The organism is Rhizobium sp. CBN3 (genome assembly GCF_030518245.1).
GTDB classification, from domain to species: Bacteria; Pseudomonadota; Alphaproteobacteria; order Rhizobiales; family Rhizobiaceae; genus Rhizobium; species Rhizobium aethiopicum_A.
Genome location: NZ_JAULSE010000008.1, coordinates 115,344 through 229,342, shown reverse-complemented (window position 1 = coordinate 229,342; position 113,999 = coordinate 115,344). Strand labels below are relative to the sequence as shown.

Here is a 113,999-nt window from a genome sequence, read left to right as displayed (position 1 = left end):
ATCCCTTTTACGGCTATGTCGAAATTCCCGATATCTCCGGTTTGCCTGGTGTGGTCGGCCTCTGACGGAGACAAGCGGATGCAGTTCCAATCCTACTGGCACGACACGGCCCGCCCTTTTGCCGATGCGGCTCAAGGTCCTGTCGAAGGACATTATGATGTCGCCGTCATCGGCGCCGGTTTTACCGGGCTTGCGGCAGCGCGCCAGCTTGCAAAAGCCGGCGTCAAGGTCGTCGTGCTGGAGGCCGAACGCGTGGGCTGGGGGGCATCGGGACGCAACGGCGGCCACCTCAACAACGGACTAGCCCACAGCTTCCTGTCCGCCAAGTCAGCGCTCGGCGCTCAGAGGGCTGTCGCGCTCTATCGGGCATTCGATGAGTCCATCGACACGATTGAGACGATCATCGCCGAGGAGGGAATCGACTGCAATTTCCGTCGCGCCGGGAAGCTGAAGCTTGCCTCCAAGCCGCAGCATTTCGATGCCATTGCCCGCAACTTCGAGGCTGTACATAAAGAGGTCGATCCGGAGACGGCGCTTCTTTCGGCGCATGACTTGAAGAGTGAGGTCGGCTCGCCCTTCCATGGCGCCATGCTCTCGAAGAAGAGCGCGATGATGCATATGGGCCGCTATGTTGCCGGGCTTGCCACCGCGGCCGTCCGCCACGGCGGCGTCATTTTCGAAAAGGCCGCCGTGACCGGCCACAGGCAAGGCAACAGCCGCCACAGCCTGGAGACGGCGCGGGGCACCGTCACCGCCGACCATGTGCTGGTGGCGACAGGCGCCTACACGCCGTCGCTCTTCGGCTATTTCCGCCGCCGGATCATTTCCGTCGGCAGCTTCCTGCTCGCCACGCATCCGCTGAGCGACGCCGAAATCGCAGCGACGATGCCGGGAAACCGGACCTGTGTCACTTCGATGAACATCGGCAACTATTTCCGGCTCTCGCCCGACAAGCGGCTGATCTTCGGCGGGCGCGCACGCTTTTCCGCCACCTCGGATCAGCGGTCGGATGCAAAGAGCGGCGATATTCTGCGCGCCAGCCTGGCTGAAATCTTCCCGCAGCTTGCCGGCATCGAGATCGATTATTGCTGGGGCGGGCTCGTCGACATGACGAAAGACCGTTATCCCCGCGCCGGCTATGTCGACGGCGTTTGGTACGCCATGGGCTATTCCGGCCACGGCGCCCAGCTCTCCACCCATCTCGGCATGATCATCGCCGATGCCATCATGGGCAAGGCGGATCGCAATCCGGTAAAAGGCCTCGAATGGCCTGCCGTTCCCGGTCATTTCGGCAAGCCGTGGTTCCTGCCGGTCGTCGGGCTCTATTACAAGACACTTGATCGCTTCATGTAAACGCGGCATGGCGAGAGCGGTTCAGCCGGTCGGGCGTGTATGGCAAGCCCTTGCGGCGGTGCGAAACCAGCAGAATCCAAGATCTAAGCTTGGGACATCGTTTAGGAAGGCACCGGAATGATCTTCCGGCGCCCTTTGCTTTTTTGACGGTCAGGAGAGCCCGCCAATATGGAAGCTCTTCATTTCCAGATATTCCTCAATGCCGCATTGGGCGCCCTCACGCCCGAGGCCGGATTGCTTGACGCCGCCGAACGGAGCGACCTCGGTCGAGATGGCGCCGGTGTTCAGACCGATCATGCCGAATTCGAGCGCCTCGCCGACGCGCCAGGACCGTTTCAGGCTCTCGGTGTAGAAATAGGCGGCAAGGCCGTAGGGGGTGGAATTTGCAATGCGGATCGCCTCTTCCTCGGTGTCGAACCGGAACAGCGGGGCAACCGGTCCGAATGTCTCTTCGCTGGCAAGCTGCATGTCGGTGGTCGCGCCGCCAAGCACCATAGGCGCCGCATATTGATCGCCGCCCGGCATAGAACCGGCGGTGGCGAGGATCTTGGCTCCCTTTTCCACCGCATCGTCCACGTGACGCTTGATCTTCTCGATCGCTGCATTGTTGATCATTGGCCCGATATCCGTTCCGGCCTCCGTGCCTGCCCCGACCTTCATAGCAGACACCCGCGCGCCGAGTTTGGCGGCAAAGGCATCGTAGACGCCGGACTGAACAAGAAGACGGTTGGCGCAAACGCACGTCTGCCCACCATTCCGGAATTTAGACGCGATAGCGCCTTCCACGGCGAGATCGAGATCGGCATCGTCGAACACGATGAAAGGCGCGTTGCCGCCGAGTTCGAGACTGAGCCGCTTGATGCTGTCAGCGGCGCCGCGCATCAGCAGCGATCCGACGCGGGTCGAGCCGGTGAAAGAGATCTTGCGGACGGTCTGGTTCGTCATCAGTTCGTCGCCGATTGCTGCCGGCATGCCGGTGACGATGTTGATCACGCCCTTGGGAATGCCGGCGCGCTCTGCCAGTACGGCGAGCGCCAGCGCCGAAAACGGGGTCAGCTCCGATGGCTTGATGACGACCGTGCAACCAGCCGCAAGCGCCGGCCCCACCTTGCGAGTGATCATCGCATTGGGAAAATTCCACGGCGTGATGATCGCCGATACGCCGACGGGCTCCTTCAGAACGACGATCCGCCGGGCCGCGGTGGGCGAGGGGATGGTCGTTCCGCCGATGCGGCGTGCTTCCTCGGAAAACCATTTGATGAATGAGGCGCCGTAGCGGATTTCGCCCCGGGCTTCCGTCAGCGGCTTTCCCTGTTCCGTGGTCAGGATCAGGGCCAGGTCCTCGATATTGTCGAGCATCAGGTCGTGCCAGGCCTCGAGCAGGGCCGCGCGCTCGGCATGGGTCTTTGCCCGCCATGGACCAAAAGCTTTTTCTGCCGCCATGATAGCGGCCCGTGTGTCGGCTCCGTCCATGTCGGGCACGCTGCCCAGCACGTGCTGCGTCGCCGGATCGATTACCTCGATCGTGCGCCCAGCTGCGCCCCCGCACCATTCTCCGTCGATGAGCCCCTGCCGGCGCAGCAGGCTTCCATCCCTCAATCCGTTCATCTTGTCCTCTTTCATCAAAGCGTCCTCTCCACAATTCCGGGCGCAAAACCGCGGCGCAATTTGTGCGACGTGCTCTAGTCGAGTGCCGAAAGCGCCGATGCCGTGATCGCCTCCGTCTTGTCCTTGCCGGGAACAGCGCCGATGCCGCGCGCCGTCGTCGCCTCGATGGCAGCCATTACCCTTCCGGCGGCGGCCGCTTCCCCGAGATGTTCGAGCATCATCGCGCCCGACCAGATGGCAGCGATCGGATTGGCAATTCCGAGATGAGCGATATCGGGCGCGGAGCCGTGGACCGGTTCGAACATGGACGGCGCCTGGCGATCGGGATTGATGTTGGCGGATGCCGCAAAGCCGAGCCCGCCCTGGATGGCAGCGCCAAGGTCGGTCAGAATGTCGCCGAACAGGTTGGATGCAACCACGACATCGAGGCTCTCAGGCGCCATGACCATACGGGCGGCCATGGCGTCGATGTGGTAGCTCGTCACCTCGATATCCGGATATTCTGCCGAGAGCCTGTGGGTGATCTCGTCCCAAAAGACCATCGAATATTTCTGCGCGTTTGACTTCGTCACCGAGGCGAGTTTGCCGCGCCGCGCGCGTGCTTGCTCGAAACCGAAACGCAGGATGCGTTCGACCCCCTTGCGGGTGAAGATGGAAGTTTCCACTGCCACCTCGCTGTCCGTGCCCTGATGAACGCGGCCGCCGGCGCCGGAATATTCGCCCTCGGTATTTTCGCGGATGCAGAGGATGTCGAAGCTCTCGGACCGCAGCGGCCCCTGCACGCCCGGCAGCAGCCGGTGCGGGCGGATGTTGGCATATTGCACGAAAGCCTTGCGGATGGGCAGCAGCAATCCATGCAGCGACACGGAATCCGGCACCTTGCTGGGCCAGCCGACGGCGCCGAGCAGGATGGCGTCGAAGGACCTCAGCGTCTCGATCCCGTCGGCGGGCATCATGCTGCCGTTTTCGAAATAGTAGTCGCAGGACCAGGGATAGCGGGTTGCTTCAAGAGAAAACCCGCTCGATCCGGCTGTCTTTTCGAGCACGGCCCAGGCAGCGTCGGTCACGTCGCGGCCGATGCCGTCTCCTGGCAGAAGGGCAATCCTGTAGGTCTTCATCTGAGCTCCTTAAAGGCTGATGAGCACGCTCTTGCTCTTGCGGTTGGCGTGATAGGCTTCGCGACCGAGATCCTTGCCGATGCCGGACTGCTTGTAGCCGCCGGTCGGCAGGATATGGTCGCGTGATCGGCCGTATCGGTTGACCCAGACGGTGCCGGCCTGCAGGCGGCGGGTGAGGCGGATCGCGCGCGAGAGATCGCGGGTGAAGAGGCCGGCGGCCAGCCCATAGGATGGGTGGTCGGCCAGCCCTAGCGCCTCCTCCTCATCCTCGAAGGTCTGGATGGTCAGGACCGGTCCGAAGATTTCTTCGAGAACCGCGGGCGATGTTGCCGTCACGCCTGAAATCAGCGTCGGTGCGTAGAAATAACCCTCACGGTCGAGCCGGCCCCCACCTGTAAGGCATTCGGCGCCGTTGTCGATCGCGGCGCGGATGATGCCGTCCATGCGGGCGATCTGCCGCTCCGAGATAACGGGCGAATAATCGGTGGTTTCCTCCCAGGTCGGTCCAGGGCGGATCGCCGTCAGTCTGGAAAGCAGTGCTGCCGCGAGCGCATCCGCCACCTTCGCCTCGACGATGAGGCGGGATCCGCATATGCAGGCCTGACCGGCGTTGGACAAAATGCTGGCGGCGATGGCGCCTGCCGCAAGATCGAGATCGGCATCCGCGAAGACCAGCTGCGGGCTCTTGCCGCCGAGCTCCAGCGTCATCGGCTTCACGCCCGTACGGGCAATATTGGCCATGATAGCCGCGCCGGCCGTCGTCGAGCCGGTGAAGCTCACTTTGGAAATCCCCGGGTGCCCGGTGATGGCGGTGCCGGTGATCGGCCCGTCACCCAGCACGACGTTGACGACGCCGGCGGGCAGGCCGGCCCGCACCGAAAGCTCGGCAAGATAGAGTGTCGAAAACGGCGTCATCTCCGACGGCTTCAGCACCACGGCATTACCCGCCGCCAGTGCCGGAGCAAGCTTCCAGCCTGCCATCGACAGAGGGAAATTCCAGGGCGTGATGGCGCCGACGACGCCATAGGGTTCCGTCACGATCATGCCGAAATTCGCGTCGTCGGTCGGGACGAGATCGCCGCCTTCCTTGTCGGCGAATTCGGCAAAAAAGCGGATCTGCTCGGCGGTGACGGCGATATCGCCGGCGACGAGATGGCCGACGGGGCGGGTTGAGGAGAGAGCCTCAAGCCTGGCGAGTGTCTCCGCCTCGGCTTCGATCAGATCCGCCCAGCGCTGCAACGCCTTGGTGCGCTCGCGCGGCCGCACGCCGCCCCAATTGCTTCTATCTAACGCCTCCCTTGCCGTCTCCACGGCTTGGTCGACAAGGGCCGCGTCGGCAAGCGGACAGCCGGCATAGGCCTTGCCGTCGGACGGCCGATTCATATCGATGACGGCTTCGGCCGGAACCAGCCGGCCGCCGATGAAATGCCCCATGGGCAGGGAAATCGAGTTCGGATCGAAGCTGAGTGTCATTGCGTGTCCTCGGCATGAACTTGCTTAAGCCTAGCCTGGGAAACCGAGCAGCATGCATCGACCGGAATTGCTGCAGCGGATGAAAATTGCGTTTTCCGCGCCGCCGCCAGTCAAATCTACGGCCGGTGATCACGCCGGGCCGCTCGCCGTCACGCCACGGTCACGTAGATCTTGCGAACCGTCTCGATCGTCTTCCACACGCCGACGAAGCCCGGCTTCATGACGAAGCTGTCACCGGCCTTGTAGACCACCGGTTCTCCGCCGTCCGGCGTAAGTTCGACCAGGCCGGAAAGGATATGGCAGAACTCGAATGTCTCGCCCTTGATCGAACGCGTCTCACCGGGCGTTGCCTCCCATACGCCGGTATGAACCGTATCTGCGCGAGCGACATCCTGCGCCCAGGTCTTGAAGCTGGGATTGCCCGAGATCAGACGCTCGGGGAGGGGGCTGGATTCGCGCGGCGCATGCGATGGATTGGCGTCGATTGTCTTGAGCAGGGACATGGCTTTCCTTTCGAGGTGCAGATGGTTGGTGGGATGATCAGTAGCCGCGGCTGCGATCGACCAGCCCGATCGGGTCGAGGCCCGCCCTGTGTCGTTTAATGTTGCCGATCACGGTGGCCGCCGCGGTTTCAGCTTGCGTGACGCTCGCAATATGCGGCGTCAGCAGAATTTTTGGATGATTCCAGAAGGCGTGGTCCGCAGGCAGCGGCTCCGGATTGGTAACATCGACGACAGCGCCGGAGAGACGTCCGGCGTCGAGTGCAGCGACAAGCGCCTGATGATCGAGCTGAGCGCCGCGACCCACATGAACGAGTGCGGCCCCAGCAGGAAGCCTGGCAAAGAGCTCAGCATTCAGGAAGCCGCGCGTCTCCTCGGTCAGCGGCAGCATGCAGACGAGAATATCGGTGGTGGCAAGCAGGGTCTCGAGCCCCTCGCCGCCGCTGAGGCACCGAACGCCGTCGACCGCGCGCGGAGTGCGGCTCCAGCCGGACAGCGGAAAGCCGAAACGATGCAAACTCTCAAGCGCCGCGCTTCCGAGCATGCCGAGCCCGAGCACGCCGATGCGGCGTTCCGTCGCCTGAACGGGTGCGATCGGTTGCCAGATCCCGCGTCGCTGCTGGTCGAGATAGGCCGGCAGATCGCGATGGAGCGCGAGCACGGCGAGCGTCACATATTCCTGCATCATTCTGACGATGCCGTCTTCGACCATGCGTACCACCTTGACCTGCGTAGGCACGGCGTCGATGCGGAACTGATCGATGCCGGCGCCGATCGAAAACAGGATTTCAAGATTGTTGTAACGGGCGAGATCATCCGGCGCGGTCCAGGTGATGAGGTAGCGCACAGCCTCCGGTTCGACCGATGCCGGATCCATGGCGAAGCTTATGTCGGGCAGCTCGCGCGCGAAGGCCTCGGCGAATATGGCGCCGCGCTTCGCATCGGAATTGAAGAGAAAGGTCATGGTAACGGCTCCTTGATCTGACGTCAGGCGATGCAATGTCGGGCGAGTGCCTCGATCATCGCCTGGCAGGCCAGGAGTTCGCTTGCGAGGATGAATTCGTCCGGTCGGTGAGCACGGGCGATATCGCCCGGTCCGCAGACGATCGCATCCATGCCGGCGCGCTGGAAAAGGCCGGCCTCGGTGCCGTAGCTGACGGCGGCGAGCGGCTCGGTACCGGTGAGTTCGCTAAGCAAATGCGCAAGTGGCGCATCGGCGGCAAGCGACAGCGCCGGATAGGCGCTAAGCTCGCGCCATTCCGACTGAAAGCCGCGTTGCGGCAGCGCCTCGGCGATCGCTCGCAGCGGCGCCAGCAGCGTGGCCGGGTCGATTCCAGAAATAGCCCTGGCCTCGAACTCGGCCTCGCAGCTATCGGGAATGATGTTGACCGCCTGGCCGCCCTTCAGCGTGCCGACCTGGAGCGAGGAATAGGGCGGTTCGAACACAGGATCGAACGGACCCTGCGTCAGCCGTTCGGCTTCGGCGCTGGCGCAAGCCAAGATCTCGGTAATGGCATGGATTGCATTCAGCCCCTGGTCCGGGCGCGAGGAGTGGCCGGATCGGCCCCTGACCGTCAGCCGGGCGGCCGCCTTGCCCTTGTGGGCTCGGATCGCCCGCATGCCGCTCGGTTCGCCGATAATCGCGCCGAGCGGATGTGCACAGAGCTCAGGCAGGCGCGCGATCATGTGCGGGACGCCGCGGCAGCCTGCCTCCTCATCGTAGGAAAAAGCGAGGTGGATGGGCCGCCGGAGTCGTGCCGCCGCGAGTGCGGGGACGGCGGCAAGCACGACGGCGAGAAAGCCCTTCATGTCGGTGGTTCCGCGGCCGTAGAGGCGATCCTTTTCGACGCGCAGGCGAAACGGATCGCTGCTCCACCCGGCTTCGGCGGCGGGAACGACGTCCATGTGGCCGGAGAGGATGTAGCCCGGCGTCTCCCTTGGGCCGATCGTTGCGAAGAGGTTCGACCGGTCGCCCTCGGGGCCGGCAATCTCCGTGGCGACAAAACCGTGGCTTTGCAGGTAATGCCTGATCCACCCAGCGATCTCGCCGTTCGGCGTGCCGACGACCGAGGGAAAGCCGACCAACCTTTCGAGGATTTCAACTGCCTGCATGAGCGTCCTCGCATCGCGGGATATGGAATTGCACCGGCCCACTCGCGGGCAACGGCGCAGCCGGCGGTCGGGGTCTGGTCAATGACTGTAGGGACCCGGCCAGGCTTTATTTGCCGAAACTGCATCGGATTTGGACGATTGTTGTGTTTGCACGGGCTTCGCCAGTGAATTGTATCGCGCGATCCGTCTTAATCTCGACGAAGGAACTTCCGGGCGCAGCTTTCCCTATGGGTGGCCGGACAACACCGCAGGAGGGCGGGAGTGAGTGCACTGACATCCGAATCCAGGTTGGTCGATAGTTTCGAGACGCGCATAACCGGGATCGACAGCGTCGACCTCGACAAGCTGCATGCGCTGTCGATGTCCGTCGCCTGGCCGCATCGCCGTGAAGACTGGCAATTCCTGCGCGAATTCGGGCAAGGCATTGCGGCCATCGATGAAATCGGCCGCATCCTCGGCTCCGCGATGTGGTTTCCCTATGATGACCGGTTCGCCACGATCGGTATGGTCATCACCTCGCCGCGCCTGCAGGCCAATGGCGCCGGGCAATGGCTGATGGGCCACGCGCTCGACCAGGTCGCCGGACGAAATCTTGGGCTGAACGCGACGCGGGCGGCGCGTCGCCTTTATTTGTCGTTGGATTTTGTCCGTGAAGCGCCCGTCTTTCAATGCCAGGGTGAAGCGATAGCGCCACCGGATGTGGAGTTGCCGCCCGGTGCCGCAATACGGCCTGTGGAAGCTGAAGATCTGGAGGCGATCGCCGAACTGGATCGCGTGGCCTTCGGCACGGACCGCACGCCGCTTCTGGCAAGGCTCATGACAAATTCGAAGGGCGTCGTGCTCGTTCGCGGCGGCCGGATCGAGGCCTTCTCGCTTTGCCGAAGGTTCGGGCGCGGCCATGTCGTCGGCCCGGTGGTGGCGGTCAGTGACGCTGACGCGATTGCCGTCGTCCATACGCATGTGCTCGAGCATGCGGGGTCATTCCTGCGCCTCGATACACGCGAGAAAGTCGGGATATTTGCCGATTTTCTCTCCCGCTGCGGCCTTGCTGTCTTTGACTTCGTGACAACCATGTCGCTGGGCGACCCTTGGCTCCCAATTCCGGCAGGTCATGTGGGGCATCGGCCGAAAACCTATGCGCTGGTCAGCCAGGCGCTCGGCTGACGGGAATTAAGCGCCGGGATAAGTGGGCATGGCGGCCGAAGCCTTGATACGTTCGGCTTCGGGTCGGAAGGAACGATATTGCCACAGGCCTTCCCGCCGTTTCCCGCCGGTATACGGTCTCGAGCCAGAACACCGTGTCATCGATCGGCAGGACAGGATGCCAGGCATACCACTCCGACCAGATCCTCTCTCGCTGCTCGATACTCATCGCTCCTCTCCCCACTCTTGAAGCGATCCGCTTCGAAAAACATTCAGCAGGAGAGAATTATATTACGAAACCATTCTGTCGCGAGGATCGTTTTTGGCGCCGCGTGAAGTTGCTCAGCCAATCGTCTCACCGCCGCTGGCGCGCACAAGATGGCCGGATAATCAGCCAATCGAGCGCAGCCCGAGATAGGCGGCCAGGCTAACGGCAGAAAGCGCGATGGTCAGCCTGGGGCGGGCGTCGTCGAACATCGCCGCCAGCATAAGGCAGAGCATCAGCACGACGGATTTGGCCCAGAGATTTTGGTCGGAGATGGTGAAGGCGACTGCCGCAAGAAAGACGGCGCTTGCGACGACCGTCACGGGAGCGGATTTCTCAGCGAGATCGCCGCCGGCAAAATACGGCAGAAGAAAACGCCGCATGCTCAGGCCTGAAGCGACGCTTAGAAGAAGGCAGGTCAAAACAAGGTGCAGCATATGGTCGGCGCCGGTCGTTCTACAGATCAGCATAGAGACGCAATCTCCATGCCAGCCGCAAAACGCCCGATAGCCGGGGCGATGCAGCGGTTTGCGTGGCTATTTCGGCGGCGTCTCGATCTTTTTTCGGCAATCACTTGGCTGTCTGGCCTGCGGATGCGCGGACATTTTTAATGAGAAGGTCGAGCCCGGGAGCCTTCACGCGCTGCCCCGATTCCGGTTTTTCGCCTGTGTCTAAACCCGCTTGAGCTCGGGTAATGATTTTTATATAGAGAACAATGACTCGCTTTAATTCCGGAAAAGAGATTTTTCATTGGACCTTTCGTCAATCGAGATATTCCTCGCCGTTGCCAGCGATCGCAGCGTTACCAAGGCCGCAAAGGCAGTCGGTCGAGTGCCGTCCAACGTGACGACGCGCATCCAGCAATTGGAGGAAGACCTTGGCGCTTGCCTGTTCAGCCGTGACGGCAAGAAGATGACGCTGACACGGGAGGGCGAAACCTTTCTCGCCTATGCCAACCGGCTGATGGCGCTGGCGCTCGAAGCGCGTCAGGCCGTGCGGCCTCTTGCCCCATCGGGAACATTGCGGGTCGGCACGATGGAGAGCACGGCGGCAAGCCGGCTGCCGGCGGCGTTGACGCAATTCAACCAGATGTGGCCCGACGTGTCGCTGCATCTGACGATGGGCGCGTCACGCGATCTCGCCCGCGATGTTCTGGCCGATGTGCTGGATTGCGCGCTGATTGCCCGCCCGCCGAAGACGATGCGGGAGGAGGATCTGGATTTCGATGCCGAACTCGAGGCGCTGGAGATGGAGACGGTCTTCGTCGAAGATTTGTTGATCGTGCTGCCATCCGGCCATCCCGCCATCAAATCCGCGGCCGACCTGCGTGTCGGATCGCTGGCAGCTTTGGAACCTGGCTGCACCTATCGCCGGATTGCCGAAAACTGGGCGCGCAAAACGAGCGCCCTATCGACGAGCGAGCTTGGTTCCTATCATGCGATCCTGGCGAGCGTTGCGACCGGGAATACGGCGGGTGTGATGCCAAGGTCCGTTCTCGATCTCATGCATTGGCCGACTGCCGTTCAGACCCATCAGCTCGGGCCGGTCGAAACGCTGCTGGTTTACCGCAAGGACGATTGCCCCAGCGCCTTCAGTGCCTTTCATGAGGTGCTTGGCGCAACCAAAGGCAGAGATGTCAGGCTGGCGGCGAACTAGCTTCTGCGTCTCTTCCTTCACCCTCCAGATAATCCTCACTCATCATTGGTCTTCGCATGCAGTTTCCCGTTTCACCGAAGGTGGGGCCGAGCCGTTTTCGCCGCTTTCGATTGTTTTCGCCCATTCTGGCCGGCGCGACTCTAAGAGAACGATTGATCGCCTGTTTCGGCGCCTTGCTGGGCATCGGTCTCACCGGCGTCATCAGCGGCTATCTGTTCGGCCAGGGGCCACATCTTCCGCTGATCGTCGCACCGATGGGGGCGTCGGCGGTGCTGCTTTTCGCGGTGCCGGCAAGCCCGTTGGCACAGCCATGGGCAATCATCGGCGGCAATACAATTTCCGCCTTGATGGGCATCATCGCCGCCTATTTCATTCGTGATCCGATCATCGCCACGGGCGTTGGCGTCTCGCTGGCCATCGGCGCGATGTCGTTCACGCGATGCCTTCACCCGCCGGGAGGGGCTGCGGCACTGACCGCGGTGCTCGGCGGTCCTGTCGTCGCCGGCTGGGGATTCCTCTTTCCCTTCGTGCCGGTCGCTTTGAACTCCTGCATTCTCGTCGGGCTCGGGCTGCTGTTCCACAAGCTTTCCAGACGGAACTATCCGCACGTCGTTCCGAAGCCGGCGGAGAACACCCATCAGACGATCGATCCGCCATCCGCCGCGCGGGTGGGCTTTCGCGAGGAGGATGTCGATGCCGCCCTCGAGGCGCTCGACGAAACCTTCGATATCGATCGGGCGGACCTCGGAAGACTGCTGCAGCAGGTCGAACTGCAGGCGGCTATCCGATCAAACGACAAGATCAGCTGCGCCGATATCATGTCGCGTGACGTGATCGCCATCGGCGAGACGTCCGAGCCGGACGCCGCGCGACATCTTCTTTTGAAGCATAATATCCGCACCCTGCCGGTGAAGGATCCGGAAGGCCGTCTGATCGGCACTGTCGGCTTGCGTGAATTGTTTGGGGGCGGCGATACGATTGCCCACGCGATCTCAAAACCGGCGGTGGCAAGAGCTTTGGATGCCGCCCTGTCGCTGCTGCCGGTTCTGACCGACGGGCGCACCCATGCCGTAATTATTGTCGACGACGACCACCGGATCCTCGGCCTGATATCGCAGACCGACCTGTTGAGCGCGTTGGCGCGGCTGCTGCCGAACGACGGCGACGCGATCGCTGCCGTGGCGTGAAACGTGCGGTGCCGCTGGCCCGTCACGGCCGCCGAAGGCGACGTGCCTTCGTCGTCGGCCCTTCCGATATAATCCCGGCTATGACCTGAAACGGATGCGGGATGCGCTCGTCATCGATTTCGCGCCGCGCCGTCACTGAGCAGTCGGCGGGCGTCCGTCCGGCTCAAACAGGCCGCGGGCCGCCTCGACCATCGACTGCAGATGATTGGGATCGCGCACGCCCTGCCGGTAGAGCTCGATGATGATGCCCGCCATTCGTTGGGCTTCTTCGCTGTCTCTTGCTACTGCGTAATCGGCGCTGAGCTTGTCGAAGACGCGCTGGCAGGTTTCGAGATCGCGGGAGTCCAGCGGCACCTGCGATCGGTTTATGATCGTTTGAACCATCGTCATTCCCTCGGAAAAGGCCCGCCCGGCGTGTCCGGGCGAGCCCGCGACCCTGTCTTAAAAGTCCATACCGGCGCCGGGCGGCATTGCCGGAGGAGCATCCTTCTTCGGCTTCTCGGCGATCATCGCTTCCGTCGTCACCAGCAGGCCGGCGATGGAGGATGCGTCCTGCAGCGCGGTGCGAACGACCTTCGCCGGATCGATGACGCCCTGCGCGTAGAGATCGCCGAATTCGCCGGTCTGAGCGTTCCAGCCATAGGAGAATTCGCTCTTCTCGCGCAGCTTGCCGACAACGACCGAGCCTTCCGCGCCAGCGTTTTCGGCGATCTGGCGAGCCGGGGCCTCGAGCGCACGGCGGACGATTTCGACGCCGACCCGCTGGTCGTCATTGGCGGTCTTGATATTGGCGAGTGCCTTGACCGAGCGCAGCAGCGCCACGCCGCCGCCCGGCAGGATGCCTTCCTCGACCGCTGCCCGGGTTGCATGCAGCGCATCGTCGACGCGATCCTTCTTCTCCTTCACCTCGACCTCCGTCGAGCCGCCGACGCGGATGACGGCAACGCCGCCAGCGAGCTTGGCAAGACGTTCCTGCAGCTTCTCGCGGTCGTAGTCGGAGGTGGTTTCTTCGATCTGGGCCTTGATCTGGGCGATGCGGCCTGAAATCTCCTCCTTCGAACCGACGCCGTCGATGATGGTCGTGTTTTCCTTCTCGACCGTGATCTTTTTTGCCCGGCCGAGCATATTGAGCGTCACATTCTCAAGCTTGATGCCGAGATCTTCGGCGATGACGGTGCCCGCGGTCAGGATGGCGATGTCTTCAAGCATGGCCTTGCGACGGTCACCGAAGCCGGGTGCCTTGACGGCAGCGATCTTCAAGCCGCCGCGCAGCTTGTTGACGACGAGGGTCGCAAGGGCTTCGCCTTCGACGTCTTCAGCGATGATGAGAAGCGGCTTGCCCGACTGAACGACAGCTTCGAGGATCGGCAGCATCGACTGCAGGTTCGACAGCTTCTTCTCATGAATGAGAATATAGGGGTCCTCGAACTCGACCCGCATCTTGTCGGCATTGGTGACGAAGTAGGGGCTCAAATAGCCCCGGTCGAACTGCATGCCTTCGACGACCTCGAGTTCGGTCTCGGCCGTCTTGGCCTCTTCAACGGTGATGACGCCGTCATTGCCGACCTTTTGCACGGCCTCCGCCAGGAAGCGGCCGATTTCGGGATCACCATTGGCGGAAATCGTGCCGACCTGGGCAATTTCGGCATTATTGGATATCTTACGGGCGTTGGCCTTCAGTTCTTCGACGATAGCGCTGACGGCGAGATCGATGCCGCGCTTCAGGTCCATCGGGTTCATGCCTGACGTCACTGCCTTGGCGCCCTCCTTGACGATTGCCTGGGCGAGCACCGTCGCAGTCGTGGTGCCGTCGCCGGCGATGTCGCTGGTCTTCGAAGCGACTTCGCGGACCATCTGGGCTCCCATGTTTTCGAACTTGTCTTCGAGCTCGACTTCCTTGGCGACCGAGACGCCGTCCTTGGTGATGCGCGGCGCGCCGAACGACTTGTCGATCACGACGTTACGGCCTTTCGGACCCAGCGTCACCTTTACGGCATTGGCCAGGATGTCGACACCGCGCAGCATCTTTTCGCGGGCTTCGACGCTGAATTTGACTTCTTTAGCAGCCATGTCCTCACTCCTTCATCGGCAGCTAGCGCATGTCGCCAAGTGTACAGCGGTTTTGCGAGAACGACATGCGTAGAAATTAAGATCTAAAGCGCAAGGAGCGAATCTCAGAGATTGCAACGCGCTTTAACGTTGACTTCCGACGTGATGGACTCAGGCGGCCTCTTTCTGCTCGCCCTGATCGTCGATGATACCCATCACGTCGCTTTCCTTCATGATCAGCAGGTCTTCGCCGTCGATCTTGATCTCCGTGCCGGACCACTTGCCGAACAGGATGCGATCGCCGGCCTTGACGTCGAGCGCCTGGATCTGGCCGGCATCGTTGCGGGCGCCGGAGCCGACGGCGATGACTTCGCCTTCCTGCGGCTTTTCCTTGGCGGTGTCGGGAATGATGATGCCGCCCTTGGTCTTTTCCTCGGAAGCGACGCGGCGGACGAGAATGCGGTCATGAAGCGGTCGGAACGACATGTCTTCCTCCATAGACAAACAATAACGAACGGTGTTGGCGCTCGCCGCACCTGATTGACGAGGTCCGGACGGGTGCAAAGTCGCGCGCCTTGCGCGAATGATCTGGTTCGAGCGTTTTTCGATTTCAAGAGGAACAGGAGAAAAATTAGCACTCTCTGTCGGCGACTGCTAGCAGTTCTCCCGGGAACAGAAGACCCGCTCCTGCGTTCGACATAATGACGATGGTCGTCCCCTCGTCTCGAAGGCGAGTTCAAACTGCAACTGGCTTGAATCCGGATGTCGGCGTTCCTAGCTCTCAGGCGATCGAGGCTCGATGAGCTCGATCACCGTCCCACGTCTTTAGGAGTGAGTGACATGGAAGAGAAGACCAATATAATCAAAGACCTCAGTATCGAGGAACGCGAGGAGATCTTCGTCGATATCGCTCGCACGCTGGAGGATACAGCGCGCGAGGCGCTTGTAGAAGGCAATACGCAATTTGCCGTACTGTCCAACAACATGGCCGAAGCAATCCGCGTCAATGCCGACGAACTCGCCCGGGACGATCCCGAGAATGCCGAGCGGGTGTTGCTGCAGGCAACCGCGATGATCACGCAGTTCGAGGCCGTGCACCCCTATCGCATGGTGAGCATGGCCGTTCACTGATTTCGCCGGCAGCACTGTTCGGCTCGACCGACCGCTCGAATCAATCGCCAGCAGGCGGAACTCTCGCGGCCGGCGGAGGTTATTGGATCACAGCATCGAAAGGTGATCCATGACCACTTTCCCAACCAACACGTCACCCGAGAGCGGAACCGACGACGCGCGCTCTTTCGATACGCAGCAAGCCGAGGCCGACCGCCAGGCGGCATTGGAAGCCGCCCGGCGCAATATGCGTTCGACGTTGGATCGCGATGGGGGTACCGAGACCCCAAGCCTGAAACTTGCGAGGGAGTATCTGAGTCTCGGCGGGAGGCGCAGGTCCAAGATCGACGACAACATTACCACTGTTCGCCAGTGGGATGAGGATCCCCCGGCGGCGGAACGCTTCTGGAAAGAGCGGGTGGAAACACTTTCAAAGGCTGAGCGCAAGCAGGTGGAGGATTTTCTTCCCACCATCAACACGCCTTGAAAGACCGCCGGCGGCTCGTTGTCGCACGATGTGTTCGAACGCTCCGGAGGAGGAAGAGCATGCATGAGATCAATCCGGCAATGCAGGAATGCATCGACAATTGCCTGCGCTGCTATAGCGTTTGTCTTCGCACGGCCATGAGCCACTGCCTCGAGGCAGGTGGAAAACATACCGAACCCGCGCATTTCAGATTGATGATGGCCTGCGCCGAAATCTGCCGCACCTCAGCGCATTTCATGCTGATCGGCACGGATCACCACAAACATACCTGCCGTGAATGTGCCGAGATCTGCACGGAATGCGCGGCCGACTGCGAAAGAGTGGGCAATATGCAGGAATGTGTGGATGCGTGCCGAAGCTGCGCAGAAAGCTGCCGGGAGATGGCGGCCTAGGGCGCGATCGTTCAGGCGGGCCGGAGCCAAACGCGAGCTGGAAGGTCAGGTCGAAACTGGAGAAGATCATGGCCATGGACAAACACGAGCAGATACGGCGGCGCGCCTATGAAATCTGGGAAGCCGAAGGCCGCCCTGAAGGTTCGGACCTGCGTCATTGGATGCAAGCTTGCGACGAGCTGGCTGGCGAAGACGAGCATGAGACGCTGCAAGACCTGCTGGACCAAGACGACAGAGATGATGCGGCCTTGCTTCAAGGAGCCGGGGAAAGCGGTGATCTCGATTCGCCGCGAGCCGGCCTTGGTCAAGTTGCCGGCGCGACGACGCCCGATATCGAGATAACAACGGGAGAGAAGCCTTCCCGGCGAAAAATCAGAAGGACCGAAGGACCGTAACCGCCATGCAGCATCTCGACCATGCCATGCAAATCGCCTTAGAGGCGCATGAAGGGCAGGTGGACAAGACCGGCCGGCCATTTTTCGAGCATTGCCAGCGGATCGCGCTTCTCGTGTCGGGCGACGAGGCGCGAACGGTCGCCTATCTTCACGACGTCGCCGAAAAAGGCAGCGGCTGGACGCTCGACAGGTTAAGGGAGGAAGGCTTCCCGTCGGCGATCATCTCTGCGGTGGATGCCTTGACGCGGCGGCCCGAGGAGCCTGATGACGAATTCGTCAGACGCGCCGCATCGAATCCGCTGGCCCTGCCAGTCAAACAAGCCGACCTAGAAGACAATCTCCGACAGGCCGAACAAGCCGGCAAGAAAACCGAAAAATACCAGCGCGGTCTGGATCTCCTGCGCGACATCCGGAACGAACGCTAGGTCTGTTCGGGCGGCGCCGGCGAAATCTCGAAGAATGTCCTGCCGCGGGTCCTCTGGCATCACCTGATATTTTTCCGCATCGCCTGCAACCATTCTTCAACCATAGAACGCGGAGCACCCTGATGCCGACCTAAGGTGAGGGGCGTGTTAACCGGTACGACTTATAGTCGCGTCCATGTGGATGAACGGGGGAACGGTCGTGTCCGGCGAACTGCACACAATCTTGGTAATGGATGGCACGTTGGCAGGCCTGCAGGGTGTCGGCGACGCCCTTGAGCGACATGGTATCGTGCTGCGCGTTCACCTCGACCGAGCTGAGTTTCACGATTGCGCCGCCAAACGACCGCTGCCGGCGCTCATTCTGCTGGACGCCCTGTCGCCGGAAGGAGGTGGTCTCGAAGACTGCCGGCGTCTCAAGGCAAACCCCATAACGTGTGATATTCCGGTCATCATCCTGGTCTCGCCGGAGGACGAGGAGAGCCGGATCGGAGGGCTTGCCGCCGGTGCGGTGGATTGCGTTTCCAACCTTGTCTCCGCCGCGGAACTCGTCGCCCGCATTAAGCGACATATCGAGCTCGGCGCAGCCCACGCGCGCGTGCGGCGGCGCAACGAGCAACTCGATACGGCGCTTGCCAGCATGGGACAAGGCGTCTGCCTGTTCGACGAGGCCGGGCGGCTGCTGCTTTCAAACAACCGTTATGCAGAAGTCTACGGACTTGATTCCTCCGTCATCCATCCGGGACAGTCACTCGAAGACATCCTCAAGCTGAGACAGGGGGTCGGCGCCGTTCCCGCCACCTCGACCTCGGAATATCTCGCCTGGGCCGAAGCGACCAATAGGGGCGATACGCCCCGGGATTGGATCAAGGAACTCAAGTCGGGCCAGATCATCCGCGGCTATCATCAGCGCACGTCGGACGGCGGCTGGGTATCGACCCACGAGGACATCACGCAGGCCTGGCAGGCTGAAAAGGCCCTTGCGAAGGCGCATGTCCAGGCAGAACGCGCCGAGCAGGAGGCGCGGGCGGCGCATGCACGTCTTCTGGCGGCTTTCGAAGTCGTCCCGGAAGGTCTCGTCTTATTCGACGAGGAAGACCGCTTCGTCCTGTGGAACCAGAGATATGAGCAGCTTTACGCCGAAAGCGGCGATATGCTCGTGAAAGGCATGCGCTTCGAAGACCGCCTGCGTGCTGGCCTCGAACGCGGCCAATATCCGGAAGCGGTCGGGCGCGAGGAGGAATGGCTGGCGGAAAGGCTGGCCCATCATGCAAAGCCCACCAGCAGACACGAGCAGCGCCTCCCCGGAAACCGCTGGATACGGATCGAAGAACGCCGGATCTCCGAAGGCGGTAGCGTCGGCATACGTGTCGACATCACCGACCTCAAGATGCAGGAGGCATCGTTCAGGTTGCTGTTCGAAGGCAACCCGATGCCGATGTGGGTTTACGATCATGAAACGTTGAGATTTCTCCACGTAAACCAGGCCGCCATCGATCACTACGGTTATCGTCTGGAGCAATTCCTGACGATGCGACTATCCGACATCGAGGTGCAGGAATACAACCCGCCGCAGGCCGTCGTTTTCGATGTCGAGGATCCTGCTGCGTCCCGCTCTGCCCGGCATATCAAGGGCGATGGCACGGCCATCGAGGTTACCGTCTATTCCACCTGCCTGAACTACAAGGGCAAGTCGGCATCGCTGATGGCTGTCGTCGACGTCACCGAGGCCAAGCGCGCCGAAAAGGCTTTGCTGCAGCACCGTGACACGCTTGAAGAGATGGTGCGCTCCCGCACGGTCGAACTGGCGCGGCAGACAGAAGAGCTCGAACGAATGCTCGAACAGGAAAAGCAGATCAACGAGTTGCAGCGGCAGTTCGTTTCGATGGCATCGCATGAATTCCGCACCCCGCTTGCAGTGATCGACGGCGCGGCGCAACGGCTCATTCGGCGCAAGGAGGCAGCGACGCCGGAGTTTCTTTGCGAAAAAGCCGATCAGATCCGCAGCTCGGTTTCGCGCATGCTCGAACTGATGGAAAGTATCCTTGCTGCCGGGCGGTTGGACCACGGCAGGATCACCATCGTGCATAAGCCGTGCTCGATTGCCGAAATCATCCAAGTCTGCGGCGCCCGCCAGGAGAGCATCCGGCGCACCCACCGCTTTCTGCTTGACCTCGATCGGCTTCCTCCGGCCATTTATGGGGATCATCCTGCGCTCGACCAGGTCTTCAGCAATCTCTTCTCGAACGCTGTGAAATACGCACCGGATTCGCCGAGCGTCCACGTCACCGGATGGCAGGAAGGGGACAGCGTTTGCATCACCGTCCGCGACGAAGGCATAGGCATCGACGCCGATGACCTCCCGAAGATGTTCCAGCGTTATTTCCGGGCCAGAAGTTCCACAGGCATTGCCGGCACCGGCATCGGCCTCAATCTCGTCAAGCAGATCATCGAACTTCACGGCGGAACGATTGAGGTGACGAGCAGCCGCGGGAACGGCACGACATTTACGCTGAGGATTCCGATCGGCGCGGAGCAGCCAGATCAGTTGCGTGTCGCTGCCGGATAAGCAGATGGCATCTTCTCCGAGCGGCGGCGGCCTTAGCTGTTGGTCGCATTGTTGAGCACGCTCGCCGCTGGGAGGTGGAGGTTCAGAATGATCGATCGCCAACCCTTCGATCTCAACGCCTATGTGCGCGGCATTGCAGCGAAGCCATGCTTTATCTGCGGCTTGATCGAGAATGATCCGGCTTGCTTTCATCATCGTATTTTCGAAGACGATGAGACGATTATCTTCCTGAGCAAATATCCGACATTGCCCGGTTATTGCCTTGTCTGCCCGAGGGAGCATCGGGAGGATTTGGCGCACGATATGTCGACAGATGAGTATCTTCGACTGCAGGAGAAGGTGCACCTTCTGTCTCGGGCGCTGAAAAGCATCTTCGACGCCGAGCGAATTTACGTGCTTTCGCTTGGTAGCCACCAGGCCAACAGCCACTTACATTTTCATGTCGTTCCTTTGCCTGCCGGCGTGCCTCTTGAGGAGCAGCAATACCACGCGTTGATGGCAGAGCATGGCGTTCTGCAGATACCGGACGGTGAGATGGTAGAGATGGCCCGGCGGATCGCTGATGCATATCACGCAGAGGGGACTAATCGTTGTTAGACCTCACGGCGTTCGAGTGGCCCGAGGATGGTGATGCCTTCGTTGCGCGCCGCGTCCGCCATCTTTCGATCCGCTGTGGCCAGAGGCAGGCCATCCGCTTTCGCAAGGGCAACATAACTCGCGTCATATGCCGTGAGTGCATAGCGGTTTGCAAGATAAAGTATCATTCCGTCTCCTCCTGATCCGGCGTCCTCCAAGGACAGGCCCCGCAGTTGCGTCATCAGCAGCACCGCTTCGCCGGATCGAAGCCGTCCACGGCGCTCCGCCATCAGAAATAGATTACGGGTTTCGAACCAGAACAAGGTCGGTACTAATCCAACCGTCGTGTTGAGATCGGACATAAGCCGGTCGGCCGCATCGTGCTGCTCATCAGGGAGAAACCAGGCTGCGGCGATCGAGGCGTCAAGGACAAAGGTCATCAGTAACGTCGGCCTTCGTCACGCCACTCGCGGATTTCTTCCTGCGTCGTGAATTGACGGCTGGCACGTTGAGCTTTGATCTCGGCGATCAGTGCAGCGATATCGTTTTCGCGGCGAATGCGTGAAAGCCGAGCAACCGGCTTGTTGCCGCGGGAGATGATTACCTCTTCGCCGGCCTCGACCTTGGCGAGAAGTTCTGACAGATGGGTCTTTGCTTCAGCGACTTTGACTGTGACCGCCATGACGGCTTCCCCTGCTGTTGCGTTTATTATCGAGCGGGCGCCACAGCGGCCTGCCGATATCTTGAGCGATGATAGGCTTCGATTTGCAACTTGGTCAACCGCAAACCAACCTGCCGCGGGACAGCCTCAGGCCCGGGGTACGAGACGGAGGCAGGCTTTGAGCTACTGCTGCAGAGCGAATGCCGGCACCCGAACGCTCTTCTCGCGGAAGTGCCGCTCCAACTCACCAAGATCCGGGCAGGCCGGCGGGTTCTCCAGCGCCTGTGCCCAATTCTCCTGAACAGGCAGAGCCAGTGCCGCGGTGACCAGCAGGGTGGTTCCCGGGCCGATTTCGCCACGCAGCTGTGGCAGCAGGGTCTTGGCGTGGATGAGGTTGGTATTCGGGATCGGGCTCATCGCATGGCCGGTTCTCGGATGAAGCGAGAGATCGACGATGGCGCTGACGTCTGTCTGGCCGTACCAGATAGCACGGCCTTGCTCATGCTCGGACCGGTCGGCGTTGAAATCGGCGCGTTCGATCGCAAAGCCGCCCTCGATGGTGCTGAGCGCACGCGGCGTCGCGATGCGGTGGATGCGGATGTGCCAGGGGTTGGCGGGAAGCAACCAGGTTTCGATGGTGACGTCGTTCCAAGGCCGCCAGCGCGAATAGAGCCGGTCGCCCGCAATCTGTGCCTCGTCCATGGTTTCGCGCATGCGGAAATGAACGCCGTCGTCGGAGAGGCCGAGCATGCCGTCGAAGCTTGCGGCCGAAAAATTCCGGTCGTCGGCTTCGATGTTGAAGGCGTAGCGGGTGGAATAGACGAATTTCGAATATTTCTCGCTTGCGCCGCGCATCTTGTCGTGCTGCTGACCGGAAGAGAGCACGACCACATTTCCCGGCGTGTGCATGGCGACCATGCCGGCCGGCTTCAACGCTATCGGCGCGGGGAATTCCGGCTGCGACGTCTCTTCGGCGGTCCAGAACGGATGATCCTGGGGAAGGGCGAGCGGCAGGAAGAATTTCAGCGCCCAATAGGGCGAGCCGGGAGAGTTGTAGCTCTCGCTCATCAAGAGGTTCGGATAGCCATAGCCGATCGAGAGCACGCCGTCGCGATCGGCGATCGGCATCGCCGACCACCAGCGGATATGGCGCATGTAATAGCCCTTGATCTCCGCCCAAGGGAGGGCCGCCACCCCGGCGAAGGCGAGCGCGCCCCAGAAGCCGCCGGCGGCGAAGCGGTAGGTCTGGCTGCGGCCGAAGGCGAGTGCTGCGCCATCAGGGCCGAACCAGTGGCGGATATCCCCGGCGAAGATCTCGGCGCGATTGCGGAACCGGTTCTTTCGCGCCTCGTCGCCGCGCGCCAATACCGTGTAGATCAGGCCATAGAAATGCATGGCGAAGGGAATGTAGTGGTCGACCCGCCGCACCGGCCCGTCACGATACCAGCCGTCGCCGAGGTCGAAGGCTTCCAGCTCGTCGAGATAGGCGACGGTTTTGCCGTGATCGAACGCCACGCCGACGCGCTCAAGTCCGAGATCGATCAGGACGCGGAAGAATTTCCAGTTGTTGTCGATGAATTCCAGTTCGCGCGCCGCAAGAAGATAGGCGGCGACCGTCTTCTTCTGACTGCCGTCGAGCGGCTCCCAGATGTGTTCGGGCACCAGCGCCAGCGCAAAGCCGACGGCGGCGAGCTCGACCAGCCGCTGATTGCGGTCGGCCAGATCGCCCCAATATTCGGGATGCGCAGGATTGGTCCCATTCGCCAGTCCGCGTCGATAGAGGTTCCAATGCGGGAAGTGGCCGCCGCCCGCAGCGAGCGGAACGATGCCCCAGAGCGGGCGTGCAAATCCTTCGAGATCCGCTGCCGCCCGGTCGAAAATCGCGCCGGTAGCGCTAAGGCGCACACGGGCGCCGCCTTTGGAGAAATAGGGCAGAAGCGGTCTGAAGAGATCGATGACGGCCTTGGCCAGATCGTCGCGTGTCTTCAGCGGGTTGCCGGAAAGCGGATTGGCCTTGGTGGGATCGTAGATCATCGTCAGTCCGAATTTTTAAAACAGAACCGGCCGCGGGCGAAATGCTCACCCGCGGCCGCGTCGTCGTATAGCGCTTACTTGATGGCCTTCACGCCTTCGGTCATTTCCTTCAAGCCGTCGTCGACCGAAGTGTTATCGGTCATGATCGCGTCATGGGCGCGGTTCAGGACGACCTCGATCTTGGCGGCGTTCGGATTGACCGCCATCTCCAGGTAGGTCTTCGATGGTATCAGCGCTTCCTTACTGGCCGAGTCCTCAGGGAAACCAGGCGTCGCCGCGATCTTTGCACTGACGTCAGCGGTCTTGAGCGCGGGGAAGGTGCCCGTCGAGGCGATAACGGCTGCCCCTTCCGGGCCGGTGACGAACTTGATGAAGTCGAGCGCGGCTTCCTTGTGGGTGGAATTGGCGTTGACCGCCAGACCCGAGATCTGCGCAGCCGTCGTGCCGGCGGCCACGCCGTCCGGATGCGGGAACTTCACGATGCCCCAGTTCTTGCTCTTCGATTCACCGGATTTCACCTTGGTGATCTGGGTGCCGACGAACCAGGTTCCCATCGGCAGCATGCCAATCGTGCCGTTGAAGAAGAGCGCCGAATAATGCGTGTTCGACGTCTTCAGGAAGGCGTAGGACGGGATGGCGCCATCCTTCTGCAGGGCGAGCGCTCGCTCGTACCACGGCTTCAGAAAAGCGTAATCGCCATCGACGAGCGTGTGTTTTCCGTCGAGGATGCCGGGCAGCTGGACGGTTGAGCGCCAGGTATGCAGAAGCGCGCCATAGGTCTTGTTGGTGCCCATGCCGCCGGCAAGCTTCTCGGCCGTTGCGTCGAACTGCGCCCAGGTCATGTCATTGGTGGGGTAGGGAACGCCGGCCTTATCGAAAATGTCCTTGTTGTAATAGACGATCCAGAAGTCCGATCGGAACGGAATGGAATAGATCTTGCCGTCGATGGTCAGTTCCTCGATCAGGCCGCCATAGGGCGCCGGATCGATCTTCTGATCCTTCATGAAGCCGCTGAGATCGGCGATGTTGCCGGCGCGCACCAGGTTAGTGTAGCCGGGCACGTCCTTGACGGTAACGATGTCGATGTCCTTGGATCCGCCGGTCAGCTGCGTCGAGATCATCTGCTGGTAGTCCTGCGAGCCGAGGTCCATCGGCTCGAACTTCACATTGGGGTGCTTGGCCTGATAGGCCTCGATGAGCGGCTTGTAATAGGCTGTCTTGTCCCAGTCCCACAAAGCCCATTTCAGCGTTAAGGCGTCTTGTGCAAGTGCGGCGCCGGCCGTTGTTGCGGCCAAGGTGAAGCCCGCCACGGCGAGTTTCACCGTCCTCCCGAATTTATCCAAATACATTTCTGTTCTCCTTCCCTGGATCGTCTCTGGATCGATTGTTTTATGATGCGTTTGGTGCATGCGGTTTGCGGTGCGGCTGCGGTGTCTCCGGCTGGTCCAGAACCATCACCGCCGCCCGATGAACGCCGAATGCGACGGCGAACATTCCGAGTGAAAAATTGAAGGTCGCCGGCATGAACACGGAAACCGGATAGAAGAGGATATGCGCCAGCCACAGGGCAGCGTTGAAGGCCAGTGCCATGATCGCCGGAAGCGGACGGACGACGGAAGCGAGCGCGGCGAGACGAAGGAGCCGCAGAGCCGGCAGGTCGCGCATCACCATCAGCACGATGAAATGGCAGGCAGTGACCGCAAGGAAGGCGGTGGCGACAAGCGCCACGGCGAGCGGTGCGGCAAGAATCAAGTTGTCCCGCGCTCCGGTGCCATAGGTGAGCATCACATAGATGCAGATCGCAAAGGCCGCGGCCAGCGTCAGACCCCAGGCGGTAGCGCGCCAGAAATAACGCAGGAACGCTTCCGCGAAATCCCTGAGGAGATAGGTGTTGCGATCCTCCACCAAAGCAACCGAAACCCGCGCCATGGCGGCGAGTGCCGCCGGCAGCGTCACGACGAGGAGCGAGGCCAAGAGGAACAGGATGTTGAGCTTGACCATCTCCCACCATTCGCGGGCGAGGGTCTCGATGAACAGGGCAAGGCCGGTCTTCGCAGGCGCATCCTTCGGAATGCCCGGCCCCTCCTTCGTCCACATGTCCCGCAGCCACTGCATCGCCGTCTCCCGCTGGCGCCTCAGTAAAGAATCGAGCGTTCGGTTTCCTTGTCGAACAGCTGGGCATTGCTCATGTCCGCCACCAGCGTCGCCTCGTCGCCGATCGCAGGCCGGAAGCGCGGCGATACGCGAGCGATGAGATTGCGCCCGCCGGCGACCATGTTCAGATGCACTTCCGAGCCCATCGGTTCGGCAAGCTCCACCACCGCCTTGAGCGGCGCCAGGTTTTCGGGCGGAATGTCGGCCGGCGGCAGTTCGTGGAAGTTCTCCGGACGGATGCCGAGCACCAGCTCGCGGCCCTCGTAAGGGGCGATCCTGCGCTTGTCGAAATGATCGGGCAGCGGCAGTTCCCGGCCATCGAAGACGGCGATGAAGCCGTCGCCCCGGCGCCGAATGGTCGAGGGCAGCATGTTCATCTGCGGCGCGCCGATGAAGCCGGCGACGAACATGTTGACGGGACGGTCGTAAAGGTTCTGCGGCGTATCGACCTGCTGGATGTGCCCGTCCTTCATAACGACGATCCGGTCCGCCATGGTCATGGCTTCCACCTGGTCGTGGGTGACATAGATGAAGGTGGCGTCGAGGCGCTTATGCAGCTTGGTGATTTCGGAGCGCATCGTCCCGCGCAGCTTGGCGTCGAGGTTGGAAAGCGGTTCGTCGAGCAGGAAAACCGCCGGATTGCGCACCATGGCGCGGCCGAGCGCCACGCGCTGGCGCTGCCCGCCCGAAAGCGCTTTCGGCTTGCGATTCAGGAGATGGGTGATGTCGAGGATCTTGGCGGCATCCTGGACCTGCCTGTCGATGAAATCGCGTGAAACCTTGCGCAGCTGCAGGCCGAAGGCCATGTTTTTGTAGACGGTCATATGCGGGTAGAGCGCATAATTCTGGAAGACCATGGCGATATCCCGGTCCTTGGAGGGGACGTCGTTCATGACGTCGCCGCCGATCCGGAGCTCTCCGCCGGAGATTTCCTCGAGGCCGGCGATCATCCTCAGCGTCGTCGATTTGCCGCAGCCGGACGGGCCGACCAAAATGATGAACTCCTTATCGGCGATCTCCAGATCGATATCGTGGACGACGGTGAGTGCGCCGTAGGATTTGTTCAGCTCTTTAAGCGAAATGCTGGCCATCGGGTTTCTCCTCACGTCACCAATAGGAAGACCAGCAGCGCGAAAGGCGCGTCAAAGCTTCCATGTAATAATAATCTCCCCAGGAGACGCATTCATCGACGCCTTCGCCGCGGCAGGTGTTGAAGGGCGATTTCTTCGAATAGGTGGCGTGCAGCACCAGGCCGTTGGAGACGGTGGGGTCCCTGACCGCATAGTGGTCGGCAAGGCTCTTCATCATGCGCCGCGACAGTGTTCGGTAGCGCTCGGCGGCTTCGGGTTCGACGAGCTCGGCCATTTCAAGCAGGCCGCAGGCGGTAATCGAGGCCGAGGAACTGTCGCGCGGCTCGCCGTCGCCATCGGAAAAGACGAGATCCCAATAGGGCACCATGTCGGCCGGCAGCCGGTTGAGATAGAAGGCGAGCAGCCGGTCGAAGGTTTCTCGATATTCATCGATCCGCTCGTAGCGATAGGAGACCGCCATGCCCGCAATGCCCCAGGCCTGTCCGCGCGCCCAGGCGCTGTCGTCCCGGTAGCCCTGCTTGGTCGCGCCGCGCACAGGCGCTCCGGTGACCGGATCCATGTAGAAGGTGTGAAAGGTGGAATCGTCAGGGCGAACCGAATTGGCGAGCGTGGTGCGGGCATGAATGAGCGCGATCTCGCGGTATTTCGGATCGCCGGTCTCGCGGCTGGCCCAATAGAGGAGCGGCAGGTTCAAGAGGCAGTCGATGATATAGCGATATTCTTCTGCCTTGCCCTTGTGGCCCCAGGCCTGGATGAACTGGCCGATCGGCTGGAAGCGTTCGATCAGTTGGTCGGCAGCGAGGATCGCAGCCTTGCGGCCGTCTTCGTCTCCGACCAGCTTCCAGGCGGCGATGCAGGACGGCGAATAGAGAAAGCCCATGTCGTGGTGGTCGGTCTCGATCCGATTGACGATCCGATGCAGGAAGGACTGCACCTGGATCTGCGCCGCATGCCGGAAAACCGGATCGCCGCTATGTTCGAAGGCGAGCCACAGCTCTCCGGGCCAAAAGCCGGCGGTCCATTGGGTGTTCGCCACCGCCGGATAAAAATTTCCGACACTCGAATGGTTCTGCGAGGCGCAGGTGAACTCGGGAAGGTTGCGGCGAATCTGTGCAACGGCAAGATCGAGCGCGGCTTTTACCTCTGCGTCGGTGATCGGCTGCGGGGCGACGGATGACACGGCGTTCATGGATTTAACCCTTCAGTCCCGTCGAGGCGATGCCTTCGACGAAGAAGCGCTGGAGAGAGAGGAAGACGACGAGAACCGGAATGAGCGCGACGACGGAGGCCGCCATGATCAGTCCGTATTCGGCCGAATATTGCGAGATGAACATGCGCAGGCCGATCTGGACGGTCTTCAGCTCGGTCTTGGTGAGATAGATCATCGGCCCGAGGAAATCGTTCCAGGTGCTGACGAAAGTGAAGATCGTCAGCGTCGAGAGGGCGGGCTTCGACAGCGGCAGCATGATGCGTGCCCAGATCTGATATTCGTTCATGCCGTCGATACGGGCGGCCTCGCAGAGTTCGGTCGGGATCGACATGTAGAACTGCCGCATCAGGAAGACGCCGAAGGCGGTGAAGGCCTGCAGGCAGATCAGCGCCAGATGCGTGTTGTTGAGACCGAACTCGCGCATCAGCAGGAACTGCGGCACCATATAGACCTGCCAGGGCATGGCGATGGTGGCGATATAGCCGAGGAACAGCGTGTTCTTGTAGGGGAAGTTCAGCTTGGCGAAGGCGTAGGCCGCAAAGCTTGAGGTCAGAAGCTGCAGCAGCGTGACGATGATCGTCAGCTTCGAGGTGTTGTAGATGAAGAGCGCAAGCGGGATCTTCGTCCAGATGTCGACGTAGTTCTGCCATTGCGGCTGTGACGGTATCCACTCGATCGGGAAGGCGAAGACGTCGCGGCTGAGCTTCAAGGATGCCGAGAGCATCCAGGCGAAGGGCATCAGCATGACAATCGTGACGGTGATAACGATGGCATAGAGCAAGACCGTTTTGGCGGTCACCTTGCGTCCTGCGATCCTCATGCCTCGTCCTCCCTCTGACGGCGGAACTGGAAGACCGTGACGGCGAGCACGAGGAAGAACAGAACGAGCGCCACCATGCTGGAATAGCCGAGATCCCAAGAAATGAAGGCCTCGTTATAGATGTGGTAGACAAGAACCAGCGTCGAGGTGCCGGGGCCGCCCTGGGTGATCATGTAGATCTGGTCGAACACCTTGAAGGACTGGATCGTCAGCATGACGGTCACGAAGAAGGTCGTCGGCCCGAGCTGCGGCACGGTGACATGGATGAACTTCTGCCAGGAATTGGCGCCGTCGAGATCGGCGGCCTCATAGAGTTCGGCATTGATGCCCTGCAGGCCGGCAAGATAGATGACCATGTAATAGCCCATGTTCTTCCAGATGCCGAAGAGGATCACCGTAACCATCGCCCAGTGGCGGTCGGCCGCCCATCCCGGCATGTTCTTCGGGTCGAGTCCGAGCGTATAGAGGATCATGTTCACCGGCCCCATCTCGGGGTTGAAGATCATGTTCCACACGACCGCGACAGCGACCAGCGAGGCGACGTAGGGAAAGAACATTGCGGTGCGGAAGAAATCGCGCCCTACGATCTTCTGGTTGAGGAGAACGGCGAGACCCAGCGCGCAGAGCAATGTCGCCGGCACTGAGGCGACCGTGTAGATGATCGTATTCCAGAAGGCCGCGATGAAGGCCTTGTCCTCGAACAGTCGCCAGAAATTGTCGAGCCCCGCGAAGGTGATCGCGTTCGAGCCGTCCCAATGCATGAATGCGAGCGCGAAGGCGAAGAGGATCGGCCCGAGCGTGAAGACGGCGAAACCGAGGAAATTCGGCGCGATGAAAGAGTAAGCGACGAGCGCGCTGCGGATCTTGCGCTGCCGCTTGGACAGGACCGCCACCTTCCGGTCAGAAGTTGCCGGGGCGCCATCCGTTGCGATGATCGAATTCGATATGGACACCGATGCCTTCCTCCTGCGCGGATCTTCTGCGGCTGACGGCTTGTGGGTTTTCTCTGGCAGCCGCCGCCATTCTCCCCCCGACCAACGGCATAACACATATCTGGCACTGGTCAAACAAGTTCTGAATAGATCATACAAATTTTATGGCAGACGCTGGAAACATATGATAGGTTAGCATGGAGGGGCCACACGCTCGTGGCGGCATTTTCAGCGTGGTGAGGAACATGTTCAGCGAGATTTCAGGAGATCTGCCGGACAGCTTGGGCGACTTCAGGCCCGGAGCGGTTTCTTCCGATCGCGAGAGATGGAGCGAGGTGCCGCAGGCGATGCGCGACGCGGTTATTCGCGATGCCGAAGCCACACTTGCGCGGGCCTGGCCTCTGATCACGGCTTCGGATTACCGCGAATACACGACGAGCGGCAATCGCTCGCGTTTTGAAGAGCTTTATTTCACTCGGCGACGGATGCTCAATGATGTCGTGCTGGGCGAGCTCGTCGAAGGCAATGGACGGTTCCTGCCGAAGATCATCGACGGCATTTTCCTGATCGTGGAGGAGAGCGGCTGGCAGCTTCCGGCGCATAATGCCTACGAACGTGGTGGCCCGCGCCTGCCGCTTCCCGATAATTCACAGCCCGTTGTCGACCTCTTCGCCGCCGAAACGGCAGCCCTGCTCGCAACGATCGTCGCCCTGCTGGGCGAGGCGCTCGACGGCGTCAGCCCTGAGATCACCGTGCGGGTGGCGCGCGAGATCGAGGGCCGCATTATCTTGCCCTATATCGGGCGGCACTTTTGGTGGATGGGCCGTGGCAATGAGAGGATGAACAACTGGACAGCCTGGATTACCCAGAACATCCTGCTGGCGACCTTCTCGCTGAACACCGATCAGGCGACGCGCCGGGCGGTTGTCGAGAAGGCGCTCGCTAGCCTCGACGCTTTCCTCAAGGACTATGCAGAGGATGGAGCCTGTGAGGAGGGCGTACTCTACTATCGTCACGCCGGCCTCTGCCTGCATGGCGCGTTGACGGTTCTGGACGCCGCGGCGCCGGGCCTTTTTGCCGGGATCTGGCAGCAGCCGAAGATCCGCAATATGGCCGAATATATCGCCAACATGCATGTGGCCGGCCGCTACTATTTCAACTTCGCGGATTCCTCCGCCGTCGTCGAGCCCTGCAGCGCACGGGAATATTTGTTCGGCAAAGCGGTTGGTTCGCAGATGCTGGCGAACTTCGCCGCAGCCGACAGGGCTGCCGTCGAACACTCGCATTTGCCCGGGGAATGGAACCTCTGGTATCGCGTGCAGGAACTGCTGGCCGACCCGCAGATCCCGATCATCGAGCCGCGTGCGCTGTCGCGCCGTGACATTTTTTATCCCGGCATCGGCCTGTTTGTCGCTCGCGACGATCGGTTCTCGCTTGCGGTCAAGGGAGGCAACAATGGCGAGGGCCATAATCACAACGACGTCGGCAGCGTGACCCTCTACAAGGACGGGCGCCCCTTCCTGATCGATGTCGGCGTCGAGACCTACACGGCAAAGACCTTTTCGCCGCGGCGCTACGAGATCTGGACGATGCAGTCGGCCTATCACAACCTGCCGACATTCGACGGCGTCATGCAGTCCGCCGGCGAAGCTTTCGGCGCGTGCGACGTCGAAACGGAATTCGGTGAGAACCTGGCGCGCATATCCCTCGACATCTCGGGCGCCTATCCGGTGGAAGCGCAACTGCGCAGCTATCGGCGTGCCATCTCTTTGGTACGTGGACGCCATGTCGAGATCGTCGATAGCTATGACGGCGACAAAGCGGCGGTTCTGTCGCTGATGACATGCCTGCCGCCGACGATCACGCGGGACAGGATCGATCTTGCCGATCTCGGCAGCATTTTCGTCGACGGCGCCGGGCAGATCGAAATCGATGAGATCGAGGTGAATGATGTCAGGCTGAGGTCGGCCTGGCCCGAGAAGCTCTATCGGCTGCGCGTTCCGCTTGCCGGGAAGCTCATTAAATTGCGTATGAATTAAATAGTTAGAGCCTGATGCTGCCAGAAATCTTCAGGCTCTGAGGAGGACGAACATGGAATTGACGCTGAAGATCGTGGATGCCGATGGGTTCGTATTGGCAAGCGCCACCGGGCAGGATGAGACCTTCCTGGTCTATCGCCAAAGCTATCGCGAGGGCGAGCAGGTGATTGTGGAAGTCTCCAGGCCCGGACATGTCTTCCTCGCGCTGGACAGTGCGATCCAGCCCAGCCTGGTCTATATGAAGCAATGCGCCTATGCGCTTGCGGTGCCTTTCGGCGACAAGCGCAAATCTTATTCCCCGAACGCGTTCAGTGGCGATATCCACCGGCTGTCCGTGCGCTGCGCGCGCCCCGAGGAGATCGCCCATCGGCGCAATCTTGCGCTCAATCCCTGGGACGATCACGCCAATCGAGCGCTATTTCCGCATGCGCGCGCCAATGTCGAAACCCGAGGCGAAGCGGTCTTTGCCGCCAGAAACGCCATCGATGGCGAAAAGGCCAATGACGATCATGGCTTCTGGCCCTATACGAGCTGGGGTATCAATCGCGATCCGCAAGCGGCGCTGACGGTGGAGTTCGGCAGGCCGGTCCGCGTCGACGAAATTGTCTTCTACCTTCGCGCGGACTTCCCGCATGATTCCTGGTGGGAAGAGGTGAGCGTCACCTTCTCGAGCGGCAAGACCTCTCGTTTTCCGCTCGTTAAATCCGGCGCGGCGCAGGGCTTTTCCATCGAGCCCTGCATCATCGAATGGATCGAGCTGCACGGCCTCATCAAGGCTGAGGACATCTCACCCTTTCCGGCGCTGACGCAGATCGAGATCTGGGGTACGGATGTAGCCGGCGCTGCAACCCTCGGCGTCGAAGATGAGTTCGGGCGCGCGCCCCTTTCTCTTACTCTATGAGCCCACGGCCGGTTTCGTCCGGGCCGCGCTCGGCGGGCTGTCATGCAGGCGGTTCCAGGCGCGGCGCAGTTGCCGGGCCGAGCCGAAGCCGGCGCGCATTGCCACGGCCTCCATATCCAGCCTTGAGCCGGCGAGCATCTCGCGGGCGAGCGCCACGCGCATGCGGTTGACGAAATCCGTGACGCTCATGCCGGTGTGTTCGTTGAACAGCCGTGAGAGGTTTCGCGGGCTGGCGCCGCTGAGGCGCGCGAGCGAGGTGACCGACCAGTCGCGGGAAGGATCGGCGGCGACTGCATCCTGGACGCGATGGATAGCCGGGTGGATATGGTTGCGGCCTTCGAGCCAGGGCGAAAGCTGCGGATCCGAGCCGCCGCGCCTGAGATAGACGACGAGATATCGCGCCACCGCAAGCGCGCAGGCATGTCCCGCGGCTTCGGCAACGATGTGCAGCATGAGGTCGATGCCGGCGGTGATACCGGCGCTCGTGAGGCGCTCCCCATCCTCGACGTAGAGCCGATTGTCCCGGATGCGCGCGGTGGGCGCAAGCCTTGCCAGGTCCTCCATACAGCCATGATGGGTGGTGCATTCGCGGCCGTCGAGCATTCCGGCCTCGGCGGCCAGCAAGGCGCCCGAGCAGATCGAGGCCAGCCGAACGCCCGGGCGAATGGCCCGCTTCAGCCAGGCGACGATCGCGGCCTGGGCGGCGCGGTCCTCTTCGTCCCACGGACGATTGTTCTCCATCGGCGCGTCGGCGCTACCGGCGATGACGACAAGCGCCTGATCGGGCAAGCGCTCCGGCAAGGCGGCGACACCAGTCACCGCAAGGCCGATCGAACTGCCGACCGTTGCCGACGGACCGATATAGGTGACGCTGAAGCGCACCGTCTTCTGTTCGAGGTTCGCCTTGCGCAGCACTTCGATCGGCCCGGCGACATCGAGCAGCAGCACGCGCGGCGGCACGACGACGTAGACGGGAATATCGAAGGGCTGCGCTGTATCAGTCATGCCGCGAGTTGCTCTCCGCGCCCGCCAGCGCCTGTTCGACGGTTGCGATCCGGGCGAAACGGCCCGACAGGACCAGTTCCGTCCGGCCGCGGATTTCCCCAGCGCTCCATGTGCGTCCCGATGCGTCGGTCATCGGGAAGGTCAGGGTCGCTTCGCCGACGTAGTCGACTTGATAGCCGAGATCCGAGGCATGACGGGTCGTGGTCTCGCAGCACTGTTCGGTGCGGATGCCGGAGACGATGATGCGGCGAACGCCATTCCTGGTCAGCCACACGTCGAGGCCCGAACCGACGAGTGCACTATGACGGTTCTTCCTGAAGATCGCTTCGGGAGCGATCCTGAGCGGGGCGAGCGTTCTGACGAGGCCTGAGCTTTCCGAAAACGGCCCGCTTCCATCGACATGAAAGATCTGGATGACGGGTATTCCGCGGGCTTCTGCGCCGTCGATCAGAGCCTGCTGGCGTTCGATATAGGCGGGTGCGAGGCCTTCATCCCAATAATCGCGCTGCCGGAAGGATTCCTGGGCGTCTATGACGAGAAGAATGGTTTCATGGGCGGACATTTCTTGCTCCTTAGCGGTTGATCATGAAGCCATATTCGACGATATGAAGACAGAGGAAAATGCACCTGCCGGACAAATAGCGGACAATTCGCGCCAATAGTTGTCGAGTGCGGCCCCACGCCGGGAGCGACAACGCGATAGGCACGCTTCCGCCAAGCCCTCTGCACATGCTAAGGGGGATGGATGAGACTGCTTGTGGTGGAGGACAACAAGGATCTGGCGGCCTGGCTGGGCAAAGCCCTGCGGCAGGCGCAATATACTATCGACGTTGCCTATGACGGCGAGGACGCCGAGCATCTGCTCAAGGTGGCGGAATATTCGGCGATGATCCTCGACCTTTCGCTGCCCAAGCTTGACGGGCTGACGCTTTTGAAGCGGCTGAGACAGTCCGGCAGCAAGCTGCCGGTCATCATCCTGACCGCGAATGCAAGCCTTGACGGCCGCGTAGCCGGGCTCGACAGCGGCGCCGACGATTATCTCGCCAAGCCATTCGAAATCGCCGAGCTCGAGGCGAGGATCCGCGCCGTCGTGCGCCGCGGGCAGGACCGGGCATCCTCGGAGATCACCGTCGGGAACCTGCGTTTTTCCGGGGGTACGCGGCAATTTTTCGTCGAAGGCGAACCGCTGCAACTGACGCCGCGGGAATATGCCGTTCTCGAACAACTCGTCATGAAGCTCGGCACCACGGTCTCGAAAGCCGCTCTCTCCGAAAGCGTCTTCGGTTTCGACGACGAGGCCGATCCGAGCGCCATCGAAATTTACGTCCACAGGCTCCGCAAGAAGCTCGAAAACAGTTCGGTTCAGATCGCGACGCTGCGCGGGCTCGGCTATCTCCTCAGACATGTCCAATAGCACTGTGACAAAGGCTGGGGGAACGATCGCGCGGCTCAGCCAGAGCCTGAGGGTGCAATTGCTCTGCTGGGTGCTGCTGACGCTCTTCGGCGCGATCGCCTTCAATCTCTACGACAGTTTCTGGTCGGCCGACGCGACGGCAAAGCTGGTGACGGACCGAACGCTTCTCGCGTCCGCCCGCGTCATCGCCGAGGCGGTGCGCGTCGACGAGGGCGGCAATGTTCAGCTGGATGTGCCGCCGGCTGCGCTCGAGATGTTCGATACGGGCTTCGGCGACCGTGTGTCCTACCAGGTCATCACCGCCTGGGGCAGCCTGGTGAGCGGCTTTCCCGACCTGCCGCGGCCGACCGTCCAGCGGGCAGGGGAGGATCGCGCCTTCCATGGCGCCGACGTGCGCGTCATCATGCTCGATCATCCCGTCGTCGGCCTCCCCGATGACGGCACGATCTCGGTGACCGTCGCCGTGACCCATAACAGCCAGTACGCGATGCGACGGCAGCTATGGCTTTCGGACTTTTCCAAGCAATTCGTGCTCGTCTTCGTCGCGAGCCTGGTGACGATTCTTGGGCTTCAACGCGGCCTCGCGCCTACTCTGAGGCTGCGGGACGCCGTGCGCCGGCGCGGGCGCAACCGTCTTGATCCGCTGTCACCCGAAATGGTCCAGAGCGAATTGCGTCCGCTCGTCCATGCGCTCAACGATTACATGGAGCGCGTCCAGCACCAGATGGCCGCACAGCGGCGGTTCGTGTCGAACGCGGCCCATCAGTTGCGGACGCCGCTGGCGCTGATTTCGACGCAGGCGAGCGTGGCATCCCGGGAAGATGATGCGGCCCGCCGCGATGAGGCGCTTGCTGCGCTGCGCACCAGCACCCGGCAGATTTCGCGCCTCGCCAGCCAGCTGTTGACCTTGTCGCGGGCCGAGCCCGGCAGCCGCCGCCCGCGCAGCGATGCGACCGATCTCAGCAAGCCGGCCCGCGAGATCCTGGAGGCCTATGCCGAAGAGGCGCTCAAGCGCAACATCGACGTGGGCCTGGAGGCGGACCGGCCGGTTGTCGTCGAGGGCGACGGGACGATGCTGCGCGAGATGCTGGTCAACCTCATCGACAACGCGATCCGTTATAGCAAAGCCGATGGACGGGTGACCGTCGCCGTCGGGCAGGCGGATGGCAGTGCTGTGATTACCGTCGAGGACAATGGGCCGGGCATTCCCGAAGGGGAGCGCGAGCAGGTTTTTGAACGGTTTTACCGGATCATGGGAACCGACAGCGAAGGGAGCGGCCTCGGGCTAGCTATTGTCCGCGAGGTCGTCGAAGGGGCTGGAGGTTCGGTTTCGCTCGGTGATGCTGAAGGCGGCGGTCTCGTCGTCACCGTGCGGCTTCCACTCGCCTGAATGGTCATGCTTGGGCTATTCCATGCTGTCCGGTTCGCTGAGATAGCTTGCCCCTCACCCTAACCCTTGCGGGGGTCGAGCCACTGGTCTCGACCCGTCCTTCGGACCCCCGTAAACGGGGCGAGGGGACGTGGCTTACGCGACGTGAGAGGGGAACGGAGAGGCCGCGGTACATCACCTTCTCCCCGCGCGCGGGGAGAAGGTGGCGGCAGCCGGATGAGGGGCAAGCGCCGGCTGAAGTCAATAAACGAAGGCCGGGCATGGCGCCCGGCCTTCGCTTCGATCTGCCTTGGGAGGAGGCGGATTTATTGCATGTCGAGGTGCTGCTGCGGACGCCATTTCGCCAGGCGGTTTTCGATCAGCGTCATGATGTATTCGGCAACAAGCGTGACGACCATGACGAGGAGGATGGCCGCGAACATGCCGGCCGCATCGAAGGTGCCCTTCGCGATCGAGATCAGCTGGCCGATGCCGAAGCGGGCGCCGACGAATTCGCCGACGATCGCGCCGATGATAGCAAAGCCGAAGGAGACGTGAAGGCTGGCGAAGATCCAGCTCATTGCCGAGGGTATGACCACCGTGCGCGTCACCTGCCAGTCGGAAGCGCCGAGAATGCGGGCATTGGCGATCATGTTGCGGTCGGCTTCGCGCACACCCTGAAAGGCGTTGGCGAAGACGACGAAGAATACCATGATGAAGGCGAGCGCCACCTTGGACGGCAGGCCGAGACCCATGATCATGATGAAAATCGGGGCAAGGACGACGCGGGGGATCGAGTTGATCGCCTTGATGTAGACGGAGAAGATATCCGACAGGAAGCGGTTGCGGCCGAGGCCTATGCCGACGAAGACGCCGGTGATCGAGCCCGCGAAGAAGCCGATCAGCGCCTCCTCCATCGTCACCCAGAGATTATACCAGAGCGACCCTTCCGTGGTGCCTTCGGTCGCCCATTCGTAAAGCCTCTCAACGACGCCGCTCGGGCTCGAATAGAAGAATGGGTCGATCCAGTTCATGTTGGAGGAGAGCTCCCACATGCCGATCACGAAGACCAGGATGGCGATCTGCCAGAAGCGCACCAGCGTGTTGCGCCGGCGTATTGCCTTCAGCGCGGAAGCTTCGATCTCGGCATCTGATGTGCCCGGGCGAAACAGGGTGGCCGAACCGGCCTCGAATGTGATGTGTGCCATAATATCCTCCGTCAGGCCGCTTCGCTTGCGCGGCGGTAGCTGGTCTCGACCTCTTCACGCAGGTCTTCCCAGATCGTCTTGCAGTAGTCGATGAAGCTCTGTTCGTAGCGGATCTCCGACACCACGCGCGGGCGGGGAAGCTCGATCGGATAGACCGATTTCACCGTCGCCGGGCCGGCAGTGAGCACATAGACCTTGTCGGCAAGCGCCACGGCCTCTTCGAGATCGTGAGTGACGAACACTACCGAGGCCTTGCGCTCTGCCCAGAGCTTCAGCAGCTCTTCGTGCATGACCGTGCGGGTCTGTACGTCGAGCGCCGAAAAGGGCTCGTCCATCAGCAGGATTTCAGGTTCGTTGATGAAGGTCTGTGCCAGCGAGACACGCTTGCGCATGCCGCCGGAAAGCTGATGGGGATAATGGTGCAGAAACTTCGACAGGCCGACGCGCGCCAGCCAGTCGCGGGCGCTCTGTTCCGCCTCGGCACGCGATTTGCCGCGAAACAGCGGGCCGGCCATGACATTGTCGATCACGTTCTTCCACGGGAAGAGCGCGTCGGTCTGGAAGGCGAAGCCGACACGCGGGTCGATGCCCGTGATCGGGCCGCCCATCAGGCGGACTTCGCCGGCGCTCGGGCGTGCGAGGCCCGTCACGAGGTTGAGCGTCGTCGACTTGCCGCAGCCGGTGGGGCCGACGACGGCGACGAACTCGCCGCGGGCGACCGTCATGTTGAAATCGCGCAGCGCAGTCAGCGACTTTCCGGTCGGCGAGACGAAACGCCGGCTGACGTTGATCAGTTCGATCGCCGGGATTTGGTTCTTGTCATGTTGCATGATGATACCTGAGGCGTGCTTTGGGCGCGTGCACGCGATGCCCATGAACCAATCGGTGGCCCGCTTCCGGTTGCGGCCGGAAGCGGTGCGACGCGTTACTTAACGTTCTTGACGAACTCGGTCGTGTAGGTCTTGGAAAGGTCTATCTGCTTGCCCTTGACGTTCTTGGAGAACTCCGAGAGCACGGCAAGCACGGTCTTCGGGCCGTCTTCCGGCATCACGCCATCGGGCGTGAACATGCCTTTGCCCTCGTCGAGAGCCTTGACGTAGCCATCCTTGTCGCCGACGTAGAAGTCCTTCGGCATCTTGTCGGCGATCTCGGCGGCGGAATGCGTATTGATGTATTTCAGCGTCTTGACGAAGGCGTTGGCGAGCTTCTGTGCCTCGTCCTTATGTTCCTCGACCCAGGAAGTTTCCATGTAGAGCGAGGCGGCCGGATAGGTGCCGCCAAGCGCCTTTCGGGTCGCTTCGACCGTGCGCATGTCGACGAGAACGCTCGCTTCGCCTGTCTTGATCAGGCGCGAGATGGTCGGCTCCGTCGTCATGCCGGCCTGGATCTGATCCTGCTGCATCGCGGCGATGAACGTGCCGCCGGCGCCGACCGGAATGGTGACGACGTCGCCGGGCTTGAGGTCGGCCTTGGAGGCCATGAAGAGGGTGAGGAAGTTGGTGGAGGAGCCGAGACCGGTGACGCCGAGGCTCTTGCCCTTGAAATCGGCCGGCGACTTGATCTCGGGATGTTTGCTCGAAACCATCTCGACCTCGCCCGGCGCCTGGCTGAACTGGACGATGGATTCGACGAACTTGCCCTTGGCCTGCAGGTCCACACAGTGGTCATAGAAGCCGACGACACCCTGCACTGCGCCGGCCAGCAGCTGGTTTTCGGCATCGACGCCGGCGGCTTCGTTCAGCAGTTCGACATCGAGACCTTCGTCCTTGAAGTAGCCCAGGGACTCGGCGAGCTTGGCGGGCAGATAGATCTGCTTCTCATAGCCGCCGACCATGATGGTGATCTTGTCGGCGGCATGGGCAGCGCCTGACGTGAATGTGGCTGCGGCGAGAAGCGCGGAAAAAGCGACGGTATGAAAAAGGCTGCGTGAAGAACGCATGAGATCTCCTCCTGATTTGCCTGCATCGTCGTCCGGCCACTTTGACCGTATCTCCTCCACGATGCTGCCCCTTCCTAAGACGTCAAAGCTTTCAACTAGCTTTCAGCGGCAGGCGCGCAAATGGCTGATCGCATCACCCTGATGCGTGTTGTTCTGAACCTTTACAATAAGGCGAATTTGCGCAAATCGACCAGGACGCCGATCCCGATAGGTGCGTTCGGATCGTGGATTGGTTTGATGATCTCTGAAAGCTCGCCGCATTCGCGGAGCTTGTTAATCGCTTCAGCTCGAAAAGCTTCGCAGATCCTTCAGCAGGTTTCGGTATCTCGCCTGGCTGCCGACGAGATGGTCGCGCATGGCGTTGCGGGCGGCTTGGTCATCCCTGTCGGAGATCGCGACGATGATCGCTTCGTGTTCCCTGTGGATCAGTTTGCGATAGGCGGTTTGCTCGGCTGTCCGCGATTCAGGAACGACCCTCGATTGCGGGATGATCGTCATGCCTTGAGATTCCAGGAAATGCTTGAACAGCGGATTGTTCGTCGCCTCGGCGATTGCGACATGGAGTTCGAGGTCCGCCTCGCGGATCGATTGGTCACTTTCAATGCACCGGAGGATTTTCCTATGGCATTCGAAGATCGATTCCTCCTGCGCCGGCGAACGGCGGAGCGCGGCAAGTCCCGCTGCCTCAATTTCAACAGGGGTGCGGATTTCCAGCACTTCCAGATCGGAGGCGACGCGGGCCTTGTCGACTTTCCGGCCCGACAGCGCGGGTTCGGGGCTAATCACAAATATGCCCGCGCCCTGCCGCACCTCGACCAGCCCGTCGGAACGAAGCGCGGCCACGGCCTCGCGCACCACGGTCCGGCTGACGCTGTGCGTTTCCGTCAGTTCGTGCTCGCTCGGGAGCTTATCGCCGGCAGCGTACTGGCCGCTGAGGATGGCCTGCCGGAGGCTTTCGCCGACCTGTGCGACCAGCGACCCCGAACCTCTGCTGCGATCCTTCCCCTGCATAGTCATGCCTCGACCCCCGGATCGGCTTCGATCAGAACGCCGTTCGAACCAGCGGCATCCCACAATTTACGATTCATCACACATGTATGACAAATCTTGGGATCTTTCAATGGATGTGCGATTATGCGCGCTCGCCGTTTTTGGCGGTAGGATGGCCCCGTTTGCATATGATCTGCGTTATTCGCTATGATTGCGATGGTCGATAAGAGAGCTTCGATGGAAACCAGAATCCAGGCTGAACATGTTCCGCTGCCGCTTGCGCAGGAAAAGCGTCGCAGTTTGCCTCTCGAAGGCCTGGTTGATGTGGACGAGCGGAGGACTGTCGACCACGGGTTGATGCGAGCATGGGCTGATAGCCTCGATGACGATCGGCCTCTTCCCTTGCCTTGTGAGGAAGCTTAGGCAAGCGCCTCACAGCCGCCTTGTCGACTCCCCACGTACGAATCTCGGCGTCAGGATAAAATCCTGCGGTGGCTCGGCGGCGGCCTCGGGGGTTGCGATTCTGGCCAGCAGGCGCTGGGCAGCCAGTTCACCGAGCTTCTGCGCATCCTGCACGACCATGGTGATGCGCGGCGTGATGACGTTGCTCCAGGGCACATCGTCGACCATCGCCAGCGAGACGTCGTCGGGACAGCGGAAGCCCATCTCCTGCATCACCTGCAGGGTTGCCAGGCCCATCATGTTGTTGGCGCCGATGATGGCGGTCGGGCGGTCGCGGCGGGTGAGCAGGCGCATCGCCTGCGTGTGGCCGCCGCTCCGGGTGTAGCCGCCTTCGACTACCAGGGACGGATCGACGTCGGCGCCGGCTCCGGCCATCGTGTCCATGAAGCCCTTCAGGCGCTCGTCGGCGGTGTGCAGGCCGCTCGGGCCTGAGATGAAGGCGATGCGCCGGTGGCCGAGCTGCAGCAGGTGCTCGGTCAGGATCGTCGTCGTCAGCGGATTGTCGGAGCCGACGAAATCGCGCTCGGCGCCCTCTACCTTCTGGTCGAACATGACGATCGGCGTCTTGAAGTCGCGCAGGAAGGTTGCGTATTCCTCGCCGCGCCCGTTTGCCGCTAAGGCGATGCCGGCGATCTTCTGCGCCTGCAGCCGCTCCAGTAAAGCGCGTTCGAGATCGGCCCTGCCGGAAGAGTCGGCGATCAGCACGAAATAGCCATGGTCGAGCGCCTGATGCTCGATCTCGCGGCGGATGTCGCCGAAGAACATGTTGCCGAGATTGGCGGAGACGAAGCCAATCAGCGAACTGCGCCCGCGCGCCAGGGTCTGGGCCACTGGGTCGATGCGGTAGCCGGTCGATTGTATCGCCTGCTGGATGCGGTCGAGCGTCTCGGCGCCGACCCGCTTCGGGCTGTTGAGCGCGAGCGAGACGGTCGAGATCGAAACTCCCGCCAAGCGCGCAACATCTCGTATGGTCGTCATGTCTATCGAACCGGTTCTAAAGCTTTCTTTTGTCAGATTTTATTCGTCGTTGCAACAGAACCTAGCGAAATGGCTACTTCTGAGCCGGCTAGTTCGGGGTTTGCGATCTGTGAATTTCGGCTTGACAGAGGCTGGCTCAAGGAGGATGTTCGCTCACCGAACCGGTTCGATATGATGTCAAACCGGAAAACAGGGAGGAGAAACCTGTGACGAGTTCGGAACGCTTGCTGGAAAATCCGGCACCGGGAGGAGCGGGCAAAAACGCCTGGTTCAGCCACGATCGCCTCGGCATGTTCATCCATTGGGGCCTCTATGCGCTCGGAGCGCGGCATGAGTGGTTGAAGAACCGCGAAGAGCTGAGCGACGATCACTACCAGCGCTATTTCGACAATTTCGATCCCGATCTTTACGATCCGAAGGAGTGGGCGCGCCGCGCGCGTCTTGCCGGCATGAAATATGTCGTGGTGACGACCAAGCATCACGAGGGCTTCTGCCTTTGGGACAGCAAGCTCACCGACTACAAGGCGCCAAACACACCCTGCGGTCGGGACCTGCTGACGCCGCTGGTCGAGGCCTTCCGCGCGGAGGGGTTGAAGATCGGCTTCTATTATTCGCTGCTCGACTGGCACCATCCCGATTTCCCGATCGATGTCCACCACCCCCTGCGTAACCATCCGCAAGCCGAGGCGCTGAATGCCGGCCGCAACATCGCCAAATACGCAGCCTATATGCGCGAACAGGTGCGCGAGCTTCTGACCGGCTTCGGCCGCATCGACATCATCTGGTTCGATTTCAGCTATGCAGGCCGCGAGTATCGCGGCCTGCCTGGCAAGGGGCGTGCCGATTGGGAGAGCGAACGGCTGCTGGAGCTGGTGCGCGAGCTGCAGCCCGAAATCATCGTCAACAACCGTCTCGATCTGCCGCCGGGCAAACTGCCCGATATCACGACGCCGGAGCAATATACGCCGCGCGTGGCGCCGGCGCTTGCGAGCCAGGGGGTGCTCTGGGAAGCCTGCCACACCTTCAGCGGTTCCTGGGGTTATCATCGCGACGAGGATAGTTGGAAGAGCCCGGAACAGATCATTCAGCTGCTCATCGATTCCGTCGCGCTCGGCGGCAATTTGCTGATGAATGTCGGTCCGACCGGCCGCGGCACGTTTGATGCGCGCGCCATCGACGCGCTTGAAGTCTACCGGAACTGGATGGCGGTCAATGCACGTTCGATCTACGGCGCCGGTCCGTCCGCATTTCCGGTGCCGGCCGGCTGCCGCTACACCCAGCGCGGCAACCGCCTCTACCTGCATGTCTACAACTGGCCCTACCGCCACATCCATATCGAAGGCCTCGCCGACAGGATCGCCTATGCGCAGTTCCTGCACGACGCCAGCGAAGTGCGCTGGCTCAGCCACACGACGGATGTGGACTCCAATATCGGCGTGATGGTGCCGGAAGGCATGATCACGCTCGAACTGCCGGTCCGGCGACCTGACGTCACCGTCCCGGTGATCGAGATCGTCCTTAAGGCGTGAACTCGGTCGCAATCGCGTGTTCACTGCGTCATGGAGGGAGGAGAAACCCATGAAGGTTCTGAAGAAAACGCTTTTGCTTGCCGCAATCGGCGGCAGCCTCTTTGCCACATCCGCCTCGGCCGAGCAGGTCAATCTGACCTGGCAGATGTGGAGCGGATCCGACGCCGACACCAAAGGTTGGCAGCACCTGGCCGACATGGTGACCGCCAAATATCCCGATATCAAGGTGACGCTGACGACGACGGGCTGGGTCGACTACTGGACGCGGCTGCCGGTGCTGGCGGCGTCGGGCCAACTCGCCGACATCGTTTCGATGCAGTCGTTGCGCATGCCGAATTTCTATTCGCTGCTCGAACCGCTGAACGACCGGATCGCGGCTGACAAGTTCGACATCGGGGCCTTCACCCCCTCGATCATCGGCGGCATGTCCGTCGACAAGCAGCTCTACGGCCTGCCCTATGACGTCGGTCCGTGGGTCATCTACTATAACCAGGACGTGCTCCAAGCTGCCGGTATTCCTTTGCCGAAGCCGGGCTGGACGCTCGCCGAGTTTACCGCTGCCGCCAAGAAACTGACGAAGGACGGCCAATACGGCTTCGGCATCACCCCGCAGAACTATTCGGTCCTGGCCTCGGCCTGGGGCGACAAATATGTCAACGATGCCGGCGAGCTCGATCTTACCAATCCGAGCGCCATTGCCGCTGCCGAGAGGGTGATCGGCTTTGCCGCCAAGGACAAGATCGCGCCGCTGGTGCCGTCGAGCGCCGATGCCGGCACGGTCATCCAAGGCCGCTTCTATTCGGGCAATGTCGCCATGTATGTCGACGGTCCGTGGTCGATCATCGGCATGAAGGACAAGGTCAAGTTCAAAGTTGGTTCCACCACCCTGCCGCGCGCAGACGGAGAGCTTACCGCCGTCACGGCGGGCTCCGGTTTCGGCATCGCCACGACGAGCAAGAACAAGGACGCGGCGTGGAAGGCTATCCAGGTGCTGACCAGCCCTGAGGCGCTGCAATATCTCGCCGAACAGGGCCGGGCGCTGCCGGCGCGCACGGCTTCGCAAGCCTCCTGGTACAAGGTGGCGGCCAAGAACATCACCAATGGCGGCGAGGCACTCGATTATTCGCTGGCGCATTCGGTGCCCTATGTCATCACGAACAACTGGGCGGCGGTGGAAAATCTCTTCAACCAGTATTTCCCGCCGGCCTTCGGCGGCAGCGCCGACGCCAAGCAGACGATGGAGTCCATCCAGAGCCTCGCGCAGCAATAGAGCGTGTCGCTTTATAGCGCGGCGGCAGGAGCTGCCGCGCATGGAGGAAGAGATGTCGGAAAGCGCCGTTGCCGAAATTGCCTTGCAGCCCGGTCAGCCCAGGCGCCTCCTGAAGCCGGAAACGCAGACGGCCATGCTGTTCCTGCTGCCGAGTTTCCTCGGCTTCATGATCTTCATGGCCCTGCCGATCATTGCGTCGCTGGCGCTCTCCTTCACCAACTGGCAGCTGATCTCGACGCCATCCTTCGTCGGTTTTCAGAATTACATCAAGCTCTTCACCGTCGATCCCTCATTCTACACCATATTGCGCAATACACTGTTCTTCGCCGTCGAGTATCTGGCTGTGAATATCATCGTTTCGCTGACGCTCGCGGTCTGGATATCGAGCCTCAAGCGTGGCAAGGCGATCTTTCGGGTGATCTTCTTCCTGCCGACCTTTACTCCGACGATCGCAGCCTCCGTGGTGTGGCTGCTGATCTTCACCCCCGACGGGCTCGCCGACAGCGTCATCCGTTCGCTCGGCCTCGGTCTGCCGAACTTCCTGCTGAGTTCGAGCTGGGCCATGCAGGCGGTCGTGCTCGTCACGCTTTGGGCCAATGTCGGCTACAACGTCGTGATGTTCAACGCCGCGCTCGACCTGGTGCCGAAGCACTATCTCGAAGCGGCGATGATCGACGGCGCTGGTCCATGGAGGCGCTTCTGGCGCATCCGCCTGCCGCTCATCTCACCGACGGTCTTCTTCGCTACCGTCATGACGGCCATTACCTCGCTGCAGGTCTTCGACGAGATCTTCGCCATGACGCGTGGCGGCCCTGGCTCGGCGACGGCCACCCTCGGCTTCGCCATCTACCAGAAGGGCTTCACCAATTTCCAGATGGGTTACGCGTCGGCGCTCGCCTGGGTGATGTTCGTCATGATCATGGCGCTCACCATCCTGCAGTTCCACATGCAGCGCAAATGGGTGCATTATGACGACTGACGCGGCCTCACGGCATCCGCATTCCCAGTCCCGGAACCGGCATCGCATCCTGCGGCGGATCGGCACCTTCGTCAGCTACGCCGGACTGTCGCTGATCGCGCTGCTCTTCCTCTTTCCCTTCTTCTGGATGGTGTCGAATGCGGTTCGCTCTAACACCGAAGTGCTGGCTGTGCCGGTCCGTATCCTGCCCGAGGAATACCAGTGGGGCAATTTCGTCGAGGCGCTGGTGTCGCTGCCCTTCGGCACCTTCCTGCTGAACTCCTTCGTCGTCGCGTGCGGTGTGACCGCGATCGTCATCGTGGTCTCCTGCCTTTCGGCCTATGCTTTCGCCAGGCTGCGGTTCCCCGGCCGTGAGGGACTGCTGCTCACCTATCTCAGCACGCTGATGATTCCGCAGGTGATGTTGGTCATCCCGCTCTTCCTTCTGGTCAGCAAGCTCGGCTGGATCAACACCTATCACGGCATGATCCTGCCGGTCGCCTTCTCTTCCTTCGGCACTTTCCTGCTGCGGCAGTTCATCCTCGGCATTCCCAATGACCTCGACGAAGCGGCGATGATGGACGGGGCCTCGCGCCTGCGCATCCTGGTCAGGGTCATCGTTCCGCTCGCCATGCCGGCGATCGGCCTGCTGTCGCTCTTTACTTTCATCGCGCAGTGGAAAAGCTTTCTGTGGCCGCTGATCGCCACCAGTGGGCTCGAAAAGGCCACGCTGCCGCTCGGGCTCACCCTGTTTCAGACGCAGCAGGGCACCGCCTGGAACTACATCATGGCGGGCGCCACCATCTCCATGGTGCCGGGGGTCATCCTCGCCATCGTGCTGCAGAGGGTGATCTACAAGGGCATCAGCGTCGGCTCCGGCTTCGGCGGAAGATAACGTCAATAGAACAAAGGCTTGAGGTATTGGTGTCAAGTTTGCCGCGGCGCGTCTCAAGTCCAGGCGACCGGAGCCGAAGAAGGGGCTGCCGCCACGGCAAGATCATGTCCCCCGCCGATAGTTCTAACTCCGGCGCGAAAAGTAAAATTTAACCAAAATTTGAAATAACGCGGTTCTATCCGAATTGCGCAGGGGAATTCATGAAAACGGCCACGCTTGCATCCATCGCCTTGGCGATGTCGGTCTCTGTCGCCAATGCTCAGACGATCGGCGTTTCGATGTCCGATCTCGACAAATTCAGGACGGCGCTTCTCAATGGCGTCGTCGCCCACGGGGAGACGGTCTCCGGCCTCAAGCTGGTTACCGAGAACGCCAAGGGCGACAACGAGCTTCAGAAGAAGCAGGTTCAGAAGCTCATCGCCGACAAGGTCGACGCGATCATCCTGGCGGTTTCCGATGGCGATCTCGGGCCGCAGATGACCAAGATGGCGGCGGATGCCGGCATTCCGCTGGTTTACATCAACAACGTTCCTTCCAACCTGCTTGATCTTCCCGAAAATCAGGTCGTGGTCGCCTCCAACGAAAAGGAATCCGGTACGCTGGAGACGAAGCAGGTTTGCGCGCTGCTCAAGGGCAAGGGCCGCGTCGTCGTGCTGATGGGCGAGCCTTTCCACGCCGCCGCCCGCGCCCGCACGCAGGATATCTCGGATGTCATCGCCACGCCCGACTGCAAGGGCCTGGAGATCGTCGAGCGGCAGGCCGCCTACTGGTCGCGCGATTATGCCGACCAGCAGCTGCAGGAGTGGCTTGCGGCCGGCGTCAAGTTCGACGCCGTTATCGCCAACAATGACGAGATGGCGCTCGGCGCGATCCGCGCCATGAAGAAGGCCGGCATGCCGATGAAGGATGTCGTCGTCGCCGGCGTCGACGCGACCGACGATGCTCTTGCCTCGATGGTGGCCGGCGATCTCGATGTCACCATTCTCCAGAGCGCTGTCGGGCAGGGTGCTGCGGCGGTCGACGCCGCCGTGAAGCTCGTCAACAAGGAGAAGGTGCCGCGCGAAAACAACGTTCCCTTCGAACTCGTCACACCTGAGAACATCTCCAAATACCTGCCGAAGAGCCAGTGAGCATAAGAGGCCTATGATGTTGCATTTCTGGAATAAATTCGGCATTCGCGCGCAGATCACGTCCGGCTTCGTGCCGTTGATCCTGCTGATGAGCCTGCTGACCGTCAGCGCGATCTCGGGGATGAACGGCCTCGCCTCCATTTTCGCCTCCTACCGCGCCACCGCGGGGCAGAGCCTCGCCATCTCGGATTACAGCGACCAGCTGCACCAGATCCAGATGTCGGCTGAAGCCTTCCGCTCCACGCCGACGCAGGCGGTCGTCGACAGTTTCCGTGCCGGCGTGAAGGCGTTCGAGGCCGACGACCCGCGTTTCGCCGATAACAAGGATCTCCAGTCCGGCCTTGCGACGATCCGCCAGGACATCGCCGCTTACGGCAAGGCCTTCGAGCAGATCGTCTCGCTGCAGGTCCGGCGTGACATACTGATCTCAAAAGTCACCGAATTCGGGCCCTGGACCAGCATCGCGCTCAGCGACGTCGTGCGCAGCGCCTGGCGCCAGAACGACGTCGCCCTGCTGCACATGACGGCGGCGACGTTGGAGGCACTGAACCGGAGCCTCTATTTCTCCGAACGTTTCGTCCATTCCGACGATTTTGCCGCCTACGATACGGCGCAAGCAGCACTGGCCGAGGCTGTCGCGCTCAACGATGCTGCCGCCAAGGCCGCCAAGAACGAGCTGCAGAAGAAGCGCCTGATGGGCGCCGGCCAGCTCATGCAGAATTACACCGCGCGCCTCGGCGACATGAAGGACGTGCTGCAGGCATCCGGCGACATTCGCCAGACGCAGCTCAATGTGCTGGCGCCGAAGATCGCAGGCGAATTCAAGGATCTGCAGGCGACGGTGACCGGCGCGCAGAAGAACCTTGATGGCTCGGTCGAAGCAACGGTTGCCTCGGCGACCAGCACGACGCTCGTCATCAGCGGCCTGCTGATCGTCATCGGCCTCGTGCTCTCCTATTTCGTCGGCCGGCTGATTTCCTCGGCTGTCCGGGGCATGGCGCAATCCATGGAACAGCTCGCCCGCGGCGACGATGCCATCGTGATCACGGGCGTCGAGTACCGGCACGAACTCGGCGCCATGGCGCGTTCGCTGAAGGTGTTCCAGGAGACCGGCCGCGCCAAGCTGATCGCCGAAGCCAATGCCGAGCGGGCGCGTCTGGCGGCCGAAGAAGAGCGGCTGCGCCAGGAAGCCGAGCGTCTCAGCGATGCACAGGTGATGGAACATGCCTTCCGACAGATTTCACTTGGTCTGGATGCGCTCTCGAAGGGCGATCTCTCGGTCCGCGTCGGCGAAGTCGACCATCGCTATGTCCGAATCCGTGATCACTTCAACAGCTCGGTCGCGAGCCTTGAAGAAGCGGTCGACTTGGTCATCCGTGCGGTCACGACAATCCGCTCCGGCCTTGCGGAAATCTCCACCGCCTCGAACGATCTTGCCCGCCGTACCGAGCAGCAGGCCGCTTCGCTGGAAGAAACCGTCGCGGCCCTTGGCGACGTCACCCGCGGCGTCAACGGAACGGCCGAGGGCGCAAGCCGCGCCCAGGCTGTCGTGGCGACGGCCCGCACTAATGCTGAAAAGGGCGGCGAGATCGTCTCCCGCGCCATCGCCGCAATGACGGAAATCCAGAACTCGTCGTCGAAGATCGGCAACATCATCAGCGTCATTGACGAAATCGCCTTCCAGACCAACCTCCTGGCGCTGAATGCCGGCGTCGAAGCGGCCCGCGCCGGTGAAGCCGGCAAGGGGTTTGCCGTCGTCGCGCAGGAAGTCCGCGAGCTTGCCCAACGCTCGGCCAATGCGGCCAGGGAGATCAAGGAACTGATCTCCACCTCCTCGGCCCAGGTCAAGACGGGCGTGGAGCTGGTCGGCGAATCCGGTCTCTCGTTGGAGCAGATCGTCGAGCAGGTCTCCGCGATGAATGCGACTGTCGCTGAAATCGCCGTCGCCGCCCGCGAGCAGGCGACGAGCCTGCGCGAAGTCTCGGCCGCCGGCGACCAGATGGACAAGGTGACGCAGCAGAACGCGGCGATGGTCGAAGAAACCACGGCCGCCGCCCAGAGCCTGACGCACGAGACAGAAAGCCTTGCCGAACTGCTGCGCCGCTTTAAGACAGGCAGCCGACGCGCTCCGGAACAGCGTCACTACGCCATGGCCTCTTGAGCCTCCGCCGATGCAGGCACTTAGCCCTTCCCGCCGAGGTAAGCCCGGCGGGAAGGGCACATCTTTATAGAAACTCGAAGCTTCGGTCCGCACAGAAAATAGTCGTAGACTAAAAAGGGCTCCGCCAACCATTTTTCAAGTCGTCGACATGTCCTGCGTCCGGAGGGACGCGCTGGGCTCTAAGCCACGCAAATACCCGCTACGGCGACCTTCTGGAAGAGATGCGGCGAGGCGATAGCCGAAGAAGGATAGGCCGAGGTCTTCGCCCTGAATTCCGGATGGACAAAGGCTGCCCGGAAATGCGCGTTGGATTCCCAGACGGCGTAATTGAGATAGGTCGGTTTTTCGCCGATCGCGCGATGCAGCTGGGTGGAGATGAAGCCGGGCTGACGTTTCATGAAGGCCGCGTCGTCCTGCCAGACCTCAAGGAATTTCGGCTCGTCTGCCAAGTCGAGCGTGAAAAGATTGATGAGCACGACCGGGGAGGCTTCGAGCTCGATTTGACGGTCGATCGGGAAGGTAGGATCCAGCGGACGAATATGTGGCATGACTTGCTCCGTTCTATATGGTTCTATGGTGTCAATTCGACATGAAGGAGACATAGGATATTGACATTATAATGTCAATTTAACTGCATGGTGACAAATGATCGATTCCGAGCGTAGTGCAGCAGGATCTGCGTTGACCAATCTCGTCCTCGACCTGTTCAGGCTGAACAACCGAATGCTGACCTCAGGAGACAGGCTGGTGGCGGGCCTGGGGCTGACGAGTGCGCGCTGGCATGTTCTCGGGACAATCGCAGCCTCGGAACGTCCGCAGCCAGTCGCCTGGCTTGCGCGCGACATGGGAGCCAACCGCCAGAACGTGCAGCGCATCGTCAACGATCTGGAGAAGGAGGGGCTCGTCGCCTTTGCGGCCAACCCCCATCACCGGCGGGCGCAGCTCGTCGTGCTGACGGAAAAGGGACGAGACACCCAGAAGGCGGCAATGCGCCTCCAGGCTCCCTGGGCGAGTGGTCTCGCTGCCGGCCTCGAGGTCTTGGAGATCGAGACGACGCACCGCGTCATGAAAACGCTTCTTCACAAGTTGGAAGGAAGCGAAGAGGTTGGTGAAGAGGCCTAAGGTCGGTCTGCGGCAGGCTGTGTGCCCGAGGCGGCGTCAGTGGCTTCCGGGTATCGGGCTGTGCGGTGCGCCGGTGATGCTCCGGCGAACGTGGCGAACGGCGGTCCAGACGGCGAAGAGCACCAAAGGGATGGCTGCGAGCACCGCGAGCTTGGCCATATGCGGATCGACGCCCAGTTCGGAAATGCTTTCGAGGCAGATCTTGGCGAGGCCGACGGTGTAATAGGTGATGGCGATGACGGAGAAGCCTTCGACCGCCTGCTGAATATGCACCTGGATGCGCGCCCTCTCTTCCATCGAGGTCAGCAGCGAAGCGTTCTGATCCTCGAGCTGAACCTGCACGGTGGTTCTAAGCAGATCGCCGGCGAGACTGACCCGTTCGGCGAGCTCATCGAGGCGGCGCTCTGCGGCATGGACGGAACGCACGGCCGGCTGGAAGCGCCGTCCGATGAAGGTGCCGATCCGCTGGCGCTGCTCGACGCGTTCCTCGCGCAGCTCCGAGACCCGGCTGGCGACGATCTCGGCATAGGCTTTCGTCGCCCCGAAGCGGTGGCGCGCTAGCGCAGAGAAGTTGAGGACGTCGGAAGAGAGCCTTGTCACTTCGGAAAGCAGCGCCTTGTCGACTTTTACGGCGCTTTGCATGTGCGTGATCAGGAGATCGAGGCGCCGGTCGAAGGCCGAGAGCTGGGAGATCGTCTCGCGCGCCATCGGCATCGCCAGCATCGCCATCATCCTGTATGTCTCGATTTCGAGGACGCGCCGGACCATGCGGCCGGTACGATAGGCGTTGAGGTTGCGGTTGAAGAACAGGAATTCGACGAAACCGCTGTCGCTGAGGCGGAAATTCGAATGTACTTCGGCATCGCCGCCGCCGACCTTGGAGGCGACGTAGTCGAGCATGGGTTTTTCGAGAGCAAGCCCGTCCTTCTCGTCGCGCACCAGCACCCGGACGGCAGCGATCACTTTACCGTTGATCCTGTCGCAGCAGGCCCTGAAAGCCTCGGGCGGATGACTGCCGGGCGCGGAGGCTGCGGGTGTGACGAAGGTGAGGGTGAGGAACTCGGTATGCGCCTCCCATTTCAGCCGGCCGTCCCCGAAGCGGCCGATGCCGTGGTTGCCTCCGAGAGTGGTCGAGACGTCCTCCAATCCCGGCAAGGAAACCGGCAGCGGAGGCGAGCCGTTGTCGCCGACGATGGCGACATGCCAGACATCGGTGTCGCCATCGAAGTAAAGCGACGGCCGCGCATGCAACTCGTCATGCAACTCCCTGCGCAGCGGATGCTCGGAACCGATCGGCATGGGAATGCACCTCTAGATGGTAGACGGATCGACGGCTGACGTGACCGGGATTGCCGGCGTTTTGAACTGACTACGACGCCTATAGCCTCTCCCGCGGCGCGTGTCACGGCGACTTCTCCGCCGAATGTGTAAGACTGCCTCAATATACTTGATCGGGCGGCAATACTCTGGACGTTGCTCCACTACACGGTAACGTCGGTCCGGCGCGATGCCCGCCGGGGACAGTCCGAACTCTCCCACGATGAACCGGTCAGCCGAAAGGATCAGCCGAAGCACGGACAAAAACGATCAGCCACGGCCCGTTGCGAGGTCGTGGCTGATGCGGCGCGCAATCTGTGGGAGACAGGCGCGGCCGTTTACTTGTTGGCGGCGAGCGTCACGTTGATCTTGTCGACGTCTGCGCTCATCGCCTTGAAAGTGTCTTCGAGAGAAAGCTCGCCGACGATCAACTGGCTCATCCGCTGGACGATCAGCTGATAGATGGCGCCCGATCCCTTGAGGCGTTCCAGGTCGCGCGCGGCCTGCGGCGCGCTGTCGCGGGCCGCGAGGAAGACGGCCATGGCTTCCTTGGCGTTCTTGCTGTCGAGCTTGTACTGCGGATCCTTGATGTCGGCGCCGGTCAGGATGACGTAATTTTCGGCGATTTCACGCTGGACCTTTTCAGAGCCGAGGAACTCGATGAACGAGGCGACGGCCTGCGGATACTTGGTGCGCTTGAAGCCGACGATTGCCGTGCCGCCGGGCATTGCATAGCAGCCGGCATCGCCGCAAGGCGCGCTGATTGCCGTCCACTCGAAGCCGTCGCCGATCTTCTTCTGGAACGGATTGACCATCCAGTTGCCGGCCAGATAGGTCACGACATTGCCGTTGACGAATTCGTCACCCATGTTCTTGTACTGGGTTCCGCCGGCAGCACCCCACATTTCCTTCGGGAAAGAGCCGTCCTTCGTCCAGTTGTAGAGATCGGTGATGTAGCGCTTGGCGGCATCGTCGGGGAACGAGAACTTGCCGTCCTTGACGTAGTTCGAACCGTAGGAGAAGGCAGCACCCGAGAAGCGGTGGCCCGAGCGGTCCATCGTGAAGGGGATCTGGGCACCGGTCGCCTTGGCGACGCGCGCAGAGGCTTCGACGATTTCCTTCAGCGTGGCGGTCGGCTTCGGAAGCGGTTCGTTCGCCTGTTCGAAGAGCGTCTTGTTGACGAAGGGCAGGTTGAAGGTCTGCGAGGCGACATAGCCGTTGATCGAGTTCGGATCGTTGACGCCGGGGAAGCGAAGCGTGTTCAGGCTGTCGCCGTGCAGCTTGGCGAAGCCGTCCGGATCCTTCATCAGCGGGCGCATGTCGAGGTAATACGGCGCCAGCTGCCAGTCGGTGATCTTGGCGACGTCAGGGCCTTCGCCGATGGCCAACTGCACCGGCAGTTGCTTGGCGACGGCGTCATAGCCCGACGAAACGAAATTCACCTTGATGTCGGGATGGGCACTTTCGAACTCCTTGCTGAGCGCTTCCATCCGCTCGACATAAGCCTGATCGTCATCGGTGAAGAGAAAGGTGATCGTCTGGGTTTCCGCCATGGCCGCGCTCGACCATGCGAAAGAAGCGGTCGCGAGCGCCAGTGCGAAAGCCCCTGAGAGATAGGTTTTCATTTTCATCCTCCCATGAAAACATTTTCATCAATCGCGGCCTTGGCCATCGATGGGCCAATTTCATATACTTGACATTCGTCTCGTCAAGCTATTTCCTGAGGCAATAGCGATGTTTTTGAGCAATTTTCGAAAATAGCGCTCGTCAGATAACCTTATGAAAATATTTTCATGCGATTGCGGAGGAGGCAGTCTGTGAACGCGGAATGCATCAAGCAACTGGACGGCATGGCGCCCGCCTACAGCGTGGCCGAGGGCCAGACGATCACCGCGTGGGCGGTTTCCGGCCTCATTGCCAGCTATTTTCCCGGCGAGCCGGCGCCTGCCGAAGACCGCGTCAACTATCGTTTCATCAACGGCTTCGTCGACGTCGGCGACCTGCCCTGCCGCAAGGCCTTCTGGTCGACCATGGTCGGGCGCGAGATCATCCCCGATAAAGCCTGGACGAGCGAAAGCCTCTATCTTCCGGGTTCGAACCGCCGCGTCGAGTTTACCAGCTTCTGGCATGTGCCGACGCATGTCAGGCGATGGCTGAAGGGCACCTTCAGAACGGAAGCCCCGCGTACGCTCAACCTCGCGCTCAAGACTTGCGGCGGCGTTCGCATATGGGTCAACTGCCGGGAGGCGGTTCGCTTCGAGCCCTTCAAGCGCAATGTCGAGAGCGCAACCGAGATTAGTTTGCCGCTCGAAGCAGGCGACAACGAGATTCTCGTCCATACCGAGGATCTTGCCGAGCGCGACACGACCTGGTTCTTCGAACTCGAAATGCTGGACGAGGAGCCGCTCTGCGTGCTGCTGCCGGTATCGCTCGATCAGGATGAGGTGCGGGAGCTGGAAGCGCTTTCGCGCGGCGTGCGCCCAGCGCGCGACGTCTTCGTCAGAGAGCCGCTGGAGATCATCTTCGATACGGCGCCGGAGCGCGACCTGCCGGTGGAGCTCAAAGTGGTCGGCCATGGGCATGAGCGACCAATTCTCGCTCATGCAAAACTGACCCTACATGCCGGCCGGAACCGGCTGACGGCCGACGATGTCTGCGACATTGCCGACGGTTATCACGGCATCCACATGACGATCGGCTCCGGGCCGGGCTCGGTCACCCGCATTATCGACGCCGCCTTCATGGGCAGCATTTCGCCACTGCCGGCAGAGGCATCGCTTGCCGCCCGCAAGCGGCAGGCGCTGGAATACAGCGCCCGCTTCGGCGCCAACCGCGCCGGCCGCCTGATCGCGATGATGGAAACCGGCTACGACGACCGGGAAAGCTTCGACCGCATCGTCGATGCGACGCTCGCCTCCATCGATCAGCGCGAGGATTGCTCGGATTTCATCATGGTGCCGCTCTTGTGGCTGCTCGGCGCCTATGGCGACCGTATGCCGAAGGCCACGGTCGAGCGCATCCGCCATTCCGTTCTCTCCTACCGATATTGGGTCGACGAGCCGGGCAATGACGCGATGTGGTTCTGGAGCGAGAACCATGTGCTGTGCTTCCATACCAGCCAGCTTTTGGCCGGACTTCTCCTCCCCGACGAGCTGTTCTCGGCCTCGGGGCGGACGGGACGGCAGCAGGCGGAACTCGCCGTGGAGCGCCTCGGGCGCTGGTTCGACAGCGTCGAAGCGCATGGCCTGGCCGAGTGGAACTCGGCCGCCTATTACCCGATCGATTTCATCGGCCTGCTGGCGCTGGAACGCTGGGCGGAGAGCGGGATCGCCGATCGCGCCCGCGGCCAGATCGATCTCATCTTCCGCATGATCGCCCTTCATACGCTTGCCGGCGTTCCGGCCGGGTCGCAGGGGCGCGCCTACGACAAGGAACTGCGCGCCGGTCCGCTGACCGAGCTTGCGCCCTTCGCCCAGGTCGCCTTCGGCACGGGCTGGCTCAACAATGGCGTGGCGGCGCTGACCATGTTCTGCGCCGGCGATTATGAACCGCCGGCCGATCTCGCCGAGCTTGCTTCGCTTTCGCGGGGACGAAGCGTCGAGGCGCGCTACCGCCAGGGCCTGGAGAGCGGAAAGCTCGTGCTTTTCAAGAACGAGGCCGCGCAGCTTTCGACCGTGGTCGATCACAAGACTGGCCGGAAGGGGCATCAGCAGCACGTTCTCGATATCCGGCTCGCCGGCCATCCGATGGCGAGGCTCTGGGTCAATCATCCTGGCGAAGATGATCCGTGGGGCAATCAACGGCCGTCCTATTGGGCCGGCAACGGCATCCTGCCGCGTGTCGCCCAGCATCGCGACGTTGCCCTTTTGATCGAGGACACAGGTGATGCACGGCATGCCTGGACACACGCCTATATCGGCCGCGACGGGCTCGACGATCTGATCGTCGAAGACAAATGGCTGATCGCCCGCTCGGGCCGGGGGTTTGCCGCTCTCTGGACCTCGAACGGCCTGGAGCTGATCACGGACGGCCCGACCGCCGGCCGCGAGGCGCGCTCGCATGGATCGCTCTGCGGCTGGGCGGCCATCGTAGCATCCGGCAATGACGATGCTTTCAAAGCCTTTATCGAACGCCTGTGCCAGACGGTGGTGTCCTTCGATCCTACCCTTCGGCGTCTTTCCCTGACGCCGCCGGTCGGTCCGGCGATCGCTCTTTCTTACGCCGATGGTCTTTCGATTGCCGGTAAACCCCGGCCGTTCACGCATGATCAGCCGCACCCGATCCTCACCCACGACAGCGCCGCTTGCCAACCCGGTGCCGACGGGCCGTTCTACTGCTAAAACATAGGTCTCCAGCATGAACAAAGCATCTGTCGACAACGCCGTACTCCTGACGACGATCGATCGCGTGGCGACGGCGTTCAGCCGGCTCAGGGGCATCAAGGAAGGTCTCGTGACGGACAATGCCGCCTCCGGCATCCAGTTCGATGAATGGGACTGGGAAGTCGGCGTCGGCCTTTACGGATTCTTGCGGCGCGCGATTTCCGCCAACGACCAGAAGGCGCTGCAGGAGCTCGTCGCCTGGTACAGCGCCCAGATCGAACGCGGTATTCCGCCGCGCCAGATCAACAGCACGGCGCCGATGCTGCCGCTCGCAATCCTGGTTCAGCATGTCGACCGCCCGGATTTTCGCGCCCTCGTCGAAGACTGGGCCGACTGGCTGATCAAGGAACTGCCGAAGACCGAGGAGGGCGGCTTCCAGCACGTCGTGAAGGAGCGCCTCAACGACGGCGAATTGTGGGACGACACGCTGTTCATGGCCTGCCTGTTCCTTGCACAGGCCGGGGTGCTCTGCGAGCGCAAAGACTGGATCGACGAGGCCGTCTATCAGTTCGCGCTCCACGCCCGCTATCTCTCCGATCCGGTCAGCGGTCTCTGGTATCACGGCTGGACGTTCAACGGCCGGCACAACTTCGCCAATGCCTTCTGGGCGCGCGGCAATGCCTGGATCACGGTTGCCATCCCCGAGCTCTTCGATCTCGTCCCGACGCTCGGCGAGAAGGACCGGCGTTTCCTGTCGAACGTCCTCGTCAGCCAGGTGCGCTCCCTGAAGGCATACCAGCGGCCGGACGGCATGTTCACGACGCTGCTGGACGATCCGTCCTCGCCGCTCGAAACCTCGGCAACGGCTGGCATCGCCTACGGCATGTTGCGCGCCATCGATGGCGGGATTCTCGACGAGAGCGACAGGGTTTATGCGGAGCGCGCGCTCAAGGCCGTGATGGCGCAGATCGACGACGAAGGCGTCGTCCACGGCGTTTCCGATGGCACGCCGATGGGCCATGACCTCGATTTCTACCGGCGCATCCCGAACCTGCCGACGCCTTACGGCCAGGCGCTGACCATGCTGCTGCTGACCGAAGTCCTGATCGAAGGCGGCCGTCGCCAATGAGCGCCACCTCCCTCGTCGCGATTGAGCCGCTCGACGGCGACAATACCGACCGTCTGCAAGCGGCGATCGACGGCCTTTCGGCTTTGGGCGGCGGACGGCTGGAGCTCCTGGCGGGTATCCACAACTGCCGGGGGCTCCGGCTGCGTTCCGGCGTCGATTTGCACCTTGCCGCCGGCGCGGTGCTACGTCCCGTTCCAGACTATGCCGCCTACGCGCATACGACGGTTTCGGTGATCGCCGAGAAATCGGATCGCGGCATGATCGTCGCGCGGGATGCGCGGCGCATCAGCCTGACGGGGGAGGGGCGCATCGAAGCAGGATGCGAAAGTTTCATCATAGGAGACGACGAGACGGTGGGAACTTTCATTCCGGCCGAATTCCGTCCCCGTGTCGTCGTCTTCGAAGGCTGCGACGAGGTCGAGATCAGTTGCGTCACCATCAGCCGCTCGCCGATGTGGACGCTGCATTTCGTCAACTGCACCGATGTCGCGGTCCGCAGCGTCACCATCGAAAACGACCGCCGCCTTCCCAACACCGATGGCATTGTGCTCGACGCCTGCCGCGGCGGCGTCATCGAGGACTGCACTATCTCGACGGCCGACGACGGCATATGCCTGAAAACCAGCATCGGTCCTGAAGGTGTGGCCATCGGCCGGTGTGAGAACATTCTGGTGCGTCGCTGCGCCGTTCAGAGCTTGAGCTGCGCGCTGAAGATCGGCACGGAAACACATGGCGACGTCACCAATGTCCTGTTCGAGGATTGCAGCGTCTCGTCCTCCAACCGGGCGCTCGGCATATTCTCGCGTGACGGCGGCCGGATCTCGAATGTGAGGTTTTCCAGGATTTCGGTAGAGTGTCGGGAAACGCCGGATGGTTTCTGGGGCTCCGGGGAGGCGCTGACCGTCAATGTCGTCGACCGTATCGCCGAACGCCCCGCTGGCGCCGTCGAAAATCTCATCGTCGAAGATGTGACCGGCCGTATGGAAGGGGCGATCACCATCATTGCCGCCGCGCCGTCAGGCATCCGGAACGTGTCGTTGGCCCGTATCGCCGTAGATCAGCAGCCGGGGCAGCTTGGCACCGGGCGGACCTACGATCTGCGCCCGACGAATGCCGACCTCGCGCCGAAGGCCGGTGGCGGCGGGCGTGCCAATGCCTGGACCCGAGGCTCGGACGGCCGGGTGATCGGCCTGCAGGACTACCCCCAGGGGATGCCGGCCGTCTACGTGGCCGATGTCGCCGGGATCTTGATGAAAGAGGTGCGGATCACGAGGCCGACACCATTGCCGCAAGGCTGGAACGAAAACGACGTCGTCTTCGAAACGGCGGCACCTGATGGGAGTGGGGCATGGCAGAACTGAAACTTTCCACCGTCAACAAGTCGTATGGCGCCGTCAAAATCCTGCATGACGTCGAACTCGATATCAAGGACGGCGAATTCGTCGTCTTCGTCGGTCCGTCGGGCTGCGGCAAGTCGACCCTGTTGCGCGTCATCGCCGGCCTTGAGGAGGTGACCTCTGGCGCAATCGCGATCGGCGGACGCGACGTCAGCGCGCTGTCGCCGGCCGAGCGCAAAATCGCGATGGTCTTCCAGTCCTATGCGCTCTATCCGCATATGAGCGTACGCAAGAACCTCGCCTTCGGCCTGGAAAACCTGAAGTTCAAGCGCGCCGAAATCGAAGCGCGCATCGCCGAAGCCGCGAGGATGCTGGCGATCGAACCCTATCTCGACCGGCGTCCGAAGCAGCTTTCGGGCGGCCAGCGTCAGCGTGTGGCGATCGGCCGGGCGATCGTGCGCGAGCCCGATATCTTCCTCTTCGACGAGCCGCTGTCGAACCTCGATGCGGCGCTACGTGTCCAGACCCGGGCCGAGATCACCAAGCTCCATCGCGACATCAAGACGACAATGATCTACGTCACCCACGACCAGGTCGAGGCGATGACCATGGCCGACAAGATCGTCGTTTTGCGCGCCGGTCGGGTCGAGCAGGTCGGCGCACCGCTGGAGCTCTTCGATCATCCGCGCAATCTCTTCGTCGCCGGATTCCTCGGTTCGCCGCGCATGAACATTATCAAGGGCAAGGTCGCAGCCATCACGGAAAGCGGCATTGCCATCGACGTCGGCAATGGCGGCGCGATCGTCAGCAATGTCGATCCCGTCGGCATTTCGGTGGGGCAGGGCGTTGTTGCCGGTATCCGGCCCGCGCATTTCACCCGCTCCAGCGAGGGGGGGCTGCCATTCGTCGTGCAGTATCACGAAGGGCTCGGGACCGAGACCTATGTCTATGGCAATCTCGCCGGGCAAGACGATCCGATCATCATCCATGAAGCCGGCCATTTCGCGCCGGTTTCGGGCGACCGGATCATGATCGATGCCGATCCGGCCCGCGTTCATCTGTTCGATCCCGAAAGCGGCCTGGCCTTTGGCAGACGGTCCGGGCAGGGGAGGCGCTGACATGGCAGAGCTCACGGCCGGTACATTGCTGTCTCAGACAGGCGAAACGGCGATGAGGGTGGTCGAGGCGCCGATGAATGCGATCGAGCGTCTGTTTGGCCGCAAGCGGATGCCCTGGCTGTTCCTGGCGCCGAACCTCATCCTGTTCGCGATCTTCACCTTCCTTCCCATCGCGATCGCGGTCGGCTACGCCTTCACGGGCGGCACCAATCTCTTCGTCTCCGACCGGCCGTTCGTCGGTCTCGACAACTTCCGCACCTTGCTTTCCTGCGGCAATTATCTCCAGCCCGGAACCTGCCAGGAATCGCTGTTCTGGACGGCGGTGTGGAACACGCTTTGGTTCGTGGCCTTCAACGTCGTCGCCACATTGCTGGTGGCGCTGATCACGGCGCTGATCCTCAACCGGGCGATCTTTGCGCGTGGCTTCTTCCGGGCGATGTTCTTCTATCCGGTTCTGCTGTCTCCCGTCGTCATCGGCCTGATCTGGAAGTGGTTCCTCGATCGCAACGGCCTGCTGAACGCCTTCTTTCAGATGCTCGGCGTGCCGCCGGAGATTTTCCTGCTCGATGTCGGCTGGTCGCGCTTTTTCGTGGTGGTCGTGTCGGTCTGGTTCCATATGGGCTTTTACACGCTGATCCTGCTCGCCGGCCTCCAGGCGATCCCGAAAGATCTCTACGAGGCCGCGTCCATCGATGCCGCTTCACCGCGCCGCACGCTGTTCAGGATCACGCTTCCACTTCTTGCCCCGAACCTGCTGGTCGTATTCATCCTTCTGATGATCAAGTCGGTGCAGATCTTTGACGAAGCCTGGGTTCTGACCAATGGCGGCGGCCCAGGCACGGCCAACAGCTTCATCGTTCAATATATCTACCAGATGGCCTTCGGCAGCGATCTGCGCCTCTTCGGCCTTGCGTCGGCCGCATCGGTTCTCATGGGGCTGGTGCTTCTGGTTCTCACCCTCATACAGCTGCGCTTGGGCAAACGAATGGAGTCCTGAGATGAACCCTATCAGTTTTCTCTCACGCACACGCGGGGCCGGACGCATCGATATCACCGATATCTTGTCATGGGTCTGGCTGGTCGGCGGAACGCTCGCCGTGCTCATTCCCGTCGTCTGGGCAGGCCTCTCCTCGCTGAAACCGGCGGCCGAGATCACCCGTTTTCCGCCGTCGCTGCTTCCCCGGGCCGCCGTGGAACAGACCGTGCCCGGATTCGACAAGCCGCTCAGTCTTTGGAACGTAACGGTTGACGGCCAGCAGCGTGAAATGGCCATGATCAGGCGCATCGGTCTCAAGGCGCAAATGGTCGACCCCGCAAATCCGGGGCAACCGGTCGGTGTCGACGTGAAGGGAATCACGCCGGTCCAGCATCTGACCGTTGCTACCGAGAACTACACCGATCCGCTGACGCGCTTCAACTTCCTGATCTTCCTGAAGAATTCGGTTTTCGTCACGGTGGCCGCGACGCTGCTGACGCTTATCGTCAACGCCATGGCTGCCTTTGCGCTGTCGAAATACAAATTTCGGGGTGACACGACTGTGTTCGTCATCATCATCTCGACTCTGATGATCCCGCTCGCCGTCGTCATGGTCCCGGCCTATCTCGTCATTGTCGGGGTCGGGCTCGCCGACAATCTCTGGGGTGTCATCCTGCCGACCGTCGCCTCGCCGACAGCCGTTTTCCTGCTGCGGCAATATATGCTGACCATACCGGATGAGCTGATCGAGGCGGCGCGCGTCGATGCGGCGAGCGAATTCTGCATCTTCTGGCGGATCATCCTGCCGCTGACGGCGCCGGCGCTTGCTGTGCTGGCGATCTTTTCCGTGCTCTGGCGCTGGAACGATTTCCTCTGGCCGCTCATCGTCCTCAACAGCCGCGAGAACTTCACCCTGCAGGTCGGTCTCAACGCCTTCCAGGGGGAGTTCTCGGTGCAGTGGCATTACATCCTGGCGATGACGTTCCTCAGCCTGTTGCCCGTCACCGTCGTCTTCCTGTTCCTGCAGAAATACATCACCACAGGCATTGCCGGTACGGGAATGAAGTGAACGAATCCTGGCGCGCAGTTGGGGTCGAGATGAGGAAACCTCTCAAGCATTGAAGACTGCCTTCCCATCTCGTCGCGCCGGCTGAAGCGCACCGCATCTGGTCCTGCGGTGCGCTTTAGTCCTCCTTCGATGAGCTTGATTAGCTGAGTCGCGATCACAAAACGGTTTCGAAGAGCGGGATCAAGGCCGCACCGATCGCGCCCGGCGCATCGATGATCTTCGCCACGGCCAGCCCCGGCACGTCGCGCAATGCGCCATGCCGAGGCAGATTGTTGAATTCGGTGCGTTCAATCAGCATTCTCGCAAGTGAATGTGGAAGCTCGCCGCCAAGCACGATCAATGCGGGGTCGAAGATCGCGCAGATCGCATTGATGGCTCTGTTGTGGGCCGGAGTGACGCGGTCGATCCATTCCTCGACACCATCCCACTCCACCATATTTTCGTCCTTCAGATCCCTCAGGGTCAGGCCGCTGCGCCCCTTGGCGCGAAGATGCTCGAGCAGCTGGTTGAGAGCGGGGCGATCATCGTAGTCGTGACGCCCGAAAAGAACGGAGATTTCGCCGGCATTTCCGAAACTGCCGCGAAACGGCATGCCGCCGGAGACAAGGCCGCCGCCATAGCCATGAAGGTGGGCGATATAGGCAAAATCGGCAACGTCACGCCCGACGCCGAAAATTGCTTCCGCCAAGGCCGCAGTCCTGGCGACATTGTCCGCCCAGACCGGCAGGCCAAGCCGCTCCCCAAGCAATGGCGCCAGGTCGATCAGCGACCAATGAGCCAGCGGCAGGGGACAATTGAAAGCCGTATCCAGCATGCGATGGCCGGAGACTGCGAGGCCGACGCCAAGGATGTCGCGCCGCTTGGCGCCGCGCCGGGCGAGGATCTGTTCGAGGGCTGCTTCGATCCGCTGCATTTCCATGGATAGCGACGAGCCGGCCTGGGGAATTTCCATATTGTCCAACGGTTCGCCGAAGCCCATGAGGCAAAGGCCGATCGTTCCGACGTTGATGGAGATGCCGAGCGTCAGACACCACTCCCTTCGCAGCGTCAGCTCCGGGCTGGGCGGACCGGCGCGCCGGTTTTCCGATTGGGAAAAGACGACCATTCCCCGATCATGAAGCCGGCCGACGATTCTGTGCAGCGATTGCTGGGTGAGATCGAGTGGATCGGTCAGGCTGGAGCGCTCGATGCCGGGCGACTTCCAGATCAACCGCAAAAGGTCCCGTTCGTTACGCGAGGCAACTCTCGCGGGCTCAGTGTCTCGCAGGAAGTGTGGGGCAACGTGGTCCAGCGGAGCGTACTTCATTTTCCAAACATATTGATTTACACTGTAAGTGTGAAGCAGGTGGAGGGGACGCTTTGCTTCTGCGGGGCAACGAAATCATCCGTGGTTTTGCCGGTCCTGCTTAACCCATCAAGATTGGCCAGACCAGTCGCGATGATGTCAGGCGGCAGAAGAAAAGAACCGAGCGGCATGGATGCGTTAAGACGGGAGAAAATGGCAATTGCCGAGCATCGGGGTTACGGATTCGAGCCCACGCATGGAGGCACCAGCTTCGAATCAATGGTTCAGGCCTTTACGGCTGGTTACGGCGTTTTCGGCGCACAGCCGTTGAAGGATGACCGAAAATTCGCCTGGGCAGCGGATCTGAGAAGGACCGAGGCGCTCACGGTGCTTCATTCGGTCTATCAGAGTTCCTGGACGATCCGGACGCTTGATGAGTCTCCGCAGCATCTCGCGTTTTTCATGCCGCACACAGGCTCTTTTCGACTGTCGATAGGAAAGAGAACGGTCGAAAGTGGCGCCGGTTACTTTCTCATGGCCAACAATCACGAAGTCGGCGATCGTGTGGTCCAGGGAGGACCGCATCGCTCGGACGTCCTTTTTCTGGACTGGAAGGTTGTCAAAAGGGTCCTCGCCTCGCTGGTGGAAAAGCCCCTCTCGGAGTCGTTCGATCTCGACCCGCTTCTGGATCGCGCGACGCAGTCAGGCCAACTCATCGGCAATCTACTCCAGACGATCGTGCAGGGCATGCGCGGCGCCGGTCCGTTGCTATCTTCGCCTCTTGCCGCAGCCGCGATGAGCGAAACTCTTGCTCACCTCGTGATCCGATTTGGCCGGCATCGGTTTTCCGATCATCTGGAAAAAAAGAAAGTATCGTTGATTGCACCTTGGCATGTCCGACGCGCTATCGACTACATGCATGCCAATATCGCGGAACCTCTCACCATGACGATGGTCGCCGATGATGTCGGAGTTTCGCTTCGTGCGCTGCAAACGGGCTTCAAGGCCTTCAGGGGAACGTCGCCGGCTGGTTACCTCCGCACAATCCGGCTGCAGGCGGCCCGCGAGCAGTTGCGGGATCCGACGAACCAGCAATCCGTCCGCGAAATCTGCGCGATATGGGGTTTTGCCCACGCGGGCAGGTTCTCCATCATCTACCGCAGCACCTTTGGAGAAAGCCCGCGCGATACACGGCTCCGGGCTGAGCGCTTGCGCTGATGGGAGCTTCTAGAGGCTGGCTCTTCCGGCGCTTCAGCGCGGCGGTGCGATACTGCCGCGCAGGACGAGATGGCAGCCGAGTTCCAGGCGATGAGCCGGCCGCTGCGGATCGTTGGCGATCAGCCGCTGTTCGATGAGCGCGAGCGCTGCCGCGCCGAGACGGTCGGTCGGCACGCTCACGGTGGACAGCGGCGGGCGGCTGAACTCGCCGGGAACGATGTCGTCGAAGCCGAGCACGGATATCGCGTCGGGGACGCGTATATCGCGATCGGCCAATGCCTTTAGGCAGCCGAGCGCCAGATTGTCGGCCGCGCAGAAGACGGCGGTGGCGCCTTTCAGCGTGGGATCGCGATGGAGCAGCGCGTTGATGGCCGCCTCGCCATGCCGGGGCTCATATCCCTCCGCCTCGATGATCATATCCTTCGGCACCGGAAGCTGTGCGGCGAAATAGGCATCGGAAAAACCATCATAGCGGCGCTGGATGGTCGTGCGCCCCTTCCATGTCAGATGCAGGATCCGGCGGTGGCCGAGCGCCAGGAGGTGCTCGATGCCGAGCCGTGCGCCGAAGCGGTTTTCAGGTGTCACCGTATCGACCAGCATGGCGGGATCCTCACCGTTGACGATGACGACGGGCATATCCGCCGAGGCGAGGCTGCGGATGAGTTCGGGCTGATCGTCGTTCAGCACCACGATGCCGTCTGCGCGTTCTGATATCGCGATCTGCCTGACCTCGGCGCCGTCGATGCGTCGGCCGCTGCTGACGTAGGGCACGATGCGGATGCCGCGACGCTCGCATTCCCTGCGAAGACCGTTGAGAATCGTCCAGCTCACCAGATTGAGATCGCTCTCCGGCGCGGCATCGTCAGGAATGGCGAGAAGCAGAACGTGCAAGGCCGCGATCGTCGCCTTCTTTCTCCGGCGGTCGAGATAACCGAGACGTTTTGCCGAATCCAGCACTCTTTCCCGCACCTCGATCGTCAGCGGCGCAGTTCCGTTCAGGGCGTGCGAGGCCGTGCTCAGCGACACGTCGGCATCACGTGCGACATCTTTGAGATTGACTTTACGTTCCACTTTTTCCGCCGGGAATTCAGATCGTACCTTCGAAGCATAAGCTAACTCGATGTTTTCACATAAAGACTTTAGAAAAGCTATGTGCTTGCGCCGATATTTTCGTCATTCGCAATCAGCGACGTTCGGCAAGCAGCCCGTTGAACAGCAGGTCGAAATAGGCCCGCATGAAGGCGTCCTTGTTGGGCGTCGGCACGCGGCGATCGTCGAATATCAGCCGCAGAACCGTCGTCGTCAGAATCGGCGCGACCACGAGGTCGGAGAATTCGACGGGAATTTCGCGAAATTCCCCTGACGCAACGCCTTCCAGGATGAGCGCGTCGATCCTGGCGATAATTGGCGCTATGAATTCATCGTGGTGGCGATCGATCAGGTCGGGGAACCGCTGTCCTTCCGAAATCACCAGCCGCGTCAATTCGCGGGTTGTGCGATCCTCCGCGATTTGGTCGTAAAGTAGACCGAGAATGGACATCAGCCTGTCGGTGGCGCTGCCGCTGAGGCCAGCGGTGATTTCAAGCAGTTCCTGAAAGGGGACCGAGAAGTGACTGATCATGGCTTCGAAGAGCTTTTCCTTCGTCTCGAAGTAGACGTAGACCGTGCCCTTGGTGACGCCGACCCTGTCTGCGATGTCGTTGACGCGGGCGCCGGTGAACCCGTTTCTGACGAATTCCTCGAATGCGGCATCCAGGATCTGGATGGGTCGCAGCGCCTTCTGTTCCGCGCGTGTGAGTTTCTTCTGAGCTGCCATTCGTGCCTCGCCGTGGCAAAAGTTTCATTGACTAATCCGTCAGTCAATTATATAGCAGATGCCGTTGAGAGCAAGAGGTCAACTATGAGAACCATTCTGGTCGCCACAGCGTTCGTATGCACGATCGGTCTCGTCTCCTGCAGCGAGCCGGGCGGGCCGAGCGAACCTGCCGCGCGGCAGGTCGGCGTCGTCGTCGCCAGGTCTGAGCCGCTGAGCGATGGCGGTGCGCTGACGGGAGAGGTTCGCGCCCGTGTTCAGACCGATCTGTCCTTCCGCGTCAGTGGTAAGATCGTCGAGCGGCTGGTCGAGGTCGGGCAGTCCGTGAAGGCGGGGCAGCTGCTGGCGCGCATCGATCCGGAAGAACAGAAGGCCGATCTGGATGTGGCCGCCGCCAATCTTCAGTCCGCTGAGGCCCAGCAGACCCAGGCGCAGCTTGCCTTCGACCGCCAGCAGAGCCTGTTTCGAACCCAGGTGACGACGCGCGCGGCGCTCGACCAGGCGCAGGAGGCGCTTCTGACGGCGCAGGCATCGACGAAATCGGCGCGGGCGCTTTTCGAAACCGCGCAGGACACCCTGTCCTATACGGAGCTGAAGGCGGATGCCGACGGGGTGATCACCGCCCGCAATGCCGAGGTCGGGCAGGTGGCGCAGGCCGCCCAGGTCGTCTTCACCCTTGCCCATGACGGCGACCGGGATGCCGTCTTCGAAGTGGTCGAGAGTGCGTTCCTGCGCCCGATCGACGGCGACGGCACCGTGGCCCTGCTGTCGAACCCCTCGCAGAAGATCACGGCGAAGGTGCGCGAGATTTCGCCGACGATCGATTCTTCCACCGGCACCATCCGGGTCAAGGTCGCGCTATCAAGCGATGCTCCTATTCCGCTCGGCGCTCCCGTCGTCGGGAAATTCAGTTACGTCCCGCAGGACGTCATCCAGCTGCCCTGGTCGGCAATGACCTCCAAGGACGGCAAGCCGGCCGTCTGGATCGTCGATCCCGCATCCTCTGCGGTCTCAGCGAGAGCGATCGACGTTGCCGGCTACGAGACCGGCAGATTCATCGTCAAATCGGGCGTGTCGGCAGGGGACGTCGTGGTGACCGACGGCACCAAATTCCTCAGGCCCGGCGAAATCGTGTCTTACGTCAAGGAAGCATCCAAGTGAGTATTCGTCCCAAGATAATCGCACTGATGATGGGTACGGCCCTGATTTCCTCTTGCACCAAGCAGGAGGAAAGCACTGGTGAAGCGCCCCGTCCGGTGCTGTCGATGACGGTCAAGCAGACGCCCGCGACGAGCTTCGGCCTGACCGGCACGATCGAGCCGACGATCGAGACTGAACTCGGCTTCCGGATCCTCGGGCGGATGATCGCCCGCAACGTCAATGTCGGCGATGTCGTCAAGAAGGGTGATGTCGTTGCCGCCATCGATCCGCTGGCGCTGGAGCTTGCCGTGCGCAGCGCCCAGTCCGACGTCGAGAACAGTGATGCCCAGCTTCGAAATGCAGTGACGACAGAGCAGCGCCGGCGCGCGCTGGTGGAATCGCGCTCCGGCACCGAAGCCTCGCTCGAAGAAGCCGAGCAGGCGAGACGGACGGCCGCGGCCGCCGTCGCCAAGGCGCAGGCCAATCTCGACAAAGCCAGGGAGCAGCTCGGCTATGCGCAGCTTCAGGCGGAATTCGATGGCGTCGTCACGGCGACTTCGGCCGAGGTCGGCCAGGTCGTGTCGGCCGGTCAGACGGTCGTCACGATAGCCCGGCCCGACAAGCGCGACGCGGTTGTCGACGTGCCGCAGGCCGCTGCCCAGAAACTGAAGATCGGCGCGCCCTTCGAAGTGACGCTGCAGCTCGAGCCTTCGATCCGCACCTCCGGGGTCGTGCGCGAGATCGCGCCGGAGGCGGAGACCGCCACCCGCACGAGCAGGACCAAAATTGCGCTCGCCGACCCGCCTGAAGCCTTCAGGCTCGGTGCGGTCATCACTGCCTCCGCAACAATCGCTGCCGATCCGGAGATCGTGCTGCCTTCCTCGGCGATTGTTGCCGGCACCGACGGCGCCAGCGTCTGGATCGTCGACGTAGCAGGCAAGAAGGTTTCGCGCCGCCATGTGAAGATCGACGGCGACGTCGTCGACGGCGGCACTGTCCGCGTCACCGAAGGGCTCACTCCGGGAGAGAGAGTCGTCGTGGCAGGCGTGCATAAACTTGAGGATGGGCAAGCCATCAGGATCGACCAGGAGATCAGCCAGTGAAGTCCTTCAATCTTTCCGACTGGGCGCTCGAGCACCGTTCGCTCGTCTGGTACTTCATGATCGTCTTCATTCTAGCCGGCGCCTTCTCCTACCTGAACCTGGGCCGCGAGGAAGACCCGAACTTCACCATCAAGACGATGGTCATCACCGCCCAGTGGCCCGGCGCCTCCGCCGAGGAGGTGACGCGGCAGGTGACCGACAGGATCGAAAAGAAGCTCCAGGAACTGGAATCGCTCGATTACACCAAGAGCCAGACCGTCGCCGGCCAGACGACCGTCTTCGTCGAGCTGCTGCCGACGACGAAGGCTAAGGATGTCGCGCCGACCTGGCTGCGCATCCGCAACATGATTGCCGACATCAAGGGCGATTTCCCGAGCGGGGTCGTCGGTCCCTTCTTCAACGATCGCTTCGGCGACGTATTCGGCAACATCTACGCCTTCACCAGTGACGGGCTGACCCAGCGCCAGCTTCGCGATCTCGTGGAAAATGCACGCTCCGAAGTTCTGACCGTGCCGAATGTCGGCAAGGTCGATGTGATCGGCGCTCAGGACGAGGCGATCTATCTCGAATTCTCCACGCGCCAGATCGCAGCGCTCGGCATCGACCAGCAGTCGGTCATCCAGACGCTGCAGGCCCAGAATGCCGTCACTCAGTCCGGCTTCGTCGACGCCGGTCCGGAGCGTATCGCCTTGCGGGTGAGCGGACAGTTCACCTCCGAGGAGAGTCTCAGGTCGATCAACCTTCGCATCAACGACCGCTTCTTCCCGCTGACCGATGTCGCCACGATCAAACGCGGTTACGTCGATCCGCCATCGGCGCTGTTTCGCTTCAATGGAGAGCCCGCGATCGGGCTTGCGATCGGCATGAAGCAGGGCGCCAACCTGTTGGAATTCGGCGAGGCGCTCGACGCGCGGATGAAACAGGTCGTCGCCGATCTTCCGATCGGCGTGGATGTCCACCGTGTTTCCGACCAGCCGCATGTCGTTGACGAAGCCGTCTCGGGCTTTACTCGCGCGCTCTTCGAAGCGATCGTCATCGTGCTCGTCATCAGCTTCATCAGCCTCGGCCTTCGCGCCGGCATGGTGGTAGCGATCTCCATTCCTCTCGTGCTCGCCATCACCTTCGTGGTAATGGAATATTCCGGCATTTCGCTTCAGCGCATCTCGCTCGGCGCGCTCATCATCGCGCTTGGGCTGCTCGTCGACGACGCCATGATCGCCGTCGAGATGATGGTGGCCCGCCTGGAGGCGGGCGACGATCTCAGGAAGGCCGCCACCCACGTCTACACCTCGACGGCCTTTCCGATGCTGACGGGAACGCTGGTGACCGTCGCGGGCTTCATCCCGGTCGGCCTCAACAGCAGTGCGGCCGGCGAGTTCACCTTCACGCTTTTCGTCGTCATCGCGGTTTCGCTGGTGGTGTCCTGGATCGTCGCCGTGCTGTTCACGCCGCTTCTCGGGGTCACCATCCTGCCAAAGACGATGAAGTCGCATCACGAGAAGAAAGGCCATTTCGCCGCCGTCTTCTCCTGGTTGCTGACGCTCGCGATGCGCTGGCGCTGGATCACCATCGTGCTGACGGTCGGCGTCTTCGCCCTTTCGGTCGGCGGCATGGGGCTGGTGCAGCAGCAGTTCTTCCCGAACTCGGACAGAACCGAGCTCGTCATCGACTGGAACCTGCCCCACAACAGCTCGATCGCCGAGACCAACAGGCAGATGGCCAAGTTCGAAAAGGACATGCTGGCAAACAATAAGGATATCGACCACTGGACGACCTATGTCGGCCAGGGAGCGCCGCGCTTCATCCTGTCCTTCGACGTGCAGACGCCCGACGTCACCTTTGGACAGACCATCATCGTCACCAGAGGCCTCGACGTGCGCGACAAGGTGCGGGCGGAGCTGCAGGATTATCTGACGAAGACCTTCCCGGGCACTGACGCCTTCGTGAAGCTTCTCGATATCGGCCCGCCGGTGGGTAAGCCGGTCCAGTACCGGATCAGCGGCCCGGATATTCAGAAGGTCCGCGATATCTCCCAGCAATTTGCGGGCGTCGTCGGCACCCACCCGCTGCTGTCGAACATGGTGCTGGACTGGAACGAGCCTTCCCGCGTTGTGAAGCTCGACGTCCTGCAGGACAAGGCCCGCCAGCTCGGCGTCTCCTCCGAAGACATAGCAACCGCGCTCAACGGCATCGTCGAAGGTTCGACGGCAACGCAGATTCGCGATGATATCTACCTGGTCAACGTCGTCGGGCGAGCCAGGGCATCCGAGCGCGACTCCATCCAGACTCTTCAGAATCTGCAGCTCTCCACCTCCAACGGCAAAGTCGTGCCTTTGTCGGCCGTCGCGAATTTCCGTTACGAGCTCGAGCAGCCGACGATCTGGCGTCGCGACCGGCAGCCCACGATCACGCTCAAGGCGGCCGTCATCGGCTCGACGCAGCCGGCTACGATTGTCGATCAGCTGAAGCCGAAGGTCGAGGAGTTCCAGAAAAACCTTCCTGTCGGATACAAGGTGGAAATCGGCGGCGCCGTCGAATCCAGCGCCGAGGCGCAAGGGCCGATTGCGGCCGTGGCTCCCCTGATGCTGTTTACGATGGCGACGATCCTGATGATCCAGCTGCAGAGCTTCAGCCGCCTGTTCCTGGTCTTTGCGGTGGCGCCGACGGCCCTGATCGGCGTGGTGGCGGCGCTTTTGCTGAGCAATGCTCCCATGGGCTTCGTCGCCATCCTCGGCATTCTGGCGCTGATCGGCATCCTGATCCGCAACTCCGTCATCCTGGTGGTGCAGATCGAGCATCTGCGCGCCGAAGGCGTCCCACCATGGCAGGCGGTCATCGAGGCGACCGAGCACCGCATGCGGCCGATCATGCTGACGGCGGCGGCGGCAACCCTGGCGCTGATCCCGATCTCGCGCGAGATCTTCTGGGGTCCGATGGCCTACGCCATGATGGGAGGCATCGTCATCGGCACGGCGCTCACCCTGCTGTTCCTGCCGGCGCTCTATGTCGCATGGTTCAGAATCCCCCGGGATGAAAGTGTTCGGGCCGAAGCCTTGGCTGAGGCATGAAGACCAGACTTCGCCGTTCATCGCCTGCGGCCGCTGCGGCGGCCGTTGCAACGCGGGCGGCGGCAAGATGGTTGGGAAGGCGCAGGCGATGCCGTCCCACCCGGAGCGGAACGGCACGGCGTTGAATTGCTCTAGGTCGGGAGCCTGTACATCTGATCGATCAGGATTGTGTACAATGTGACTATTAAATTGTCAGATGCCTAAATGAAGCGCAGACTTCCATCGTGGCCGAGTCGGCCACTGGGGATATGGGAGGGCATTATGAGCATTCAAAATCCGTCTCCCTCGTTGTACAACGAGGATCTTGCGCCTGCGGAGGAGCGTAAGTGGGGTGCATTCAGCATCTTCAACGTCTGGACGTCGGACGTCCATAGTCTCTGGGGCTATTATCTGGCGGCAAGCCTGTTCCTGCTCTGCGGCAGCTTCGTGAACTTCGTCATCGCCATCGGCATCGGCTCTCTCGTCATTTTCGTCCTGATGAGCCTGGTCGGCAATGCCGGCGTGCGCACCGGTGTCCCCTTTCCGGTTCTGGCGCGCGCCTCCTTCGGCACCTTCGGCGCCAATGTTCCGGCACTCGTCCGGGCGGTGGTCGCCTGCTTCTGGTACGGCGCGCAGACCGCCGCCGCATCCGGCGCGATTGTTGCCTTGTTGATCCGCAACGAGAGCCTGCTCGCCTTCCATCAGAACAGCCACATGCTCGGCCATTCGACCCTCGAGCTTATCTGCTACATCATCGTCTGGGCGCTGCAGCTGCTGATCATTCAGCGCGGCATGGAAACGGTCCGTAAGTTCCAGGATTGGGCGGGTCCTGCCGTCTGGATCATGATGCTGATCCTCGCGGTCTATCTCGTCACCAAATCGGGCACCTTCTCCTTCGGTTCCGAAATCCCGCGTGACGTGCTGATCGAAAAGACCAAGGATGCCGGCGTGCCGGGCGAACCCGGCTCGATTGCCGCACTTGCTGCCGTGGCCGCCACCTGGATCACCTATTTCGCCGCGCTCTATCTGAACTTCTGCGATTTCTCGCGTTACGCGACGAGCGAAAAGGCGCTGCGGAAGGGCAATCTCTGGGGCCTGCCGATCAACCTCCTGGCATTCTGCCTCGTCGCCGGTGTCACGACCACGGCCGCCTTCACCGTATACGGCGAGGTCCTGCTGCATCCGGAAATGATCTCGGCGAAATTCGACAGCTGGTTCCTGGCGCTGCTTGCGGCGCTGACATTCGCGGTGGCAACGCTCGGCATCAACGTCGTGGCGAACTTCGTCTCGCCGGCCTTCGACTTCGCCAATGTCTTCCCGCGCCAGATCAACTTCAAACGTGGCGGATACATAGCGGCATTGATCGCTCTCGTGCTTTATCCGTTTGCCCCCTGGGAGACGGGTGCGGCGCATTTCGTCAACTTCATCGGTTCGACGATGGGGCCGATCTTCGGCATCATGATGGTCGACTACTATCTCATCCGGAAGAGCCAGTTGAACGTCGAGGCGCTCTACCAGGAGAATGGCGAGTTCCGGTTCCAGAACGGCTGGCACGGCAATGCCTTCATCGCCTTTGCGGTCGGTGCGCTGTTCTCCTCGATCCTGCCGACCTTCACCTCCATCCTGCCGGAATGGTGGGGCACTTACGGCTGGTTCTTCGGCGTCGCCATCGGCGGAGCGATCTATTTCGTGCTGAGAATGGGCGCGCGGCGCAATCCGGCCTTCGCCTCATGACGAAACAAAGGCGCCTGGCCATCGCCGGGCGCCTTCATGTTCCGGTTTCATAAGCTGCCGGCCGGAGGGAGCCGGTCATTCGCCTGGTTCAACGGCGTATCACCCACCGCATGGATGGCCGCACGGCCCATGAGTATTACGCTGTCAGTTAAGCAGAAGCACTTTTAATGTATTGCGTTCCGCGTTACATTTGCCTATGTAACTTCCCAATGCCTCATGAGGAAACCATGGCAAGCACCGCTCCCCGCAAGGAAATACCGATATCAATGCGTTTTCGCGATGATGATCTGGCAGTCATTGACCGTGGTGCAGCGCTCACGGGTCTCTCCCGGACAGAGTTTATGCGACGCGCTGCCGTGCATGAGGCGCAGATGGCGATCCTGAACGAAAGCGTCATCCGCCTGTCTCCCGATGCTTTCGATGCCTTTGTGGCGGCAATCGAGGCGGCACCATCCGCGCCATCGCCGAAAGTAGTAGAACGCTTGCAGCGCAAGGCGCCTTGGGAAAATTGACCGGTGACGCTGTCGAATGTCGAGCTTCTTGACTGGCGTCATCGACTTCAGGGGTTCTCCTGCGGCAAGCCCTCCCTCGATTCTTGGCTACACTTTGCAACATCGAACCAGCAACGTGGATTTACCCGGACGTTTGTGGTTTGCGACGATGACAGGGTGATCGGCTATTACGGCCTCGCACCGACGGTCATCGAGCCCAACGTCGTATCACGCAAGATCAGAACTGGACGTCCGCCCGATCCAATTCCCTGCCTCTTGATCGGGCAATTGGCCGTGGATAGCTCCTATAAGGGCAAAGGTATCGGATCGGCACTCGTGAAGGATGCCCTTCTTCGCTGCGTTGCCGGAGCCGATTTCGTCGGTGGACGGGCCATCGTCGTCCGTGCGATCGATGAAGAAGCCGAGCGGTTCTGGCAGAGCTGGGATTTTATGCCCTCGCGCGACAACTCCTCGATCCGTATTCGCTCACTGGAGGATATTCGTGCATGGCTTTCAGGCCTCGATGGATAGAGATGGAGGCGCGCCGCCCCTCTGGCCATTGGTTCGGCGTTTTTCCGGATAGTGAGGGTTTAGCCGGTCCCGTGCCGAAGCGGATGCATGTTTTACGAAATGGCATTATGATCGGCCAACGCCTGACCGGCGTTGGTTGCGGATACGTGATCCGCGGGATGGGGAGGACGGCAGGATTTGGAACGGCTGAAGGATCTGGACAGTGTTTCCGCGCGGGTCGGCAGCGGGTCGGCGTCGCCTCCTCATGAGCGGCGCGGCGTCGTGGCCGCAGCCGTCTACGAGCATGGGCAGCGTATTCGCGACATCAAAATAGAGGAAGCCGGCGAGTGGCGAAACAGGGAGAATGCCATCGTCTGGATTGGCCTGCATGAGCCGGATGAAGTGCTGCTGCACCAGATCCAGGCCGAGTTCAATCTGCATCCGCTGGCGATCGAGGATGCGGCGCAGCCCCACCAGCGCCCGAAGCTGGAAATTTACGGGGAGGCGATGTTCATCGTCGCCCGCACTGCCCATATGAAGGACGGTGAAATCGTCTTCGGCGAAACGCATCTCTTCGTCGGCCGCGGTTACGTCGTTTCCGTTCGCCACGGCGAATCCTCCTCTTATCTTGCGGTCAGGCAGCGGTGCGAGGCGACGCCCGCCGCCCTTGCCCACGGCGAGAACTACATCCTCTATTCCATCCTCGATTTCATCGTCGACAACTACATGCCTGTCATCGAGGTGGTGCAGGAAGAGGTCGAGATGCTTGAGGATCTCGTGCTGCGCGAACAGCTGGGAAAATCCGACATCGAGCGGCTTTACATGCTGCGGCGCAAGCTTCTGCGGCTGCGCAACGCCGTGGTGCCGCTCGTCGACGTCTGCCGGCGATACGAGCATATCGATCTTCCCGGCATGGATCCGACGCTGCAATCGCTGTTTCGCGATGTGACCGATCACGTGCGCCGGGTTCAGGAAGATATCGATGCATTGCGCGAGGTGCTCGCCTTCGCCTTCGAAGCCAGCGTCATGATCGGCCAGACGGAACAGACGGCGATCGCCCGCAAGCTCGCCGCCTGGGCGGCGATCCTCGCCGTTCCCACTGCGATCGCCGGCATCTACGGCATGAATTTCAGCGACATGCCGGAATTGAAATTCCAGTATGGCTATTTCGTCGTATTGGGCGTCATCGCTGTCCTCTGCCTCAGCCTTTTCGGCTTCTTCCGCCGGCGAAAATGGCTTTAGTCAGGACAGCGCTTTCAACAGCCGATCTCGGTGTATGCCGATATAGCCGATGTCGTTCAGATAGAGCCTGGCGTCTCCTGCATCGACGTCTTCCGCGAAGATCTCGTCGCCGGTCGCAGCCTTTGCCAACATGAAATCGACGAGAGCTTGAAGCCGGCTGCAGATCATCTCGGGAAGCCGGCGCCGTTCTTCCATCGTCGCGCCATAGGCAATGCAGAAGATTTTCGCCCGCCGCAGCTGGTCGTCCAGACCGAAGGCCACGGAGGGATTGGCAGGATTGGAGAGGGGCGCCCACCGATAGACAGCATACGCGAGATCCCAAAGGCGCGGGGCGGGATGGGCAGTGTCGAAATCGATGATCCCGACAGCCTCCTGATCGACAGTTGCGACATTGTAGGGCGCAAAGTCTCCGTGACAGACGATCTCTCGCGGCTCCTGCGGCGGCAGCATCCATATCTGAGCACCGTCATCCGATTCCAGAAAGCCCTGAGATGCTGTATGAAAATCGCGCAGAAGTCTTGCTGCGGACATCAGCATGCGCTCCGATCCGACAAGGGGATCACTGAGGTCTTCGCAGACGCGCCCGGCGACGTAGCTGACGACCTCCTGATCGTCGCCGGTAATTTGAATGGGCTGCGGAGCCGCCGGGAAGCCGTTGCTTCCGAGATGGCGCAAGAACCGGTGCGTGGTCGGCGTCCATGCGCCTGATGGTCTGATGACGGTATCGCCGTCGCGCCAGATCTGCCCGGTTCGCCCGCCCTCCAATAATTCCACGCATGGCCTCCTAGGCAGATTTCAGTTTTTCGATATGGGCCTGAACCGTAGCGGCAAGGTTCGTCTCATGGCAGTTCCGGTAGAACGCCGCCGTGTCCGAAGGCATTCCGTCGGGAATGGCGACGAAGTCTTCAAGCCGGAAACCACGTGTACTGCCGAGTTGCGGGTCAGCCAGCCGGCTTTCACTCAGGCCGCCGACACGAACCGCCAGGGCTTCGAAATAAGCAAGGTTCTCATCCACTGCCGAAGGCGAAGATGTCCTGCCGTGCGCGGGAATGACCAATCTCGCATCAAGGTCACGGATCCGCCTGAGCGAGGAGCGGATCTGGCGAAGATCATCGGCACGACTGCTCCAGACTTCGGGAATGGGATATTCCACCGCGTCGACGGCCAGGCAGATGCGGAGTTCCGGAATCCAGACGGCGATATGGTCGGGCGTGTGTCCCGGTGTATGAACGAGTTCGAGCGTCAGATCGCCGCCGTTTAGGACCATCGAGCCGGAGAAGGTGATATCCGGACCGATGAGTTCGACATTCGCAAACCGCGGTTCCTGGCTCGCCTTGTCCTTCAGGACCTGCTGCGTCGAGCCATCACGCAGACGGTCGAGTGCTGCGGCATGCGCGATGATCGGAGCACGCCCTGAAACCGCAGAGTTTCCCCAGAAGTGATCCCAATCCATATGCGAATTGACGACGATCAACGGGCGATCCTCGCTTCTGTCCCCAAGCAGATCCAGCGCCATCCGGCACAGTTCCGGCGTGCCGAGCGTATCGATCAGGACATTGAACCTCTCGGTCCGCACAAACACGGCATCGACTTCGTCTCCCGCCCGGAGGATGACGATGCGCTCGTCAAGTCCGGGATAGGAGCACAATTCTACCGCTGGGTTCATGTCTGCTCGCCTTCATTGCAATCGCAGTGATATCATCTACCACATCAAATCTCGTTTGGATGCTCGCCCTCTAAGGGCTCCCCGATTTCCGCTCCACCGGTACTGGCACATCCCACCGTTCCATCACGGCGTTCGGCACGGCGGTCGCGCAGATCACCATCACACTGGGCTTCGAGCGGCCGAGGCTCTTCGGCGTCCATTGCGCCTGGAGCGGGACGGCGCATCGGGGAACCAGCACCTTCGCGTTCGGTTCCAGCACGTCCCAGCGCTCCTGCCCCTTGGCGTTCTCCTGTGCGATGAAACGCCTGGCCTCCTCGCGGATTTCGAACAGGCCGTGCTTATCAGCCGTCGAGCGATCGGTCTCGATGCTCCAGGAGGCGAGGCAGGGTATGCAAGCCGTGAGGGCGGCGGTGAAGACTAGTGATCGAAGCATTGATGGGCTCTCAACCGCTCGATAATTTTCGGATCGGAAACCGGCAGAGGATCTTTTAACGCATACCGGCAATATCTCTACCGGCAAATATTGAGGCCTTCTTTCTCTCGTTGAGCGAGACCGGCTTGCCGGATCACGTCGTCTCCCATCTCGCCGCATAGGTGTGTTTCGCCTTGCCATGCTCCATACAGCCGTGAATTGACGGGTTGAGTGGAACAACCTCCGCCAAAGGAAGTTTGCCTGAAAAGCAAACGCGAGGCGGCGGCCGATGTTACTCTCTGCGAAGCAGGGTGCGCTCAGCACCCCACCCCGGATCTATTATGTCAACCCGCTGCTTCTCCAAGGCATCGATGCATGGCGCGAGGTTTTCGGCCATGCGGCGGATACCGGCTTTGATTATGTTCTGACGGCGCCGCTCTTCGACCGAGGCGGGGACTGCAGCGTCTTTACCTCCCGGGATTTCGATCGCCTCGATCCTGAACTGCAGCTCGGAAGCGCGGTCGATGACGGGATATCGCGCTTGGCGGAGGCCGCTGACAAGAGCGGCGTCGGCCTGATGATGGACCTGATGCTCGACGGCAAAGTCGGCGATGCGCAAGCGGGCTTTCATCCGGTCGATCCTCGACGCTCGCCGCTCGATCCGGCGGAGCCGATGAACACGATCGGGTCCGAGCGGCAATTGCATTTGTTGGGGGAGTGGGCCGAACGGCTGTGGCGGCTGTCCGGGCTCGGCCTCTCCGGCTACCGGGTGCTCGGGATCGACCGCGCCGCACCGGCGCTTTTCAAATCGCTGATCGCCGCGGTGCGCGAGAAGGCTGACGCGCAATTCCTCGCCTGGACGCCCGGCACCGATTTTGCGGTAAGAAGAGCGATCGCGGATGCGGGCTTTTCAGGATGTTTTTCATCGATGGCCTGGTGGGATCTCGACGAGAGATGGTTCGTCGAGGAGCATCGCGTCCAGGAGGCGCTCGGCTGGCAGGTCGCCTTTCCCGAACCGCCCTTTGCCAGACGGATTGCGCATGGGACCGAGAGCCGTGAAATCCTCGAGCGACGTGCCGTCAGAGCGCTGCGGCTCGCCGCCTCGCTCGGCGGCGGCCTCATGGTTCCGATCGGTTTCGAATATGGTGCGGCGACGCCGCTCGATCCGACCCACGGCGATGGTTCGGGGCTGCGGAGGCTGCGCCATGATCTCGCCTTCGACATCTCCTCCGAGATACGCGTCGCCAATGCCGAAATTGGCAGGGCCGGCCAGGCGCGCGCGCCATCGCTTCGCCTGATCCGCAACGCCAACGGGCCGGTTTCGGCGCTTGTGCAATCCGAGGAGCAGGATCTTCGCAGCGCATCAAATGTGCGGTTCGTCCTGATTAACCGGGACCTCAGGAGAAGCGCATCCGCGCCGATGACGGCGCTGCGCGAGGCGGCCTCCGGTTATCTTCCCGTCGCGGCCGATGGCGCCGTCCTGCGCCTGCGGGCAGGAGAGACACGGATCATCGAAGCCAAAGCGCCGGAGCCGATCGCATCCCGGCCCGCCCTCGACGTCGAGCAGGCGATCGCCTCGCCGCGGCTTGCCATCGAAAGCATCATGCCGCGCGTCGATGACGGACGTTTTCCTGTCAAGCGTGTGGTCGGCGAGACCGTCACCGTCGAGGCCGATATAGTCGCCGACGGCCACGATCCGATCGCGGCCGTCCTGCTCTGGCGGCCGCACGAGGCCATGGCGGAGTGGAAAGAGACCGAGATGCAGCTGGTCGAGAACGACCGCTGGCGTGCCGAATTCCTGCTGGAGCGCATCGGGCGCTACGAGTTCGCAGTCGAAGCGTGGAAGAACCCGTTTGCGATCTTCCGCTACGAACTGACCAAGAAGAACGATGCCAGGCTGGACCTGAAGCTGGAACTTCAGGAGGGATTGAACCTCGTCCGCGCCGCGAAGGCTGAAGCGCCGCCGGCACTCGGCGCCGAGTTGCAGGCGCTCATCGACGGTCTTGAAAACGCGGCGGATGCCGAGCGCACGGCGATCTTGCTCGACCCCGAGACCTCCGAGTTGATGAACAAGGCTGACAGGCGGCCTTTCCGGCTTCGCTCCACGACAAGCGCCGTCGATGCCGAACGCAAATCGGCAGCCTTTGCCAGCTGGTACCAGATTTTCCCGCGCTCGCAGAGCGGCGATCCGAACCGGCACGGCACCTTCGACGACGTCATCCCAAGATTGCCTGCTATCCGCGACATGGGCTTCGATGTGCTGTACTTCCCACCGATCCATCCGATTGGATCGACCAACCGGAAGGGACGCAACAACAGCCTGAAGGCCGCGCCTGATGATCCCGGAAGCCCCTATGCCATCGGCTCCGAGGAGGGCGGCCATGATGCCATTCATCCCGAGCTCGGCGATTTCGAGGATTTCGGCCGGCTGGTCGAGGAGGCGGGCCGGCATGGGCTGGAGATCGCGCTCGACATTGCGATCCAGGCTTCGCCCGATCATCCCTGGCTGACGGAGCATCCCGGCTGGTTCGACTGGAGGCCTGATGGCACGATCAAATATGCCGAGAACCCGCCGAAAAAATACGAGGACATCGTCAATGTCGATTTCTATACGAAAGACGCGCTGCCCTCTCTGTGGGTGGAGCTCCGGGACATCGTCCAGCTCTGGGTCGACCAGGGCGTCAAGCTGTTTCGCGTCGACAACCCGCACACGAAGCCTTTTCCCTTCTGGGAATGGCTGATCGGCGATATCAGGGCGCGTCATCCCGAGGTCGTCTTCCTGTCGGAAGCCTTCACCAGGCCGAAGGTCATGTACCGGTTGGCGAAGATCGGCTTCTCCCAGTCCTATACATACTTCACCTGGCGCAATACCAAGTGGGAGCTCGAGCAATATATGCGCGAGCTGACCGAGACGGCGCCGAAGGAATTCTTCCGCCCGCATTTCTTCGTCAACACCCACGACATCAACCCGGATTTTCTCCAGAACGCGCCGCGTCCGGCCTTCCTGATCCGCGCGGCACTCGCCGCGACGCTTTCCGGACTATGGGGCGTTTATAACGGTTTCGAACTTTGCGAGGGGCGTCCCGATGCCAAACGCAAGGAATATGCCGACAGCGAGAAATACGAGATCCGCGCCTGGGATTACGACCGGCCGGGCAACATCATCGGCGAAATCCGGATGCTGAACCGCATCCGGAACGAAAACACCGCCCTGCATTCGCATCTCGGGCTGACGCTGCTGAACGCCTGGAATGACAACATCCTGTTCTTCGAGAAGGCGAGCCGCGCCCGCGACAATGTGTTGCTGATCGCGATCAGCCTCGACCCGCATCATATTCAGGAAAGCGATATCGAGCTGCCTCTGTGGAAATGGGGGCTTGGGGACGACGGCGCGCTCGACGCCGAGGATTTGGTCACGGGGCAACGGTTCAGGTGGAACGGCAAACGGCAGAGAGTGGGTTTCAATCCACAAATCCTGCCTTTTGCGATCTGGCGCGTTCGCGCAGCGGAGGCATGAATGGACACGATGAATCCCGGTAGCGTCGACCCGCTGCTCTGGTACAAGGATGCGATCATCTACCAGCTGCACATCAAGTCGTTCTACGACGCCAATGGCGATGGCGTCGGCGATTTTGCCGGCCTGCACCAGAAGCTCGATCACGTCGCAGCACTCGGCGTCAACGCCATCTGGCTTTTGCCTTTCTTTCCCTCACCGCGTCGTGACGATGGTTACGACATCGCCGATTACGGCAATGTCAGCCCGGATTACGGGACCATGGAGGATTTCCGCGCTTTCGTTGATGCCGCCCACCAGCGCAATATCCGTGTCATCATCGAGCTCGTCATCAACCACACCTCCGACCAGCATCCCTGGTTCCAACGCGCACGCCAGGCGCCGGCGGGATCGCCGGAGCGTGATTTCTATGTCTGGTCGGACAGCGATCAGAAATTCCCGGAAACGCGGATCATCTTCCTTGACACGGAGAAATCCAACTGGACATGGGACGCGGCCGCCGGCGCCTATTATTGGCACCGCTTCTATTCCCACCAGCCGGATCTCAACTTCGACAGCCCGCTCGTTATGGAGGAGCTGCTGAAGGTGATGCGCTTCTGGCTGGAGACCGGCATCGACGGTTTCCGCCTCGATGCGATTCCGTACCTCGTCGAGCGCGAGGGGACGATCAACGAAAACCTTCCCGAGACCCATGCGATCCTCAAGCGCATCCGCGCCGCCCTCGACGCTACTCATCCCGGCGTGATGCTGCTTGCCGAGGCCAATCAGTGGCCGGAGGACACGCGCGAATATTTCGGCGAAGGCGACGAATGCCACATGGCGTTCCACTTCCCGCTGATGCCGCGCATGTATATGGCGATCGCCAAGGAAGACCGCTTCCCGATCACCGACATCCTGCGTCAGACGCCTGAAATCCCGGAGAATTGCCAATGGGCGATCTTTCTGCGCAATCATGACGAACTGACGCTTGAGATGGTGACCGACGCCGAGCGGGACTATCTCTGGGAGACCTATGCTTCCGACAAGCGCGCCCGCATCAATCTCGGCATCAGGCGACGCCTGGCGCCGCTGATGGAGCGCGACCGCCGGCGCATCGAGCTGATGAACGCGCTTCTTCTGTCGATGCCGGGAACGCCCGTCATCTATTACGGCGACGAGATCGGCATGGGCGACAACATCTATCTCGGCGACCGCGACGGAGTGCGGACGCCGATGCAATGGTCACCCGACCGCAATGGCGGCTTCTCCCGGACGGACCCGGCGCGCCTCGTCCTGCCGCTGATCGCCGATCCGCTCTATGGCTTCGAGGCCGTCAATGTCGAAGCCCAGAGCACCGATGCGCATTCGCTGCTCAACTGGACGCGCAAGATGCTGGCGCTGCGTGGCAGGCATCCGGCCTTCGGGCGCGGCTCGCTGCGGTTCCTCTCTCCTGAGAACCGCAAGATCCTGGCCTATCTCAGGGAATATGAAGGCGAGACGCTGATGTGCGTCGCAAACCTCTCGCGACTGCCCCAGGCGGTCGAGCTCGACCTCTCGGCTTTCGAGGGCCGCGTGCCGATCGAACTGACGGGCATGTCGCCTTTTCCGCCGATCGGCCAACTGACCTATCTTTTGACGCTGCCGCCCTACGGCTTCTTCTGGTTTCAGCTGGAAGCGGATGCCGATCCGCCGGCATGGCGCACCGCGCCGCCGGAACAGCTTCCCGACCTCGTGACGATGGTTCTGCGCCGCAGCCTGCTCGACCTCGTCGATGAGCCGCGGCTGGGACGCGTCCTCAGCAATGAAATTCTGCCCGCCTACCTCTCCAGGCGGCGGTGGTTCGGCGCGAAGGACCAGCCGCTTCAGGCGGCTCGGCTGATCTCGGCGACGCCGATCCCTTATGCCGACGGGATCGTCCTCGGCGAATTGGAGGTGGAGCTACCGGATCACAGCGAATCATATCAGCTGCCGCTGGCAGTCGCCTGGGATGACGCGCAACCCTCCGCTCTGACCCAGCAGCTTGCCCTCGGGCGGGTTCGCCAGGGCAGGCGCGTCGGCTTCCTGACGGACGGTTTCGCGATTGAGCCGATGGCGCGCGGCATCATGCGCGGGCTGGCCGACCGCTCGCGCATCACCGGGCGTACCGGCACCCTCGAATTTCTCGGCACCGAGCGGCTCGACCGCCTGCAGGTTACCGACGGCATGCCGGTTCATTGGCTCTCGGCCGAGCAATCGAACAGTTCGCTGATCGTCGGCGACGTCGCCATGATCAAACTGATCCGGCACATCTTTCCGGGCGTCCATCCGGAAGTCGAGATGACGCGGTTTCTGACCTGCGCGGGTTACGACCATACCGCGCCGCTGCTCGGCGAGGTCGCACACACCGATTCCAGCGGCCGCCGCTCGACCTTGATTATCGTCCAAGGTGCGATCCGCAACCAGGGCGACGCCTGGAACTGGATGCTGAACAATCTGCGCCGCGCGGCCGACGAGCTCGTGCTGAACGATCCGGCGGTCGAGCCCGGCGACGACGTCTTCCGGCCGCTGATCAGCTTCGTTGCCATGGTCGGCATGAGGCTCGGCGAATTGCATGTGGTCCTCTCCGGAGAAAACGCCGACGAGGCTTTCAGCCCTGTCGTCGCCGGTAACGATGAGGTCGAGGCAATTAAGAAGGCGGTGGCGGGCGAGGTCGCCTATGCCCTGTCGAAACTGGCAGAACGCGACGAGAATGCCGATCCCGCGATCGATCTGCTCGCCCGCCCGCTTCTGGAGCGCCGTTCCGAGCTCGTCGAACTTGGCGCGCGTCTGGCAGAGAGCGCCCGCGGGACGCTGATGACGCGCACGCATGGCGACTTCCATCTCGGCCAGATCCTCGTCAGCGAGGGCGACGCCGTCATCATCGACTTCGAAGGCGAACCCGCGAAAAATCTCGCCGAACGCCGCGCCAAGACCGTTCCGCTCCGTGACGTCGCCGGGCTTCTGAGGTCGCTGAGCTACCTCGTCGCCACCGCGCAGCTCGACAATGACGCGGTCACCGAACACGAAAACGAGGTGCGTCGTGACGCCATCGCCCGTTTCGGGCGCAATGCCGAACAGGCTTTTCTCGATGCCTATTGGCAGGCAGTCTCCACCTCGAAGGCGCTCGCCATGCCGATCGAACAACGACGGAGGGTTCTCGATGCCTTTCTTCTCGAAAAGGCCGCCTATGAAATCGCCTATGAGGCCCGCATCAGGCCGAAGTGGCTGCCGATCCCGCTCGCCGGCCTTACCGAAATCGTATCGCGCTTGGCGGGGGTCACGGCATGAATGTTGAACGCTCGGAACTTCTCGCCGGCATCGGACAGGATGCCCTCTGGGCTCTGATCGAGGGACGCCACGGTGATCCCTTCTCGATCCTCGGTCCGCATGAAAGCGGCGGCATGACGATCGTGCGCGTCTATCTGCCGGGTGCCGAAGGCCTCGATCTCATCGAAGCTGCGAGCGGCAGGGAGGTGACACCCTTCAGCATCGCTCACCCCTCCGGCCTGTTTGCGGCGGCGATGGGTTCGAGGATGCCTTACCGGTTGCGGATCACATGGCCGGATGGTGAGCAGATCACCGAGGATCCCTATAGTTTCGGGCTTCTGCTCGGAGAGCTCGATCTCCACCTGATCTCCGAGGGCACCCATTACAGCCTGAGCCGGACGCTCGGCGCGGTTGAAATGTCGGTCGATGACGTCGCCGGCGTCCGCTTCGCCGTCTGGGCGCCAAATGCCCGCCGCGTCTCGGTCGTCGGAGATTTCAACGCCTGGGACGGGCGGCGAAACCCGATGCGGCTGAGGCAGTCCGCCGGCGTCTGGGAGCTGTTCGTGCCCCGGCTGGCGCCCGGCGAAAGATACAAGTTCGAGATCATCGATCCGCATGGAAATTGCTTGCCGCAGAAGGCCGATCCGGTGGCGAGAGCGAGCGAAGCCGCCCCGTCCACCGCTTCGATCGTCGCATCCTCGACACGATTTCGATGGACGGATGACAATTGGATGAAGGGCCGGTCACGAGAGCAAAGACTGGAAGGGCCGATCTCCGTCTACGAGGTGCATGCCGGTTCCTGGCTGCGGGAGAATGGCGGGCGGTCGCTCGACTGGGCCGAACTCAGCCAGCGGCTCGTTCCCTATGTTCGCGAGATGGGATTCACCCATATCGAGCTGCTGCCGATCATGGAGCACCCCTTCGGCGGCTCCTGGGGGTATCAGCCGCTCGGCCTCTTCGCCCCGACCGGCCGTTATGGCACGCCTGAGGATCTCGCCTATTTCGTCGACCGCTGCCATGGCGCCGGGATCGGCGTCATCCTCGATTGGGTGCCGGCCCATTTTCCCACCGACGTTTGGGGGCTCGCCCGCTTCGACGGCACCGCGCTCTACGAACACGAGGACCCGCGGGAAGGCTTTCATCGCGACTGGAACACCCTGATCTACAATCTCGGCCGCAACGAGGTGAAAGGATTCCTGATCGCCAGTGCGCTGGAATGGCTCGAACGCTATCATATCGACGGATTGCGCGTCGATGCCGTCGCCTCGATGCTCTACCGCGACTACAGCCGCAACGAGGGGGAGTGGATTCCGAACCAGTATGGCGGCCGTGAGAACCTGGAAGCGGTGGAATTCTTCAAGCACCTGAACAGCATCATTCATGAGCGCTGCCCGCATGCGATGACGATCGCAGAGGAATCGACGGCCTGGCCCGGCGTCACCAAGCCGCCGGAAGAGGGTGGGCTCGGCTTCGACATGAAGTGGAACATGGGCTGGATGCATGACAGCCTGAGCTATATCGAGAAGGATCCCGTCTACCGGAGCTACCACCACGGCACGATGACCTTCGGCATGATCTATGCTTATTCCGAGCGCTTCATCCTGCCGATTTCGCACGACGAGGTCGTCTATGGAAAGGGCTCGCTGCTCGGCAAGATGCCGGGCGACGAGTGGCAGAAATTCGCCAATCTGCGCAGCTACCTCGCCTTCATGTGGGGCCATCCCGGCAAGAAGCTGATGTTCATGGGCGGCGAAATCGCCCAGCCGGGCGAGTGGAACCATGATGCGTCAATCTCCTGGGACGTGCTGGACCGGCCGGCGCATGCCGGGCTTCAGCGGCTGGTCAAGGATTTGAACAGCTTTTACGGCGAAGAGCCGGCCTTGCAGTTCGGCGATTTCCATCCCGAAGGGTTCGAATGGGCTGCGGCGGATGACGCCGTCAACTCCGTCCTCGGCATGCTGCGTTACAGCCGGGAGCGCTCGTCCTCCGTCCTTATCGTCTCGAATTTCACGCCGGTGCCGCGTTACGGCTACCGGATCGGCGTGCCGCAGGACGGCGTATGGATCGAGCGGATGACGACGGATGCGCGCGAATATGGCGGCTCCGGCCTCGTCAATGGCGCAGTGTCGAGCGAACCCGTACCCGCGCACGGCAGGCGGCATTCGCTCTCGCTGACGCTGCCGCCGCTGGCGACGATCTTTCTCAAATCACCTTGACGGGGCTTCACGTCCTTTCGGTCATTCGTGCGGAGCCGGATGGATGAACGGCCAGGGGCTTGCCTCCGATCCCTTTTCGACCGGAACTTCGATGAGGACGGGCTCATCGAGTGAGAGCGCTTTCTCCAGTATGTCTCTCAATTCGTCGGGGCTCGTCGCCTTGAAGGATCGGATGCCGAAACTTTCGCCAAGGGCGACGAAATCGGGATTGGTCAGATCCGAGCCGAGAGTGCGGCCCTTGTAGGTCTGCTTCTGGTCGCGCAGCACATTGCCGTAGGCGGAGTTGTTGAAGACGATGGCGATGACGGCGATCTTGTGCTGGACGGCGCTGGCAAGCTCCTGGACGCCGAACATGAAGCCGCCGTCACCTGAAACGGAGACCACAGCTTTATCGGGATGGGCGACTTTCACGCCCAAGGCGGTGTTGAAACCGAAACCGAGATTGTCCTGGTAGCCGCATGTCACGTATTGGCGAGGGCCATAGGTCGGGAAGGCAAAGCGGGCGGAAAAGCCCATCTGGCTGATCTCTTCGACGAAGAATCCGTCTCTCGGCAGGGCCTCGCGAATGGCTTCGAGATAGCCAAGCTGCGGCTGCACCGCCGAAAAACGAGACCTTGCCTCTTCATTGAGTTCAGCAAATTCACGCGTGCGATCCTCACGGCTGGAACCGGCCAGCGCATCGATCAGCGACTGCGTTCCATCCCTGGCGTCCGCGACGATGCCGAGATCCGGCTTGAGCCGGACCATTTCGGTCGGATCGATATCGATACGGATAATCTTGAGCCCCTTGGGCAGCCACTTCCAGCGCATGAACTGCAATTCGAGTCGGCTGCCGATCCCGATCAGCACGTCGACCTTCTTCCAATATTCATAGGCGGCGACGAAATTCAGATAGTTCGGATGGTCGTCGGGGACGATGCCCTTGCCGGAGCGATGCGACGTGACCGGCGCCTGCAGCAATTCCGCTAACGCTCCGATCTCCGAGCCGGCATCCGCCGCGCCGCCGCCGACCATGATCATCGGATTGCTTGCGCTTGATATCAGCGCCGCCGCGGCAGAGATCTGATCGGGATTGACGGCTGGATGGGGCGCTCTCGCGCCAACGAGAACGTCGATTTCAGGGGCGGACTGTCCGAACACGTCCCAAGGCGCTTCGACCGCTCCCGGCCCCTGGCGGCCTGAGAGCATCTTGGCGACGACCCCAGCCATAACGGAACCGGCCTCGGACTGGTGATTGATGCGCTCGGCCGTCTTGGTAATCCCGCGCATCGTCGCGAGCTGATCCGGCAGTTCGTGCAGCTGTCCTCTGCCTCGGCCGATCAGGTGCGACATGATGTTGCCGGTGATGCAGAGCACGGGCGCGTTGGCGCCGTAGGCGGTGCAGAGGGCCGCGCCCGAATTGAGCACACCAGGGCCGGGGACGACGGTATAGGCGCCGATCCGGCCGGTGGACTTGGCATAGCCGTAGGCCATGTAGCCAGCACCTTGTTCGTGCCGGGTATGAATGAACCGAATCTTGTCGCCGGCGTCATAAAGCGCGTCGTTGAAATCATACATATGGGCGCCGGGGATGCCGAAGACCGTATCGATCCCATGGGCGACAAGCGAACGGGTGATCGCTTGGCCGGTCGTTTCTTTCCTGCTCATTCGGAGGCTCCAACGATGTGTTCGGTTATGATTTCAGGCAGCCTTCGGCCCGGAGCGCCGCGACGATGGCGCCGGCATCGGCGGGCTGCATGCCGGCAAGATTCATGCGCCCGGAATCCGCCATGTAGATGCCGTGGTTTGCCCTGAGCGCGACTGCCGTTTCCTTACGCATGGAGAGATTGGAAAACAGGCCGCGCTGCTGGCTGATGAAAGCCAGCTCGGGCGAGGCAGCGGCCAGCACCGCGCGATTGCCGTTGATGCGTTCGCACATCTCGTCGAGTTCAACGCGCCACATCGCCGTCATTTCTGCGCTTTCGAGAATGGCCCTGACGACGGCGGCGCCATGATCCGGCGGCATGGACCAGTTGACGCGGGCAAGCGCCGCCATGTTGCTTTCGGCCTTCGCGACGTCATCGGCGTTGCGGGCCACGACGTAGAGTGCGCCGACGCGTTCGCGATAGAGGCCGAAGTTCTTGTCGCAGGAATAGGCGATCAGCGCTTCCTCGACGGTGTCGAGGATCATGCGCGTCGGCGCTGCATCCTGTTCGAGACCGTCGCCCAGCCCCTGATAGGCAAGATCGATGAAGGGCACGAGCCGGTGCGCCACGAGGAGATCGGTAATCTCTCGCCACTGCTCCATGGTGAAATCGATACCCGTGGGATTATGGCAGCAGCCATGAAGCAGCACGACGTCGCCTTCCCCAGCGGAAGACAGGGCCTCGACGACGCTTTCGAATGTCACCTGCTGTGAAGCCAGGTCGACGAAGGCGTATTCTTTCACGTCCAAGCGTGCCGAAGCGAAGATCGGTGCATGATTGGGCCAGCTCGGCGTTCCCAAGAGAACCTTCGCCGATGGGTTTGCCGTTTGGATGAGCTCCGCGCCGAGACGGAGCGCGCCGCTGCCGCCCGGCGTTTGAATACCTGCGAGCCGTTGGGCGAATTTCGGCGAGTTGCCGAAGATGATCGGCTCAAGCAGGCGCACGAATTGCAGATCGCCTTCGGGGCCGAGATACTTCTTGCTGTCCTGGGTCTCCAGGAGAAACTGCTCCGCCGCCTTGACGGCCCGCATGACGGGCGTGCGTCCCATGGCATCGCGATAGACGCCGACGCCGAGGTCGATCTTTTCGGGACGATCGTCGACCTGGAAGGCCTTGATGAGTGCGAGCAGGCTATCGGCCGGCCGGTTCTTCAGTTCCTCAAACACAGGTCCACCTCCGTTTTTTGATGTCATTGGCCGGAGATTAAAGGAACTTTCGCGACGAATTTCTGCGATTATCTCCCTTCGCTGGCATATCGATGCAGACAATCGGCGAAGAACGGCTATATTGCGCAGAAATTCCCCTTATATGCGAGGCGGGCCATGCTCGACCAGTTCGATGTCAAATTGCTTGCCGCTCTCCAGCAGAACAGCGAGCTGACGCAGAGCGAACTGTCTCAGAAGGTCAATCTCTCCGCGACCCAATGCGCGCGCCGTTTGGAAAGGCTGCGCAACGAGCAATATATCCAGAGCGTCGTCGCCATCCTCAATCCGGTAAAACTGGGCTTCACCGTCGTCGCCCATACGCTCGTCAGCCTCCGTGCCCATACGGAAGGCGGAAACGAGCGGCTGCATCGTTTCATAGAGACCGCGCCGGAGATCCTGGAATGTTATTCGCAGACGGGCGACGCCGACTTTCTGATGAAGGTCATGACGCGCGACCTCGACCATCTCAGTCAGTTTCTCGAAAGAATGATCCGCGTCACCGACAATTTGGCCTCGGTCAAATCGAGCATCGTCCTCAAGACGATTAAAAAGACGACCGCTTTGCCGCTGCAGATCGTGACGTGAGAGCGGCCGCTCTCACCTGAGATAGTGGATATGCGGGCGCGAATGGTGGGGCGAGGCTTCGATACGGGCCTCGACCGAAAAGACCTCGCGTAGCAGCTTCTCGCTCAGCACGCCCTCAGGTGCGCCGGAGGCGACGATCCTGCCCTGCTGCATGATAACAAGCTCATCGCAGAACATGGCGGCATGGTTGAGATCGTGCAGCGCGACGATGCTGGTGATCGGCAGGCCGGAGACGAGCCGCATCAGGCCGATCTGGTGCTGAATGTCGAGATGATTTGTCGGTTCGTCTAGGATCAGCTCCTGCGGCGACTGGGCGAGCGCCCTGGCGATGTGGGTGCGCTGCTTTTCGCCGCCCGACAGGCTCTGCCAGCGTTCGTCGCGTTTCTCCGCCATGCCGGCGCGGGTGAGTGCGGCCTCCACCGCCTCCTCGTCGGCCTTCGTCCAGCCCGAGAACATCGACCGGTGCGGGAATCTCCCGAGCTTGACGACGTCGACGACCTTGAGATTGGCGTTCGTCGTCGCGTGCTGCTCGACGAAGGCGATGCGCCGGGCGATCGAGCGGCGGCTGATCGTGCCGATGTCGCACCTGTCGAGCGTAACACGGCCGGAATGCGGCCGCTTCAGACCGGCAAGAAGCCGCAGCAACGAGGTCTTGCCCGAGCCGTTCGGTCCGAGCAGGCCGAGCATCCGGCCGGGCTGCGCCTCCATGGTAATGCCGTCCAGAATAGTCTTCCTGCCAATTTTCCAGGTGAGGTTGTCGGCCTTGATGCTCATGACGCGCGTTGGAACCGGTAGAGGATGATCGAGAAGAAGGGAACGCCCACCAGCGCCGTGACGACTCCGATCGGCAGGATCTGATTGGGAATAAGGGCGCGCGCGGCGATGTCTGCAAGCACCATGAAGATGGCGCCTGATATGGCGCAGGCCGGCAGCAGGCGGATATGGAGCGGCCCGACAACGAAGCGGGCGACATGCGGAACGACGAGGCCGACGAAACCGATCGAGCCCACCATGCTGACGATGGTGGCCGTCATCATCGCGGTCAATGCGAAGAGCACCATGCGCGCACGGCTGACATTGACGCCGAGCGAGGATGCCGCCTCGTCGCCGAAAGCAAAGGCATCGAGCACGCGGGCGTAGAGCAGACAGGCGGCGAGGCCGAAGCCGACGACGATCGAGACCAGCGCGAATTCCGGCCAGCGCACCCCGCTGAAGCTGCCGAGCAGCCAGAACATGACGTCGCGGGCCTGCTGCGCATTGGCTGAGGTGGTGACGATATAGGAGGTCGAGGCGTTGAAGAGCTGTGATGCGGCCACGCCGGCCAGAATGGTGCGGTCCGCGCCGCCGCGCGTGCCGTTCGACAGCAGCGCCACGAAGAAAAAGGCTGCGAATGCGCCGGCGAAGGCGCCTGCCGACAGCGACACCGCGCCGGCGCCGACCCCTAGGATGACGATCGCGACGGCACCGGTCGAGGCGCCTGCGGAAATGCCGAGCACATAAGGTTCGGCCAGCGGGTTGCGCAGCAGCGACTGCATGATGGCGCCTGACAGCGCCAGGCCCGCGCCGCAGAAGGCGGCGACGAGCGCGCGGCTCAAGCGATAGTCCCAGATCACCGTCTCATGGATGCGGTTCAGCTCGACCGCGGTCCAGCCTAGCCGGTTGGTGACGGCCGAAAAGGTGGTCGCGAGCGGGATCGGCAGATCGCCGATCCCGACGCTGACGCCGATGGCGACCGCGATGAGGCAGAGGGAGGCCGAGAGCAGTGCGGTGACCACTCCCAGCTGCCGAAAGAGGCGGCCCGCTTCCGTCACTTCAGCAGACCGAGGGCCTTCAGCTGCTCGGCCACCTGCTCGGCGCCGTAGATCGTGCGGATGGTCGGGTTCATTGCCTGGCCGTCCATCACGACGAGCGCTTTGTTCTTGACGGCCGGGATCTGGCTGACAGCCGGATCGCTGTTCAGGAACTTGATCTTGGCTTCTGGCTTGTCGAGTTCCCAGCGGTTGCGGTCGAGGCTCGCAACGACGAAGACGTCTGGATTGGAGGCGATGATGCCTTCCCAGCCGACAGTCGGCCATTCCGCGTCGGCGGTGATCGCATTGTGGCCGCCGAGCAGATTGGCGATGAAGCCGGAGGCGCTGTTCTTGCCGCCGACATAGGCGTCGGCCGACGGGCTGGGGCTGGAGAACCAGAAGACGTAGGACAGTTTCTGGCCGTCCTTAGCAACGCTCCCGCGAAGCTTGGCTTCGCGCGCCTTGAAATCGGCGATCAGCGCCTGGCCGCGATCGGCGACATCGAAAATCTTGGAGAGTTCGTCGATCTCCCTGTAGAGGAGATCCATGTTCCACAACTCGCCGCGGCTGCCGTATTGGTCCTTGACGTCCTTGGTGCTGAGGCAGGTGCTGGGCGACAGATAGGTTGAAACGCCGACCTTGTCGAAATCCTCGCGCTTGGCGATCTTGCTGTTCGGCCCGACAAGGCTCGGCAGGGCGACAGCCACAAAGTCGGGATTTTCCGCGAGCATCGACTCGAAGGTCGGCATTTCGACGGTGAGAAGCTTGACCTTGGCATTGGCCTCGGCGAGCTGCGGCAGAACCTTGCTCGGCCAGAAGGCGGTGCCGACCATCTTGTCCTGAAGACCGAGCAGCAGCAGAATTTCCGCGCTGTTCTGGCCAAGCCCGATCGCCCGCTCGGGCGCCTTCTTGAAAGTCACTTCAGTGCCGCAGTTTTCGAGCGTCAGCGGGTAGGTGGTCGAGCCGGCGAATGACGGCGTTGCGGCAAGGCCGATCAGAGCGGAAAGGCCGCAGGCGGCCAGAAGTGATTTGAAGCTGGTCACGAAGAATGTCCCGGTACGTGGATATGCGGGCCGGGGTATAGCCACAGGAGGGGCTTAAAAACAAGACAAAAAGGCTCAGCTTATCGCAAAATCGACAGCGTCCAGAGTAAAAATATCCTCAGCTCAACTTTCCGACGAGCTTGGCGTAATCCGAAAATGTTGCGCCTTCGCCTTTGGTGCCGGATTGGCCGGCAAGCTGCAGCACGCGGATCGGAAACAGGATCGCCGCGAGGTTGGCGCCGGACAGCTCATGGTCGTCATCCTCCTGGATCGCTTTTTGAGCCTTCGCGAGTGCGGTATCGATTTCCCCGCGCGTGAGCAATTCCTTCTCGACGATCGCGTCGCATATCGAGGCCATTGCCATGATCAGGCCTTTGAGCTGCAGATTGGCGGTATTCATGAGAACTCCCAGGTGAAGAAAGGATTTCTAGTCCTGTTCGACCGGCCGGATCGTGTCGACCGAGACCGTGCCGTCGAGGATACCGCGCTTTATATCACGTCTGTCCCGATCGATCTCGATCACGGTGTAGAGTTTGTCGTCACGAAAGGCGCTGGCATTGGCCGTGGTGACATCTTCGGCGGGCGCCGCATCAACTTCCATGAAATCGAGCTCGCGTGCCGCGGCGACGATCCTGGCATCGCCCGGCGTCCGGGCGGCGACGACAACGGCGCCGTGATTGTGGGCATTGTCCCATCTGGGATCGTCTGGCCTGGCGATCGGTTCCAGCCGATAGATGTTCAGCAACTCGCCACCGGTTTCGGAGGATGCCTCCGCCGCGGCATCCTGCATCTGCGCCTGGCTCTCGACCGATCTTCCGAAGGTGGTCGGGCTGGTCGCATTGTTGACCTCTTCCTTGCCTGTCCTTGAGACGTTCGACATGTCGCTCTCCTTGTCAGGACGGAAACGACGGCCGGCGGGAAACTGTTCCCATGCAAGCAAAGTTTGGCCGTTGACATTGGGTTAGGCCTGTCTCTGCAACCCTGCGGCACAGCCATACCCTTTTTCCAGTCGAGCACTAATTACCCTCTGTCGAACAGGGGGGATTTCGTGAGCACGCAAACCGGTGAATTTTCGCGCGACGACGCTGCGGCCGAGAGCCTCAACGGGCACGACCACAAAAGCATGGCGTTCAACGATGCCAGCGCCCTTTTAGAGGTGCTGGTCGCGGTCAGACGCGGTGATTTTTCCGTGCGCATGCGCTCTGACCTGACCGGCGTTACCGGCAAGGTCGCCGATGCGCTGAACGACATAATCGCCGCCAACCAGCGCATGGCCCAGCAGCTCGAACATGTCGGCCAGGTTGTCGGCCGCGACGGGCGAACGAGCACCCGCGTGCGCTTCGGCCTGTCCGATGGTTCATGGTCGGAAATGGAGGGATCGATCAACGGCCTGATCGACGATCTCCTCTGGCCGACGACGGCGGTCACCCGCACGATTACCGCGATCGCCAAAGGCGATCTGCTGCAGACCGTACCGCTTGACGTCGACGGACGGGCGCTCAAAGGCGAATTCCTGCGCTCGGCCGATATCGTCAACACGATGATCAAGCAGCTCAGCGTCTTCACCTCGGAGGTGACGCGCGTCGCCCGCGAAGTCGGCACCGATGGCAAGCTTGGCGGGCAGGCGCAGGTGCCTGAAGTGACGGGCGTCTGGAAGGACTTGACGGAAAGCGTCAACTCGATGGCGTCGAACCTAACGGCGCAGGTGCGCAATATCGCGGAAGTGACGATCGCCGTTGCCAACGGCGACCTCTCCAAGAAGATCACCGTCGACGTGCGCGGCGAAATCCTGCAGCTGAAGGAGGCGATCAACACCATGGTCGATCAGCTGCGCTCCTTCGCCTCCGAAGTAACGCGCGTCGCCCGCGAAGTCGGCACCGAAGGAAAGCTCGGCGGCCAGGCGCTGGTGCCTGGCGTCGCCGGCACCTGGAAGGACCTGACCGACTCCGTCAATGCCATGTGCGGCAACCTGACCGCCCAGGTCCGCAACATCGCTCAGGTGACGACCGCAGTGGCGCGCGGCGACCTCTCGCGCAAGATCACCGTCGACGTTTCGGGCGAAATCCTCGAACTTAAGGAAACCATCAACACGATGGTGGATCAGCTCAACGGCTTTGCCGGCGAGGTGACGCGCGTGGCACGTGAAGTCGGCACAGAAGGCCGCCTCGGCGGCCAGGCGCAGGTACCGGGTGTGGCCGGCACCTGGAAGGATCTGACCGACAACGTCAATTCGATGGCCTCGAACCTGACGGCGCAGGTGCGCAACATCGCCGAAGTCTCCACAGCCATCGCCAATGGCGACCTGTCGAAGAAGATCACGGTGACGGTTTCGGGCGAAATCCTCGAGCTGAAGGAAACCATCAATACGATGGTCGACCAGCTGAACGCTTTTGCCTCGGAAGTGACGCGCGTTGCCCGCGAAGTGGGCACGGAAGGCCGGCTCGGCGGCCAGGCCAATGTGCGCGGCGTCGCCGGCACCTGGAAGGACCTGACCGAGAACGTCAACTCGATGGGCGGCAACCTGACGGCGCAGGTGCGCAATATCGCCGAAGTCTCCACAGCCATCGCCAATGGCGACCTGTCGAAGAAGATCACCGTCGACGTGAAGGGCGAAATCCTCGAACTCAAGGAAACCATCAACACGATGGTCGATCAGCTGAACGCCTTCGCATCTGAGGTGACGCGTGTGGCGCGCGAGGTCGGCACGGAAGGCCGGCTTGGCGGCCAGGCCAATGTGCGCGGTGTTGCCGGCACCTGGAAGGATCTGACCGACAGCGTCAATTCCATGGCCTCCAACCTCACCGGGCAGGTGCGCAACATCGCCGAAGTCGCGACTGCGGTCGCTCAAGGCGACTTGTCCAAGAAGATCACCGTGCCGGTGTCGGGCGAAATCCTGGAGCTGAAGGAGACCATCAATACGATGGTCGATCAGTTGAACGGTTTTGCCGGCGAGGTGACGCGCGTAGCGCGCGAGGTCGGCACGGAAGGCCGGCTCGGCGGCCAGGCGAACGTGCTCGGCGTCGCCGGCACCTGGAAGGACTTGACCGACAGCGTCAACTCCATGGCCGGCAATCTGACGGCGCAGGTGCGCAACATCGCCGAAGTCTCCACCGCGATCGCCAATGGCGACTTGTCGAAGAAGATCACGGTGTCGGTCTCGGGCGAAATCCTCGAGCTGAAGGAAACGCTGAACACCATGGTGGACCAGCTGAACCGCTTCGCCTCGGAAGTGACGCGCGTCGCACGCGAAGTCGGCACCGAGGGCAAGCTCGGCGGTCAGGCGCAGGTGCCGGGTGTCGCGGGCACCTGGAAGGACCTGACCGAAAACGTCAACTCCATGGCCTCGAACCTGACAGGCCAGGTGCGCAACATCGCCGAAGTCACCACCGCGGTGGCGCGGGGCGACCTCTCGCGCAAGATCACCGTCGACGTGAAGGGCGAAATCCTCGAACTGAAGAACACCATCAACACGATGGTGGACCAGCTCAACGCCTTTGCCGGCGAAGTCACGCGCGTCGCTCGCGAAGTCGGCACTGAAGGCAAACTCGGCGGCCAGGCGCAGGTCTCGGGCGTTGCCGGCACCTGGAAGGACCTGACCGACAGCGTCAACTCGATGGCCGGCAACCTGACGGCGCAGGTGCGCAATATCGCCGAAGTAGCGACCGCGATCGCCAATGGCGACCTGTCGCGCAAGATCACCGTCGACGTGCGTGGCGAGATCCTGCTCTTGAAGGACACGCTGAATACCATGGTCGACCAGCTTCGCTCCTTCGCCGGCGAAGTGACGCGCGTGGCGCGCGAGGTCGGTACCGACGGCAGGCTCGGCGGCCAAGCCGTCGTTCCCGGTGTCGCCGGCACCTGGAAGGACCTGACCGACAACGTCAACCTGCTTGCCGCGAACCTCACGACCCAGGTCCGCAACATCGCCGAAGTCACGACCGCAGTGGCGCGCGGCGACCTGTCACGCAAGATCACCGTCGACGTGAAAGGCGAAATCCTTGAACTGAAGAACACCATCAACACCATGGTCGATCAGCTCAACGCTTTTGCCGGCGAGGTGACGCGTGTGGCGCGCGAAGTCGGCACCGAAGGCAAGCTCGGCGGACAGGCGCAGGTGCCGGGTGTCGCCGGCACCTGGAAGGATCTGACCGACACCGTCAACGTCATGGCCGCCAACTTGACCGAACAGGTGCGGGGCATCGTCAAGGTGGTGACGGCGGTGGCGAACGGCGACCTCAAACAGAACCTCACCGTCGCCTCCAAGGGCGAGGTGGCAGCCCTTGCCGAAACCATCAACAACATGACCAATACGCTCGCGACCTTCGCCGACCAGGTGACCACGGTGGCGCGCGAAGTCGGCGTCGAGGGCCGCCTCGGCGGCCAGGCGAATGTTCCCGGTACCGCGGGAACGTGGAAGGATCTGACCGGCAACGTCAACCTGCTTGCCGCCAACCTGACGACGCAGGTGCGCGCCATCGCCGAGGTCGCGACCGCCGTCACCAAGGGCGACCTGACGCGCTCGATCAAGGTCGATGCGCGCGGCGAAGTGGCCGAGCTCAAGGACAACATCAACACGATGATCGACAACCTGCGCCTGACGACGGAGCGCAACACCGAGCAGGACTGGCTGAAGACCAATCTGGCGCGCTTCACCAACATGCTGCAGGGCCAGCGCGACCTGACGCTGGTCGGCAAGATGATGCTTTCGGAGCTGGCGCCGCTGGTCGGCGCGCATCAGGGCGTGATCTACCAGGTGGATGCCGACGAGGAGCAGCCGTTCCTGTCGCTGCTGTCGGTCTATGCGCAGGGCGTCGAAGCGGCGCATCCGCTGCGGCTCGATTTCGGCCAGGGCCTCGTGGGCCAATGCGCCAGTGACGCCCGCCGCATCCTCGTCACCGATCTTCCCGAGAACGTCGTCCCGATCAGCTCCGGCGTGTTCACGACGCTGCCGCGGAGCGCGATCGTCCTGCCGGTGCATTTCGAGGGGCAGGTGAAGGCGGTGATCGAGCTTGCCTCCGCCGGCGAATTCACCGAGTTGCAGCTTTCCTTCCTCGATCAGCTGACGACCTCGATCGGCATCGTTCTCAACTCGATCGAAGCGACGATGCAGACCGAAGGCCTGCTGAAGCAGTCGCAGCAGCTCGCCGCCGAGCTGCAGACGCAGCAGCGCGAGCTGCAGCAGACCAACGAACAGCTTGGGCAGAAGGCGCAGCAGCTGGAAGAGCGCAACGTCGAAGTCGAGGCGAAGAACCAGGAAATCGAGCAGGCGCGGCGGGCGCTCGAGGAAAAGGCGACCGAGCTTGCGCTGACCTCAAAATACAAATCCGAATTCCTCGCCAACATGTCGCACGAGCTGCGGACGCCGTTGAATTCGATCCTCATCCTTGGTCAGCAGCTCGGCGAAAACCCGGACGGCAACCTGTCGGTCAAGCAGGTCGAGTTCGCAAAGACGATTCACGGCGCGGGAACCGATCTCCTCAACCTCATCAGCGATATTCTCGATCTCTCGAAGATCGAGTCCGGCACGGTCTCGGTCGATGCCGAGGAGATCTTCGTCAGCAATCTGCTGGAGGTGATGGCGCGGCCTTTCCGGCACGAAGCGGAAAACCGCAACCTCTCCTTCGCGATCGAAGTCGGCGCCGATGTGACGAAGAGCATCATCACGGACTCGAAGCGGCTGCAGCAGATCCTCAAGAACCTGCTCTCGAACGCCTTCAAGTTCACCGCGCATGGCGGCGTCACGCTTCGCGTTGCATCGGTGACGAGCGGCTGGTCGCCTGACCATCCTTCCCTCCGGCATGCGCCTTCGGTCATCGCCTTCGAAGTCGTCGATACCGGCATCGGCATACCGCCCGAAAAGCAGCGCATCATCTTCGAGGCGTTCCAGCAGGCGGATGCTTCGACCAGCCGCAAATATGGTGGCACCGGCCTCGGGCTGGCGATCAGCCGCGAACTGGCGAATCTGCTCGGCGGCGAGATCCAGCTGCGTAGCACGCCGGGTGTCGGCAGCACCTTCGTGCTTTATCTGCCACTCACCTATGTCGGCGCCGGCGCGGTGGCGCCGAAGTCGGCTCCGGCAGCGGCGAACGTCGTCGAGTTCGCCGAGGCGGCTGCCCGCCGGGCTGAGAAACCGGTCGAACATGTCGCAGACGACCGTCACCGGATCGAGTCCGGCGACTCCGTGCTGCTCGTCGTCGAAGACGATGCGCATTATGCCCGCGTCCTCGTCGATCTCGCCCGCGACAACGGTTTCAAGGTGCTGGTGGCGATGCGCGGCAGCGATGCCCTGACGCTGGCGCAGGAATATAGGCCGTCGGCGATTTCGCTCGATATCTTCCTGCCCGACATGCTCGGCTGGACGGTGCTGAGCCAGCTCAAGCAGAATTCGCAGACGCGACACATTCCGGTGCAGATCATCAGCCTCGACGAGGACCGCCAGCACGGGCTGACCCGCGGCGCCTTCGCCTTCATGAGCAAGCCGACGACGCCGGAAGGCCTCGGCAAGGCGCTGTCGCGGCTGAAGGCCTATGCCGAGCCGCGCCGCAAACAGCTGCTGCTGGTGGAAGACAATGAAGCCGAGCGCCTGAGCGTCACCGCCCTGCTCGGGCACGACGACATCGACATCACCAGCGTCGGCTCCGGATCGGATGCGCTCGCTGTTCTCCGGCAGGGCTCGGCAGATTGCGTCGTGCTCGACCTCACGCTTCCCGATATGTCGGGTTTCGAAGTGCTGGAGCAAATACGTGATGACGACGGCATCGCCGAGGTGCCGGTGGTCGTGTTCACTGGCCGGGAGCTTTCGCCCGAGGAGGACGCTACGCTGCACAGCATGGCTCGCAGCGTCGTGGTGAAGGGCGTGGAGTCGCCCGAACGCCTGCTCGACGAGACGGCGCTGTTCCTGCATCGGGTCGTTGCCGACCTGCCGGCCGCGAAGCAAGCGACGCTGCAGGAGCTGCACAGCTCGGACGAGGATCTGGTCGGCGAGACCGTGCTGCTCGTCGACGACGACGCCCGCAACATCTTCGCGCTGAGCAGCGTTCTCGAACGCCGGGGGATGAGGGTGTTGACGGCGACGACGGGCAGCGAGGCGATCGAGGTCATCAACAACGAGCCCTCGGTGGCGATCGTGCTGATGGACATCATGATGCCCGGAATGGACGGCTACGAGACGATGCAGGTCATCCGCTCCGAGCCCCGCTTCCGGCGGCTGCCGATCCTGGCGCTGACCGCCAAGGCGATGAAGGGCGACCGGGAAAAATGCCTGGAAGCCGGCGCGTCGGACTACCTGGCAAAGCCCGTCAACACCGAGCAGCTTCTGTCGGCGCTGCGCATGTGGCTGCACCGCTGAGGACCCGGACATGAACCCCGTCAACATCCTCCTCGTCGACGACCAGCCCGCCAAACTCCTGAGCTACGAGGTCATTCTCGAAGAACTCGAGGAAAACCTGATCAAGGCGCAGTCGGCGCGCGAAGCTTTCGAGCATCTGTTGCGCAGCGAGATCGCCGTGATCCTCGTCGACGTCTGCATGCCCGAGCAGGACGGTTTCGAACTCGTCGGCATGATCCGCCAGCACCCGCGCTATCAGAACACGCCGATCATCTTCGTCTCCGCCGTGATGCTGGCCGAACCGGACCGGCTGCGCGGCTACGCAGTCGGCGCCGTCGACTACGTCTCCGTCCCGATCGTGCCCGAGGTGCTGAGGGCCAAAGTCAGGGTCTTTGCCGATCTCTACAGAAAGACGCGGGAACTCGAACGTCTAAATGCCGAGCTGGAGGCGAGGGTGCACCAGCGCACCGCCGAACTCGAAACCTCGGCCGCGCAGCTGCGTCAGCTGAACGAGGAGCTGGAGCACCGGATCGACCAAAGGACGCGCGAGCGTGAGGAAGCGCTGGCGCAGCTCTTCGAGGCACAGAAGCTCGATACGATCGGCCACCTGACAGGCGGCGTGGCGCACGACTTCAACAATCTTCTGATGGCGGTGCTCGGCAGCCTCGGTCTGCTCAAGAAGCGACTTCCCGCCGATGAGCGCAGCGAACGTCTGGTGACGAACGCCATCCAGGCCGCCGAACGCGGTACGGCGCTAACTCAGCGCCTGCTCGCCTTCGCTCGCCGACAGGAGCTGAAGCCGCAGGCGGTCGATTTTCTCCGCCTGTTCGAAAACGTCGAGGATCTGCTCGCCAAGGCGGTCGGACCGCGGGTCGAGATCCGAAAGCGCATCCCTGCGGATCTGGAGCCGCTGCTGGTGGACAGCAATCAGCTGGAATTGGCGCTGCTCAACTTGTTCGTCAATGCGCGGGATGCGCTCGAAAGCGGCGGTGCGGTGACGGTCGCCGCGGCGGCGGAGGAGACCCGGCCGGCCGGTCTTGCAGGTGGGAATTACATCAAGATATCGGTGTCGGACGATGGCGAAGGGATGGACGAGGCGACAGTCCTGCGCGCCGCCGAGCCATTCTTCACCACGAAGGGGATAGGCAAAGGCACCGGTCTGGGCCTGTCGATGGTGCACGGCCTGGCGGCGCAATCGGGCGGTTCCATCCAGATTTCGAGTACAAGAGGCAAGGGCACGACCGTCTCGCTCTGGCTGCCCGTCGCGCAGAGCATTGCCAAGTCGCAGCCGGCGGTCGTGCCTGCCGCCGCTGAACCTTCGAAGGCGGTCTCGCGATCGCTCGCCATCCTCGTCGTCGACGACGATGCGCTCGTCAGGACCGGAACCGTGGCAATGCTAGAGGATCTGGGACACCTGCCGCGGGAGGCAGCTTCCGCTACCCAGGCCCTGGAATTCCTCGCCGGCGGACAGGATTGTGATCTCGTCATCACCGATCATGCCATGCCGGGCATGACGGGCGCCGAGCTCGCGCGCCACCTTCGTTCAGCCTTCCCCAACCTGCCCGTTATCCTCGCCTCCGGCTATGTCGAGCTCGCCGAAGATCAAGGGCTCGGCCGGATGCTCAGGATGGCGAAGCCGTTCACGCAAGAGCAGCTCCAGGCGGCCATGGACGAGGCGCTGAGGGACAAGGTGGCGGCGGCGTGATGATCGAGGCGCGGCGGCTTTGGGAGAGCTGGACTGGTTGGAGCAGGGTCAGTTCCATTTCTTAATTGCCTCCCTCCCAGGAGAGGATCAGAAAATACGAAAAGCTGTCAATTTTACTGTCCTTTGGATTGATGGCCAAAGCCGCCTCCTCAAAATTCCTGGCCCCGCCCAGGATATAGACTGTTTTGCATCTTCCGAGAGTATCTACCGACCGATTGCAAAATATTAAGTGTCGATTTTTGATGTTCAATTCTTCATTTATAGTTTTACGAACGTCTGACAATATTTCCTTTGCGTGGATGTCTGGATTTCTAATATACGAAGCGCCGTCAAAATTTAAGCTCTTGGCAATCATCAACGTCCGTTTGTTGCCATCGCATTGCATGACGAGCGATGCGTCTAATGAAGTTTTTCCAAAACCTGGACAGTTAGTGGCGACGGAATCGAGCGACTTTATAGAAAAGCTCTCTGGTAATGCAGGCGTATACAGCCCGACTGCAAGCAAAATTGATACAAAGCTGAAGGCGTGAGGCGCTGCTGTCATCTTTGCATCCACACTCGATTAATCCGCGACATAACGCGCGTATCATATTTGGGACTGGTTTGGCGCTGAAATCGCGGCCTTTACATCGCATGAATCACAAGCGCGTTGCAAACGGAAGACGAAAAGCTCGTCTTTCGTCCGCGTGAATCCTTCACGATCAACGAGATGACGTCGCGGCTAAATTCAGACTTGCGCCGCCCGCTGATCAGGTCTCGCTCGCTTGCTGCGCTCCACCCCAGGCGAAACTTTTTGCCCTGACAAAAGTTACTCAAACCCATCTCACCTCACCGAAGGCTTTCCTTTGACCAAAACGATGTTCGGCCCCGCGTTCACCGAAGATGGCGTCCTGTTTCGCCTGTGGGCCCCCCTGCATGAAAGCGTTTCGTTGAAAATCGAAGGCTCTGATCCGCGCCCGATGCAAGCGGCTGAAGATGGCTGGCATAAGTGCGCGGTCGCGGATGCCGGCCCTGGTACGCAGTATCGCTTCATCCTGCCGGACGGTCTTCAAATTCCCGATCCCGCCTCGCGCTTCCAGCCACAGGATGTGCATGGTCCAAGCGAAGTGGTCGACCTTGCTGCCTATCGCTGGAGCACGCGCGAATGGGCCGGCCGGCCCTGGGAGGAGATGGTCATCTATGAACTGCACATCGGCTGCTTTACACCGCAAGGGACTTTCAAGGCCGCGATCGGGCGTCTCGACCATCTGCGGCATCTGGGCGTCACGGCGCTGCAGATCATGCCGCTCAGCGACTTCCCGGGTCGCTACAACTGGGGCTATGACGGCGTGCTTCCCTATGCACCCGACAGCACTTACGGCCGGCCCGAAGATCTCATGGCGCTGGTGGATGCGGCGCACGAACGTGGCATTTCTGTCTTCCTGGACGCAGTCTACAACCACTTCGGACCCGACGGGAACTATATCCCCTCCTACGCGCCGCTCTTTACCGATCATCACAAGACGCCCTGGGGCCACGGCATCAATTATGACGGCGACGGCTCTGAGATGATCCGCGAATTCATCATCGAGAACGCCATCTATTGGATCAGCGAATTCAGGCTCGACGGTTTTCGCTTCGACGCCGTCCACGCCATCAAGGACGACAGTTCTGAGCATCTTCTTCACGCGCTGGCCCGCCGCGTCAAGGCTGCGGCCGGTGACCGGCATGTTCATCTGATCGTGGAAAACGAGGAGAATGACAGCGACCTTTTGGAACGTGACGCAGACGGCGAGGCGAGGCTGTTCACGGCCCAATGGAACGACGATATGCACCATGTGCTGCATATTACCGCCACGGGTGAAACCTTCGGCTACTATGCCGATTATGCCGGTGACGCCGGCGAGCTCGGCCGGGCGCTGACGGAAGGCTTCGTGTTCCAGGGGGAGCATATGCCCTACCGCGGCGGGAGCCGGGGTAAGCCGAGCGGCCATCTGCCGCCCACCGCCTTCGTCTCCTTTATCCAGAACCATGATCAGATCGGCAACCGGGCGCTGGGGGACCGGATCATGGCTTCGAGCCCGACGGATGCCGTCAAGGCCGTCACATCGATCTACCTGCTGGCACCTGAGATACCGATGCTGTTCATGGGCGAGGAATGGGGTGCGCGAGAACCTTTTCCGTTCTTCTGCGATTTCAACGAGGATCTGAACGAGAAGGTCAGGAAGGGCAGGCGTGAGGAGCTTTCGCGCCTGCCGGGCTTCGATGTTGACGAGCATCTCGACCCGACGGCGCCGTCGACCTTTGCGGCTGCCAAGCTCGACTGGTCGAAACGCGCCTCATCGGAAATGCTTGAATTCTACAAGACGCTTCTCGACCTCCGACATCGACGGATCGTTCCCCTGCTGAAAGGCGCCGGCGGCGGAAACGGGGTCTACCGCTCCGCAGGTGCAACGCTCGCAGTGGATTGGGTCCTGGCCGGCGACCGTCGCCTTCATTTGGATGCCAATCTCGGCGGCGAGGCGGCGCCGCTTCTGCGGCGGCGCGAAGAAGGCGAAACGATCTTCCGCCTCGGCGGCCGCGATGGAGGACAATTGGCGCCCTGGACGGTGATATGGAGCATCTCGGGTGAGGGCCTGGCATGAAGGCGATCGGACGATGAAATCCGCCGAACTCGAAAAGCTCGCCCGGCGATACGGGATCAGCCCGACCAGGCCGAGTCCCGACGATCGCGAGGTGGCGATTTCCGCCGACACCAAACGCAAGATACTCTCGGCTCTGGAAGTCGAGCTATCGGGAACCACCCATCGCCAAACTTATCCACCGCGACTGGAGCAGCAGTCGAGGCCGGCGGATAGGGCGATTCCCAAATCATTTCTGCCGGATTTCCTGTTCAAGACGCGGGTCTGGGGTATCAGCCTGCAGCTTTACGAACTGCGTTCGGCGCGAAACTGGGGCATCGGCGATTTCGAGGATCTGTCTGACGTGGCCGACTTGGCGGGGAAGCTTGGCGCTGATTTCATCGGTCTCAATCCGCTTCACGCCCCATTTCTTGCCGATCCCGATCGCTGCAGCCCCTATGAACCTTCAAGCCGTCAGCATCTCAACCCGCTCTATATCGCAGTCGATAGATTGCCAGGTTTTGTCAGTAGTGCCGAACTCGAACGGCAATTGGAGAGACTTCGCCGAAGCGACCTCGTCGATTATGCCGGAGTGGCGAGGGCCAAGCTTGGAATTCTGCGGGACCTCTGGCGCGCCTGGCTGCAGGCGGGTGCAACCGATGAAACGTACGATCCTGTTGATTTCGATGCCTTCGTCGCGCGAGGCGGCAACAGCTTGCGGCGCCATGCGCTCTTTGAATGTCTTTCGCTTTCCATGGCGGAACGCGGGGCAGGCGCCGGCTGGCGGGGGTGGCCGGCAGATTTCCGGCGCTCTGACAGCGCCGCCGTCGCCGAATTCGCGCGCGAGCATGCGGACGAGGTCCGCTTCCACATGTGGCTGCAGTGGATCGCTCACCGGCAACTGCTTCAAGCAGCGGATCGGGCGCGGGAAGCCGGCCTGCGTATCGGGCTTTATCTCGACCTCGCCGTGGGCGAGGCGGTCGACGGATCGGCGACGTGGAGCGAGCCGGATGTCTATATCTCGAAAGCGACCATCGGCAGCCCTCCGGATCCGTTCGCCATAGAGGGGCAGGACTGGCATCTTGCCGGATATCTGCCTTCCGCGATCGCTGCCGGAGACAGCTCGCCTTACCGCCGCATGGTGAGCGCCGCGATGCAATATGCTGGTGCGATCCGTATCGATCACGCGCCGGCGCTCCGCCGCCTCTTTCTGGTGCCACTCGACAGCACGCCGGGAGACGGCGCCTATGTCCGCTACCCCCAGCATCGGCTTCTGCAGATCCTGGCCGAGACGTCCGACAAGTATCGATGCCTCGTCATCGGCGAAGCGCTGGGAATGATCCCGCCGGATTTGCCTGACGAGCTGGCGGCGGCGCAGATCCTCTCCTATCGCATTCTCTCCTATGAACAGGACGAGAAAGGCTTCAAGCCGCCGGATGCCTATCCCGTTTTTGGCCTGACTTGCATTTCGACGCACGACCACCAGACGCTTGCCGGCTGGTGGCGCAGCGCCGACATCCAGGATCGCCGCGACCACGGCATCGTGCCGCCCGATCTCACGGCAAAACATCTCCAGCACCGCCGGCGCGAGCGACGAAATCTGAAGGCCGCGCTCCTCGCTGCCGGCATCGACGTGCCGGCAGGTCTTAGTGCGAGGGCCGGCCGGGAGACTTTGAGGGAATTGACGGTCAGCGCCTACCGCTTCATCGCCCGTACTCCGTCGCTTCTCGTCGCGGTTCGGCTTGCCGACCTGACCGACGAGAAAAGGCCCACCAATATCCCTGGCACGAGCGACAGTTACCCCAACTGGAAGCCGAAGTTGTCGCTCTCGTTGGAGGAGCTGGCGTCGAACCCTCTGCTGCATAGCATTACGGCGGCGATGCGGGAAGAAAGGCCACGGATTCACGCGGCAAGGGAACGATCGGGAAGCAGGCGGATTTCGACTAGACAGGGATAAGGAACGCCGAGATGAAAGCCAGAAGACCACTTGTCGAAGTTGCCGTAGAAACCGAGGAAGGACGGGTGCCGCTGGGCATCATGAACGCCAACCAGGCATTGTCGCTTCCTGACGATCTCGACGTGAAGGTATCGCATCCCGATCATGAGCCGGGCAGCACCGACAATTTCATCCCCAAGGACGAACTGCAGCGGCACCTGGACAAGCTTTAGGACGTCTCGGCTTGTCCGCTCGAGCGTCAGGCGATTTGAGTTTCGCATCCCGGAACCTCCATGGGCCTGGTGTGTTTGAGTCCATAAATGGAAGGAGAAAACCATGGCACATGCCGACCGGAAGCACATTGGCGCGGGCGCGAAGGGGAAGGGCGACGGAAGCGGCGCGATGACCAATCTCGACGAGGAAAAGCTTCCCGCAAACACGGTTCTTTCGAACCGCGACAAGACCCGGCACTCCAAAGAGCGCGGCCTCGACGGCAAGACTGTTCAGACCGAGCAATATTCGGATCACAGCTCCAATCGGAATCCTAAATGAGGACAAGATGATGAGCAGCAGATTACCCCCCATTCCCGCCGACAACGTCAGCAACAAGGGAGCCGGCAAGCCGGCGCGGACCGAGGCAGAGGATTCCGCGATGGCAGGCGGCAGCGAAAACCCGGAAAAGAAGGGTCAACAAGGAAACACCAAAGTCAACACAACCCATCAGGGTTACCAGCAGGACAGGTAGGAGGCATCGATGTCTACTTCCAAGAAGAGCCCGTCGACGATCCGCCAGGGCGGCCCAGGCGCATCCCACGAAAACGCCAAGTCGCCGCTTGAGATACCGAAACCGGCAGCCGAGCCGGATAGACGTACGCGAAGCAAGGTTTCCGGCGGCGGCGGCGAGCATGATCGCCACCACACCCACGACGCAAGAGAGAAGTGAGGGACAGACCTGGCGGTGGAACCTGATGAGCACAAGGCACGAGGTCCACCGCTTTACATGATCAACATGACGGAAAACGACCATGACGACCGCATTCATCCTTGTTGCACTGGCTCTCATCGTCATCTACGCCGGCCCGACATTGCTTTACATCTGCGTCGGTTATGCTGACTACATGATCGAACGGCGCCGACATTTGCTGGCTGTAAAACACGCGGTAAAGCGTCGCAGCGACGAGCTTTAGCTGTCCGGTTGACGGCGAGCCAGGATTTCATTCACGCGTTGCGACCGCGAAGCCTCTCCTTGGCGGCCGCGGCCGCCTTGGCCGACCTTTATCTGCGCGTTTGCGCAAGAGAGATTCCAGCTTTCGAACAGGCGTTAGTGAATCGACTGCGAGGTCGGAGCGTTGATCTTGAGCAGATCCGGGGCGGGAAACATCTCGATCAATCCTGCGGCGAGGTCGTCGACATCGGTCTTGCCGTCATTGAAGAGCTGGATGGCGGCGCTGCACAGGATCTGGCTGTCGTGTTCGCTCACCGAGACGCCGAAATGGCGATACCAGCTCATGACGGCCTTCGACAGGCATCTGAAATCCTGCGGTAATATCGGTCTGTAGAAAATCGCCATGAACGCCCGCCACGATTGCCGCTTAATGTCGTCGCCCTTCACTTAATCAAGATAATGTCCGTCCTGTTTGAGACCAAGCGACTTGTCTCCTTGGTGCGTTAGCGCACAGACCAGCTGTTTCGAGAGGCGTGCCGAGCCTTTCTTGCCTCAGGCAAGGACACCCGCGGCAATGGCGGCCTGGATGAAACGTTGGCGCGCCAGTTCGGCGCTTCCGCGTCGGCGAAGCGCATCGACGCAGCGCCGCTTCGCTTCGAAATAACCGCCGCCCCGAACGTTGGACCAGCGATGGTTCAGGACGTCGAGTGCCGCGTCCGGACCTTCTATGCGCTGCTGCTCGCTTCCGCGGTGCGGATGAAAACCGGATAGTGCCAAACCAGGTGGAAATCGACCTCGATGACGTCAGCCATGATATGATCCAGAATGGTCTTTTGAACGGCGGCCCCTGCCTCTGTTTTGGAACGTCCGGTACCGGGCCGGGTGACCAAACGCAAGCCGGGTCCTCGCGGAGAGCCTTGGTCGGATCGGTGCTTCGTGGTTCATATGGCATCTCCTTTGCCGGCCGAACTACGCCATGGCACGGTTGTTCCTGTTCGAAGAGGAACTCTTGCCTGGCACCACCGGATTCTGGAACAATGTCCGGCGCCTCTTGTTACTTGTGCGACAGGCGAATGCTGAAGCAGCCGGAGGATTCGATGAGGCGGAGCGTGGGACTGGGGCTGGTTTTGGCCATCGCGCTGACGGGCTGCACCACCAGCGCCGGCAGCTACTCATCCGCGGGGCTGGGCCCCATTCCAGGCAGCATCACCTATCACGGGCAACCGCGCACAAAGCTGACGAGATCGCCGGTCGGTTCATCCTTCCCGCACACATTTACGGATCAATGGGGGCGGCAAGTCGAGGAGATCTACATTATCCGGCCCGACCGGAGCTTGCTGATCGCAGAGCGCCATTACCGACCGGTTTTTTCGCTCGATAACGACTAGAGAGGAAACCTGATCATGCCGCGCCGCAAGAACACTGTGGGGACGACGCTCGACACCGAAGGAGCCAAGATCGGCGAGCCGGTTCCGAAAGCGATCGTCGATATCAACACCGCCTCTGTCGGGGTCCCCCGCCAGGCCGAGCAAGATTTGCGCACAGAATTGAGCGCTCTGCGGCAACAGGTTGATAGGCTACAGCAACAGGTCATCAGCGCCGGGCGTTCAGCGAAGAGCGGCGCCGGAAAAGCGGTCCGCGAGACCGAGGCTCTGGTGAAACATTATCCGCTCTCAACGTTTGCCCTCCTGGCCGCTGTCGCGGGTTTGTTGGCGTTTGCCTCACGTCAGCTCTCCCCACCGCGCCATCGTGAGCCGTCGGCCTTACGAGATCTCAGGGATTTCTACGACAGGATGCGCGAGCGGATCTGACAAGATTTTAGGATTGCCAGCATCCCGATTCTCCCCGACTCTCTGTTGGGCAAGGAGGGAAAATGCATGCTCGACGTCCTTATACGAAGCGCTCTCGATATTGTCCGGCGCGCAGAACGCTTGATCGAAGGGGCGAGAGGGCTGCTTGACACGCATGATCTTGCTGAGGCCGAGCGATGTGAACTCGATCATGAGATCGAGCGGCTGAGGGACGCGGTTCTTGCGGTGGAGGAGGCCGTCTGGTCGCTCGCGCGCAGGAGCGAACGGTGGCCGCAGGCCGCTCGTGTCCATGCGTTACAGACGACATTGCACTAAATGCGTGACTTTCGCAGGCGCTCGTCGCCTCTATAAACAGCTGTTTTACAAGAGTTTTTTTAACGCGCAATAGCGTGTCACGCCGATGTCACGCGATCATGGAAGCAATATATGCTTTGATTGGGCCGCTCAGCGCTTATGATTTCCGGCCGGATGCACTGAAACAGGGGGACGAGGGACAGGCGCTGTTATCGTTGGGGCATCGCGATGACTTTGAAAACCTCCGGGCAAATATCCGAGCCCGACGAATTCGTATTTCCGGTTCACACCCGGACGATCGCTGAGATACGCTATGATATTGTCAATCAGGTCATGACGGTCGTCTATCACGACGGCCGCTCGCGCGCGACAACCGGCATACAGGGTCCGGCGATGCTGAGGATCCTCGCCCAGCGTCCGCTGGAGCGTTCCCCGTTTCTGCTACAGACGGTCATCTGATCGAGAGCGCCGGCGCGTCCGCCTCTAAATCGTCTTGGTGGTGCATCCATTTCGGGGGAGCTGCGTTCATCCTGGGTAGCCAGACCATGAAGGGAACGCCGATGACCTTTCCACCGCCAAAAGCCGAGGCTCCCGCTCAGCGCTTCGAAGAAGCGAGCGCTGCTGCGCGCGACGCTTTGAAGAGGCTGATTGCAGCCGCCAATGAAGCCGGATGGGGAACCGAGGAAATCTCGGTCGCATTCCTTGAGGCGGCACGGTTTTTGACCGAAGCCAATAAAAAGGATCCCGATCCTGCCGACGACCCCGCGATTAGCGATGTGCCAGGCAAGCGGGAGCAGATTGGCCACGGTGAGCTTTTCGATTAGGCCTCGCTTCACATCCCACTTAGGACCAAACTCACCGGTCAATCCTTGCGACCGAGCTGCGTATGACGAGGCTGGTGCTGACCCGCAGCCACTCGACGGCAAGGGGGATCTGTTCGATGCGGGCGACGAGCCGCTCACCGGCGAGTTTGCCCATCTCGTAAACGCGCTGGTCGACGACGGTAATCGGGGGAACGGTAACGCTTGTCCAGTCGGCATCCAGGAAGGAAATCATCGAGATATCGTCGGGAATTGAGAGGCCGAGTGATTGCAGCGACTTGAAGACGCGCAGCCCCACCAGGCTATCTGATGCGAGGATCGCCGTTGGCGGCGATGAATTCGAGAGAAGGCGTTTGATCACGGCGTCCGTCTGCGGTTGGTCCGTCGCGCCGAGCCGCACATAGTGAAGGGGGTTGGGTAAGCCTGCCTCCGTCAGGACGCTCACGAAACCCTCCACGCGTTCACGCACGGCAGAATTCGATATCCGGGCGACATCGGTGAGTCCGCCGTCCTCGACGTCCATGGCCGAAACGTAAGCGAGATGTCGATGTCCTGCCTCGACCATAAACCGGGCGGCGGCGATGGCGGCCTCGCGATCATCGCCGGTCACGGCGTCGACATCGAGATCCGGGATGCTCCGGTCGAAGAGGACCAGCGGCATACCGGCGCGGCCGAGGTGCCGGAGATGGTCGAAGCTGTCACAGCGGGCGGGCGACACGATCAAGCCATCGACACGCTTGCCGATCAGGAGGTCGACCGCTGATTTCTCCGCTTCAAGCTTCTCGCCCGAATTGGAAATGATCACGTTGAAGCCGGCGAGCCGAGCCGCATCGCTGATGCCACGCACTGCCAGACTGAAGAAGGCGTTTTCGATATCGCCCACGACAATCCCGATGATGCCGGACCGGCCGGTGCTCATGCTGCGCGCAAGTTCGTTCGGCCGGTATTCGAGTGCGGCCGCCGCCGCCATGACCTGATCCTTGATTCTGCCGCTGACGACGCCGTAGCCGCCGAGCACGCGGGCGGCCGTCGCTTTCGACACTCGTGCCGCCTTGGCGACGTCGGCGACCGTGACTGAACGTTTCGGAGCAGCGGAATCTTCCATGCCGCAGCACTACAAGAGTTGTTGACGGCCGGTCAATTGACAGTTATCAAATCTGTTGTGAGACCGGTCTCTTTTTACAAGAGACCGGTATCTGTGCAGATCGTGTTGCCGCGGAAGCGCGGCAAGGCGGGTAAACGGATAATGCCGACAAGAGCATCCCTTTCAGAGCGGAGAACGAACATGAAGCTTTTTGAGTCACTTCCGGCAGTCATTGCGCCTCTGCAAGCCGGTCTCGCGGCTTGCTTTCTGGCGATGGGAGTCGGGTTGGCAACGGCGGCCGACAATCCCTACAATCTGATCGAGCCCGGCGTCATCAGCGTCGGCACGATGGGCGATGCCAAGCCCTATACATTTGCGACCGCGGATGGCCAGTTCACCGGTTTCGACATCGAACTGTTTCTCAACGTCGTGTCCCGGCTCGGCTTTGCGAAAGACAAGGTGACGTTCACCGGCCAGGAATTTTCGGCGCTCCTGCCATCGGTGGCAAACGAGCGGTTCGACGTTGCCGTCGCCGCGATCGGAACCACCGAAGCCCGCAAGAAGACCGTCGACTTCTCCGACGGCTATCTCGCTGGTTATCTCTCCGTGCTGACGTCGGACGCCGCCATCAAGGACGCGGCCGGACTGCAGGGCAAGCGGCTCGGCGTCGTGCAGGGAACCTTACAGGAAGTCTACGCCGCCAAGAATTTTGGCGAGACCGATCTCGTGAAATTTCCTGACAACAATTCCGCCGTCGCCGCACTCAACAACGGCACGATCGATGCGCATTTCCTCGACTACGAGGCCGCCAAGCAATATGGCGAGCGCTATCCCGCGCTGAAGGTCGCCGTCAACATTCCGTCCTTCGATGCACCGGCGGGCTTCGTGATCAGGCAGGGAAACGATGCCTTCCGCACGGCGCTGAACGGCGCCCTTCACGACGCGATGCAGGACGGAACCTGGAAGACGCTCTATGAGAAGTGGTTCCCCGGCTCACCGATGCCGGATGAATATCTCCCCAAGAAATGAGGCGTCGCGCCGTCCGCCGAGGCGGACGGCCTAGTCTCGGCGGCATGCCCGACAAGGCCTAATGGGGATCACGATGAACTGGATAGACAATCTGCGCCGCAGCTTCCTCGATTGGAGCGCGATGGCGGACGTGCTGCCGAGCATGATCAGTGTCGGCCTGAAAAATACTTTGATCCTTGCCGCGGCCTCGACCGTGCTCGGCGTCGTCATCGGCATGGTTCTTGCCGTGATGGGCATCTCGCAGTCTCGCTGGCTGCGGCTGCCGGCGCGGATCTATACCGATATCTTTCGCGGGCTGCCGGCCATCGTCACGATCCTGATCATCGGCCAGGGCTTTGCCAGGATCGGACGGGATGTCTTCGGCCCGTCGCCATTCCCGCTCGGCATCCTGGCGCTCAGCCTGATTGCCGGCGCCTACATCGGCGAAATTTTTCGCTCGGGCATCCAAAGCGTCGAGCGCGGCCAGATGGAAGCCTGCCGGGCGCTCAGCATGAGCTACGGGCAAGGCATGCGCCTGATCGTCATTCCGCAGGGTGTGCGGCGCGTGCTGCCGGCGCTGGTCAACCAGTTCATCGGCAACGTCAAGGATTCGAGCCTTGTTTATTTCCTAGGATTGCTCGCCTCCGAGCGGGAGATTTTCCGCGTCGGGCAAGACCAGGCGGTCGTGACCGGCAACCTGTCGCCACTGCTTCTGGCAGGTGTTTTCTACCTCGTGATCACCGTGCCGCTGACCCACTTCGTCAATTATATCGACGCGAGGCTGCGTCTGGGAAAACAGGGGCGCGGTCCCGGCCCCGCGAGCGGACTAGCCGAGGTGAGCGAGCTTGCTGCTGCCGGCACCTATTCCACCACCGCCGCCGCCAGCGAGGACAGCCGGCATTTCCAGGGCGGAGCGCTGCAAATCCGGGATTTGAGCATGGCCTACGGCGAACTCGATGTTCTCAAGGGCGTCGATCTCGATATCGCCGCCGGGACGGTCACTTGCATCATCGGCCCTTCCGGCTCGGGAAAATCAACGCTGCTGCGTTGCATGAACAGGCTCGTCGAGCCGAAGAGTGGCGACATGCTGCTCGACGGCGAGAGCATCCTGGCCATGCGGCCGGAAAAGCTTCGTCGCCGTGTCGGCATGGTGTTTCAGCACTTCAATCTGTTTCCCGATCACACCGCTCTCGAAAACGTCATGCTCGCATTGACGAAGATCAAGAAGATGTCGAGGCAGAAGGCGCGGCGCATCGCCGAGGCGCGTCTGGCCGATGTTGGTCTGGCCGCGCGCAGAGATCACCGGCCGGCGGGCCTTTCCGGTGGGCAG

Annotated in this window: 104 protein-coding genes and 1 pseudogene (2 of these 105 cut by a window edge); 58 read left to right on the top strand and 47 right to left on the bottom strand. The window is 61.7% G+C overall.

Annotated features, from left to right (window positions below; genetic code table 11):
- Positions 1-65: the final stretch of a haloacid dehalogenase type II gene (locus tag QWJ46_RS14940; RefSeq protein WP_302751856.1), read on the top strand. Its footprint begins 604 nt before the window's first position; 65 of the gene's 669 nt are visible here — the last part of the coding sequence; its start codon lies beyond the left edge, outside the window; the stop codon is at positions 63-65.
- 13 nt (positions 66-78) lie between these two features.
- Complete coding sequence (locus tag QWJ46_RS14935) at positions 79-1,353, top strand: FAD-binding oxidoreductase (RefSeq protein WP_302751855.1); 1,275 nt, start codon at positions 79-81, stop codon at positions 1,351-1,353.
- Positions 1,354-1,503: 150 nt separating this feature from the next.
- Here the strand turns inward: QWJ46_RS14935 and QWJ46_RS14930 are convergent, their stop codons facing one another.
- From QWJ46_RS14930 to argE, 6 genes are all read right to left on the bottom strand, one after another.
- Entirely contained in the window at positions 1,504-2,961 is a 1,458-nt protein-coding gene (locus tag QWJ46_RS14930; RefSeq protein WP_302751875.1) for an NAD-dependent succinate-semialdehyde dehydrogenase, read from the bottom strand.
- A gap of 74 nt (positions 2,962-3,035) precedes the next feature.
- A complete protein-coding gene (locus QWJ46_RS14925) occupies positions 3,036-4,079 on the bottom strand; it encodes a tartrate dehydrogenase (RefSeq protein WP_302751854.1) in 1,044 nt (347 codons plus the stop codon).
- Positions 4,080-4,088: 9 nt separating this feature from the next.
- Positions 4,089-5,552, bottom strand: coding sequence for an aldehyde dehydrogenase (locus tag QWJ46_RS14920; RefSeq protein WP_302751853.1), 1,464 nt, complete (start codon positions 5,550-5,552; stop codon positions 4,089-4,091).
- 149 nt (positions 5,553-5,701) lie between these two features.
- A complete protein-coding gene (locus QWJ46_RS14915; RefSeq protein ID WP_184456222.1) occupies positions 5,702-6,055 on the bottom strand; it encodes a cupin domain-containing protein in 354 nt (117 codons plus the stop codon).
- Between the two features lie 37 nt (positions 6,056-6,092).
- The gene (locus tag QWJ46_RS14910; RefSeq protein ID WP_302751852.1) at positions 6,093-7,016 is read right to left on the bottom strand and encodes a glyoxylate/hydroxypyruvate reductase A; all 924 of its coding nucleotides are present in this window, start codon (positions 7,014-7,016) and stop codon (positions 6,093-6,095) included.
- 23 nt (positions 7,017-7,039) lie between these two features.
- Complete coding sequence (gene argE, locus QWJ46_RS14905; RefSeq protein ID WP_302751850.1) at positions 7,040-8,164, bottom strand: acetylornithine deacetylase; 1,125 nt, start codon at positions 8,162-8,164, stop codon at positions 7,040-7,042.
- A 261-nt stretch (positions 8,165-8,425) separates the two neighbouring features.
- Between argE and QWJ46_RS14900 the strand changes: the two genes are divergently transcribed.
- Entirely contained in the window at positions 8,426-9,328 is a 903-nt protein-coding gene (locus tag QWJ46_RS14900) for a GNAT family N-acetyltransferase (protein WP_184456228.1), read from the top strand.
- Between the two features lie 6 nt (positions 9,329-9,334).
- Here the strand turns inward: QWJ46_RS14900 and QWJ46_RS14895 are convergent.
- Positions 9,335-9,536, bottom strand: a pseudogene (locus QWJ46_RS14895) (hypothetical protein).
- Between the two features lie 161 nt (positions 9,537-9,697).
- A complete protein-coding gene (locus QWJ46_RS14890) occupies positions 9,698-10,009 on the bottom strand; it encodes a hypothetical protein (RefSeq protein ID WP_184456596.1) in 312 nt (103 codons plus the stop codon).
- A gap of 313 nt (positions 10,010-10,322) precedes the next feature.
- On the opposite strand from QWJ46_RS14890, the gene QWJ46_RS14885 reads away from it, so the two are divergent.
- Together QWJ46_RS14885 and QWJ46_RS14880 are read left to right on the top strand one after the other, a co-directional pair.
- On the top strand, positions 10,323-11,228 hold the full coding sequence (locus QWJ46_RS14885) for a LysR substrate-binding domain-containing protein (RefSeq protein WP_302751849.1): 906 nt from the start codon (positions 10,323-10,325) through the stop codon (positions 11,226-11,228).
- A 56-nt stretch (positions 11,229-11,284) separates the two neighbouring features.
- A complete protein-coding gene (locus QWJ46_RS14880; protein WP_302751848.1) occupies positions 11,285-12,415 on the top strand; it encodes an HPP family protein in 1,131 nt (376 codons plus the stop codon).
- 132 nt (positions 12,416-12,547) lie between these two features.
- Here QWJ46_RS14880 and QWJ46_RS14875 read toward each other — a convergent pair whose 3' ends face one another.
- The 3 genes from QWJ46_RS14875 to groES form a co-directional block, all read right to left on the bottom strand.
- On the bottom strand, positions 12,548-12,799 hold the full coding sequence (locus QWJ46_RS14875) for a hypothetical protein (RefSeq protein WP_302751847.1): 252 nt from the start codon (positions 12,797-12,799) through the stop codon (positions 12,548-12,550).
- Positions 12,800-12,856: 57 nt separating this feature from the next.
- Positions 12,857-14,485 carry a chaperonin GroEL gene (gene groL / locus QWJ46_RS14870; protein WP_184456236.1) on the bottom strand — a complete coding sequence of 543 codons (1,629 nt, stop codon included), beginning with the start codon at positions 14,483-14,485 and terminating at the stop codon, positions 12,857-12,859.
- 150 nt (positions 14,486-14,635) lie between these two features.
- Positions 14,636-14,950 (bottom strand): co-chaperone GroES, encoded by a 315-nt coding sequence (gene groES, locus QWJ46_RS14865; RefSeq protein ID WP_184456238.1) that lies wholly within the window; start codon positions 14,948-14,950, stop codon positions 14,636-14,638.
- A gap of 354 nt (positions 14,951-15,304) precedes the next feature.
- Between groES and QWJ46_RS14860 the strand changes: the two genes are divergently transcribed.
- The 7 genes from QWJ46_RS14860 to QWJ46_RS14830 all read left to right on the top strand — a co-directional run bounded on the left by QWJ46_RS14860 (position 15,305) and on the right by QWJ46_RS14830 (position 20,436).
- Positions 15,305-15,595 carry a hypothetical protein gene (locus QWJ46_RS14860; RefSeq protein WP_184456240.1) on the top strand — a complete coding sequence of 97 codons (291 nt, stop codon included), beginning with the start codon at positions 15,305-15,307 and terminating at the stop codon, positions 15,593-15,595.
- 109 nt (positions 15,596-15,704) lie between these two features.
- Positions 15,705-16,061: a hypothetical protein gene (locus QWJ46_RS14855; protein WP_302751845.1), complete on the top strand. Its 357-nt coding sequence runs from the start codon at positions 15,705-15,707 to the stop codon at positions 16,059-16,061.
- 59 nt (positions 16,062-16,120) lie between these two features.
- Positions 16,121-16,453: a four-helix bundle copper-binding protein gene (locus tag QWJ46_RS14850; protein ID WP_184456244.1), complete on the top strand. Its 333-nt coding sequence runs from the start codon at positions 16,121-16,123 to the stop codon at positions 16,451-16,453.
- 68 nt (positions 16,454-16,521) lie between these two features.
- The gene (locus QWJ46_RS14845; RefSeq protein ID WP_302751874.1) at positions 16,522-16,848 is read left to right on the top strand and encodes a DUF2934 domain-containing protein; all 327 of its coding nucleotides are present in this window, start codon (positions 16,522-16,524) and stop codon (positions 16,846-16,848) included.
- 5 nt (positions 16,849-16,853) lie between these two features.
- Positions 16,854-17,273 carry a metal-dependent phosphohydrolase gene (locus QWJ46_RS14840; protein WP_302751843.1) on the top strand — a complete coding sequence of 140 codons (420 nt, stop codon included), beginning with the start codon at positions 16,854-16,856 and terminating at the stop codon, positions 17,271-17,273.
- 175 nt (positions 17,274-17,448) lie between these two features.
- Positions 17,449-19,839 (top strand): PAS-domain containing protein, encoded by a 2,391-nt coding sequence (locus tag QWJ46_RS14835; protein WP_302751842.1) that lies wholly within the window; start codon positions 17,449-17,451, stop codon positions 19,837-19,839.
- Between the two features lie 87 nt (positions 19,840-19,926).
- Positions 19,927-20,436 (top strand): HIT family protein, encoded by a 510-nt coding sequence (locus QWJ46_RS14830; protein ID WP_302751840.1) that lies wholly within the window; start codon positions 19,927-19,929, stop codon positions 20,434-20,436.
- Here the strand turns inward: QWJ46_RS14830 and QWJ46_RS14825 are convergent.
- The 9 genes from QWJ46_RS14825 to QWJ46_RS14785 form a co-directional block, all read right to left on the bottom strand.
- Entirely contained in the window at positions 20,433-20,855 is a 423-nt protein-coding gene (locus QWJ46_RS14825; protein WP_302751839.1) for a type II toxin-antitoxin system VapC family toxin, read from the bottom strand. The two genes, QWJ46_RS14830 and QWJ46_RS14825, sit on opposite strands and share 4 nt — an antisense overlap.
- Positions 20,855-21,097, bottom strand: a complete 243-nt coding sequence (locus QWJ46_RS14820; RefSeq protein ID WP_210631794.1) for a type II toxin-antitoxin system Phd/YefM family antitoxin — start codon at positions 21,095-21,097, stop codon at positions 20,855-20,857. The genes QWJ46_RS14825 and QWJ46_RS14820 overlap by 1 nt, the downstream gene beginning before the upstream one ends.
- Before the next feature lie 162 nt (positions 21,098-21,259).
- A complete protein-coding gene (locus tag QWJ46_RS14815) occupies positions 21,260-23,110 on the bottom strand; it encodes a DUF2264 domain-containing protein (protein WP_302751837.1) in 1,851 nt (616 codons plus the stop codon).
- 74 nt (positions 23,111-23,184) lie between these two features.
- Positions 23,185-24,459: a sugar ABC transporter substrate-binding protein gene (locus QWJ46_RS14810; protein WP_302751836.1), complete on the bottom strand. Its 1,275-nt coding sequence runs from the start codon at positions 24,457-24,459 to the stop codon at positions 23,185-23,187.
- A 40-nt stretch (positions 24,460-24,499) separates the two neighbouring features.
- Positions 24,500-25,225, bottom strand: coding sequence for a YesL family protein (locus QWJ46_RS14805; protein WP_302751835.1), 726 nt, complete (start codon positions 25,223-25,225; stop codon positions 24,500-24,502).
- Positions 25,226-25,245: 20 nt separating this feature from the next.
- Positions 25,246-26,355, bottom strand: a complete 1,110-nt coding sequence (locus tag QWJ46_RS14800) for an ABC transporter ATP-binding protein (protein ID WP_302751834.1) — start codon at positions 26,353-26,355, stop codon at positions 25,246-25,248.
- A 16-nt stretch (positions 26,356-26,371) separates the two neighbouring features.
- The gene (locus tag QWJ46_RS14795; RefSeq protein WP_302751833.1) at positions 26,372-27,544 is read right to left on the bottom strand and encodes a glycoside hydrolase family 88 protein; all 1,173 of its coding nucleotides are present in this window, start codon (positions 27,542-27,544) and stop codon (positions 26,372-26,374) included.
- Positions 27,545-27,548: 4 nt separating this feature from the next.
- Positions 27,549-28,385 carry a carbohydrate ABC transporter permease gene (locus tag QWJ46_RS14790; RefSeq protein WP_184456263.1) on the bottom strand — a complete coding sequence of 279 codons (837 nt, stop codon included), beginning with the start codon at positions 28,383-28,385 and terminating at the stop codon, positions 27,549-27,551.
- Complete coding sequence (locus tag QWJ46_RS14785) at positions 28,382-29,338, bottom strand: carbohydrate ABC transporter permease (protein WP_064812721.1); 957 nt, start codon at positions 29,336-29,338, stop codon at positions 28,382-28,384. The genes QWJ46_RS14790 and QWJ46_RS14785 overlap by 4 nt, the downstream gene beginning before the upstream one ends.
- A 224-nt stretch (positions 29,339-29,562) precedes the next feature.
- Between QWJ46_RS14785 and QWJ46_RS14780 the strand changes: the two genes are divergently transcribed.
- Positions 29,563-31,356 carry a heparinase II/III family protein gene (locus QWJ46_RS14780; RefSeq protein ID WP_302751830.1) on the top strand — a complete coding sequence of 598 codons (1,794 nt, stop codon included), beginning with the start codon at positions 29,563-29,565 and terminating at the stop codon, positions 31,354-31,356.
- A gap of 52 nt (positions 31,357-31,408) precedes the next feature.
- Positions 31,409-32,257 carry a carbohydrate-binding protein gene (locus tag QWJ46_RS14775; protein ID WP_302751828.1) on the top strand — a complete coding sequence of 283 codons (849 nt, stop codon included), beginning with the start codon at positions 31,409-31,411 and terminating at the stop codon, positions 32,255-32,257.
- Here QWJ46_RS14775 and QWJ46_RS14770 read toward each other — a convergent pair.
- The gene (locus QWJ46_RS14770) at positions 32,252-33,262 is read right to left on the bottom strand and encodes a GlxA family transcriptional regulator (protein ID WP_184456271.1); all 1,011 of its coding nucleotides are present in this window, start codon (positions 33,260-33,262) and stop codon (positions 32,252-32,254) included. The genes QWJ46_RS14775 and QWJ46_RS14770 overlap by 6 nt on opposite strands.
- Complete coding sequence (locus QWJ46_RS14765) at positions 33,255-33,824, bottom strand: isochorismatase family protein (protein WP_302751826.1); 570 nt, start codon at positions 33,822-33,824, stop codon at positions 33,255-33,257. Before QWJ46_RS14765 ends, QWJ46_RS14770 begins: the two co-directional genes overlap by 8 nt.
- A gap of 183 nt (positions 33,825-34,007) precedes the next feature.
- On the opposite strand from QWJ46_RS14765, the gene QWJ46_RS14760 reads away from it, so the two are divergent.
- Together QWJ46_RS14760 and QWJ46_RS14755 are read left to right on the top strand one after the other, a co-directional pair.
- The gene (locus QWJ46_RS14760) at positions 34,008-34,676 is read left to right on the top strand and encodes a response regulator (protein ID WP_184456274.1); all 669 of its coding nucleotides are present in this window, start codon (positions 34,008-34,010) and stop codon (positions 34,674-34,676) included.
- Entirely contained in the window at positions 34,666-36,066 is a 1,401-nt protein-coding gene (locus tag QWJ46_RS14755; RefSeq protein WP_302751824.1) for a sensor histidine kinase, read from the top strand. The genes QWJ46_RS14760 and QWJ46_RS14755 overlap by 11 nt, the downstream gene beginning before the upstream one ends.
- Before the next feature lie 305 nt (positions 36,067-36,371).
- Here QWJ46_RS14755 and QWJ46_RS14750 read toward each other — a convergent pair whose 3' ends face one another.
- The 4 genes from QWJ46_RS14750 to QWJ46_RS14735 form a co-directional block, all read right to left on the bottom strand.
- Positions 36,372-37,253 carry an ABC transporter permease gene (locus QWJ46_RS14750; RefSeq protein WP_302751822.1) on the bottom strand — a complete coding sequence of 294 codons (882 nt, stop codon included), beginning with the start codon at positions 37,251-37,253 and terminating at the stop codon, positions 36,372-36,374.
- 11 nt (positions 37,254-37,264) lie between these two features.
- Positions 37,265-38,083: an ABC transporter ATP-binding protein gene (locus QWJ46_RS14745; RefSeq protein ID WP_302751820.1), complete on the bottom strand. Its 819-nt coding sequence runs from the start codon at positions 38,081-38,083 to the stop codon at positions 37,265-37,267.
- Positions 38,084-38,178: 95 nt separating this feature from the next.
- On the bottom strand, positions 38,179-39,192 hold the full coding sequence (locus tag QWJ46_RS14740) for an ABC transporter substrate-binding protein (protein ID WP_064807981.1): 1,014 nt from the start codon (positions 39,190-39,192) through the stop codon (positions 38,179-38,181).
- Positions 39,193-39,474: 282 nt separating this feature from the next.
- A complete protein-coding gene (locus QWJ46_RS14735) occupies positions 39,475-40,203 on the bottom strand; it encodes a FadR/GntR family transcriptional regulator (protein WP_302751872.1) in 729 nt (242 codons plus the stop codon).
- 216 nt (positions 40,204-40,419) lie between these two features.
- On the opposite strand from QWJ46_RS14735, the gene QWJ46_RS14730 reads away from it, so the two are divergent.
- Positions 40,420-40,605, top strand: a complete 186-nt coding sequence (locus tag QWJ46_RS14730; protein WP_302751818.1) for a hypothetical protein — start codon at positions 40,420-40,422, stop codon at positions 40,603-40,605.
- Positions 40,606-40,614: 9 nt separating this feature from the next.
- Here QWJ46_RS14730 and QWJ46_RS14725 read toward each other — a convergent pair whose 3' ends face one another.
- Entirely contained in the window at positions 40,615-41,622 is a 1,008-nt protein-coding gene (locus QWJ46_RS14725) for a LacI family DNA-binding transcriptional regulator (protein ID WP_302751816.1), read from the bottom strand.
- A 206-nt stretch (positions 41,623-41,828) separates the two neighbouring features.
- Between QWJ46_RS14725 and QWJ46_RS14720 the strand changes: the two genes are divergently transcribed.
- The 6 genes from QWJ46_RS14720 to QWJ46_RS14695 all read left to right on the top strand — a co-directional run bounded on the left by QWJ46_RS14720 (position 41,829) and on the right by QWJ46_RS14695 (position 49,565).
- Positions 41,829-43,151: an alpha-L-fucosidase gene (locus QWJ46_RS14720; RefSeq protein WP_302751814.1), complete on the top strand. Its 1,323-nt coding sequence runs from the start codon at positions 41,829-41,831 to the stop codon at positions 43,149-43,151.
- Positions 43,152-43,200: 49 nt separating this feature from the next.
- Positions 43,201-44,421 carry a sugar ABC transporter substrate-binding protein gene (locus QWJ46_RS14715; protein WP_184456288.1) on the top strand — a complete coding sequence of 407 codons (1,221 nt, stop codon included), beginning with the start codon at positions 43,201-43,203 and terminating at the stop codon, positions 44,419-44,421.
- A gap of 52 nt (positions 44,422-44,473) precedes the next feature.
- Positions 44,474-45,400 (top strand): carbohydrate ABC transporter permease, encoded by a 927-nt coding sequence (locus QWJ46_RS14710; RefSeq protein WP_184456602.1) that lies wholly within the window; start codon positions 44,474-44,476, stop codon positions 45,398-45,400.
- Positions 45,390-46,274 carry a carbohydrate ABC transporter permease gene (locus QWJ46_RS14705; RefSeq protein WP_184456290.1) on the top strand — a complete coding sequence of 295 codons (885 nt, stop codon included), beginning with the start codon at positions 45,390-45,392 and terminating at the stop codon, positions 46,272-46,274. The genes QWJ46_RS14710 and QWJ46_RS14705 overlap by 11 nt, the downstream gene beginning before the upstream one ends.
- Before the next feature lie 200 nt (positions 46,275-46,474).
- A complete protein-coding gene (locus QWJ46_RS14700; RefSeq protein ID WP_302751811.1) occupies positions 46,475-47,404 on the top strand; it encodes a substrate-binding domain-containing protein in 930 nt (309 codons plus the stop codon).
- 16 nt (positions 47,405-47,420) lie between these two features.
- Positions 47,421-49,565, top strand: a complete 2,145-nt coding sequence (locus QWJ46_RS14695; protein WP_302751871.1) for a methyl-accepting chemotaxis protein — start codon at positions 47,421-47,423, stop codon at positions 49,563-49,565.
- A 179-nt stretch (positions 49,566-49,744) separates the two neighbouring features.
- Here the strand turns inward: QWJ46_RS14695 and QWJ46_RS14690 are convergent, their stop codons facing one another.
- The gene (locus QWJ46_RS14690; protein ID WP_302751809.1) at positions 49,745-50,113 is read right to left on the bottom strand and encodes an antibiotic biosynthesis monooxygenase; all 369 of its coding nucleotides are present in this window, start codon (positions 50,111-50,113) and stop codon (positions 49,745-49,747) included.
- A 97-nt stretch (positions 50,114-50,210) separates the two neighbouring features.
- Here QWJ46_RS14690 and QWJ46_RS14685 point away from each other — a divergent pair, with 97 nt between their 5' ends.
- Complete coding sequence (locus QWJ46_RS14685; RefSeq protein ID WP_302751807.1) at positions 50,211-50,687, top strand: MarR family winged helix-turn-helix transcriptional regulator; 477 nt, start codon at positions 50,211-50,213, stop codon at positions 50,685-50,687.
- A gap of 36 nt (positions 50,688-50,723) precedes the next feature.
- Here QWJ46_RS14685 and QWJ46_RS14680 read toward each other — a convergent pair whose 3' ends face one another.
- Positions 50,724-51,986, bottom strand: a complete 1,263-nt coding sequence (locus QWJ46_RS14680; protein WP_302751806.1) for a DUF3422 domain-containing protein — start codon at positions 51,984-51,986, stop codon at positions 50,724-50,726.
- Between the two features lie 356 nt (positions 51,987-52,342).
- Complete coding sequence (locus tag QWJ46_RS14675) at positions 52,343-53,629, bottom strand: ABC transporter substrate-binding protein (protein WP_302751805.1); 1,287 nt, start codon at positions 53,627-53,629, stop codon at positions 52,343-52,345.
- A 192-nt stretch (positions 53,630-53,821) separates the two neighbouring features.
- Here QWJ46_RS14675 and QWJ46_RS14670 point away from each other — a divergent pair, with 192 nt between their 5' ends.
- Genes QWJ46_RS14670 through QWJ46_RS14645 form a run of 6 tightly spaced genes read left to right on the top strand, consistent with a single transcriptional unit; the run spans position 53,822 to position 61,955 of the window.
- Positions 53,822-56,344, top strand: coding sequence for a hypothetical protein (locus QWJ46_RS14670; protein WP_302751804.1), 2,523 nt, complete (start codon positions 53,822-53,824; stop codon positions 56,342-56,344).
- A gap of 16 nt (positions 56,345-56,360) precedes the next feature.
- Positions 56,361-57,455, top strand: a complete 1,095-nt coding sequence (locus QWJ46_RS14665) for a glycoside hydrolase family 105 protein (RefSeq protein WP_302751803.1) — start codon at positions 56,361-56,363, stop codon at positions 57,453-57,455.
- On the top strand, positions 57,452-58,816 hold the full coding sequence (locus QWJ46_RS14660) for a glycoside hydrolase family 28 protein (protein WP_302751802.1): 1,365 nt from the start codon (positions 57,452-57,454) through the stop codon (positions 58,814-58,816). The genes QWJ46_RS14665 and QWJ46_RS14660 overlap by 4 nt, the downstream gene beginning before the upstream one ends.
- Positions 58,804-59,910, top strand: coding sequence for an ABC transporter ATP-binding protein (locus QWJ46_RS14655; RefSeq protein ID WP_184456308.1), 1,107 nt, complete (start codon positions 58,804-58,806; stop codon positions 59,908-59,910). The genes QWJ46_RS14660 and QWJ46_RS14655 overlap by 13 nt, the downstream gene beginning before the upstream one ends.
- Before the next feature lies 1 nt (position 59,911).
- Entirely contained in the window at positions 59,912-60,907 is a 996-nt protein-coding gene (locus QWJ46_RS14650) for a carbohydrate ABC transporter permease (protein WP_184456310.1), read from the top strand.
- 1 nt (position 60,908) lies between these two features.
- On the top strand, positions 60,909-61,955 hold the full coding sequence (locus tag QWJ46_RS14645) for a carbohydrate ABC transporter permease (RefSeq protein WP_302751800.1): 1,047 nt from the start codon (positions 60,909-60,911) through the stop codon (positions 61,953-61,955).
- A gap of 154 nt (positions 61,956-62,109) precedes the next feature.
- Here the strand turns inward: QWJ46_RS14645 and QWJ46_RS14640 are convergent, their stop codons facing one another.
- On the bottom strand, positions 62,110-63,261 hold the full coding sequence (locus QWJ46_RS14640) for an ROK family transcriptional regulator (RefSeq protein WP_302751799.1): 1,152 nt from the start codon (positions 63,259-63,261) through the stop codon (positions 62,110-62,112).
- 168 nt (positions 63,262-63,429) lie between these two features.
- Between QWJ46_RS14640 and QWJ46_RS14635 the strand changes: the two genes are divergently transcribed.
- On the top strand, positions 63,430-64,458 hold the full coding sequence (locus tag QWJ46_RS14635; protein ID WP_302751870.1) for an AraC family transcriptional regulator: 1,029 nt from the start codon (positions 63,430-63,432) through the stop codon (positions 64,456-64,458).
- A 33-nt stretch (positions 64,459-64,491) separates the two neighbouring features.
- Here the strand turns inward: QWJ46_RS14635 and QWJ46_RS14630 are convergent, their stop codons facing one another.
- Positions 64,492-65,529 (bottom strand): LacI family DNA-binding transcriptional regulator, encoded by a 1,038-nt coding sequence (locus QWJ46_RS14630; RefSeq protein ID WP_184456314.1) that lies wholly within the window; start codon positions 65,527-65,529, stop codon positions 64,492-64,494.
- Positions 65,530-65,641: 112 nt separating this feature from the next.
- Positions 65,642-66,274, bottom strand: a complete 633-nt coding sequence (locus QWJ46_RS14625; protein ID WP_302751798.1) for a TetR/AcrR family transcriptional regulator — start codon at positions 66,272-66,274, stop codon at positions 65,642-65,644.
- Positions 66,275-66,358: 84 nt separating this feature from the next.
- Here QWJ46_RS14625 and QWJ46_RS14620 point away from each other — a divergent pair, with 84 nt between their 5' ends.
- The 7 genes from QWJ46_RS14620 to QWJ46_RS14590 all read left to right on the top strand — a co-directional run bounded on the left by QWJ46_RS14620 (position 66,359) and on the right by QWJ46_RS14590 (position 75,538).
- Positions 66,359-67,432 carry an efflux RND transporter periplasmic adaptor subunit gene (locus QWJ46_RS14620; protein ID WP_184456318.1) on the top strand — a complete coding sequence of 358 codons (1,074 nt, stop codon included), beginning with the start codon at positions 66,359-66,361 and terminating at the stop codon, positions 67,430-67,432.
- Positions 67,429-68,514: an efflux RND transporter periplasmic adaptor subunit gene (locus tag QWJ46_RS14615; protein WP_302751797.1), complete on the top strand. Its 1,086-nt coding sequence runs from the start codon at positions 67,429-67,431 to the stop codon at positions 68,512-68,514. Before QWJ46_RS14620 ends, QWJ46_RS14615 begins: the two co-directional genes overlap by 4 nt.
- Positions 68,511-71,582 carry an efflux RND transporter permease subunit gene (locus tag QWJ46_RS14610; RefSeq protein ID WP_302751796.1) on the top strand — a complete coding sequence of 1,024 codons (3,072 nt, stop codon included), beginning with the start codon at positions 68,511-68,513 and terminating at the stop codon, positions 71,580-71,582. Before QWJ46_RS14615 ends, QWJ46_RS14610 begins: the two co-directional genes overlap by 4 nt.
- Positions 71,583-71,843: 261 nt before the next feature.
- The gene (locus QWJ46_RS14605; protein WP_302751795.1) at positions 71,844-73,295 is read left to right on the top strand and encodes an NCS1 family nucleobase:cation symporter-1; all 1,452 of its coding nucleotides are present in this window, start codon (positions 71,844-71,846) and stop codon (positions 73,293-73,295) included.
- Positions 73,296-73,522: 227 nt separating this feature from the next.
- Positions 73,523-73,807, top strand: a complete 285-nt coding sequence (locus QWJ46_RS14600; protein WP_302751794.1) for a DUF1778 domain-containing protein — start codon at positions 73,523-73,525, stop codon at positions 73,805-73,807.
- Positions 73,808-73,810: 3 nt separating this feature from the next.
- Complete coding sequence (locus QWJ46_RS14595; RefSeq protein ID WP_302751793.1) at positions 73,811-74,317, top strand: GNAT family N-acetyltransferase; 507 nt, start codon at positions 73,811-73,813, stop codon at positions 74,315-74,317.
- A 177-nt stretch (positions 74,318-74,494) separates the two neighbouring features.
- Entirely contained in the window at positions 74,495-75,538 is a 1,044-nt protein-coding gene (locus tag QWJ46_RS14590; RefSeq protein WP_302751792.1) for a magnesium and cobalt transport protein CorA, read from the top strand.
- On the opposite strand, the gene QWJ46_RS14585 is transcribed toward QWJ46_RS14590, so the two are convergent.
- The 3 genes from QWJ46_RS14585 to QWJ46_RS14575 all read right to left on the bottom strand — a co-directional run bounded on the left by QWJ46_RS14585 (position 75,539) and on the right by QWJ46_RS14575 (position 77,637).
- Positions 75,539-76,312: a phosphotransferase enzyme family protein gene (locus QWJ46_RS14585; RefSeq protein WP_302751791.1), complete on the bottom strand. Its 774-nt coding sequence runs from the start codon at positions 76,310-76,312 to the stop codon at positions 75,539-75,541.
- A 10-nt stretch (positions 76,313-76,322) separates the two neighbouring features.
- Positions 76,323-77,204, bottom strand: a complete 882-nt coding sequence (locus QWJ46_RS14580) for an MBL fold metallo-hydrolase (RefSeq protein ID WP_302751790.1) — start codon at positions 77,202-77,204, stop codon at positions 76,323-76,325.
- A 70-nt stretch (positions 77,205-77,274) separates the two neighbouring features.
- Positions 77,275-77,637 carry a hypothetical protein gene (locus QWJ46_RS14575; protein WP_302751789.1) on the bottom strand — a complete coding sequence of 121 codons (363 nt, stop codon included), beginning with the start codon at positions 77,635-77,637 and terminating at the stop codon, positions 77,275-77,277.
- Positions 77,638-77,905: 268 nt separating this feature from the next.
- On the opposite strand from QWJ46_RS14575, the gene QWJ46_RS14570 reads away from it, so the two are divergent.
- The 3 genes from QWJ46_RS14570 to glgB are packed head-to-tail and all read left to right on the top strand — an operon-like array spanning position 77,906 to position 86,610.
- Positions 77,906-81,133, top strand: a complete 3,228-nt coding sequence (locus QWJ46_RS14570; protein WP_302751788.1) for an alpha-1,4-glucan--maltose-1-phosphate maltosyltransferase — start codon at positions 77,906-77,908, stop codon at positions 81,131-81,133.
- Positions 81,134-84,415 carry a maltose alpha-D-glucosyltransferase gene (gene treS, locus QWJ46_RS14565; protein WP_302751787.1) on the top strand — a complete coding sequence of 1,094 codons (3,282 nt, stop codon included), beginning with the start codon at positions 81,134-81,136 and terminating at the stop codon, positions 84,413-84,415. It abuts the gene before it with no gap.
- Complete coding sequence (gene glgB, locus QWJ46_RS14560; protein WP_302751786.1) at positions 84,412-86,610, top strand: 1,4-alpha-glucan branching protein GlgB; 2,199 nt, start codon at positions 84,412-84,414, stop codon at positions 86,608-86,610. Before treS ends, glgB begins: the two co-directional genes overlap by 4 nt.
- A gap of 21 nt (positions 86,611-86,631) precedes the next feature.
- On the opposite strand, the gene QWJ46_RS14555 is transcribed toward glgB, so the two are convergent.
- Both QWJ46_RS14555 and QWJ46_RS14550 read right to left on the bottom strand, forming a co-directional pair.
- Positions 86,632-88,257: a thiamine pyrophosphate-dependent enzyme gene (locus tag QWJ46_RS14555; RefSeq protein WP_302751784.1), complete on the bottom strand. Its 1,626-nt coding sequence runs from the start codon at positions 88,255-88,257 to the stop codon at positions 86,632-86,634.
- A gap of 25 nt (positions 88,258-88,282) precedes the next feature.
- Complete coding sequence (locus tag QWJ46_RS14550; protein WP_302751782.1) at positions 88,283-89,461, bottom strand: amino acid aminotransferase; 1,179 nt, start codon at positions 89,459-89,461, stop codon at positions 88,283-88,285.
- Positions 89,462-89,617: 156 nt separating this feature from the next.
- Here QWJ46_RS14550 and QWJ46_RS14545 point away from each other — a divergent pair, with 156 nt between their 5' ends.
- The gene (locus QWJ46_RS14545; protein WP_302751781.1) at positions 89,618-90,085 is read left to right on the top strand and encodes an Lrp/AsnC family transcriptional regulator; all 468 of its coding nucleotides are present in this window, start codon (positions 89,618-89,620) and stop codon (positions 90,083-90,085) included.
- A 12-nt stretch (positions 90,086-90,097) separates the two neighbouring features.
- Here the strand turns inward: QWJ46_RS14545 and QWJ46_RS14540 are convergent, their stop codons facing one another.
- The 5 genes from QWJ46_RS14540 to QWJ46_RS14520 form a co-directional block, all read right to left on the bottom strand.
- The gene (locus tag QWJ46_RS14540) at positions 90,098-90,859 is read right to left on the bottom strand and encodes an ABC transporter ATP-binding protein (RefSeq protein WP_302751780.1); all 762 of its coding nucleotides are present in this window, start codon (positions 90,857-90,859) and stop codon (positions 90,098-90,100) included.
- Positions 90,856-91,896: an iron ABC transporter permease gene (locus QWJ46_RS14535; protein WP_302751779.1), complete on the bottom strand. Its 1,041-nt coding sequence runs from the start codon at positions 91,894-91,896 to the stop codon at positions 90,856-90,858. The genes QWJ46_RS14540 and QWJ46_RS14535 overlap by 4 nt, the downstream gene beginning before the upstream one ends.
- Positions 91,893-92,918 (bottom strand): ABC transporter substrate-binding protein, encoded by a 1,026-nt coding sequence (locus tag QWJ46_RS14530; protein ID WP_302751777.1) that lies wholly within the window; start codon positions 92,916-92,918, stop codon positions 91,893-91,895. The genes QWJ46_RS14535 and QWJ46_RS14530 overlap by 4 nt, the downstream gene beginning before the upstream one ends.
- A 118-nt stretch (positions 92,919-93,036) precedes the next feature.
- Positions 93,037-93,318 carry a hypothetical protein gene (locus QWJ46_RS14525; protein WP_184456355.1) on the bottom strand — a complete coding sequence of 94 codons (282 nt, stop codon included), beginning with the start codon at positions 93,316-93,318 and terminating at the stop codon, positions 93,037-93,039.
- 27 nt (positions 93,319-93,345) lie between these two features.
- Positions 93,346-93,798 (bottom strand): hypothetical protein, encoded by a 453-nt coding sequence (locus QWJ46_RS14520; RefSeq protein ID WP_302751774.1) that lies wholly within the window; start codon positions 93,796-93,798, stop codon positions 93,346-93,348.
- A 168-nt stretch (positions 93,799-93,966) separates the two neighbouring features.
- Here QWJ46_RS14520 and QWJ46_RS14515 point away from each other — a divergent pair, with 168 nt between their 5' ends.
- Both QWJ46_RS14515 and QWJ46_RS14510 read left to right on the top strand, forming a co-directional pair.
- Positions 93,967-100,266, top strand: a complete 6,300-nt coding sequence (locus tag QWJ46_RS14515; protein ID WP_302751773.1) for a HAMP domain-containing protein — start codon at positions 93,967-93,969, stop codon at positions 100,264-100,266.
- Between the two features lie 10 nt (positions 100,267-100,276).
- On the top strand, positions 100,277-101,950 hold the full coding sequence (locus tag QWJ46_RS14510; RefSeq protein WP_302751772.1) for a response regulator: 1,674 nt from the start codon (positions 100,277-100,279) through the stop codon (positions 101,948-101,950).
- A 61-nt stretch (positions 101,951-102,011) separates the two neighbouring features.
- On the opposite strand, the gene QWJ46_RS14505 is transcribed toward QWJ46_RS14510, so the two are convergent.
- Complete coding sequence (locus tag QWJ46_RS14505) at positions 102,012-102,494, bottom strand: hypothetical protein (RefSeq protein WP_302751771.1); 483 nt, start codon at positions 102,492-102,494, stop codon at positions 102,012-102,014.
- A 301-nt stretch (positions 102,495-102,795) separates the two neighbouring features.
- Here QWJ46_RS14505 and treZ point away from each other — a divergent pair, with 301 nt between their 5' ends.
- From treZ to QWJ46_RS14470, 7 genes are all read left to right on the top strand, one after another.
- Positions 102,796-104,574 (top strand): malto-oligosyltrehalose trehalohydrolase, encoded by a 1,779-nt coding sequence (gene treZ / locus QWJ46_RS14500; RefSeq protein ID WP_302751770.1) that lies wholly within the window; start codon positions 102,796-102,798, stop codon positions 104,572-104,574.
- 13 nt (positions 104,575-104,587) lie between these two features.
- On the top strand, positions 104,588-106,507 hold the full coding sequence (gene malQ, locus QWJ46_RS14495; RefSeq protein ID WP_302751769.1) for a 4-alpha-glucanotransferase: 1,920 nt from the start codon (positions 104,588-104,590) through the stop codon (positions 106,505-106,507).
- Between the two features lie 11 nt (positions 106,508-106,518).
- Positions 106,519-106,719: a hypothetical protein gene (locus QWJ46_RS14490; protein ID WP_302751768.1), complete on the top strand. Its 201-nt coding sequence runs from the start codon at positions 106,519-106,521 to the stop codon at positions 106,717-106,719.
- A gap of 103 nt (positions 106,720-106,822) precedes the next feature.
- Positions 106,823-107,038 (top strand): hypothetical protein, encoded by a 216-nt coding sequence (locus tag QWJ46_RS14485; protein ID WP_085781677.1) that lies wholly within the window; start codon positions 106,823-106,825, stop codon positions 107,036-107,038.
- Between the two features lie 10 nt (positions 107,039-107,048).
- Positions 107,049-107,231: a hypothetical protein gene (locus QWJ46_RS14480; RefSeq protein ID WP_064807541.1), complete on the top strand. Its 183-nt coding sequence runs from the start codon at positions 107,049-107,051 to the stop codon at positions 107,229-107,231.
- Between the two features lie 9 nt (positions 107,232-107,240).
- The gene (locus QWJ46_RS14475; RefSeq protein ID WP_085781675.1) at positions 107,241-107,429 is read left to right on the top strand and encodes a hypothetical protein; all 189 of its coding nucleotides are present in this window, start codon (positions 107,241-107,243) and stop codon (positions 107,427-107,429) included.
- Between the two features lie 82 nt (positions 107,430-107,511).
- On the top strand, positions 107,512-107,673 hold the full coding sequence (locus QWJ46_RS14470; RefSeq protein WP_164517833.1) for a hypothetical protein: 162 nt from the start codon (positions 107,512-107,514) through the stop codon (positions 107,671-107,673).
- Positions 107,674-107,807: 134 nt separating this feature from the next.
- Here QWJ46_RS14470 and QWJ46_RS14465 read toward each other — a convergent pair whose 3' ends face one another.
- Both QWJ46_RS14465 and QWJ46_RS14460 read right to left on the bottom strand, forming a co-directional pair.
- The gene (locus tag QWJ46_RS14465; RefSeq protein ID WP_302751767.1) at positions 107,808-108,056 is read right to left on the bottom strand and encodes a hypothetical protein; all 249 of its coding nucleotides are present in this window, start codon (positions 108,054-108,056) and stop codon (positions 107,808-107,810) included.
- Positions 108,057-108,203: 147 nt separating this feature from the next.
- Positions 108,204-108,428: a DUF982 domain-containing protein gene (locus tag QWJ46_RS14460; protein WP_368046088.1), complete on the bottom strand. Its 225-nt coding sequence runs from the start codon at positions 108,426-108,428 to the stop codon at positions 108,204-108,206.
- A gap of 320 nt (positions 108,429-108,748) precedes the next feature.
- Here QWJ46_RS14460 and QWJ46_RS14455 point away from each other — a divergent pair, with 320 nt between their 5' ends.
- From QWJ46_RS14455 to QWJ46_RS14435, 5 genes are all read left to right on the top strand, one after another.
- Positions 108,749-109,039, top strand: coding sequence for a hypothetical protein (locus QWJ46_RS14455; protein ID WP_302751869.1), 291 nt, complete (start codon positions 108,749-108,751; stop codon positions 109,037-109,039).
- Between the two features lie 15 nt (positions 109,040-109,054).
- The gene (locus tag QWJ46_RS14450) at positions 109,055-109,462 is read left to right on the top strand and encodes a hypothetical protein (RefSeq protein WP_302751766.1); all 408 of its coding nucleotides are present in this window, start codon (positions 109,055-109,057) and stop codon (positions 109,460-109,462) included.
- Between the two features lie 66 nt (positions 109,463-109,528).
- A complete protein-coding gene (locus QWJ46_RS14445; protein ID WP_302751764.1) occupies positions 109,529-109,777 on the top strand; it encodes a hypothetical protein in 249 nt (82 codons plus the stop codon).
- 207 nt (positions 109,778-109,984) lie between these two features.
- Positions 109,985-110,215, top strand: coding sequence for a hypothetical protein (locus QWJ46_RS14440; RefSeq protein ID WP_302751762.1), 231 nt, complete (start codon positions 109,985-109,987; stop codon positions 110,213-110,215).
- A 101-nt stretch (positions 110,216-110,316) separates the two neighbouring features.
- On the top strand, positions 110,317-110,580 hold the full coding sequence (locus tag QWJ46_RS14435; RefSeq protein ID WP_302751761.1) for a hypothetical protein: 264 nt from the start codon (positions 110,317-110,319) through the stop codon (positions 110,578-110,580).
- Between the two features lie 31 nt (positions 110,581-110,611).
- Here QWJ46_RS14435 and QWJ46_RS14430 read toward each other — a convergent pair whose 3' ends face one another.
- The gene (locus tag QWJ46_RS14430) at positions 110,612-111,682 is read right to left on the bottom strand and encodes a LacI family DNA-binding transcriptional regulator (RefSeq protein ID WP_302751760.1); all 1,071 of its coding nucleotides are present in this window, start codon (positions 111,680-111,682) and stop codon (positions 110,612-110,614) included.
- A gap of 180 nt (positions 111,683-111,862) precedes the next feature.
- On the opposite strand from QWJ46_RS14430, the gene QWJ46_RS14425 reads away from it, so the two are divergent.
- Both QWJ46_RS14425 and QWJ46_RS14420 read left to right on the top strand, forming a co-directional pair.
- The gene (locus tag QWJ46_RS14425) at positions 111,863-112,690 is read left to right on the top strand and encodes an ABC transporter substrate-binding protein (protein ID WP_302751758.1); all 828 of its coding nucleotides are present in this window, start codon (positions 111,863-111,865) and stop codon (positions 112,688-112,690) included.
- A gap of 73 nt (positions 112,691-112,763) precedes the next feature.
- Positions 112,764-113,999, top strand: the 5' portion of a protein-coding gene (locus tag QWJ46_RS14420) for an amino acid ABC transporter permease/ATP-binding protein (protein WP_302751756.1). 300 nt of this gene lie beyond the right edge of the window; only the first 1,236 of its 1,536 coding nucleotides appear in the window; it begins with the start codon at positions 112,764-112,766; its stop codon lies off the right edge, out of view.

What these genes read in the sequence shown, in the direction of transcription:
- QWJ46_RS14935 (WP_302751855.1), top strand. Translation starts at nt 79, where the DNA reads ATGCAGTTCCAATCCTACTGGCACGACACGGCCCGCCCTTTTGCCGAT.
- QWJ46_RS14930 (WP_302751875.1), bottom strand. Translation starts at nt 2,961, where the DNA reads ATGAACGGATTGAGGGATGGAAGCCTGCTGCGCCGGCAGGGGCTCATC.
- QWJ46_RS14925 (WP_302751854.1), bottom strand. Translation starts at nt 4,079, where the DNA reads ATGAAGACCTACAGGATTGCCCTTCTGCCAGGAGACGGCATCGGCCGC.
- QWJ46_RS14920 (WP_302751853.1), bottom strand. Translation starts at nt 5,552, where the DNA reads ATGACACTCAGCTTCGATCCGAACTCGATTTCCCTGCCCATGGGGCAT.
- QWJ46_RS14915 (WP_184456222.1), bottom strand. Translation starts at nt 6,055, where the DNA reads ATGTCCCTGCTCAAGACAATCGACGCCAATCCATCGCATGCGCCGCGC.
- QWJ46_RS14910 (WP_302751852.1), bottom strand. Translation starts at nt 7,016, where the DNA reads ATGACCTTTCTCTTCAATTCCGATGCGAAGCGCGGCGCCATATTCGCC.
- argE (WP_302751850.1), bottom strand. Translation starts at nt 8,164, where the DNA reads ATGCAGGCAGTTGAAATCCTCGAAAGGTTGGTCGGCTTTCCCTCGGTC.
- QWJ46_RS14890 (WP_184456596.1), bottom strand. Translation starts at nt 10,009, where the DNA reads ATGCTGCACCTTGTTTTGACCTGCCTTCTTCTAAGCGTCGCTTCAGGC.
- QWJ46_RS14880 (WP_302751848.1), top strand. Translation starts at nt 11,285, where the DNA reads ATGCAGTTTCCCGTTTCACCGAAGGTGGGGCCGAGCCGTTTTCGCCGC.
- QWJ46_RS14875 (WP_302751847.1), bottom strand. Translation starts at nt 12,799, where the DNA reads ATGGTTCAAACGATCATAAACCGATCGCAGGTGCCGCTGGACTCCCGC.
- groL (WP_184456236.1), bottom strand. Translation starts at nt 14,485, where the DNA reads ATGGCTGCTAAAGAAGTCAAATTCAGCGTCGAAGCCCGCGAAAAGATG.
- groES (WP_184456238.1), bottom strand. Translation starts at nt 14,950, where the DNA reads ATGTCGTTCCGACCGCTTCATGACCGCATTCTCGTCCGCCGCGTCGCT.
- QWJ46_RS14860 (WP_184456240.1), top strand. Translation starts at nt 15,305, where the DNA reads ATGGAAGAGAAGACCAATATAATCAAAGACCTCAGTATCGAGGAACGC.
- QWJ46_RS14855 (WP_302751845.1), top strand. Translation starts at nt 15,705, where the DNA reads ATGACCACTTTCCCAACCAACACGTCACCCGAGAGCGGAACCGACGAC.
- QWJ46_RS14850 (WP_184456244.1), top strand. Translation starts at nt 16,121, where the DNA reads ATGCATGAGATCAATCCGGCAATGCAGGAATGCATCGACAATTGCCTG.
- QWJ46_RS14845 (WP_302751874.1), top strand. Translation starts at nt 16,522, where the DNA reads ATGGCCATGGACAAACACGAGCAGATACGGCGGCGCGCCTATGAAATC.
- QWJ46_RS14840 (WP_302751843.1), top strand. Translation starts at nt 16,854, where the DNA reads ATGCAGCATCTCGACCATGCCATGCAAATCGCCTTAGAGGCGCATGAA.
- QWJ46_RS14835 (WP_302751842.1), top strand. Translation starts at nt 17,449, where the DNA reads ATGTGGATGAACGGGGGAACGGTCGTGTCCGGCGAACTGCACACAATC.
- QWJ46_RS14830 (WP_302751840.1), top strand. Translation starts at nt 19,927, where the DNA reads ATGATCGATCGCCAACCCTTCGATCTCAACGCCTATGTGCGCGGCATT.
- QWJ46_RS14825 (WP_302751839.1), bottom strand. Translation starts at nt 20,855, where the DNA reads ATGACCTTTGTCCTTGACGCCTCGATCGCCGCAGCCTGGTTTCTCCCT.
- QWJ46_RS14820 (WP_210631794.1), bottom strand. Translation starts at nt 21,097, where the DNA reads ATGGCGGTCACAGTCAAAGTCGCTGAAGCAAAGACCCATCTGTCAGAA.
- QWJ46_RS14815 (WP_302751837.1), bottom strand. Translation starts at nt 23,110, where the DNA reads ATGATCTACGATCCCACCAAGGCCAATCCGCTTTCCGGCAACCCGCTG.
- QWJ46_RS14810 (WP_302751836.1), bottom strand. Translation starts at nt 24,459, where the DNA reads ATGTATTTGGATAAATTCGGGAGGACGGTGAAACTCGCCGTGGCGGGC.
- QWJ46_RS14805 (WP_302751835.1), bottom strand. Translation starts at nt 25,225, where the DNA reads ATGCAGTGGCTGCGGGACATGTGGACGAAGGAGGGGCCGGGCATTCCG.
- QWJ46_RS14800 (WP_302751834.1), bottom strand. Translation starts at nt 26,355, where the DNA reads ATGGCCAGCATTTCGCTTAAAGAGCTGAACAAATCCTACGGCGCACTC.
- QWJ46_RS14795 (WP_302751833.1), bottom strand. Translation starts at nt 27,544, where the DNA reads ATGAACGCCGTGTCATCCGTCGCCCCGCAGCCGATCACCGACGCAGAG.
- QWJ46_RS14790 (WP_184456263.1), bottom strand. Translation starts at nt 28,385, where the DNA reads ATGAGGATCGCAGGACGCAAGGTGACCGCCAAAACGGTCTTGCTCTAT.
- QWJ46_RS14780 (WP_302751830.1), top strand. Translation starts at nt 29,563, where the DNA reads ATGTTCAGCGAGATTTCAGGAGATCTGCCGGACAGCTTGGGCGACTTC.
- QWJ46_RS14775 (WP_302751828.1), top strand. Translation starts at nt 31,409, where the DNA reads ATGGAATTGACGCTGAAGATCGTGGATGCCGATGGGTTCGTATTGGCA.
- QWJ46_RS14770 (WP_184456271.1), bottom strand. Translation starts at nt 33,262, where the DNA reads ATGACTGATACAGCGCAGCCCTTCGATATTCCCGTCTACGTCGTCGTG.
- QWJ46_RS14765 (WP_302751826.1), bottom strand. Translation starts at nt 33,824, where the DNA reads ATGTCCGCCCATGAAACCATTCTTCTCGTCATAGACGCCCAGGAATCC.
- QWJ46_RS14760 (WP_184456274.1), top strand. Translation starts at nt 34,008, where the DNA reads ATGAGACTGCTTGTGGTGGAGGACAACAAGGATCTGGCGGCCTGGCTG.
- QWJ46_RS14755 (WP_302751824.1), top strand. Translation starts at nt 34,666, where the DNA reads ATGTCCAATAGCACTGTGACAAAGGCTGGGGGAACGATCGCGCGGCTC.
- QWJ46_RS14750 (WP_302751822.1), bottom strand. Translation starts at nt 37,253, where the DNA reads ATGGCACACATCACATTCGAGGCCGGTTCGGCCACCCTGTTTCGCCCG.
- QWJ46_RS14745 (WP_302751820.1), bottom strand. Translation starts at nt 38,083, where the DNA reads ATGCAACATGACAAGAACCAAATCCCGGCGATCGAACTGATCAACGTC.
- QWJ46_RS14740 (WP_064807981.1), bottom strand. Translation starts at nt 39,192, where the DNA reads ATGCGTTCTTCACGCAGCCTTTTTCATACCGTCGCTTTTTCCGCGCTT.
- QWJ46_RS14735 (WP_302751872.1), bottom strand. Translation starts at nt 40,203, where the DNA reads ATGCAGGGGAAGGATCGCAGCAGAGGTTCGGGGTCGCTGGTCGCACAG.
- QWJ46_RS14730 (WP_302751818.1), top strand. Translation starts at nt 40,420, where the DNA reads ATGGAAACCAGAATCCAGGCTGAACATGTTCCGCTGCCGCTTGCGCAG.
- QWJ46_RS14725 (WP_302751816.1), bottom strand. Translation starts at nt 41,622, where the DNA reads ATGACGACCATACGAGATGTTGCGCGCTTGGCGGGAGTTTCGATCTCG.
- QWJ46_RS14715 (WP_184456288.1), top strand. Translation starts at nt 43,201, where the DNA reads ATGAAGGTTCTGAAGAAAACGCTTTTGCTTGCCGCAATCGGCGGCAGC.
- QWJ46_RS14710 (WP_184456602.1), top strand. Translation starts at nt 44,474, where the DNA reads ATGTCGGAAAGCGCCGTTGCCGAAATTGCCTTGCAGCCCGGTCAGCCC.
- QWJ46_RS14705 (WP_184456290.1), top strand. Translation starts at nt 45,390, where the DNA reads ATGACGACTGACGCGGCCTCACGGCATCCGCATTCCCAGTCCCGGAAC.
- QWJ46_RS14700 (WP_302751811.1), top strand. Translation starts at nt 46,475, where the DNA reads ATGAAAACGGCCACGCTTGCATCCATCGCCTTGGCGATGTCGGTCTCT.
- QWJ46_RS14695 (WP_302751871.1), top strand. Translation starts at nt 47,421, where the DNA reads ATGTTGCATTTCTGGAATAAATTCGGCATTCGCGCGCAGATCACGTCC.
- QWJ46_RS14690 (WP_302751809.1), bottom strand. Translation starts at nt 50,113, where the DNA reads ATGCCACATATTCGTCCGCTGGATCCTACCTTCCCGATCGACCGTCAA.
- QWJ46_RS14685 (WP_302751807.1), top strand. Translation starts at nt 50,211, where the DNA reads ATGATCGATTCCGAGCGTAGTGCAGCAGGATCTGCGTTGACCAATCTC.
- QWJ46_RS14680 (WP_302751806.1), bottom strand. Translation starts at nt 51,986, where the DNA reads ATGCCGATCGGTTCCGAGCATCCGCTGCGCAGGGAGTTGCATGACGAG.
- QWJ46_RS14675 (WP_302751805.1), bottom strand. Translation starts at nt 53,629, where the DNA reads ATGAAAACCTATCTCTCAGGGGCTTTCGCACTGGCGCTCGCGACCGCT.
- QWJ46_RS14665 (WP_302751803.1), top strand. Translation starts at nt 56,361, where the DNA reads ATGAACAAAGCATCTGTCGACAACGCCGTACTCCTGACGACGATCGAT.
- QWJ46_RS14660 (WP_302751802.1), top strand. Translation starts at nt 57,452, where the DNA reads ATGAGCGCCACCTCCCTCGTCGCGATTGAGCCGCTCGACGGCGACAAT.
- QWJ46_RS14655 (WP_184456308.1), top strand. Translation starts at nt 58,804, where the DNA reads ATGGCAGAACTGAAACTTTCCACCGTCAACAAGTCGTATGGCGCCGTC.
- QWJ46_RS14650 (WP_184456310.1), top strand. Translation starts at nt 59,912, where the DNA reads ATGGCAGAGCTCACGGCCGGTACATTGCTGTCTCAGACAGGCGAAACG.
- QWJ46_RS14645 (WP_302751800.1), top strand. Translation starts at nt 60,909, where the DNA reads ATGAACCCTATCAGTTTTCTCTCACGCACACGCGGGGCCGGACGCATC.
- QWJ46_RS14640 (WP_302751799.1), bottom strand. Translation starts at nt 63,261, where the DNA reads ATGAAGTACGCTCCGCTGGACCACGTTGCCCCACACTTCCTGCGAGAC.
- QWJ46_RS14635 (WP_302751870.1), top strand. Translation starts at nt 63,430, where the DNA reads ATGGATGCGTTAAGACGGGAGAAAATGGCAATTGCCGAGCATCGGGGT.
- QWJ46_RS14625 (WP_302751798.1), bottom strand. Translation starts at nt 66,274, where the DNA reads ATGGCAGCTCAGAAGAAACTCACACGCGCGGAACAGAAGGCGCTGCGA.
- QWJ46_RS14620 (WP_184456318.1), top strand. Translation starts at nt 66,359, where the DNA reads ATGAGAACCATTCTGGTCGCCACAGCGTTCGTATGCACGATCGGTCTC.
- QWJ46_RS14605 (WP_302751795.1), top strand. Translation starts at nt 71,844, where the DNA reads ATGAGCATTCAAAATCCGTCTCCCTCGTTGTACAACGAGGATCTTGCG.
- QWJ46_RS14600 (WP_302751794.1), top strand. Translation starts at nt 73,523, where the DNA reads ATGGCAAGCACCGCTCCCCGCAAGGAAATACCGATATCAATGCGTTTT.
- QWJ46_RS14580 (WP_302751790.1), bottom strand. Translation starts at nt 77,204, where the DNA reads ATGAACCCAGCGGTAGAATTGTGCTCCTATCCCGGACTTGACGAGCGC.
- QWJ46_RS14575 (WP_302751789.1), bottom strand. Translation starts at nt 77,637, where the DNA reads ATGCTTCGATCACTAGTCTTCACCGCCGCCCTCACGGCTTGCATACCC.
- QWJ46_RS14570 (WP_302751788.1), top strand. Translation starts at nt 77,906, where the DNA reads ATGTTACTCTCTGCGAAGCAGGGTGCGCTCAGCACCCCACCCCGGATC.
- treS (WP_302751787.1), top strand. Translation starts at nt 81,134, where the DNA reads ATGGACACGATGAATCCCGGTAGCGTCGACCCGCTGCTCTGGTACAAG.
- glgB (WP_302751786.1), top strand. Translation starts at nt 84,412, where the DNA reads ATGAATGTTGAACGCTCGGAACTTCTCGCCGGCATCGGACAGGATGCC.
- QWJ46_RS14555 (WP_302751784.1), bottom strand. Translation starts at nt 88,257, where the DNA reads ATGAGCAGGAAAGAAACGACCGGCCAAGCGATCACCCGTTCGCTTGTC.
- QWJ46_RS14545 (WP_302751781.1), top strand. Translation starts at nt 89,618, where the DNA reads ATGCTCGACCAGTTCGATGTCAAATTGCTTGCCGCTCTCCAGCAGAAC.
- QWJ46_RS14540 (WP_302751780.1), bottom strand. Translation starts at nt 90,859, where the DNA reads ATGAGCATCAAGGCCGACAACCTCACCTGGAAAATTGGCAGGAAGACT.
- QWJ46_RS14525 (WP_184456355.1), bottom strand. Translation starts at nt 93,318, where the DNA reads ATGAATACCGCCAATCTGCAGCTCAAAGGCCTGATCATGGCAATGGCC.
- QWJ46_RS14520 (WP_302751774.1), bottom strand. Translation starts at nt 93,798, where the DNA reads ATGTCGAACGTCTCAAGGACAGGCAAGGAAGAGGTCAACAATGCGACC.
- QWJ46_RS14510 (WP_302751772.1), top strand. Translation starts at nt 100,277, where the DNA reads ATGAACCCCGTCAACATCCTCCTCGTCGACGACCAGCCCGCCAAACTC.
- QWJ46_RS14505 (WP_302751771.1), bottom strand. Translation starts at nt 102,494, where the DNA reads ATGACAGCAGCGCCTCACGCCTTCAGCTTTGTATCAATTTTGCTTGCA.
- malQ (WP_302751769.1), top strand. Translation starts at nt 104,588, where the DNA reads ATGAAATCCGCCGAACTCGAAAAGCTCGCCCGGCGATACGGGATCAGC.
- QWJ46_RS14490 (WP_302751768.1), top strand. Translation starts at nt 106,519, where the DNA reads ATGAAAGCCAGAAGACCACTTGTCGAAGTTGCCGTAGAAACCGAGGAA.
- QWJ46_RS14485 (WP_085781677.1), top strand. Translation starts at nt 106,823, where the DNA reads ATGGCACATGCCGACCGGAAGCACATTGGCGCGGGCGCGAAGGGGAAG.
- QWJ46_RS14480 (WP_064807541.1), top strand. Translation starts at nt 107,049, where the DNA reads ATGAGCAGCAGATTACCCCCCATTCCCGCCGACAACGTCAGCAACAAG.
- QWJ46_RS14475 (WP_085781675.1), top strand. Translation starts at nt 107,241, where the DNA reads ATGTCTACTTCCAAGAAGAGCCCGTCGACGATCCGCCAGGGCGGCCCA.
- QWJ46_RS14470 (WP_164517833.1), top strand. Translation starts at nt 107,512, where the DNA reads ATGACGACCGCATTCATCCTTGTTGCACTGGCTCTCATCGTCATCTAC.
- QWJ46_RS14465 (WP_302751767.1), bottom strand. Translation starts at nt 108,056, where the DNA reads ATGGCGATTTTCTACAGACCGATATTACCGCAGGATTTCAGATGCCTG.
- QWJ46_RS14455 (WP_302751869.1), top strand. Translation starts at nt 108,749, where the DNA reads ATGAGGCGGAGCGTGGGACTGGGGCTGGTTTTGGCCATCGCGCTGACG.
- QWJ46_RS14450 (WP_302751766.1), top strand. Translation starts at nt 109,055, where the DNA reads ATGCCGCGCCGCAAGAACACTGTGGGGACGACGCTCGACACCGAAGGA.
- QWJ46_RS14445 (WP_302751764.1), top strand. Translation starts at nt 109,529, where the DNA reads ATGCTCGACGTCCTTATACGAAGCGCTCTCGATATTGTCCGGCGCGCA.
- QWJ46_RS14440 (WP_302751762.1), top strand. Translation starts at nt 109,985, where the DNA reads ATGACTTTGAAAACCTCCGGGCAAATATCCGAGCCCGACGAATTCGTA.
- QWJ46_RS14435 (WP_302751761.1), top strand. Translation starts at nt 110,317, where the DNA reads ATGACCTTTCCACCGCCAAAAGCCGAGGCTCCCGCTCAGCGCTTCGAA.
- QWJ46_RS14430 (WP_302751760.1), bottom strand. Translation starts at nt 111,682, where the DNA reads ATGGAAGATTCCGCTGCTCCGAAACGTTCAGTCACGGTCGCCGACGTC.
- QWJ46_RS14425 (WP_302751758.1), top strand. Translation starts at nt 111,863, where the DNA reads ATGAAGCTTTTTGAGTCACTTCCGGCAGTCATTGCGCCTCTGCAAGCC.